This is a genomic window from Pseudoalteromonas sp. 20-92 (genome assembly GCF_030847595.1).
In the GTDB taxonomy this organism is placed as follows: domain Bacteria; phylum Pseudomonadota; class Gammaproteobacteria; order Enterobacterales; family Alteromonadaceae; genus Pseudoalteromonas; species Pseudoalteromonas fuliginea.
The window spans coordinates 1-86,738 of record NZ_JANJGQ010000022.1; the positions used below are offsets into that span (position 1 = coordinate 1).

The following is an 86,738-nucleotide window of genomic DNA, read 5'->3' on the forward strand; positions in this document are numbered from 1 at the left end:
TTCTTAATAACACTACACTTCCCTATTAAAAATAAGTAAGTGGCGTCCCCAAGAGATTAGTACTCTTGATAACGTCGCGCATAGAGAGTGCGGTGTCACACTGCTTTACACAATACTTAAAACAAGTAAGTGGCGTCCCCAAGGGGATTCGAACCCCTGTTACCGCCGTGAAAGGGCGGTGTCCTAGGCCTCTAGACGATGGGGACACATAAATGTGTCACTAGGACAACTGAATTTTTAAACTCGTTTCAGGCGAGCTTTCTTAATAACACTACACTTCCCTATTAAAAATAAGTAAGTGGCGTCCCCAAGGGGATTCGAACCCCTGTTACCGCCGTGAAAGGGCGGTGTCCTAGGCCTCTAGACGATGGGGACACATAAATGTGTCACTAGGACATTTGATAAGTTTAACTCACATCATGAGTTTTAAGGTAATTGCGTTTAATACAAGTAAAGACTCGAGCTTTAATTGTGACGCTATTTTCTCGGTAAAACCGCCTTTAACTAATAAAAGCTAAGTGGCGTCCCCAAGGGGATTCGAACCCCTGTTACCGCCGTGAAAGGGCGGTGTCCTAGGCCTCTAGACGATGGGGACACAGAAAACTGCTACCCTAGGACAAAACACTAATTTTTGGTGGAGCCATGCGGGATCGAACCGCAGACCTCTTCACTGCCAGCGAAGCGCTCTCCCAGCTGAGCTATGGCCCCAACTTAATCAATACCCGTCGTGATGAACACATCGTGTATTGCTTAGTGCGGGGCGCATTCTATGCACCACCCAAAATAAAGTCAACAGTTTTTTACCTAGCTTTATTTAAATGGTTTAATTTTCAACAAACTGGCTATCAAGCGTGCTAAAAAATACGATCTGAATAAAATTATCGCTCTACTGCTTATAATAACATCACTATATTGCAGCTAATACTCAATAACACCCTACTCTTCCTAATTAATGCAACAAAGCTGCATCTAAGTAAAGGTATACATTTATATGCAAATTGAACTTATCTAAAAACTACCCATTAAGGCCTGACTAATCGCATTAATCTTTTAAAAGTTACAATTGCTTATAATTACCAAAGCTTAAATGTGGATTTGAGAGTACAGCAGCTTTCACTCGCTTAATAACCAGTGTAGCTCGTACTGGAAAAACTTGATTATTGTTTGAAGAACATTTTTTAAAGAGCAATGCAGTTTCGTAATTCTATGTACAAAACTTCAGGGCGTGTTGAACTTTGGTGGGTAAATTTGCAGCAGTATGTTTGGTTTTTAGGCAAGGCAGAGCCTATGTAGTGTGGTTATTCCCCATGAATAGGCGATAACGCCGCATAAAGTCCAAACATGCGCTGCCCTTTGGGTTCTTTCTAGGGACGGTCAACACGCCCTAGTTATATGTGATCTATTTAGTTTTAATCCGAAGGCTATTAGTGAAGTATGAGTATTTACGATTTGGCTAGGTTGGCTTATAAAATAAAGTAAGTACAAAAATAGAGTTTAGAATGCTGAAAACAGCATTTGTTTTGGGAAGTTTAAATTAAATTCATTTTTAAAGGCCAGCTATATTCACTAAATAACTTGCCCTAATGCTAATTCATCTTGTTCATAGTCATAAAAACGACTCCAATAAAAAACAATGAGTATCGTAAAACTAAATTTAAGATTAATAGAACTACAATTCCCTGCTCACTTTTAGGTGTTTAATTGAACTGCAACCTTAAATTTGATGATAAAATAGACTTCAACCATATCCTATTGTTTATAAAACCTTCGTTCAGTACATTTTTATCATTCAAGTGTTGACACATTTTCAACTCTATCTATAATAGCGCCCCACAACAACGCAGCAATGCAATGTTGTTTAGATGTGGGTGATTAGCTCAGTTGGGAGAGCATCGCCCTTACAAGGCGAGGGTCACTGGTTCAAGTCCAGTATCACCCACCACTTTTTAGTTAAAGTGTTCACATCTAAATTCTAAATGGGTCATAAGCTCAGTTAGAAAATAGAGAGCATTACCGCTACTTACAAGTAACGGCAAAGTTCACTGGTTAAAGTCCAGTACTATTTATTTAATAGTAGCGTTTTAATTTATATGTGGGTGATTAGCTCAGTTGGGAGAGCATCGCCCTTACAAGGCGAGGGTCACTGGTTCAAGTCCAGTATCACCCACCACATATAATAGTCGCGTTTTAAAATTGTAATATGGGTCGTTAGCTCAGTTACAAGAAAAGAGAGCATCACCGCCTTTTATAAAAGATGGCGAAGTTCACTGGTTAAAGTCCAGTACTATCTATCTAGGTAGTAGCATGTAATATGGGTCGTTAGCTCAGTTGGGAGAGCATCGCCCTTACAAGGCGAGGGTCACTGGTTCAAGTCCAGTACGACCCACCATTTTTTAAGTGGTGCATATTACAATAAAATCTAAATGGGTCGTTAGCTCAGTTAGAAAAAAGAGAGCATCACCGCTATTTACAAGTAACGGCGAGGTTCACTGGTTAAAGTCCAGTACTATTTATTTTAATAGTAGCGTTTTAATCTATATGTGGGTGATTAGCTCAGTTGGGAGAGCATCGCCCTTACAAGGCGAGGGTCACTGGTTCAAGTCCAGTATCACCCACCACATATAAACCTATTATTATATCAATAGTCGCGTTTTAAAATTTAATATGGGTCGTTAGCTCAGTTGGGAGAGCATCGCCCTTACAAGGCGAGGGTCACTGGTTCAAGTCCAGTACGACCCACCATTCCTAGAATGGTGCATATTAAAATGTAATTTGGGTGATTAGCTCAGTTGGGAGAGCATCGCCCTTACAAGGCGAGGGTCACTGGTTCAAGTCCAGTATCACCCACCAAATTACATCAAGCGGTTAATTGATAATAAAGAATTAAATAACAGGCATACCTATTATATGTGGGTGATTAGCTCAGTTGGGAGAGCATCGCCCTTACAAGGCGAGGGTCACTGGTTCAAGTCCAGTATCACCCACCACATATAAATACCATTAAACAACTTCTCTAGTAATAACTCTTCCTTCTCATATTAAACACATTTACGAACTTTATAAAAACTCAATATATAAGTCGTATGTAATTAACTTAGCCGTAAGAAAAAGAGCATCGCCACCCTTTACAAATAATGGCGAGGGTCACAGGTATTAAGCCAAGTAATCAACCATCACACATAAATCCCATTCGATGGTTTCTTTAAAAATATAAATTTTCATATCAAAACACTCATCATTTAATTATGTTATTTAGATCCTTGCTTTTATAGTTAGCAAAAACGTATTAGGAAAAGTTAAATACCTAATAAATACTGCTATCATTTGAATTTTCTTGTAAGCAGCTAAAGTGTTGATTATAGTCAGTACTAAACATAATAACTGTTAAGCCAATGCCAACTAAGATTTATTCAAAAGCAAAAATACTTATAGTCGAGGAGCAACCACTTGCTCAAAGCTATATGAAACAATCGTTAGAAAGGCTTGGCTTTCAGCAATTGCACTTCGCTGATCATGCAAACTCAGCAAAAGAGCAGTGTTTAAGTGAAGAATTTGATTTGATCGTTTGTTCATTTAATTTAAGCAAACAACAAGACGGCTACCAACTTTACGAAGAGTTACGTGTTAAGCACCTCATAAAAAGCTCTACAGGCTTCATTTTTATATCTGCTGAAACAAATGGCTCGCTAGTTCATAGTGTTCTTGAGTTACAACCTGATGATTTTTTAGTGAAACCTTTTACCGTTCAGGAACTACAAGTACGCATTGAGCGTATTTTAAGACGCAAACACGATTTGCAAACGGTTTATACTCTAATTGATGATGGTAACGATTCAAAAGCAATTAAATACATCGACACCGTTCTAAATAAAAAAAACAATAGTTATAGCCCTATCTTACTGCGTTTAAAAGGTGATGCTCTTCTTCGTTTAAATCGCAGCGAAAATGCAAAAGACTTTTTTAAATCTGTTCTCGATATACAAAAATTTGCTTGGGCAAAAGTAGGTTTAGTAGAAGCACTTATAGCAAATAATGAACATATTTTAGCTCAGCGTATGCTAAAAACGATGCTTGAACGACAAGAAACTCGATTAGTTGCGCTTGATTTACTCGGCCGTTTAGAAATAAAACTTAATCAGTTTGAACTAGCGCAAAGTTTTTTAAGCCAAGCAGCCGACATTGCACCGCGAAATATTTCACGCCAAAAATCACTAAGTAATGTGTCATTAATTAATCACGACTACGAAAAAAGCTACTTAACTCAAAAAGACATTGCAAGTTTTGCAAAGCACTCAATACATGACCACCCCGATGTGTATTTAAATGCTGCACGTGCCGGTATCGACTTTGCATTAACAACAGATCAAACAGATCAAATACAGAGAATATCTAGACAAACTAATCAATATATAAGCGATTTAAAAAAGCAGTTTCCTAACAATGCCAATCAAGCTCAAATTGATGTGCTTAACGCACGGCTTCATTATTTAAAAGATGAGCATAAAAAAGCGAAAAAACTCATTGAGCAACTCGAAGATGATGATACACATATTCGCTCTGTCGATGGTGCACTTGATAAAGCGAAAGCGTTCCATGAGCTGGGCTTTCATCAAAAAGCGCAAACTCTCTTCACTCAAATTATTGGACACTGTGAACGCCATCCAAGTGTTAGCGACACAACTTACTTACGTTATATCCAGCAACAGCAAAGTGAGCGACGCGATATTAAAATGGGGCCAAAGGAGCTCAACAACCATGCTGTTACTCAATTTAATAGAGGACAGTTAAACACTGCACTTGAAGCTTTTACGCAAGCATTTAGGGTTATGCCTCGTAATCAGAGTATTGCGCTTAATTTATTGCAGTGTTTATTTGATTCCACTAAGCAACACAATGGCTCATTTAACCATGAACTTGCTAAAAAATGCTACGCCTTACTTACTAAAACTCAATTACCAGCAGATCAGACGCAGCGATTAGATAAAATTTTGCACATAGCAAAAGAAATGAATTTAGATATTGGAAGTTAAAGCTTTTTCATTGATGCCGCATTAACGCAATAGCGTAGACCGGTCGGTAATGGACCATCAGGGAAAATATGGCCTAAATGTGAATCACACACGTTGCAAACCACCTCTATGCGCTCCATACCATGACTTGTATCACTTACGTAGCCAATTGCTTCAATTGTCGCCGGTTGTGTAAATGACGGCCAACCAGTGCCACTATCGAACTTTTCATCTGCATCAAACAATAAATTATCGCAGCAAATACACACATACTTACCAGGTTCCAATAATGTGCAACTACCAGAACTACTTGGACGTTCGGTTCCCTTTTTACGTGTTATGTAATACTCATCTTCTGATAGTTGCATCCGCCACTGCTCGTCCGTTTTGACTACTTTTTTACTTGGAGTAGGATTGCCGTTGGTGGCAAAGTTAATAACATCATTCCACTTCAACATGATAACCTCATTGAATAGTTAATTAACCGTACTTAATAAAATTATAAAAAAGTACGGTTAGTTATTACGTTATTGAATACACTAAAGATCAGCTAAAAAGTGTTGACCGTTTAAAACTAAAACTTGTTCAGTCTTAAGGTGATTTTCCTAGCTAAAGGTAATATTTTGTTTTTCTGAGTCGGTAAATATTCGTTTAATAAAACTATCTAGTTCTGCTTTTTTTGCAGGTAAGCTAACACTCATTTGGCGCTCGTTATTACTGTAAATTATTAGCTCGTCATCCTTCATCGTTATGCGTTCAATACTCTCAATTACTAACCAATCTGGGCCGTGCTTTTTATCAAAAAAACCCATTAAACTAAAAAGTAATAAGTGTTGGGCATCTCGCTGAATAAAATCCTCTAACCGGTTTCTTGATTTAAATAGAGGCGTTAGCCTATAAACGCTTGAGCAAAAAACAAACACCCATAAACCAAATAACGCTTTAAACCACATAAATTCTAAAAGCTCAGTGCTAATCATTAAAATAATAAGCACTAAGCCTATTAGCGATATAGCTATCGCTATTTTTTTATTTACAGCGTCCACAACTAATCCCTTTTAAGTCGCTTTTTTTCTTCTGATGCTTTTTCTGTCGGCTCAGGCCAATCATTAAAAAAAACGGTTAAATAACGGCTTTTCACCAAATACCACAATACCCATAAAACAATCATCATTTGTACTGCTAAAAATGATGAAAATCGATAATGGCTATGCGCGGCTTGAATACTTAACCATGTTAAATCAACAACAGCACATAAAATAAGAGGCCAGCGCATATGTCGCCATACTTTTGCTAACCTGTCGCTCGCACTGTGGGAGTCTCGCGGCCGACGTAAACAAAATAAAATAGTCGGTATTATTGCAATACTTCCAATTGCTATTGCGATAAAAAAATCATTTTTATTTTTAAAAAATAACGACATTAAATCCAGTTCAGGCCTGCGGCTTAAAGCCGCAATAACCCAAATAAAATAGCCACGTAAAAGCACCAGCAAACTTAAATGAAATGCTATAGGTGTACGGTAACTTCCGTACTTATCCCAGTATTCTGGCCCATATCGGCTCATTGTCGTTTTCCTAGCCATTATGCTTTTTAAGCAGCTCAATTAATTCATCTTCCGTGAGTATGTCGATACCTAAATCTTGCGCTTTAGTTAGTTTTGAACCTGCTTTTTCACCTGCGACTAACGCATCTGTTTTAGCCGATACGCTACCCGAGACTTTAGCACCTAATTGCTGCAAACGAGCTTTAGCATCATTACGGTTAAGTGTATTAAGCGTGCCGGTAAGTACATATGTAAGTCCTGCGAGTGGTTGCTCTTCCTCAGAAGGCGCACTTAACGCTGGCCAATTTACGCCTTGCTCTATTAATGCGTTTACTACCGCTAAATTATGCTCTTCAGCAAAAAAACCGCGAACATGCGCTGCAACTATTTCACCGACATCACTTACCTGCGTTAAACTATCAATGCTGGCATTAATTACATTTTCAAGGGTTAAAAAGTGATTAGCTAAATTTTGTGCTGTCGCTTCCCCCGCTTCACGAATACCTAGTGAGTATAAAAACTTAGCGAGCGTAGTGCCTTTAGCTTCATCAAGTGCTGTTACTAAGTTTTTAGCTGACTTAGGTCCCATACGTTCAAGTGATTCAAAATGCCCTTGTTTTAAAACGAATAAATCAGCGGGCGTTTTTATAAGCTCTCTATCTACAAGTTGATCAACAATCTTATCGCCAAGGCCATCTATGTCTAGCGCTTTTCGTGAAGCAAAGTGTTTTATCGCTTGTTTGCGTTGTGCAGGACACACAAGCCCGCCAGTACAACGGGCTACAGCTTCACCTTCCACTTTTTCAACATGCGAATCACAAATCGGACAAGTCACTGGAAATTCAATATCTCTAGCATCATCAGGACGGCGTTCAAGTACAACTTGTGTTATTTGCGGGATTACATCTCCTGCGCGACGAATAATAACCGTGTCGCCTACTTTTACACCCAAACGTGCAATTTCATCGCTATTATGAAGTGTTGCATTTGATACGGTTACACCACCGACAAAAACAGGCTCTAAACGCGCAACTGGCGTAATTGCCCCTGTGCGCCCTACTTGAAAATCAACATCAAGCAATTGAGTTATTTCTTCTTGCGCCGGAAACTTATAAGCAATAGCCCAACGAGGAGCACGTGCTACAAAGCCTAAACGCTCTTGTAAGGCCTTTTGGTTTATTTTGATTACTACGCCATCAATTTCATATTTAAGCTCGCTACGGCGCGTTAAAATATCGCTGTAGTACTCAAGCGCGGCTTTAGGACCTTCAACTAATTTTGTTTCTGGGCACAGTGGCAACCCCCAGTCAGTCAGCTTTTCTAGTTGCTGATAGTGATCCTCTGGGATGCTGCCATCAGCAACAAGTCCAGTACTGTAAGCATAAAACATCAATGGGCGTTTAGCGGTAATTTTAGAGTCGAGTTGGCGTAAGCTACCTGCCGCTGCGTTACGCGGATTAACGAATACTTTGTCTCCACGTTTTTGCGCTTCCGAATTTAGTTTGTCAAAGCCGGCGCTGTTCATAAATACTTCGCCGCGCACTTCAAGCTCTTTTGGGTAATCACCACGTAACTTAAGCGGTACATTACGAATTGTTTTTACATTCTGAGTAATGTTTTCACCGGTAAAACCATCACCTCGCGTAGCCGCTTGTACAAGCACACCATCGCGATAAATAATTGATACAGCTAAACCATCAAGTTTTGGCTCACAACAAAAAGTAAGCTCATCGGTACTCATTAAACGCTCTTTTATACGGCGATTAAACGCAGTGAACTCTTCTTCACTAAAGGCATTATCAAGTGAAAGCATGGGTACTTGGTGCGCTACTTGCTCAAATTTACTCAGTGCTGCACCGCCTACTTTTTGTGTTGGGGAGTCGGCGGTTAAAAATTCAGGGTGATCGGTTTCTAGTGCGCTTAGTTCGCGTAATAACCTATCGTATTCAGAGTCAGGAATACTGGGGGTATCAAGCACATAATAGTTATAATTGTGTTGCTCTAATGTAGTACGAAGATGATTAACTTGCTCACTAATGCTGCTAGACATTTAAACCTCAATAAACATAAAAAAAGCCACTTTGATGAATAATCATCCAGTGGCTTATAAAAATATAATATGTGCGCTATTTACGCTGAAAAAGAACGGACCTGCTCAACATACTGCCTGACGCGTTCTACGGTCATTTCATTTCGCTCTGCATCTAAAATTTGCGCACCAAACTCGTCAGCTAACTTTTTAGCTGCACTGTGCAACATGTTAAATGCAGCTAGGCCGTCACCGTCGCACGGCAATGTCATAAATAAGCTAACCCCTGCGGTACTAAACTGTTCCATATTATCAATATCAAACGTACCTGGGTTGTACATATTTACTAATCTAAATAATACAGGGCCTTGGCCTGCCGGATCTAAGTGGCGATTAAAAAAGCCTTCCTCAGAATATTTAAAACCTAACGTGTTAACGGCTGGTAATAATTTACTGCCCTGCATGCTAAGCCCTTCTGGCATTTGAATATGCACAATAACAAAATCAGGCATTTGCGCAGATGATTTTTCATCATTTTGCTCTTTTGCTTCTAGATCATCAACTACTTCTAGGTCATCTTCAATGGGCACTGCTGGTACGCTTGTATCAATTTGTGGCTCATTCTCATCAAAGTTAAGCTCACCGAATTGTGGTTCATCACGTTCTTCTACCACAGGCTCTTTTAGCTCTGCCTCTGTAGGAAATGATTTAGATGAAGCTGGTGCGCTTTGTTGTAATGGCTCAACCCGTTCATTATCCGATACTTCTGGGCGGTCTTTTTTTCTAACTGACCACAATCCATGTATTAATAAACCACCAATGACAATTACACTGATAACGATTAAAACCCATCTTAATTGTTCGGCCATCCCCTCACCTTTTATTATTTGATATGCCTAAAACCTGTATATTAATGAAAAACTAATACACTTGTTATAAAAATTTATGCGTGTGCAAGTTGCACAGCTTGCTCTATATCTACAGCAACCATACGCGATACGCCAGGTTCTGCCATAGTAACACCTGTTAATCTACCTGCCATTTCCATCGCAATTTTATTATGACTAATATAAATAAACTGCACTGATTGTGACATTTCTTCAACCAAACGGCAAAAACGCACAACGTTGGCATCATCTAGTGGTGCATCTACTTCGTCCAGCATACAGAAAGGAGCTGGATTGAGCCTGAATATAGAAAACACTAATGATAATGCGGTCAGCGCTTTTTCTCCACCACTTAACAAATGAATTGTTGAATTTTTCTTACCCGGTGGTCGTGCCATTATACTAACACCACTTTCGAGTAAATCGTCACTGGTTAATTCTAAATATGCGCTCCCACCACCAAAAACTTTAGGAAATAGCTCAGCAAAGTCTTCGTTAACTTGATCGAACGTCGCTTTAAAGCGTGTTTTGGTCTCACTATCAATTTTACGAATTGCACCTTCAAGGGTGCTTAACGCTTTTGTTAAATCATCTAATTGATTATCAAGATAATCACTACGTGCTTTGGCTAAATCAAACTCTTCTATTGCCGCCAAGTTTACTGCACCTAATTTATCTAACTGATTAGTAAATCCTGTTAACTGATTTTGTGCTGCACTTAAATTTAATGAATCTGGTAATTCATCAAGTATTGCTTTTAAGCTTTGTCTCAACTCTTCTAATGGCTCAAGCGCAACTTGCGCTTTTATTACTAAGCTTTGTTCTTCAATTGTTAGCTTTTGGTGCTGCTCTTGCAAGCCCACCAGCTCACCTTGTGAATTTTTAAGGCTTATTTGCTTAGTGTTTAAGCTCTCTTTCGCCTGAACTAATTCTTTTTGTAGCAATACTAATGCCTGCTCACCTTTTTGATGCTGTGCTAAAAGCTGCGTAATTTTATCGCTAAGTTCTTGCTCTGGTATCAGCAGCTCTTCTATTTCACTAAGTAGTTCTTGCGCACCTTCTGATGCACTAACGTGCTCTTGCTCTGCATGGCTCAATTTGGTTTGGCTTAACTGCCATTCACTGCGTGCCTTTTGCTCTGAGAGCGTTGCCTTATGTGCTTGTGTTTTATATTGCTCAAGCATGCTTAATGCTTCGCTATAACTTTTATCACTTTGTGAGCGCAAGCTATTTGCAGCGTCTACTTCATCCGCTAAGTTAAGTTGCTGCTCATTTAACACTTCAAATTGCTCTGTTTGCTCATCAAGCACGGTATTTAATTGTAAAAGCTGAGCGGTTAATTGCTGTTTTTGTTGCTGTAGCTTTTCTAGTTGTAACTTAAATTGTGCTACTTGCTGCACAAGCATGTCGCTGCGCGTACTGGCTACCGCTATATTTTGCGCAAGCTCATGTATGGCTTCTTTTAGCTCGCTTTGCTCGTTAACTAACTTTATTTGCTCAGCTGTATGTTCGTCACGAGTGTGTGTTACTTGTTGTAACTCGTCCTCGGTATTATTTAATTGCTGCGCTTTATCTTGCAATTGCTTATGCTTTAACAGTAATGAGTTTTCTGCATTACATTCAGCACTTACATGCCAATTACGACCATATAAAACACCGTTTTTATCCATAACGGCTGTATAAAAACTATCTTTTAGTATTTCTAAATCACCGCTTTCACTATAAGCAATACGTGCTAAATGCTCTGGATAAACACCGCTTGTTATATATGTAGCTAAGCTATTTGTTGGCACACTTTTATCACTATTTGGCCAAACACTGTTATCAGCTTGCTGCTCACTTACATTTAAATGCTCTAAAGATTTAAGTGCTTGCTCTATTAGAAGCTCAAAGCCTTCTTTAACACTTAGCTGATTAAACAAACCATTAGTACGTTCACTTTTCTCATCAAGCCCTAATGTACTTTTAAGCCCCGTTATACTGGCTTTTAACTCGTTTATTGTTTGAGTGAGCGTCGAATATTGTTTTTGTGAGTTATTAACAAGCTCATTTTGCACCTCAAGCTTAGCAGTGCACTTCGTATGTGCTGTTTGTTTAGCGGCAAGCTCTTGAGTTAATGTTTGTGTTTGCTGTGTTTGCTGTATTAACTGTTGCTCTACATCACTACTTTGTAGCTCGTTAAGCTGAACAGTTAACTGATCAATTTGTTCGTTAACATGATCAATTTGCTGCTGAGTTTGTTTAATGTGACTACTATGTAGTTGCACGTTATTATTAAGCTGTTGCTGTTGCTCACACAAAGCTTGCCAATGAGTATGGTGGCGCTGCTTAAGTGCTAATAATTCCTCAAGTTCATGCGTTAACCCACTAACTTGCTCTTCACATACTAAGGCGTTTTCACTTGCCTCTTGCAGGGCTTCATTAAGTTGCTCGCACACAATTTGCTGCTGCGATTTTACCTCAGCACTTTGGATTTGGCGTTGCTGTAATTTAATTAAACTTTGTTTAAGCGTTTGGGTTTGCTGCTTTACATTGATTTGTTGTTGCTCAGCGCGAGTAAGCTCGGTGTGTATTACATGTTGCTGATGCTGTGCATCGCTTAGTTTATCTTGCTGGGCTTGTACTTGCCCTTCTAAGCTTGCAAGTACATCGTCATGCCCTGAGTTAGCGGTTTTAAAAAACAAAATTTGATCATTAAGTTTTTTAATTTGGGCACTTTTTTCAAGTTGCTGCTGATGTAACTTTTGCCATTTTAAAACGGCAATTTGGCCTTTTAGCATGCGTTCTTGTGCTTTTAATTCGCGGTATTTTTTTGCATCAACCGACTGCACAGCCAATTTATCGAGCTGGCTTTGTAGTTCTTTACGCACATCTAACAAACGTTCAAGATTTTCGCGAGTGCTTTTTATACGAGTTTGTGTTTCGCGGCGGCGCTCTTTGTATTTAGAAACGCCTGCGGCTTCTTCTAAAAATACGCGCAGCTCTTGTGGTTTACTCTCTATTAAGCGCGAGATCATCCCTTGCTCAATAATTGCGTAACTACGTGGACCAAGACCGGTGCCTAAAAATATATCGGTAATATCGCGCTTACGGCATTTACTGCCATTTAAAAAATACAGTGACTGTCCGTCGCGCGTTACTAAACGCTTAATAGCAATTTGGTTTCGATCGGCAAATGTGTTTGAAGGACTTCCTTTATCGTTATCAAAAACAAGCTCTACAGAGGCTTGTGATATGGCTTTTCGATTAGTTGAGCCATTAAAAATAACGTCGGTCATGGCATCGCCACGCAGGTTTTTAGCAGAGCTTTCACCTAGCACCCATCGTACTGCATCAATAACGTTAGATTTGCCACAGCCATTGGGGCCAACAACACACGTCATTTGATCAGGAAATGGAATTTTAGTGGGCTCTACAAACGATTTAAAGCCCGCTAATTTAATAGTGCTTAAGCGCATCTTATTGTTATTACCGATTATTATTGTTATTGATTACAAACAATTTAACTCATTAACAGTTAAATTGTTAAGCTTGACGTTTAAAATTATCTAAAATAATACCGGTCGCCATTGCAACATTAAGCGACTCTGCACCACCAAAAGCGGGAATGGTGATTTTATTAGTTACTAACTTTGCACATGTCTCGCGTATTCCATGCGACTCACTACCCATTAGTAAAACGCCTGAGCTCATAAATTGGGTTTTATGCACGCTTTGCCCATCTAAAAAAGCACCGTAAACAGGTAAATTTAAAGACTGTAGATAATCAGGTAAATCTACTTGGCTTACCGATACCCTTACAAATGAGCCCATTGTGGCGCTAATTGTTTTTGGGTTGTAAGCATCTGCGCTGTCGGTGCTAGTTACTATATGTTTAATACCGTACCAGTCTGCCACTCTTATTATTGTGCCTAAATTACCAGGGTCTGATACGCCATCAAGTGCGAGTATTAAACCACTTGCTTGTGGTAAAGCTGCCTTTGGCATATCAACAATAGCAATGGCTGCATTATTGCTAACTAGCGTGCTGGCTTTGGTGAGGGTCTCTTCATCAGCTTCTATAAAGTTAGCTTGCGGATACTTAACTTGGTACGCATTTATAAATTCGTTTGTAGCAAAAATATTAACCACATTTAATGGGCTGTTTAATAACTCAAGTACGTTTTTCTCACCCTGTACAAGGTATTGATTATATTGCTTTCGGTACTTTTTTTGGCCAAGTTGGCGAATAAGTTTGAGTTGGTTTTTTGAAATCATAACAGCCCCATAAAATTATCCAGCAAGTATAACAGATTTCACTATAACATCTGAACTCGAAAAGCAGCGAATGGGGCTAATTTATCTTACTCGCACTTCTTTCAAAGGTCAGATTAATGCGAATAAACATGCCTTTTATTGCCTCTAATTGATTTGAATCGTCCACCGTCTGAGCCAATTCCCCATAAAGATTATCTGACGCTTGCTTAAACTTATTATTAAACTTGCCCTTGGTTGCCAACATAAATGCATCGGCTAATGTACGCTGCCACTCATTTAAATACTTTAGCTTTGTATTACCAGCCAAATTTTCACAAATTGAGTTTAAACGTACCGACGCATGCCCTAAATTTAGAGCGGTTAGTGCAAGATCAGTAATTACGCGTGAGTGTGAACCTTGATCGTAATTAGTTAGGCGAATTAACCTATCGGCCATGCGGCGGTTATACCAAATACTTGGGGTTGGATGGTTATTTATTTCGAGTAAATCTTTATAAGTGGCCTTAAAAACACGATGAACAAGTAATTGTACACTTGGTCCTGTAAATAACTGAAAAATCCAAAATAAAATACTCACCCCCGCAAAGATTGCCATTGCAGAGCTAAGTGTGTAATCGATTGAAAACGCAAGGCTCATATCGGTACTGGGTCTTACCAAAATCGTAAATGGGATACAAAACCCCAAGCCATATGGCAATGTTTGTTGATCAGCTAGCAGCAGTAAACCCAAAAAATAAGGCCCTGCTAATACAAGTAGCAATATTTCTAATTGCCCACCACTTTGTGATAATAAATTGAGTGCGTAAAAAATAGTTACAATAGCAGCAACCACCACGCCTACCAATAAACGCTTTATTACCACCTGTAAAATAGCTAACGGTATTCTCGCCAACATTATCGAAAATATGACCGGTAAAATCATAATTAATAATGCAGCAGAAGAGCCTGTATTAATCCAAATAAATGCGCCGATAGAAAATACCAAAGCAGTTCTAAATCCAACAATAATGCCAGCTAATGGGTCGCGATATGTAAGCATACTGGGTGCATTTAATAATGTTTTATCACGCTCTTCTAACGCTCTGTATGCGCGTAGTAAAATTGTTAAGTCGGCTGCTACTTCTAAGCTCACATTGAGCATGTGAGATTCAAATGGCGAATCACACACCGTATTTGCTCTATAGTCGGTTAGCTCTTTACGCAGCGTTTTAACTTGTTCGGCGCAGTAATCAAAATCGTCAGACTCTTTAATTTGCGCAAATACGTGCTTAAGTTTACTTATTAATTTATCTAAAGTTGGTGTAATAAGGTCTTCGTGGTTTCGCTGTAGGCGGCCAATTATTTGAATTAAGGCCAATAAAGAAAGTACTTTTTGCGACAACTGATTTGCAGCACGCGAGCGCCCTGGACCTTTTGGTCCTTCGTACCTTACTGCGCTGGAATCTTCGTTTATTGATCCCAATGTTGCCATAATGCCATCTATTTGCTGGTGACGGTTTTCGTGCGAGCCCTTAGAATCAAGCTCAATAACTAAATAATGTAACGTTTGATTTATAACCGACCGCGCTTGTGTTTGCAGTAAGTGTTTAACTTTTACAGGCCAAAATAGATGGCTCACAAGCCCAGCACATACAGAGCCTATTATTATTTCGCTTACTCGCGCTTGTGCAATATCAAATATACTTTGGCTGCTCACCATTGCCGGAGTCACCATGACTAAAAGTACAATAATAGCGGCTGTTACACCTGCCATAGCAAACGCATAAACAAAGTTTGCTTGGCGTACCATTGCCGATAACGCAGAGTTTACTCCCAACCATAATGCAAGTGCACCGAGCGCTAAATAAGGGTAGAGAATTAACTGAGTTAAAAGCAATATGCCAAATAAACCACCCACTATGGTGCCTATTATTTGGCAAATTGCTTTTTCAATAACTAATCCGCTTTGCGGGCGTAATTGCAAAAATATAGCCGAGACTAACGCCCAATAAGGCCTTTCAAGATTAAGCGACATAGCAATAGTGAGCGCCATCACCATGGCTATAACGCCCTTAGCCGCAAAAATAATTGCCTGTTTTTTAGGAAAAAACAAATTTTGTAATACAACGCCCACTGTCTTCCCCTTAACGTGTAGCGAGATGTATTGTGGCGGTCATTCCTGCGCTAAGCTGTGTATTTTCGGGCAATGAATCTAACTTAATATCAACAGGAATACGTTGCGATAAACGCACCCAATTAAATGTTTGTTGTACTTGTGGTAAAAGCTGACCGTTACTTTGTGTATTCGTATTTGCAATTGCTTTACCTACACTCACTACGTGCCCTGTTAATTGCTTACCACCACTTAAAAGGGCTATTTTAACTTTTTGATCAGGATAAATAAGCGGTATTTTACTCTCTTCAAAGTAACCCGTTACATAAAATGAATCTGACTGAACAATAGCAAACACAGGTGTGCCTTGAGCTACATAGTTGCCTTGGCGTAAATTCAAATTAATTATTTGCCCCGATGCAGGTGCAAGTACTTGTGTTCTATCAACATTTAACTGCGCAATTGTTTGCTCTGTCTTAGCTAAGTTATAATTTGCTTCAGCAATTTTAGTATTAATACGAGTTGATTCTAGCGTTTCTTCACTAATTGCCTGTTGAGTGTTTAGCTCAACACGTCTTTCGTATTTGTGCTTGGCAAGCTCCCATGTATACAATGCGTTTTCTGTATTGGCTTTACTTTTATCAAGCGCTGCTTGATAACGCTTTTTATCAACATTAAAAAGTACTTCGCCTTTTTGTACGTTTTGACCATCTTTAATATTTAAAGCAGTTACCCAACCCGACACGTCTGGAGCAACCGTGACAATATCGGCTCGAATACGCCCATCACGCGTCCAAGGAGTATGCATGTAGTCAGTCCATACCCAACGCCCAGCAAAAACCGCAGCTATAACAACCAAGATAGTAAAAGTAATACGCAGATATTTAATCATTCAATTTATCTTCCACTTAGTAATACCAACCCGCTATAATACTTGAGTAATTTGAGGGCTTAAACCTGACGCTAACTGTGTTAAAAATTTCTGATATAGAACAACTAAATAACAAAATTTTTGCCTTGTTATCGACACGGTTTTCTTGCCTCAAAATAGCTCAATTAATTAAACAGATTGGTATAAATAGACGGCGAGTGCCAAGTAACAAACAAATAGTGACACCTCAAACCAAGCCACTTTCCAAATACGGTCATGCCAATCTAGTCGATGCAAAGCAAAACGAGTCAACGCCGTTAAAATAAATGCTATTGGGAAGTAAACAATCAGCGGGCTAAACTCTAATCCCCCTAACACGACTGCTTGGAACATAATAAATATCCTAATGTTATTTAAAGCGGTGATAAAAGCTGTAAAACCTAAATAAATTTACATCCGCACTACTCTTACAATCTATTATTTTGGCATATAAATCAATTAGCTTAATTGTACGTAGGTGTGCTTAATACATAATTAATGCCATTACATTTAAGCAGCACTAAGTATGTATAGTAGCTAAATCGCATATTAATAAGCTAAAGACCCCAGTTACCAGCCAAATAAATAAACCAGCGAGGTTTATTTATAAAAAAGTATTAGAGTATTTAACTCAATATTTAAAACGCCTATTTATAGCTGTTTGCAGAAGGGTTGGATAATTATAAACATTGAATTTTGCACTAAAAATGGGTAAATTAACAAAAAAACAACATGGATATAATTTAATGGAATCAATACACCCTACCCCATCTGAAACAACCCCACCAATAAATGAACCTGCTGAACCAATTTTTAGCGGAAAAGTGCAATTTAATGGTAAAGGTGGTGAGTTTTTTGGAATTTGGATTGTAAATATATTACTTAGCATTATTACGCTTGGCATATATTCGGCGTGGGCTAAAGTACGTACGCATCGCTATTTTTACGGCCACACCCGTATAGATGGTCATAGCTTTGACTACCTAGCAACACCAATACAAATTTTAAAAGGTCGGATTTTAGCGGTTGTTGTATTTTTTATTTATACATTTTCTATTAGCTTTATGCCTATTTTAGGCCTGTTTATTGCTCTTGGTTTTATCTTTTTAATGCCATGGATTATTAACCAAGGTTTACGTTTTAATCTGCGTATGACGCGCCATCGTAATGTTCGCTTTGCTTTTAAAGGCAATTACGGCGAAGCCTTTATTAACTTTATACTTTTGCCTATCGCCAGCATATTTACACTTTATTTATTAATGCCTTATGTTATAAAACGTATTGATAGCTATATCCATAGCAATATTAGTTACGGTGACAAACCACTTACTGTAAACCTAAAAGGCGAAACCTATTACCTAACAGCGCTTATTTGTTTTGTAGTGAGCTCTATCACCATGGTGCTCTTTATGGGAATTTTAGGGTTATTTGGCCTCAGCTTAGTAGATGTTGAAAATCAACAAAATTTAGAAAACTCCGCTGCTATGGTTATGCTTCCTATCTTTATGATGATTGCCTATGTACTAATGATTGCCATTGTTTCTGCTGTATGGCACGCCGCTATTAGAAATCACATTTTTGATAACAGCCATTTTGAAGGCGTTGCCACATTTAAATCAGAGCTAAAACCAATTCCTTTCGCTGTTTTACTATTAACTAATATGTTGGCTATCGTACTTTCGCTAGGCCTTGCATACCCATGGACAAAAGTACGTACATCAAAAATGCTCGCTGATGTAACTAACGTCACTATTTATCCTGGTGCATTAAACCTAATCGATACCGCGCAAGAACAGCAATCATCATTTGCTGAAGAAGCTGCAAACGTATTTGATATTGACCTTTCTCTAACTTAAGAGCTCACTATGCATGTAAAGGGACATTTTTTCCCCATCGCATCGAGTAACTATCAAGTGTGTATTGCAACTATTAGCGACACACACATTGACGTTATTAACGATGAACACGTTATAGCTCGCCACGCAATCTCAAGTCTAAAATTAAGTTCGGGAATGGCAGGACTTGCCGACGAACTAAACTTTGAAGATGGCAGTCGTTTTATTCCTCAAGATGTAAGTTACAGGTGGCCATTTAAAGCAAATAACCATCACATAATGGAGCGCCTTGAAAAAAGTAAATGGGCAATTTTAGCCGCAGTAATATTTACACCACTTTTCATGTGGTTAGTACTTTATAAAGCGGTACCCGCCATTGCTGTTTACAGTGTTGATACTCTGCCACGTAATGTTGTGGAACAAATGGGGGAGCAAAGCTTTACACTAATTAAAAAGATTGCGCTTGACCCAAGTGAGCTGCCCGCAGAGCAGCAAGCTAAAGTACAAGCACATTTTACAAGTATGCTTAATGCGTTATCGCTTGATCAATCGGTTTATAGATTATCGTTTTATAAATCAGACAGCTTTGGTGCTAACGCGTTTGCACTCCCCCATGGCCGTATCGTGGTCACCGATGATTTAGCAAATTTACTTGCCGATAAACCCAATGCACTAAAAGCGGTATTGCTACACGAAATAGGCCATGTAGTCCACCAGCATAGCGTACGCATTACAGCACAATCTGCCGCAAGTACTATTGTGTTAGCGGTTGTATTTGGTGATTTAGAGGGAGTTGCAGAGGTTGCGTTAGGTACCGGTGCATCGTTTGCTCAGCAAGGGTTTTCACGTGATATGGAGCGTGAGGCCGATAGCTTTGCACTCACCCAATTAGAGTCGCTTGGGTATTCGAGTAATGACTTTGCTGATGCGATAGAAGCACTGCAAGAAAGTCATACTAGCGAAAACGAACACCTCGAAAAAGTAAATGACTTTTTAGAGTACTTGTCTAGCCACCCAAGTGCACAAGAGCGTATTGACAATGCTAGGAAATAATCGCGGTTATATTCAACTTGCTCGCTACATAGTGAGTTTAAGTTGGATATACTAATTCAATTAACTATGGGGGCTATTTTAACGTTAAATAAATCATTTAGTAACTAGGCAAAAAACTTTGTGTTTAGTGGTTCTAAATAAAAGTTTTTTAACGACGTTAGTAATTGATTTAGGTCGTTAAATTGTTCAAATAGTTATTTGGGTTAGTATCATTCACGGCTTTTTTCCAAAGCTTTATCATATTGCACCACTTGAAAAATTAATGACTGGCAGTGCTGGTTTTTCAGCAGAAGTGTCTGATTTAATTACACGTTCAGCGGGTGTTGGCGAAATTATATTTGGCGTGTGTTTATTTGTATTTTATAAAAATAAATACTTAGTAATTTTAAATATTTTAGCGTTAATTGGCCTTCTACTCGCTGTAGTTGTAATGCAGCCACAATTACTTATTGAAGCATTTAACCCTGTAACCACTAACCTGCCTCTTATTGGGCTGAGCGTTATTTGGTTAAAAGAAATTAAGCAGTTGAATAATCGATATCTCTAAATAAAAAAGGTATGCAAATGCATACCCTTTTTTGTAGTACTTAAATTATAGAATTAGTACTTATTTTTATGCGTCCACAAATGCAATAATTCGCTCGCAATGGTTGCTGCGGCAATAGCGGTAAGCTCGCTTTGGTCGTACGAAGGTGATACTTCTACCACATCCATACCTACCATGTTTATGCCTTTTAGCGCACGCAGTACTTTAAGTACTTTATCTGACGTTAAACCACCACACACAGGAGTGCCTGTACCAGGCGCAAACGCAGGGTCTAAACAATCTATATCAAACGTTAAGTAAACAGGTAGGTCGCCTACTCGTTCAAGTATTTGCGCTGCAATTTCATTTGCATGTAAATCGTTGGCTTGCATTGCATCAATCACAGCAAACTCATGTTTACTTTGATCAAAGTCGGTACGAATACCTATTTGTATACTGCGTTCAACATCTATCAGCCCTTCCATTGGTGCATGATAAAACATAGTGCCGTGATCAAATCGCGAGCCATTGCTATAGGTATCGGTGTGCGCATCAAAGTGCACTAACGCCATTTTACCATGTATTTTTGCATGAGCACGTAATAGCGGAAGCGTCACAAAGTGATCGCCCCCTAAACCTAATAGCGTTTTACCTTGGCGAAGTATTTGCTCAGCAGCCATTTCTAGTTGCGCAGTAAAATACTCAGGATCGCCAACAGGGTAAGTAAAATCCCCTGCGTCTGCCACTTTTAAGCGCTCAAACAACGGGAACGTCCACGGGTATTTAGTGTCTTCCCATGCTAAATGAACCGATGCACGACGAATTGCATCAGGGCCTAAGCGCGCACCAGGGCGACCCGAGGTCGCCAAATCAAACGGTAAACCTAAAACGACTACGTCTGCATCAATAGCATTAATGTTTTGCACCATGGGACGACGTAAAAACGTCATCCCATTTGAGTACAATGAGTGATCTGCGTGACCAAACAAAGTCGACATTACTTATAACTCTTCTAAATAAGTGTAGCCATCAAGGCCGCTTTGCAACTCGTCTAAAACGCTTTGCTGTTCGTGTTTTTCAATTTTAGTGCTTACTAACTGCTCGTATGATTGCTGAAAACTTTCAACATCTAAATGTACATAGCGCATCATATCGGCAACAGTGTCACCCTGGTTTATCTCGGTAATACTTGCAACGCCTTGCTCATCCATATTAACAATTGCGCTGTGCGTATCGCCAAACAAGTTATGCATATCACCTAAAATTTCTTGATAAGCACCCACCAAGAAAAAGCCCATTAAATAAGGTTTATCAGCGCTAAACTCTGGTACAGGTAATGTGCTTTCAATACCTTGTCCATCTACGTAATGCTCAAGTGCGCCGTCTGAATCACAGGTTATATCAAGTAATACGGCACGTTTTTTTGGCGCTTCAGTTAAGCCACTTAATGGCAATACCGGAAACACTTGATCAATGCCCCATGCATCTGGAAGCGATTGAAATAAAGAGAAGTTTACAAAAAACTTATCGGCTAAACGAACGTTTAACTCGTCAATAATAGGACGATGAAAACGGTTTTTATTATCCATGTGTTTGTTAAGTTCATAACAAATACGGATATTAATTTGTTCAGCCCATGCACGTTGCGATAAATCTAATAAACCGAGTGCAAATTGGTTATGCGCTTCAGCTAAGTCACCTTGGCTGTCGTGATAAATTTCAATTAATGCACGGTCATCCGTTAAATCAGTTAACTGTACAAACGATGCCCACATGTTTTTTAATAACAGAGGTGCATCTGCCGCTGGCGCTACTAATTCTTCTGGCGTGTAACTTTCAGTACCAATAACATTAGAAATAAGCACTGCATGATGCGCCGTAAGCGCACGACCCGACTCAGAAATAATAGTCGGCATTGGTTGCTCATATTGCTTACATGTATCACCAATGGTGTACACAATGTTATTTGCATATTCAGCTAAGCTGTAATTCATAGAGTTATGCGACTGGCTACGCGTGCCGTCGTAATCAACAGCTAAACCACCACCTACATCAAGGCAATCAATTTCTGCGCCTAGTTTACGTAGCTCACAGTAAAAACGCGCAGCTTCGCTTACACCTAAACGTACGTCACGAATGTTCGCCATTTGTGACCCTAAGTGAAAATGTACTAGCTGCAATAAATCAAGCTGGTTTGCACCTTTTAAACGATTAACTACATGTAAAACTTGCGATGCAGATAAACCAAATTTTGATTTTTCGCCGCCACTCGCTTGCCACTTACCTTTACCTTGCGACGCTAAACGCACACGAATACCAATGCGTGGTTTTACGTTAAGCTCTTTTGCTTGGCTAAGCACCATGTCTAGCTCAGAAAGCTTTTCAAGTACGATATACACTTTATGACCTAGCTTTTCGCCAATAAGTGCTAAACGTACGTATTCTTTATCTTTGTAGCCATTACATACAATAACAGCGCTGGTTTTTTCAGCTAATGCTAACACTGTGAGTAGTTCAGGCTTGCTGCCTGCCTCTAAACCAAGTTGCTTTTTTTCTACTTGTGCTTGGCTTGCTACTATTTCTTCAACCACTTCACGTTGTTGGTTTACTTTTATTGGGTAAACTAATAGGTAGTCTTTAGGGTAACCATAGTTTTCAATCGCAGTATTAAATGCGCCGCACAAGCTGTGTACACGATGGTGTAAAATTTGCGGAAAACGAACTAAAGCAGGTAAGCTTAAACCTTTATCTTGTAGTTGCTTTGCGATATCTGTTAATGCAATGGTTTGCTCTGGTGCATGAGCCTTGGGCGCAACATACACATCACCTTGATCATTAATACCAAAAAAACCTTGGCTCCAATGACGAACATTGTAGCTCGTACGAGCTTGTTCTAGTGATGTTGTCTCTTTCATTTATCTTTCTCTTTTATTTAATTAATGCCGACTCGGCTAGTGCCGCGCATTAAAAGAAAAATAGACATTCAAGTCCAACAAGTATTTTTACTCGTAACGAGTGATTTTTAATGTTGATAAAACAACCAATCACGTATTGCTCGCTAGCGCATATAAAATAGGACTTTGATGATTATTAAAGATAAGAAAAGTTGTAAAAAAATGGCTATTTTTAAATGACTCATTATAAATTTTATTAGCAAAAATGAGTTAGCTCATTCACTAAAATTAATCTTGAGTTACTTTGTTTATAAAATTTACTTTTGATGGATTAGAGCAAGGCATTCTCAACACCTCAATTACTTACAGTTTAGCCAACGTGTTGTGACCAAGTAATACCCATGTATTTTTAAATTAAATATAATTTGCACTTCTAAAACGCTCAGCATAACATCCACCAGCTTCAATAGTTGCTTGGCGCATATGTAGCGTTAGGTACTACCTGTCGTATTGAAGTTGTTATAATTTTATTGGCAGTTTGAAAATAATCGAGGTAGGACTTTAAACAACACTAGGGTGTGTTTATCTTTGGAGGTAGAAATTGCAGCTGTGCATTTGGTTTTTAGCCAAGGCAGGGCCTATATGTGTTTCCCCCTATAAATAGGCGCTTTTTATTTATTGAGTATGAGCCAGCTATGCACTTTTTGGGGCGAACATAATTATTGCCATACCCAGCAGTGCAACTAAACCACCGATAATATCCCACATAGTAAGCTTTAGGCCATCAACAACCCATAACCATAATAGCGCAACACAAATATATACGCCGCCATAAGCTGCATACACACGCCCAGCTGCAGTAGGATGTAAAGAGAGCAACCATGCAAATAGTGCCAAACTTAAAGCCGCAGGAATTAAAAGTAAAATACTTTTATCTTGCTTAAGCCAAAGGTAGGGCAAATAACAACCCACTATTTCTGCTAAGGCTGTAATAGTAAAAAGTGCGATTGTTTTTAATTCAAACATAATGCTCCGCGCTAAGATAACAAGCATAACAATCTATATAAATTGTTATGCTTAGTATTCGTTATGAATCTGAGTTGTTATTCGCTAAGCGCCATAGTGGCAAGTTTCATTGTGCTTTCAAACGACTTAGTGCCCGCTATAAATAAACCATTGTGACAGAACACAGCGTCGTCAATACCTGTTTCATCTACAAACGCTTGGTCAGATAAACCAGACCATGCTTTAGGCAGCGATTTTCTATCTTCAAACGAACCTGGCTCAACGGGTACAGTTTGTAATATCCATTGTCCAGAATGCGATGGGTAAACCATGTATAGCGCATCGCTTGATAAAATATGCACCGTTTTTTTCCACGGTGTGTATTTTTCAAGTACGATTACTCTGGCATCTTCAGCATTTTCAATTGCTTTGGCGACAATCTCTTTTGCATTTACACTTCCGTGAGCCGAAGCGATAAAACGAATAAGCATGCGAGCTGCAAATTCAACGGCTTCGTCAAAACAAGTATCAAAGTTACTTTCTTCTTCCCACGTAGGGTTAAACATTGAGATTGTTTGGCTCAAGCTTATCCCTTTTGATACCCCTTCAACATGACCACAATCGATGGCGTCAATAGTTGAAACTAAGCCTGAATCCACTCTATCAGCAACGGCTTGGTTATCATCACACAACGCTAAGCCGTATTTTTTCCATATTAAACCAAACGACGAAAAAGGAATGCCATTTTCTCGCTCGCCTGCACCACCACGCTGGTGATGATCAAAGCGGTTCGTTTCAGGGTCGTATTCGCCACCTACATCAATTACAAAATCGGCATTTTCTATAAGCGCTTTATCGCGAGTACGTACCAGTTTAAACGCTGGCAACACGTGTTTAAGTACTGCAATACTAAAAACGTCATCCGCATGAAAATTACCGTTATGGGTTACTACTGTTATGTCTGTCATTGGTTTAGTGTCATTTTTAGAAAGGATAAGAAAGTCTCGCTATTTAAACGTTATGGTTTGAAGTATTTTAAGGAGCATAGTAAATGACGGATTTTATACGATTATAGCCAACAAAAACAGTATTCTGCTTTTGTTAATTTTAAGAGGGCATTTTTGAAATGATCTTTAACAGACAATATATAATAGTACTAATGAACTTTGGGTATATTTGAAAGTAGCAATTCATTATAGTTTATACGCTATAAAAAACTATAATTAATAGCTACTTAAATAATTTAGTGTGGTCACTTAGAGTGAAGCTGTTAACCTTTATGCGCTTTGTTACTGGCTTAGGCCTAACTCCATAAATACACTTTGTGGATTCTCGAGGTAAGGCCCAAAACTAGCACATCGTTTGAAACCAAGATTTTCATATAGCTTAATCGATTGAATTTGCTTTGGCCCTGTTTCTAGCCTGATCAGTGGGATTTTCTCCTCACCTGCGTGATGTAAAAGTATCTGCATAATACGCCTAGATAACCCTTTACCACGATAACTAGGGCTTACATAAAGCCGTCTAATTTCACCATAGGGCGTTTTATCAAACTGCTTTACAATAGCGCCACACGCAATAATACCATCATCATTCTTTAAACCAATCGCATACACACTTGGCTCATTTAGTTCATTTAACGTAAGAGACTGTGCAGTGGCAACTGGATATAGAGAGTTTATTAGTCGGTCGATATCAGAAAAAACATTAATCACATCCTGGTCATTCGGTTTTAAATCAACTAACTGCATAGAACATCTCAATTTATATTAAAAATATGTGTTGGCAAACTATACCGAATTGTAAAAAATGAACAACCTCGTTCTACTTATTTAAACGTTTAAATAAACCCAGTAATTTACGCGAATAAAGAATGCCCTCATTATTAAATGCAATTACTTGCTAAATTCAGTGTAGGCCTCTAAAAATAGCATATGCTACCAGCTCAATCATTTTATTTAATTTGGTCGATGCAAAAAATTTTAATAACAGAAAAGTCATATTTCGTATTCACTTTAATGGGGTCAGCGAATAGTCAAAGTATTTTCTATGTTCTTTTCCAGCTAAATTAGAGTTAATTTTATTTGGGTGTTTATATTCTTTCCAGTTGGCGACTTGACGTCCTATATTTAATTTAGGGAAACAGGTATTTCCTTGTATCTCCACGCCTAAAAACTGTTTTAGTTTTAACAAACTATCAGGTTCACTAATATCTATTGCTAAAAAATTGTCACTATTTTTGAAATACGAAAAAACAGCTTGTTCATGCTTTAAATAACAACCAGCTAGCGCTGTCGATGATAAGGGTAATACATCAGAGAACGTACGATGAAAACTACGCTTTAAAATAGGGTTAAACTTACCTGTATTTAAATCTAAATGAGGCGCCATTTTTTCGAGCAACATAGTAATTGAAGGCACCCATTTGTTTAGCTCTCGACTTAAGTATATAAATTTAGCATTTGGGAATAACTCGTCTAAATGCATGTAGTCACTAAAGCAAGGTGCGTCAGATATTGCATCAGACATTTCAAATGCTTGCTTTGTAAAAGCGGTATGCGCCACCGAAAAGCCCATTTCTAGTAGCGCAACACTTATGCTAGTAGTGCCAGTTCTGGGCAACCCAATCACAAAGATCTTAGCCATCTATAATTACTCGCTTTTAAAATAATGTCACTAAAACTGCATGCGTTAGGGAGCTGAACAGAATCAGCCTAAGCTCTCTATAAAAAAGTAACTTAATTCCCTGCCATAGATAAATCACCATTAAGTTAAGCCACTTTATAGCATTATTAGTGCCTGTTGGCCTTTCAGAATTAAAATTCATTCAATCTATGGGCTATTTAATCGCGGCGTGAGGTTTGTAACCTAGTGGGCTCGGTAACTGCTCCTGTATTACTCTACTGGCTTACATCCATGTAAGAATAAGTAAAAACCGAGCCAAGCTTCCGCGAGCAGCGCATGCTTGGCATTTATTCTACGTTATCGCCTATTTATGGGGAATAACCACACTACATAGGCTCTGCTTTGCCTAAATACCAAACACACTGCTGAAAACTTAACCTCGAAAGATAAACAAGCCTAGTATTTAAACACTTTGTTACCTAAAAACGCTGTTCAAAAAAATTCAGCTATTTATACTAGCTACAGTGGTAAACATTTATTGAGGTTACTGTGCAGATAGTACAAGGTATGGAATATTTTTTTTCAGGTTTTAAATTAATTACTCAAAAGGGGTTAAAACGTTTTGTTTTTATTCCATTATTAATTAATATTTTACTTTTTGGTAGCTCGCTATTTTTCTTATTCGGTTGGCTAAGTGACAGTTTTAGCTACATCAATGATATGTTGCCACAATGGTTAAGTTGGCTTGAATGGCTAATGTGGCCAATTGCTATATTAATGGTTTTATTTAGCTACAGTATGCTCTTTACAGTGATCACTAATTTTATCGCAGCCCCCTTCAACGCTTTGTTAAGCGAAAAAGTAGAACTTTATTTAACAGGCCAAAAGATTAACGATGATGGCTTTGCTGAATTAGTAAAAGACATACCTCGTATGCTAGCCCGCGAGTGGACAAAGTTATGCTATTACCTTCCTCGCGCTATAGGTTTTTTTATACTGCTTTGGATACTCCCCGTCATTGGTCAAATATTATGGGTCCTATTTACATGTTGGATGTTCGCAGTGCAATACGAAGACTATGCGTTCGATAACCATAAAATTGGGTTTAAACAGATGAAAGACGATTTAAAAAGTAAACAAGGTCTATCGTATGGGTTTGGCTTTGCCGTTATGCTATTAACAGCAATACCATTTATAAACTTAATAGTAATGCCTGTCGCTGTGTGTGGGGCTACGCGTTTATGGGTTGATAATTACAGGCCCAAATATCGAAGTTAAATATACAAAAAATGGGTCATCAGACCCATTTTTTATTACTAATAAAACTTAGCTGTATAGATTTTGTGGCACCTTAGTAACGTTTAAATGAACGGTTATTTCCTCACGATCATGATACAAATGCTTAGCTTGCAACTCGTAGTTAATACCTTGTTTATCTAGCTCTTTTCTAATCATCGAAAGGCATTCGTAGACACTGTCAAAACGTTTTTTCATTGGAAGCTTTAAGTTAAATATAAACTCTTTAGCGTAGGCACTCACAGCCCAATCAATCATTAAGGTCGTCACTTTAGTGGGTTTTTCCACCATATCACACACTAACCAGGTAACATTTCTTTTTTCAGGGCGATATTTAAAACCGTCAGCTCTAAAATGTTTAACCTGGCCTGTTTCCATCAAATCATCATTCATCGGACCATTGTCAATTGCACTTACAAACATACCACGGCGAACAAGCTGATATGTCCAGCCCCCAGGGCAAGCGCCTAAATCTACACTACGCATACCTGCTGCAACACGAGATTCGCGCTGTTGTTCAGGAATAAATACATTAAACGCTTCATCAAGCTTTAATGTTGATCGACTCGGTGCATCGCTTGGCATGCGAAGACGTAAAATACCCATAAAAAATGGAGAATTATTAAAACTATATGAGTAACCTACATAAGCTGTGTTGTTTGTTAAAAACATGACATGCATTACAGGACGGTTTGCTTTGGGTTCGCGCAATACTGTATTTTGTTTTTCGAGGGCTTTTTTAAGTGGTGTTGATATTTTTTTACAAAACGTTAAAAGCTCTTTTCCTTCATTTGTGTCAGGGGTTTCTACACGTAGCTCTGAGCACAATGTAAACTCTTTTGCAGCTTCAACTACCGCGCCAACGCGATCTTCCACAGGCATGTTTTCAAGTAATGTACCGGCAAACCATTGGCGTGCAAACACCATATTTTTAAAATCAACTTTTTTGATTATTTCGTCGCTGTGATGCGCTTCAAAACATTCATAAACAACGTAACCCGTATTTGGCTTTGCTTTTACATAACCCGCAAAGCCTTGCTCTGCAGCGTGAAACGTTATTTCAGCAGCGGCATCGTTTTCAAACCCACTACGACAGTAAATCACAACACTAGACATATTAACCCTTAAACTCTTTAAAACTTAAATCGTGCAACTTGCACTAAAATAACTACCCAACCAATAATAAAGCACAGCCCACCAATTGGTGTTATTGGCCCCAGCCACTTCATACCAGTTAATGCGAGTAAATATAAACTGCCACTAAAAAGTAGTGTGCCTGTTATAAAAAAACCACCAGCCCAGCTCAGATTTATGCCCCACTTAATTAAAATAGCAACCGCAATAAGCGCAAGTCCATGCACCATTTGATATTCAGCAGCAGTTTTAAAAACCCCAAGCGAATACTCTGTTAAACGGCTTTTTAAACCATGTGCTGCAAATGCACCTAACATGACCGAAAGCATACAAAAAATACTGCCCATCATTAAAAATACTTTAATCATTAATTACCCTCTAAATTTAAATCCACACAGTTTTTAATAAATTCAACAGCCTCCAAAGCAGCTGTTTCTCTATTTTGTAGCTCAGTCATACCACTTTTTTTACGAGGTTTAAGTGAGTGGTCCCCATCTGTAAGCCATATGTATTGTGGCTGTTTCGGCATAACCATTGTTGCAAGCTCTTGGCGAGTACCAAACGTATCTCGCTCACCTTGTAATACTAAAAAAGGGCAAACTAAATCTGCGAAGTGATCGGTACGCAGCTTTTCAGGTTTGCCTGGTGGATGAAACGGATAGCCAAAAGCAAGAACACCTAAAACAGGTTGTTCTGTCGTACAAGCAAGCATGGATGCCATTCGTCCGCCCATTGATTTCCCGCCAATAAATAGCGGAACGTTTGGCTGTGTATGGTTAAGTATTTGCTCGTAATAACTAAGTAATTTAGGTGCTCGCTCAGGAGGCCTACGCTTATTCGTTTGTTTGGCTATTTGCATATACTCAAAATCAAATAGGCCAACATCAACACCCTGTTCACTGATTAGTTTTGCCACATGCTGCATAAAGTCTGAATCACTACCGGCACCAGCTCCATGGGCAAATATAAATTGCGCTATTGCCGGCTGCTGACTACTTTTAACCCACTCAATCATATTAATACTCTTGCTCTTGCTCTACTAAGCTCAACATCCACTCTTTAAAGGATACTATTTTACCTAGCTCTGTTTGTGATTCTCTAAGGACTAAATAATAGGCGTTTTTACTTTCAAGACTGTGATTAAATGGGATCACTAAGCGTCCAGCGTCAATGTCAGGCTTTGCCAGCACGCTGTTACCAATTGCCACACCTTGGCCATGCACTGCTGCTTGCAGCACCATCGATGAATGACTAAATATAGGACCTTGGTTAACTTGAATATTGCGCACACCAGCCGTTTTCATCCATGTTTTCCAGTTTTTACGGGTAGTGTCATGCAGTAAAGTGTGATGTGCTAAATCGCTTGGTTGGTCAAGCGGTTTTATCCCACTTAACAACATAGGACTGCATAAAGGGACTAAATACTCGGTATGTAATTTATACGCTTGCACACCACTCCAATGACCTCGCCCGTAATAAATAGCCACATCAACATCATCTGTTAATGAGTTTTCGTCTTGGTCTTGCGCCTTGATCCGCACATCGATCTCAGGATGTAACTCATTAAATAAGCTTAAACGAGGTACAAGCCATTGAATTGCAAAACTTGGTGTTAAGCTAACTGTTAATGAGCCCTTAGCACCACGCGCTAATAGTTTTTCGGTTGCATCAATTAGTTGCGTAAAAATCTCTTTAATATCGAGGAAGTAGCCTTGCCCTTCTTCGGTTAACAATAACGAACGATTTTTACGTAAAAACAATTTCAAACCTAAATGTTCTTCAAGTGTTTTTATTTGATGACTGACAGCCGCTTGAGTTACATAAAGCTCTTCCGCAGCTTTTGTAAAACTTAAATGGCGCGCAGCGGCTTCAAAAGCTTTTAATGCGTTTAATGGAGGTACTCGTCTTGACATGATGACCAAGCTTAGAATTAGTTTTTCTTATGCGGTGAATTATATACCTATGCTGAGAAAGAGTATATTTAAGGTGTAAAAAAAGCGACCTAAGTCGCTTTTCTAACATTTCACTTAATTGTTAAGCTTTTAATTATAAGTCATTTGCACTTGTATCAAGCGGTTCAAAGCTTTTAATTAAATCGTCTACCGCTTTCATTTGCGATAAGTAACCTTCTAACTTGCTAAGTGCTAGCGCGCAAGGGCCATCACATTTCGCTTCGTTAGGATTTGGGTGCGCTTCTATAAATAAACCAGCAATACCCAATGCCATACCACTTCGGGCAAGCTCAGCTGCTTGTGCACGACGACCATCAGCCGAATCTGTACGACCGCCAGGACGTTGTAGCGCATGTGTTGCATCAAAAATCACAGGAGCCATTGCTTTCATGTCATCCATGCCAAGCATATCAACCACTAGATTATTATACCCAAAGCTAGAGCCTCGTTCACAAAGTGCTACGTTGTTATTACCCGCTTCATTAAATTTAGTAATGATGTGACGCATTTCGTGTGGTGCTAAAAACTGTGGTTTTTTCACGTTAATGATCGCGCCTGTTTTTGCCATAGCAACCACTAAATCAGTTTGACGTGCTAGAAATGCAGGTAACTGAATAACATCGACAACTTCAGCAACAGGGGCCGCTTGATGTGGTTCATGTACATCGGTAATAAGCGGAATATTGAACGTTTTTTTAATCTCTTCAAATATTTTTAAACCTTCTTCCATACCTGGACCACGGTACGAATTGATTGAAGATCGATTAGCTTTATCAAATGACGCTTTAAATACATAAGGAATATTTAATTTAGCGGTTACTTCTACGTAATGCTCTGCAACACGCATAGCTAAATCGCGAGATTCTAATACGTTAATACCACCAAACAATACAAACGGTTTGTTGTTTGCTAGTTCAATTTCATTAATTTTAATAATTTGGTCTTTCATTTAAATTCCTTACGGTGCAACTGCTTGCATCATTAATCCACAAATATAAGCCATATACGTACCCACACCATAGCCCAGTACAGCTAACAGAACACCAACAGGCGCTAATGACGGATGAAACGCTGATGCTACAACAGGTGCAGACGCTGCACCGCCCACATTAGCCTGCGAGCCCACTGCCATATAAAATAACGGTGCTTTAATTAGTTTAGCAACTAGCAACATTAAACTTGCATGTACAAGCATCCAAATAGCACCCACTAAAAATAAGCCGGGATTATCAAAAATGGCGGTTACATTCATATGCAAACCAATCGATGCAACTAAAATATATAAAAAGCTAGAGGCCACTTTTGAAGCACCAAACGCCTCTATTTGTCTCACTTTAGTAAAAGATAAACTAATACCAATCGTAGTCGATATGACAATCAACCAAAAGAATTTGCTGTTTAGGCTGTACTCTTTTGCCCACTCATAAGTAGTGCCAAAATAAGGACCTAGAAAATCAGCACAAAAATGTGCTAAACCAGTAATACCAAATGCAATAGCAAGTAATGTCATGTAATCGTTAAGAGTAGGCATGCGAGCATGTTCTGCGTGATATGTTTCTACTCGGCGTTTTAAATCTTCAATTGCGCTAGTATCGGCACCTGTTGCCGCATCAATTTTCTTATGATTTGCTGCCATTAACAATAAAACAGCCATCCAAATATTAGCGACTATTACATCAACAGTAACCATCACCGAAAATATATCGCCGCCAACTTCAAACATCTCTTTCATCGAAGCTTGATTCGCACCGCCACCAATCCAGCTACCCGCAACAGTTGTCATACCGCGCCATACCGCATCAGGACCATGGCCACCAACAATACTAGGGTCAACAGCACTGACGACTAAAATAGCCAAAGGTCCACCAATAACAATACCCAAGGTACCTACTAAAAACATAATAAGTGCTTTAGGGCCTAAATTAAGTATGGCTCTTAAATCAATACTAATGGTAAGAAGTATTAAACAAGCTGGCAGTAAGTAGCGCGAAGCTACGTAATAAACATTGGACTTATTGCCATCAACTATACCAAATGTATTCAGTAGTGACGGTAAAAAGTAACAAAGTAACAAGGCCGGTACGTATTTATAAAATCTTTTTAGTGCTGGGCGTTCACTGTTTGAGGTTTTAAATATAAACCCCAAAATAACAGCAAGTAAACCAAGTACAACGGCATCATTGGTTATTAATGCACTTTGAGTTTCAACCATAATTTTTCCTATTCTTAATGGTGAGTTTTATTATTATCTTCTAATTCTTCTATCTGATGTTGAATAATCTCAATAGCAGGATCGTCAGGACATTCATCGACAAAAAATTGTAAATCATCTCGTGCCATTTTAGGACAATCGAGTTGATTTAATAAGTAGCCTCTGTCGCGTCTTTCATACGGGTCGTCGCCAATTAATTCCATCAACATTTCTACACACGTTAAAGCATGGCCAAATTTATTTTCGCTAATAAAAGACCATTTTTGTTGAGCTAAGAACAATTTATATACTTCATCATCAAAAATAAGTTCTAGTGGTTCCTGTTCTTGCCCATCATCCTCATCCGCATTTTCAGGGATAATATACCAACTTTGTTGACCGCTACTTGGTTCAATTATGTAGCCTTCCTCATCGCTCATAGCGACATGCACACCAATATCGCCTTGGTTTAAGCTCATGCTAGCATCGAGTTTAGCCTGTTGTAAAAAGTGGCACAGTAAAATAGCTAATGTAGTTGGGGAGCCACTGCGCATGGTTAAGGTATAACTTAAACTATTTAGTTTATGCTCAGGCACTTTTAAGCTTGAGGCACTAAATAGCCAGGTACTATAAAAAGTATCTAATAATTTTTCTAAGCGATCGTGATCGTCGCTCACTTTTAAGCACAAAACATTTATTTGTTGCTCAAAGTCGGTGAGAATGTCAAAACTTGCTGTTAAATCTAATTGAGGATCCCATTTAGACTCAGCTTTAATACAACGATAAATTGCCGCAGGGGTAAATTCATCAAAAGCATCATCAACATAAGATTCATCGTGTTCATCAAACCCGAGGGTGGTCATCAATACTGCAACATTTTAGAAAACGAAGGCGTAGTTTACCTAACTTTAAAGCTATATACCAATGTAGTGATGTTTTTGAATATTTGCAGCGAGGAGGAAGAACGAGCTTTACAGACAATACCGTAAAGCTCAAATTATTAAGGTTTACTTTATTAGAACAACAAAGCTGATTTAGACGTCGCTAAATAACCTATCGCTAAAACAACAACGGTATTAATTACAATGTAAATAATTTTAGCAAGGGTGTTAGTTTGCTTTGAACTTTTAACCCCTATCGCAATATACACAACAACTAAAATTATCTTTTCTAACAACCATAGCTGCTCAAAAGGGTTAATTTTAGCCATAAAAACAAGTGTAAGAGCAGAAACCAACAGTAGTGTATCTATGCTATGACTACCAATAAGTACCAACTTATTCTTAGCTATTTTGCCACTACCAATTCGCGAAAAAGAGCGAACATAAAATAAAATAACACTGAGCATAGCAATTGCCATGTGTGAGTGCTTTACTGCTAAATAATCCATATGCCCCTGTACTTCTATATTTTTGATATTAATCTGGAAAACGAGTTAATACTATTTCTATTTCATTAAGCTTATCGTTAAGCACTTCAACAAGTTTAGGCTCAAAATGCGATCCTTTTTGTGAATTGATTTCATCAACCACTCGTTGCAGTGACCAAGGCTCTTTATAACAGCGTTTATGGCGAAGTGCATCATAAACGTCAGCAAGAGAGACTATTCGGCCAAATACATTTATTTCTTCACCTTTCAATCCATTCGGATAGCCAGAGCCATCCCATTTTTCATGGTGTTCTTTTGCTATAATTGCACCAGCACTAACAATTTCCCTCGGTGAATCTTTTAAAATGCTATAACCTTTATCTGTGTGGGTTTTCATCACTTCCCACTCTTGGCCGTCGAGCTTTCCTGGTTTATTTAAAATAGCATCCGGTATACCTACTTTTCCAACATCATGCAAAGGCGATGCTAATCGAACTAAATCGGCTTCTCGCTTAGATAAGCCATAACCCTCAGCCAATATATGACAAATATTAGCCACACGCTTAACATGATTACCTGTTTCACTTGAGCGCTGCTCTACCGCTTCACTCAATCTATAAACTAATTCCTGCTGAGTTGCTTCTATTTCTGATTGTAACTGCACATTTTCAAATGCTAATTGCACATTTTGCGAAAAAATCTCAATTAAATGACGTTGCGTATCCGTTAATAATTTTGGGATACCTGATATAAATAACATTGAGTTATGATTATATTGACTACTGCAGTAAGCAAATAGGTAATTATCTTTATATACGATTGTTTTGTCACTTAATGCTTGTTGACACGCTGCAAGTTGTTCACTTTTAAGAACCAGCTCTAACTCTTTTCCTTCACTTTGTTCAAAGTCCCCTGTACCTGAACGAACAATAAGCTTTTTGTTATTGTTTTCTTCTGGATTTTGAGCAACTAATGTAGTGGCGTACATTGCTTGATCTGCAATACCTAATAACGAGGTAAGTTGCTGCATTACGCCCTCAGTGAAACTATCTATTGAATGAGCCGAAAATATATCCCTTGAGGCTTTTATTATTTTCTCTAGCCCTTCGCGTGATTGTTCAATAGAAATAATATCGCGATATGAACGAAGACTAGACATAATAACAGTGAATAGTTTTTGCGCCGTTAATTCCGTTTTCGATTTATAATCATTAATATCATAATCAACAATAACTTGTCTCTCAGGTGCTTGACCCGGTTGACCCGTTCGTAAAATAATTCGAATATGATTGTTTTTAGCTGTTTCACGAATGTATTTAGCGACTTGCAAACCCGCATCATCCGTTTCCATTACTACATCAAGCAAAACTATGGCGGCATCAGAATGCTCGTCTATTAACTTTTTCGCTTCTGCACCAGAGTATGCACTTACAAACTCCAATCGTTTATTTTGAAAATCAAAATCACTTAATGCCAATTTTGTTACAGCATGAACCTCAGGTTCGTCGTCAACGATTAATACTTTCCAGGTGCCCTGTTCTATTTTACTAACAGGCTCTTGAGGCTCATCTGAAAATAAGAAATCATCCATCATAGCTAAAATTTCCTCGCAGCATTTTTTAATACACAAGTAGACAATTTTTACTATTTAAGGCCACTGTGCGAGCGTTACACGGTCATTATTACCAAGGTCTTTCACTGTTTTAATATTAACAAACGCCATTTTTTCAAAGAAATGACGAACAGCTTCACCTTGCTCAAAACCGTGTTCTATTAAAAGATAGCCATTAGATAGCAAATAGTCACGTGATTGTGTAATTATTTGTTTAATATCAGACATTCCGCAATCATCAGCCACTAATGCCGATAAAGGCTCAAAACGCACATCGCCCTGATTTAAATGTACATCGTTGCTTTCGATGTAAGGTGGGTTTGTGACTATTAGGTTAAACTTTTCACCGTGCAACTCACTAAACCAGTTGCTTTGTTTAACGTGCACATTATTAATTGCCAATCGCTGCTGGTTACGTGTAGCAAGTGCAACGGCATCGCTTACTCTATCTACTGCAATAATTTGCCAATCAGGCATTTCACTACCCAGTGCCAACGCAATTGCACCAGTACCCGTGCCTAAATCAAGTACTTTAGCTGTAGCAGGAAAAGCCACTTCAAGTGCTTGCTCTACTAATGTTTCAGTATCAGAGCGAGGTATTAAGGTTGTTGCGTTAACTTCAAGCGATAAACTCCAAAACTCACGTTGCCCTGTAATATGTGCAACAGGTTCACCGTTTAAACGTCGTTGGCAAAATGTATTAAATTGCTGTTGTTGCTTAGCGTTAAGTTCATGCTCTGGCCAAGTAAAAAGGTAACTGCGAGGTTTTTGAAGAATATGTAGAAGTAAAACTTGTGCGTCTAATTTAGCACTTTCGCTGCTAGGTGCTAATAAATTAGCGCCTGCAGCAATTGCTTGTTCAAGAGTTTGGCTCACGATTACTCGTCGCCCATAGCCGCTAATAAGTCAGCTTGATACTCTTGCATTAATGGGTCAATAACGCAGCTTAAATCACCCGCTACCACTTCGTTTAAACGATAAAGTGTTAAGTTAATGCGGTGATCGGTAATACGACCTTGCGGGTAGTTATAAGTACGGATACGTTCAGAACGATCGCCACTACCAACTAAGTCACGACGTTCAGATGCTTCTGCCGCATGGCGCTTTTCATCTTCAGCTTGTTGCAAACGTGCTGCAAGTACTGACATCGCTTTAGCGCGGTTTTTATGCTGCGAACGCTGATCCTGACACTCAACCACAACACCGGTAGGTATATGTGTAAGTCGAATAGCAGAATCGGTTTTGTTAACGTGCTGACCACCTGCGCCTGATGCACGAAATGTATCAACTTTTAAATCTGCGGTATTAATTTGTATCGCTTCGGCCTCTGGTACTTCCGCCATTACCGCAACAGTACACGCAGAGGTATGCACTCGCCCTTGTGATTCAGTTTCTGGCACACGTTGTACACGGTGTACACCTGACTCAAACTTTAATTGACCGTAGACGCCTTCGCCACTGATATTCGCAATCACTTCTTTGTAACCACCGTGCTCACCTTCATTGGTGCTCACAACTTCTACTTTCCATTTTTTAGTTTCTGCATAGCGGCTGTACATACGGAATAAATCGCCAGCAAAAATAGCCGCTTCATCACCGCCTGTTCCAGCGCGTACTTCAACAAACACGTTATTGTTATCTCGCGGATCTTTTGGCAACATTAATACTTGAATTTGATCTTCAATTACCAAAATTTGTGCTTTAGCTTCTTTATATTCTTCTTGCGCCATTTCACGCATTTCAGGGTCAGAATCTTTAAGCATCTCTTCTGCACTGGCTAAATTGTCTTGCGTTTTTTTATAAGTTAAAAACGTTTTTACAATCTCTTCAAGCTCGGAGTATTCTTTTGAAAGCCCACGAAAACGATTTTGATCACTAATGACCGACGGGTCGCTTAGCAGCGCTTGTACTTCTTCGTAACGCTCTACTAAGGTTTCTAATTTATTATAAACAGACTCTTTCATTTAACGGTTATTCCTGATCAATACCTAACATTTTTTTCAACTGGTTTAGCTGCGCCACTTCACCTTTTTTCGCTGCATCTTGTATTGCACGGGTAGGCGCGTGCATTAAGCGATTGGTTAATTTATTGGCCAACTCTAAAATTACTTTTTCTGCGTCTTTACCACTAGAAAGTTGACTAACGGCTCTTTCCACTAATTCCGACTTTATTGTTTGTACATCATTTCGATAATGGCGAATTAAATCTACCGAATCGAGTGAGCGCATCCACATTGCAAATTCTTTGGTGCGTTCAGTGATAATTATTTGTGCTTGTTCAGCCGCTTGTTCTCGTGCCGCCATATTCTCGCTTACAATGGTTTGTAAGTCATCAACGGAATATAAATAGGCTGCATCAAGTTCTCCTACCTGGCTTTCTATATCGCGTGGAACCGCAATATCAATAAATAGCATAGGTTTATGGCGTCGCTGTTTAAGCGCTTGCTCAACAACCCCTTTACCAATAATTGGTAATGTACTGGCGGTAGAACTAATCACGATATCCGCTTTATATAAACGTTCAGGCAGTTGCGCTAATGCAATAACATCCGCAGACACTTCATCAGCTAAGCTACGCGCTCGTTCAATTGTTCTATTGGCAACGGTGATATTTTGCGGCTCATTTTGGTATAAGTGTTTAGCTACCAGTTCAATTGTTTCGCCTGCACCAATTAATAAAACATTGGTTTTGTCGAGTTTGCCATAAATATGTTTTGCCAAGTTAACGGCGGCAAACGCCACTGAAACAGCGCTTGCACCAATGTTGGTTTCTGTACGAACTTCTTTAGCAACCGAAAATGTTTTTTGAAACAACCGATCAAATGTAACACCTACAGCATCATGCGTTTTGGCGCTATTGTAGGCTTGCTTAATTTGCCCTAAAATTTGCGGTTCACCCAAAACTAAAGAGTCTAACCCGCAAGCAACACGCATTAAGTGCTTTATTGCCTCGTTATTTTCATAGCAATATATATTCTTAATCAGTTCAAGTTCATCCAAACCATGGAAACTGGCAAGCCAACTCAACAGTGTTTGGGAATTTTGCTGAGCAAGGCTACAATAGACTTCAGTTCGATTACAGGTAGAAACAATTACAGCTTCATTAAAGTCGGCGTGGCCACTTAATTGTTGCAACGCCTCTGAAATTTGCTCAGGCGAAAAAGCCACTTTCTCACGTAATTCTACGGAAGCGGTTTTGTGATTAATACCGAGTGCTATTATGGTCATATGTGCCAAATATTGCTGAGCCCTACTTTAAAGGCGGCAATTTTATCAAAAATCAGCGGAATATGGAAAGTAAGGAACAACATTTGATTCGACAATATTTTATTTTACTCATGTTTTTTTTATTTTTAGGCGGTTGCGCCCAACAAATAACATCTAAAACAATACTTTATGAAAATTGGAAAGCTCACCTAGCAGATCAAAAAACTTGGCATGTAAAAGGTAAATTGGCTTTTATAAGCCCAGATGAGCGCCAATCTGCAAATTTAAATTGGCAACAAACCAAAAACAATAACAATTTAGTGCTTACCTCATTTATTGGTACGCGTATTTTGCAACTCAAACAAACAAGCGAAGGCGCAGAACTAGAATTTGATGACGATAAGTATTACGACACAAATGCCGCACAACTTCTTAAGCGTTTAACTGGTTTTACTCTCCCTGTTAATAATGCTGAAAATTGGTTAAAAGGCACAATTGACGCGCAAAGTTTAAAAGTCGATGAACTTGGTCGTGCCACACAAGTACTGTGGTTCGATGACATAGGTAAAAAGTGGCAAATAGAGTATGCCAGCTATATACAAAGTGCAGGATATTGGCTGCCAACAAAAATAACATTAAAACACCAAAAAATTAAAATCAAAATTCAACTCTACGATTGGCAATTTAATTAAATATGAATAACACGACGTCTTTTACACTTATTGCTCCGGCAAAACTCAACTTATTTTTACACATTAATGGCCGCCGTGAAGATGGCTATCATGAGTTAGAAACGTTATTTACTTTTTTAAATTTTGGTGACGAACTGACTTTTGAGCTGATAGATACACCCGACATTTTTATAACAGGTGACACTAAAGGCATACCATTAACCGATAATCTAATCTATAAAGCCGCTTTATTATTAAAAACTCAGAGTAAAACACGACTGGGTGTAAAAATAAATTTAATAAAACGTTTACCAATGGGTGGCGGTGTTGGTGGTGGTTCGTCTGATGCTGCGACCACGTTATTGGCCTTAAATAAACTGTGGAAAATTGATCGTAGTTTAGATGAATTAGCACGTTTAGGGTTACAACTAGGGGCTGATGTTCCTGTATTTGTTCGAGGTCAAAGCGCCATAGCACATGGGATTGGCGAAGAATTACACCAGGTAGCACTTGAGCAAAAATGGTACTGCGTCGTACACCCAAATCAACATGTAAGTACAGCTACAATATTTACGCATCCGGATTTAAAACGCGATACACCAAAAATTTTAGGCGATTGGAAACACCATACTTTGACCAACGATTGTGAGCCTTTAGTTAAAAAGCTCTGTCCCGAGGTTGAAAAGACCCTCCAGTGGTTGCTAAAATACGCTCCGTCGAAGATGACCGGAACAGGTTCATGTTGTTTTGTAGAATTTGCGAGTCAAGTTCAAGCACAAGATGTACTTGCTAATCTCCCCCATACTTGGCAGGGATTTATCGCCTCAAGCGTTAATATCTCCCCTGCTCATACGGAGTTAGCCGCCATATTCGATCAATGAAGTAACGTACAAGTAATAATAAGTTAACTTGCAGTGGTATTTATCATTGCCCGTTAGTCCAAAATTTCAGTGCCTGAGGAACCCAACCGTGCCTGACATGAAGCTCTTCGCTGGTAACGCAACACCTGAGTTAGCTCAAAAAGTTGCAAAACGTTTATATATTGAATTAGGCGATGCTGTTGTTGGCCGTTTTAGCGACGGTGAGATCAGTGTTCAAATAAATGAAAATGTTCGTGGCTCGGATGTTTTTATATTGCAATCAACCTGTGCCCCTACAAACGATAACCTTATGGAACTTATCGTTATGGTTGATGCACTACGTCGTGCATCTGCAGGTCGTATTACTGCCGTCATTCCTTATTTTGGTTATGCCCGTCAAGATCGTCGTGTACGTTCTGCTCGTGTACCAATTACTGCTAAAGTTGTTGCAGATTTCTTATCAAGCGTTGGTGTTGACCGTGTTCTTACGGTTGATTTACACGCAGAGCAAATCCAAGGCTTCTTTGATGTTCCAGTGGATAACGTATTCGGTAGCCCTGTATTACTTGAAGATATGAAAGAGCGTCATTTTGATGATGTTGTGATTGTATCTCCAGATATTGGTGGTGTTGTACGAGCTCGCGCTATTGCAAAATTACTAAATGATACTGATTTAGCTATTATTGATAAACGCCGCCCACAAGCAAACGTTTCTCAAGTAATGCATATTATTGGTGACGTTGAAGGCCGTGATTGTATTATCGTCGATGATATGATTGATACCGGTGGTACCTTATGTAAAGCAGCTGAAGCACTTAAAGAACATGGTGCAAAGCGTGTATTTGCTTATGCTACCCACCCGATTCTTTCAGGTAAAGCAGCAGAAAATTTACGTGACTCAGTAATTGATGAAGTTATTGTAACTGACTCAATTCCATTATCTGAGGAACTTAAAGCCCTTGATAAAATTAAGGTATTAACGCTTGCAGATATGTTAGCGGAAACTATTCGTCGTATTAGTAACGAGGAATCTATTTCAGCGATGTTCGAGCACTAAAATCAAACATTTCTGAATATAAAAGCGCCTTTAGGCGCTTTTTTTGTAAGCGATGTATATTTTAAAATCGTGTGGTGGTATGATAGCGCGCCTTTTGGCTGGGGTCCTTGGTCGCAAAGGCCCTACACATTTAATTATTGGAGACATCATGTCTAACAAAACTTACACTTATAACGCTGAACTTCGCGTAGAAACTGGTACTGGTGCGAGCCGCCGCCTACGTCGCGAAGACAAAGTTCCAGCAATCCTTTACGGAGCTGATAAAGAAGCTTTATCACTTACTTTTGCTCATAAAGATATGATCAAAGCACAAGAAGACGAAGGCTTTTACACGCATATCCTTACGCTTAACGTAGATGGCGAAGCTGTTGAAGTAATCTTAAAAGATATCCAACGTCACCCATTCAAGCCTAAGCTTACTCACCTTGATTTCCAACGTGTAGATGCTACTCATAAATTTCAAACTAAAGTTCCTCTACACTTCATCGGTGAAGAGATTGTAACTAAAGCTGGCGCAACTGTTGTTCACCAGTTAACTGAAGTTGAAATTACGTGTCTTCCAAAAGCACTTCCAGAATTCATTGAAGTAGATGTTTCTAAGTTTGTTGTTGGCGATTCTGTTCATATTTCTGACCTTACTTTCCCTAAAGGCGTTAGCTCTGTAGATTTAGGTAAAGGCGAAGGCCATGATCAGTCTATCCTGACTATCAAAGCAAACAAAGCAGCTCCAGTTGAAGACGACGCTGCAGCAGCAGAATAATTTTTAAGGTCTCGCAACCTTGAATTCTATTCAAATGCTTGTGGGCCTGGCTAATCCAGGCCCCGAATACGCAAACACACGCCACAATGCAGGTGCTTGGTTTATCGAGCAAATCGCTGCACGCTATAACTGCACTCTAAAACACGATCCTAAGTATCACGGCCTTACAGGTAAAGTGATAATTCAAGGCCAAGAATTCAAATTATTGATCCCCACTACTTACATGAATTTAAGTGGTAAAGCGGTCAGTAGTTTAGCTAATTTTTTCAAAATCCCTGTCGAGGACATTTTAGTTGCCCATGACGAATTGGATTTAGACCCAGGCGTTGCCAAATTAAAAAAAGGCGGCGGGCATGGCGGTCATAATGGTTTAAAAGACATTATTGCAAAAATGGCAAATCAAAAAGACTTTATGCGCTTGCGCATTGGTGTAGGTCATCCGGGGCATCGTGAAATGGTAACTGGTTGGGTGCTTGGAAAAGCGGCCAAAGAAGACCAAGAAAAAATGGATGCTGCTGTTGATGAAGCAGTTCGTTGCATGGAAATACTTGCAAAAGATGGTGTGTTAAAAGCACAAAACAGACTACATTCGTTTAAACCCTAGTAACTTGGGTCCAAGTACACCGTTTAAACGAATTCTAAACAAGGTATCTTACTATGGGTTTTAAATGTGGCATCGTTGGCTTGCCTAACGTTGGTAAATCAACGCTTTTCAATGCACTAACTAAAGCGGGTATTGAAGCCGCTAACTTTCCTTTTTGTACCATTGAGCCTAATACAGGTGTGGTACCTGTGCCAGATCCTCGTCTAGACGAACTTGCTAAAATTGTTAATCCTCAACGAATTCTTACCACTAGTATGGAATTTGTAGACATTGCAGGATTAGTAAAAGGCGCATCTAAAGGTGAAGGCCTTGGTAACCAGTTTTTAGCTAATATTCGTGAAACCGATGCAATTGGCCACGTAGTTCGCTGTTTTGAAGATGAAAACATCATCCACGTAGCAGGTACTATTGACCCTGCTGACGATATTGACGTAATCAACACTGAGTTAGTACTTGCTGATATGGATAGCGCTGAAAAAGCCCTTTTCCGTAATGCAAAAAAAGCAAAAGGTGGCGATAAAGACGCTAAAGAGCAAAATGCTGTCCTTGAAAAAGTAAAAGTACATCTTGATGAAGGCTTAACTTTACGTGGTCTAGCACTTACTAAAGAAGAAAAAGCAGCAATCAGCTCTATTAACTTCTTAACGATTAAACCAACAATGTATATTGCAAACGTTGCTGAAGATGGTTTTGAAAATAACCCATACCTTGATCGTGTACGCGCTATTGCTGCAGCTGAAGATGCGATTGTTGTTCCTGTATGTGCCGCTATCGAGTCTGAACTTTCAGAGCTAGATGACGAAGACAAGCTTGAGTTTATGGCTGATCTTGGTCTAGAAGAGCCAGGTCTTAACCTTGTTATTCGTGGTGGTTATGAATTACTACAGTTACAAACTTATTTCACAGCTGGCGTAAAAGAAGTGCGTGCATGGACAATCCCTGTAGGTGCGACAGCGCCACAAGCAGCGGGTAAAATCCATACTGACTTCGAGCGTGGCTTTATTCGTGCGCAAACTATTGCTTTTGACGACTTTGTTGCCTTTAAAGGTGAGAGTGGCGCAAAAGAAGCAGGCAAGATGCGTCAAGAAGGTAAAGAGTACATTGTTAAAGATGGCGATGTAATGAACTTCTTGTTCAACGTATAAGTACAAATTAAACCAATTTAGATTGGTAATAATTTTTAAAGGCTCGTTTTTACGAGCCTTTTTTGTACCCTCAGCTTTATAAACTTATAAAATTGATGTAATCACAAGCTAAAAGTCAGCGTTTAATCTAAAAAATACACAGCGGCGAAGATTTAACCTCAATAAAAAATACCTCATCGACAAGTTAATGTTAAGTCCCTAACAATTTGTTTAATTATCAAACAGTTTTAAATTGCAGGCTTTTGCTCTTTTTTATTTAACTGTAAATTTTGTATGTGAATTGTAGTCAAAAAATCATCATTTTTATTAAAAGTTAGCCGCTTAGCTTAATTTTCCTGCAAACAAACACTGTTAAGTGTTTTTTTGCAAAAAAGGTGTTGACGAATTTGGGTCATATCAGCATAATACGCCCCGCACTCAGCGATGAAGTGCTAACAAAAAAAGATGGCTAAGTAGCTCAGCTGGTTAGAGCACATCACTCATAATGATGGGGTCACAGGTTCAAATCCCGTCTTAGCCACCATTATTTTTTTGTTGCTCAATGAAGAGTTTAAAATAACTACCTTGTGTGCGGGAGTGGCGGAATTGGTAGACGCGCTGGATTTAGGTTCCAGTATCTTAGGATGTGAGAGTTCAAGTCTCTCCTTCCGCACCATAATTCTTGATAAGAATTAAAACTATCAATTGTTATTGTTGGGATATCGCCAAGCGGTAAGGCACCAGGTTTTGATCCTGGCATTCCCAGGTTCAAATCCTGGTATCCCAGCCAACAATGGCTAAGTAGCTCAGCTGGTTAGAGCACATCACTCATAATGATGGGGTCACAGGTTCAAATCCCGTCTTAGCCACCATTTCTTATTTTAGAAGTGGCTCTGCAAGAGTTAAATTGCACTCAATGAAGAGTTTAAAATAACTACCTGTGTTTTATTACACAAACGATGCGGGAGTGGCGGAATTGGTAGACGCGCTGGATTTAGGTTCCAGTAACTTCGGTTGTGAGAGTTCAAGTCTCTCTTTCCGCACCATTTCTTGATAAGAAATAAAATTATCAATTAATTCTTTGTTGGGATATCGCCAAGCGGTAAGGCACCAGGTTTTGATCCTGGCATTCCCAGGTTCAAATCCTGGTATCCCAGCCAACTTCTTCTACAAAGGAAAGTTGGACATAAAGAATAGCTCTGCTTAGAGTTTAAATGAGCAAATTGTTGATGCGGGAGTGGCGGAATTGGTAGACGCGCTGGATTTAGGTTCCAGTAACTTAGGTTGTGAGAGTTCAAGTCTCTCCTTCCGCACCATGTTCTTGATACGAACTAAACCTATCAAATAATTCTTTGTTGGGATATCGCCAAGCGGTAAGGCACCAGGTTTTGATCCTGGCATTCCCAGGTTCAAATCCTGGTATCCCAGCCAACTTCTTCTACCAAGGAAAGTTGGATAAAAGAATAGCTCTCGCTTAGAGTTTAAATGAGCAAATTAGTGATGCGGGAGTGGCGGAATTGGTAGACGCGCTGGATTTAGGTTCCAGTAACTTAGGTTGTGAGAGTTCAAGTCTCTCCTTCCGCACCATGTTCTTATTAAGAACTAAAACTAATGCAAATTTATAGTTGGGATATCGCCAAGCGGTAAGGCACCAGGTTTTGATCCTGGCATTCCCAGGTTCAAATCCTGGTATCCCAGCCAATTTGTTAAACTACCCCACCTATTTCTTCATTTAAGTACTTCAGTATAAAATCATTAATTTTAATAGGTTTGCTATAATAATACCCTTGTAAATAATCACATTTCATTGCTGTGAGTGTATTTCTAAGCGCTTTATTTTCAATGCCCTCTGCCACTACTTTACAATTAAGTCTGCTAGCTAAAAATAACGTTGATTCTACAATCGCATAGTCAGCGGGTTGTGTTAGCATATCTTTAATAAATGACCGGTCTATTTTTATTTGGTTGATTGGTAACTCTCTTAGTAATGATAACGAAGAAAATCCAGTCCCAAAATCATCTACACTAAACTCAAAGCCGCGGTCGTTAAGCTTGTACATCATAGTGCGAGCGGCTTCTATATTTGTCATCATAGCACCCTCTGTGATTTCAAAAATTATTGAGTCACTCAACGTCGGATCGACACTGATTAATTGCTCAATAAGCTCATAAAAATCTTGGCTCTCTAAATCCCTTGTTGATAAATTTACGTGAATAGCCCCGATAAACCCCAAAGCTTTTAACGATTTTAAATGATTTATAGTTTCTAACACCACCCACTTGGAAATATTTAAAATTAACCCCATTTGCTCAGCTGTTTTAATAAACACCTCAGGGCTAATAAATGAACCATCACTTTGTGGCCAGCGTATTAATGCTTCAGCTCCATGCATTTCATTAAGGTTAGAAGAAAATATTGGTTGTAAATAAAGCTCAAACTCTTCATTTTTCAATGCTTGCTTTATAAGTAAGGACATATCAAATAAATTATCCGCCCTAATGCTCAAATCCTTAAAATAAATAACAATCTGTTGCTGTGTCTTTTTTGCTTCATGCAGCGCTAAATCAGCCTGTTTGAATAGTTCGTTAGTTTGCATACTATGTTTGGGGTAATAGCTCACTCCAATTCTTAGCTTAACGCGTATAGTTTGTTCATAAATTAAAAAAGGTTTTTGTACTGACTTATTTATTAATTGAATACATAAATCATACTTATCCTGAGTGGCTGAGTTTAAAAGCAATGCAAATTCATCTCCCCCAATTCTATATAACTTAGCAATCTCGGATAAGTGTTGGCTTAATGTTTTGGAAAATGCACACAACAACAAATCCCCAAAATTATTTCCATAAGTATCGTTTACACGTTTAAAGTTATTTAAATCTATTAAAAACAAAATGAAAGGTTGGTTATATTCTATGTTCTCATTGAGTACATTAAAGAATTTTTTACGTTTAGGTAGGTTAGTTAAACTATCGTGTTCAGCTAGAAATTGTTGGTGTTGAGCTGATCGCTCTAGCTCTAAGATACTTTTGAGGCTTAACCTAACAACTAAATACACAAATGTGCCGCCACCAACTAAAATAAATGAAACACTAGTTGTTACAAACGGTTCACCACCATAAAAAGCAAAATAATAAAGTACCCAACAGTAGCCAAAAATAAACAGCACAATTAAAATAAGCAATAAGCTCCATGCAAACCGATTCGTTTTTTTGCATACTTGTATTGTTGGTTTGATACTTACAGTTAACAGTAATATCCCTACTATAATCATAAAAATAAATGGCTTATCCACAGACACTCTTTAAATGCAATTTGTTATACATTTAGTATGGCTAATAAATCTAATAACGAAATAAAATACATTAAAAAGCTCAGGGTAGCCCACTTACCAAATATGATTGTTGTTTTATGAAGAGGTTATAACTTTTAAGGGCGCGATTAACAGCATTGTTAATCGCTTTATTAGGGGGGTAATCTTTTTAGAAACTAACTTAGCTCTCCGCTAATGGCATATTTTAACACCCAGTTTTTTATTGGCCCTGTATTATTAGCCATTTTTAAAAACTGGCTACGTGCCCATTTAAGCGGCGCTACTTGGTTAGAAAAGCCAAAGTAACAGGCATCCATCATGCTCATCATTAACAAATTAGCCTTACGGCGAGCTCGCTCATATTCTTTAAGCATTAACGGGCACCCTATATCTCCTGCATTGTCTAAAACCTCAGCAAGTGCCACTACGTCCTGAAAACCTAAATTTACACCCTGCCCTGCAAGCGGATTAATTGTATGTGCAGCGTCGCCCACTAAAACCAAACGCCCTTGCGAATAGTTGTTAGCATGTTGGCGAGTAAGCGGAAATATCGCATGGGTTTGTACTTCAAAGTCTCCAGCAAGCTCTGGAAATTTATTAAGTATGTGCGTTTTTAACTGAGTTGGGCTTAGCCCTTTAAATGCTTGCAGTGTATTTGCATCGTCATACCAAATTAAATTAGCGTACGGTGCCTGCATTGGCAAAAATGCGAGTGGCCCACTTGGCGTAAACTGCTGCCAGGTTTTAATTTGTTGCGGCGCATCGAGTTTAATTAACACCCCCATGCAATGCTGCTGGTACTGCCACCCCGTAATACCAATATTCGCCTTATCACGCAATTGCGACTGCCCACCATCGGCTGCAATTACTAAATCAGCGGTATAGGTTTGAGCTCCATACTCAAGCGTAATTAAATCACTGGTTTGCTCTATTTTAGTAATCGGTGTGGCTTGCTCAATAACTTCAATATTGTATTGTGCAAATTGCTGCCACAAACAGGCTTGAATTAAATTATTTTCAATCAAATGACCTAAATGCGTGGTGTTTATATCGGCGCAATCAAATAACAAATTGTCACCACCGCGCTCAAAAGCCTCTAATTGTTGATAAGGCGCTATGCGGTTTTGTCTTAAAAGCGGCATGGCACCTAATTCATCAAGCAAATTTTCTGAAAAACGATTAATAGCCGACACTCTAATATCCACCTTATCACTACTAAGAAGCTGTGATGGGTCTATTAGGTGTTTTTCGATTATTCGTACGCCAAAGCCTTGCTGAGCAAGCTTTATCGCCATAGCCGCGCCAACCATGCCCCCACCAACCACTATCACATTATTTTTAGTCATGTTTTTCATCATTTTATTATTACTTGAGTCTGTTTTGATTGTATCAAAATTAATTTGTTTTATACCAGAGGATATCCCTAACAGCACATTAAACTGGCCTCGTATTGATTTGAGATCACAAACATGAAAACTATACTTGGATCTGGGCGGGTATCCAGCTAAAATACGCGTCCTTTAAGTGAGCATGCTTGCTCCTTAATCCTGTTTCAAGCACATTTTTGTGCCACTATCGAATTGAACACGAGGCTATATTTCAATGAGCAAAAAGCTGCATATTAAAACCTGGGGTTGTCAGATGAACGAATACGACTCTCAGAAAATGGCTGAACTTTTAGATGCCACTAACGGCTACCAGCTAACTGAAGATGCAACAGATGCCGACGTAATCTTACTCAACACCTGTTCAATTCGTGAAAAAGCACAAGAAAAAGTATTTCACCAATTAGGTCGCTGGAAGTTATTAAAAGACGACAAGCCAGATTTAATAATTGGTGTAGGTGGGTGTGTTGCCTCACAAGAAGGTGATTCTATTCGCCAACGTGCGCCATTTGTAGATGTTATTTTTGGTCCGCAAACACTACATCGTTTACCAGAAATGATTAAACAAGTGCAAGGCGACAAAGGCTCATCGGTTGTTGATATTTCATTCCCAGAGATTGAAAAATTTGACCGCCTGCCAGAGCCAAAAGCTGATGGCCCATCTGCATTTGTATCAATTATGGAAGGCTGTTCTAAATACTGTACTTTTTGTGTTGTACCTTATACTCGCGGCGAAGAAGTTAGTCGCCCAGTCGATGACGTATTACTTGAAGTTGCACAACTTGCAGAGCAAGGCGTACGTGAAGTAAATCTTTTAGGTCAAAACGTAAACGCATACCGCGGCGACACGCACGATGGTGAAATTTGTTACTTCTCTGATTTAATTCGTCTTATTGCAGCTATTGATGGTATTGACCGTATTCGTTACACCACATCGCACCCAGTAGAATTTACCCCAGACATCATTGAGGTTTACGCCGATGTACCAGAGCTTGTAGATCACTTACACCTACCAGTACAAAGTGGTTCAGACCGTATATTAAACCTGATGAAACGTGGCCATACGGCAATTGAATACAAATCGACAATTCGTAAGTTACGTAAAATTCGCCCTAACCTAAGCATGTCGTCAGATTTCATTATTGGTTTTCCAGGCGAAAGTAAAGAAGACTTTGAAGCAACCATGAAGCTTATTAGCGACATTGGTTTTGATATGAGCTTTAGCTTTATTTACAGTGCGCGCCCAGGTACGCCAGCGGCAGATTTGCCAGATGACGTAACAGAGCAAGAGAAAAAAGAACGCTTATACTTACTACAAAACCGTATTACACAAATGGCGCAGCAAATTAGCCGTCAAATGTTCGATACAGAGCAACGTATCCTTGTTGAAGGTCCTTCTAAGAAGAACCCAATGGAATTACGTGGCCGTACCGAAAACAACCGTGTAGTAAACTTTGTTGGCCCGCACACAGTGATCGGACAGTTTGTTGATGTACGTATTACCGAAGCACTGCCTAACTCTTTACGTGGTGACTTAATTCGTACAGAATCAGAAATGAACTTACGACGTGAAGTCGCTCCTTCAGCTATTTTAACTAAAGCTGCAGCTGCAGAGCCAAAACCAGACACTGTTAACGAAATTGGCGTAGCTACTTTCGTTCCTTAGTCACACAATTAGCGCCAGTTAACGCTGGCGCAGTACGATAGGAAGCAATTTTGAGTAATCAGTTAAAAACGTTAGAGATTTATTTAGAACCTGCCGATAACAAACGCCTTTCTTCTTTATGTGGCCCGTTTGACGAAAACATCAAACAAATTGAACGCCACCTGGCTGTTGAAATAATTCACCGTGACAACTTTTTTAAAGTAACCGGTAAACTACACAACTGCGCCGGCGCTGTAGAAATCTTAAAAAACCTTTATGTTGATACTCAACCAGTGCGTGGTGTTTTAGGCGAAATAGAACCCGATGCCGTTCATTTAGCGATTACCGAATCAAAAGCCCTAGAGCAAGATGCATCAAGCAGCGCTTACGGCAAAGAAATGGTGATTAAAACCCGCCGTGGTGTTATTAAACCACGTAACGACAACCAAGGTGTTTATGTGGCTAATATTTTAAACCACGACATTACCTTTGGTATTGGCCCTGCTGGTACTGGTAAAACCTACCTTGCAGTTGCTGCCGCCGTTGACGCCCTTGAGCGCCAAGAAATACGCCGCATATTATTAACGCGTCCTGCTGTAGAAGCGGGCGAAAAGCTTGGCTTTTTACCCGGTGATTTAAGTCAAAAAATAGACCCATACCTGCGCCCTCTTTACGACGCTCTTTTTGAAATGCTAGGTTTTGAAAAAGTAGAAAAACTCATCGAAAAAAATATCATTGAAGTTGCCCCGCTTGCTTATATGCGCGGACGTACTTTAAACGATGCCTTTATTATTTTAGATGAAAGCCAAAATACCACCGCCGAGCAAATGAAAATGTTTTTAACCCGTATAGGGTTTAACTCAAAAGCGGTTATTACTGGCGATATAACACAGGTTGATTTACCTCGTGGTACACGTTCAGGTCTTCGCCATGCAATGGAAGTACTTGATGGCGTAAACGAAATTAGCTTTAACTACTTTAAAGCCCAAGACGTAGTACGCCACCCTGTTGTAGCTCGTATAGTTGAAGCCTACGAGCGTAACGACGAAAGCGAGCGACTAAAGCGCATTGAAAAGCAAAATGCAAAAGACGCACTTGCAGCTCTTCAACAGCCTACTACTAAAGAGTAATACTTTGACAACCGAACTTGATTTACAAATAGCCTGTGAGTTTGACAACCTCCCAAGCGAAGAACAATTTGCACTATGGGCCGACAAAGCCCTTAGCCAATACCGTGACGAGTCAGAACTCAGCATCGTTATTAGCGACGAAGCGCAATCGCAACAACTTAATAACGACTATCGCGGTAAAAATAAACCGACCAACGTACTGTCGTTCGAATTTGAAGCACCACCAGGAATAGATATTCCCTTAGTTGGTGATTTAATTATTTGCCCAGCCATCGTATTAGCTGAAGCAATTGAGCAAGAGAAGTCATTTCATGACCACTTTGCCCACATGGTTATTCACGGATGCTTGCATTTGCTTGGATTTGACCATATAAAGAGTGACGATGCTTTAGAGATGGAAAGCATCGAAAAGCAATTACTTGCAGAGCTAAACATAGCAGACCCATACCGGGACGATATTTAAATTAACGGAGCAATTAGACGCAATGAGCGACGGTAACTCGCAATCTAGCCAGGGTTCTTCTGGCAAAACGTGGTTGGGCAGAATAGCCCAAATGTTGCAAGGGGAACCCCAGAATAGAGAAGAGCTGGTCGAAGTTATTGCCGATGCGCAAGAACGAGACGTAATCGATCCTGAAACAAAAGAGATGATAGAAGGTGTGCTTGGCGTGTCTGAGCTTAAAGTGAGAGACATAATGGTTCCGCGCTCACAAATGATCACTCTTGAGATCGACAGCCCGCTTGAAGAGCTAATTCCAATGATGGTCGATTCAACTCACTCACGTTTTCCAGTGGTGATTGAAGACAAAGACCATGTAGAAGGTTTTTTACTCGCTAAAGATTTGCTACCGCTTATCTTAAATAAAGACGAGCACTTACCATCAATACGCGATTATTTACGCCCAGCTATGGTAGTGCCAGAAAGCAAACGTGTTGATACATTGCTAAATGAATTCCGTCAGCAGCGCTACCATATGGCCGTTGTTATTGACGAATATGGCGGCGTATCGGGCTTAGTAACGATTGAAGATATTCTTGAAATAATTGTTGGCGAAATCGAAGATGAGCACGACGAAGAAGAAGAACATCAAGATATTCGTCAACTTGCTAAACATGTTCACGTAGTGCAAGCACTCACACCTGTAGATGACTTTAACGAGCACTTTAAAACAGGTTACAGCACAGACGAAGCCGACACTATTGGCGGAACTGTACTGCACGCATTTGGCCACATGCCAAGCCGTGGTGAAACGATTGACATAGAAGGTTACCAATTTAAAGTAACCAACGCCGACAATCGTCGTATTTTGCAACTGCAAGTCACCGTTCCTAAGGCTGATGATAACGACAGTGAAGAAACTGCTAACTAGGCTTACCGTATTAGCAAAAGATAAAAAAGCATGGCTCGCACTCGTTGCGGGCCTTGTTTTAACTTTTGGCTATGCCCCCTTTGAAATTTGGCCCATCGTATTTATTAGCCTTGCAGCCATAATTTTTTGCATCAACCCAAATAATACCGGTAAAGCACACGCAAAAACCGCTGCTAAATATGGCTTTATATTTGGCCTGGGCTGGTTTGGTGCAGGTATAAGCTGGGTACATGTCTCTATTGCCACATTTGGCGGCATGCCGCTTATTGCGTCGCTCTCGTTAATGGCCTTACTGTGTTCATACTTAGCGTTATTTCCCGCACTTGCCTTTTGGGCAACTACTCGCTTTGCCACAGGCCCTAAAAGCTTTGGCGCATTACTAATTGCCAGCTTTGCAATTAGTGAGTATTTACGTGACACCGTACTTACCGGTTTCCCGTGGTTAAGTTTTGGCTACACACAAACCGATGGACCTTTAAGGTTGCTTGCCCCTTATATTGGCGAGTTTGGCTTAACACTTACTTGTGTCGCTATTGGCTTTGCACTGTATAGACTTACCCAAAAGGATTTTAAAACCCCGGCGGTTACTGCGACAGCTGTTGCGCTTATTTTTGCAGGCGCAAGCACCACCGGCAGTATTCATTACACTGATAAAAACATGTCAGTATTGCTCGTACAAGGGAACATACAGCAACACCTGCGCTTTGAGCCAAGTGAGTTTTGGACCACAATGAGCAAATACCAAGACATGACTCGTCCACATTGGGATGCCGATTTAATAGTATGGCCAGAAGCCGCAGTGCCTGAAATAGAAATGCTTGCTGATTCCTACCTAGCCAATTTAGACGGCGCCGCCTCGTTTAATCAAACCGCTCTTGTAACCGGTATTGTTGATTACCAGCGTGATACCAAAAATATCTTTAACACCTTAATTGTTGTCGGTAATAAAGAGCGCGCCGACGAGCACGGGCATTATCATTACCTTGATAAAAACCGCTATCAAAAACACCAGCTGTTACCTATTGGCGAGTTTGTACCGTTTCAAGACTTTTTGCGCCCTATTGCCCCATTATTCGATTTGCCTATGTCATCGTTTACCCGTGGCGACAAAGTGCAAAACAACTTGCGCGCCAATGGCTATAACTTACTCCCCGCTATTTGCTACGAAATTGTTTTTGCCGACTTAGTACGCGGTAATTACAAAAGTGATTCAGACCTACTCTTTACAGTAAGTAACGATGCCTGGTTTGGCGACTCCATTGGGCCTTTGCAACATATGCAAATAGCCCGCATGCGGGCGCTCGAACTACAGCGCCCTCTAGTGCGCGTTACCAACAATGGTGTAAGCGCCGTATACGACCCTATAAGCCACGCACAACAAACCATGCCACAGTTTGAAGCTACCATATTGAAAGCTAACATTAAGCTCATAAAAGGCGACAGCGTGTACAGCCAATACGGCAATGTGTTTGTATGGGGATTTGTGTTGTTGATGGGGGTTGTTGGATTTGGGGTTAGGTTGAGGGAGTAAGGACTGATAGCTTTCAGTAGGTAGCTATCAGTTTTTAAAACGAAATATACCTGACGCTAGTATTTCACCTTCATGAATATACAAAAGCTTATAACTTTAGTGTAGCTATAGCTTTATCTAATAGCCCTTGAAGTTCAGATTTCGATTGCTCATATTCATCAATATTAAGCTCACCCAATGTATTAAATTTATTCTGGATATATTTTTGGAAATATAAATTTTTGGTTAGCCTAATTTCGAGCAACTTTGATTCACGACTACTATAGTTATAATGCTTTAAGCTCTTTGCAATAAAGAAAAGTACATCATCTAATGATTCAATTAATACTTTTATTTGCTCATGAATATCTAGATAACTAGAGGTTAAATCAGCCCCTGCTTCCAATATTTTTATATGTTGAACCTTATATTCTCTCCAAATACTACCCAACTCTTCTATAAGCATTTGGTTTTCTATATCTATATCTTCTCGCTCAAACTCTTCAAGGTAATCAGAGTCAATACCGGTTTTGTTACATTTAAAACCACATGTTACCGTATGATAATTTGAAGCAATCATTACAAAATTACCACTCAAAAAACCCTTAAGTCTAGGTAAAGTATTTGTAATCATACCTATCCTTTCATTTAAACCTCTTAGCCTCAAGTATTCATGCCTAGTATAGAGAAGCGCAATTAGAGCTATAATCCCACCTAGAAAGCTACCAAAATTTGCAAATTTTTGCCCTAATCCCTGATCACCAAAAAATATTGTTATAGTCCCTGCCATCAAAAAGGTAATGGCTATTAGATAGATATAAATCTCCCAGTAAGGAGATTTCAAATCATCCATATATTTATCTAATTTCTTAAACATTAATGAACTCCCTTTGCTTTTTTTAATTACGTACCAAGGCTAACTCTACTTCGTATAGAAGATCCCTAAGCCCATAGTACCAACTAAGCGCTGCCACCGTGCCATGAGTTTCTTCTTCAAAGTAACGTTGATTTATATATAAACTGTTACTCGGGTGCGCTTTTAGTTTTTTAGCAAGCTCTAAGCCCCATTTATAATTAGCCTCTCCAATTTCACCAAAAGCTGCATTATTAGCAAAAGTAAAATATACATTGCCTTTAAGCTGCTTATTTATAAGCTGTTGCTCGTCAAAATAACGATTGAGATAATTATTATCCCAAAGGTAGGTTGCATCAATAATTAAGTAATCAGTAAATAAAGAGTGATTGGTAAGTAAAACATAGCTTGCGAACAAGCCACCGAAAGATTCCCCAATTAATACCCGCTTATTTGATGTACGGTAATTTTTATTAATGAAGGGAATAAGTTCTTTTTCAAAAAAAGCGGTGTAGTTTGCGGCATTGCCAATGTTTTCAAATTTTTCGAGTAGCTTACCGTTAAATGTCCAATCGACATTGGTAGGGGTAAAGTCGCGCTCTCTTATTGCATTTTTACTATTAGGAATAGCGACTATAATTGCTTGTTGTATTTGCTGCTCTAGCCGTTCTGTACTAAGTGCCTCTACTAGCCCGGCGACAGCTTTTAAATGTGTTGGGTCACCATCAAGCAGGTAAATAACAGGATATACTTGATTCGGGTTTTTACTGTAGCTTAGCGGTAAATAAACACTATAATTACGCTGTTCATTTAAAATACTAGATTTTAGCTGATAGGTTTTGGCTAAAATAATAGACTCTGAGGCATTTACATTTACATTTACTGTAAAAAATAAATATAAAAATATTATTGATAAGACTTTCATACATATCCTTGTATTAATAACAAACCAAGAAGGAACGTCTGGCCTTCTTTCAACAATCAAAACACTGCTTTTATTGCTAAGCAGCCAAGCTATTCCTTAATTCGTGACGTTAACTTTTTATATATTGCATCTTTATTACGCTTACCAATTGCCAGTACATAAACCACTACCTCGTTGTCAATAACTTCGTAAGCTAGGCGATACCCTGCCGTACGCAATTTTATTTTGTAAACATTATCGAAGCCGCGTAATTTAGAGGCTGGCACATGCGGATTATCTAAGCGCTCAGTAAGTTTCTTTTTAAACTGGCTTTTAAGTGGTGGCGCAAGTTTTTCCCACTCCTTTAAGGCTGCTGGTAAAAACTTTAGCTTATAAGTCATCTATACTAACTGCAATCGCTTGAGATAAATCGCCTCTGCGGCTCTCAACAACTTTAGTTAGTTCATAATCATCCAGTTGCTCCATAAGTAGCTCATACATTGCTGCAGGTACTAAGTAAGCAGCAGGCTTGTTATGATTTAATATGGCTATTGCAGCACCATCTGCTTCATTTAAAAGCGCTGTTGGATTTTTTTTAAGTTCTGAAATACTTGCCGAACAGTCAGCTAAAACTTTTCTCATAAAACACCAAAAAAGAACTAAATTAAGCCCTAATTTTAGACCTTTTTTTATTTATAGCTATTCTTTTTTATAATCTTGTTAGTTTTTTTACTCTTTCACTGCATCTATAACTGTTTCAACATCCACAACTTGATTCAAGTTACCTTTAATAACCACTGTCGCTGATATTTTATCTTGAATGGCTTGTCTGTTTGGATCCCAATATATCTGTAGAAAACCCAATAAGCCTGTGGCAAAGCCGGCACCGTAGCCGCCGTACCGGCCAAAACAATCTAATAAACCTAATGGCTCGCCGCTTAGGGCGACAACACGGATATTACAAACCTTTTTACCCGGTGTTTGGCCGCGCCAAAGTAGCGAGAACAACGTAAAATAAACAGCAGCCCAGCCAAACCCTAAGCCTAGGTCTTGAATAATGCCCTTGCTCCACTGCAAAATACTGTTTGTGGTTGTTTGTGCAGGTTTTTCTTCTATTAACTGTGCAGGCTTTATTTCGTTATTTTCACTGACCACTAATAGCTGTAAAAGTAGGGTAGCAAGTTGTGGGCTTTGTAGGTCGTCCATTTCTGCTAATTTGGGAACTTGCCCAATTAAATTATCAAACGCGTTTTGTTGGCAAGGTTGCTCACAGCTTTCATCGGCTGTTTGCGCTAAATAAGTATTTACCCGTTGTTTTTCTGTGGCGGAAAGCTGAACTTCATCTTGTATTTTTACGCCCTGAACAGCTAAACCTTGATCAGTGTTATCGTCTTCTAGGTAATCAATGCCAATTGAAAGCACAGTAAGTGCGCTTACAAATAAAATACTTGCTGCCGTTATTTTTAAGATTCTTCGCCACACATTCGACATTTTTGGAAGGTATTGCTGTGCCGTACCTTTATAAAAAGCCATTGCAGCAACAAACGCTATTAAAGCAGCGCTAAGCTTGGCTGCTAAAAATATCAGTGCAACATCAATAATAATAGCTAGTGCACGCCGGATTGGCGTAGCTAAAGGCAAGCCCAGTAAAGCACTGTCAATTTTAAAGGCGTAGGGGGTAATCACTTCTCTGGTTTCAGAATTTGATAATTCTAATTGTTCTATCTCTTTGGCTTTCATTTATTTTCTTGTTATTAAAATAGGTAACCCGGTTAACTTACGCGTTTTTTATTTTTTGCTCAACATTAACTTTTACCCCAGTTTACTAAAAGTATCGTCTCGGCTAATTGGATAAAAGGAAATATAAGCCTCAAATTACAAACATTAGGTTAACATCATTTACGAATGTACCTCTTGAACATATATTAATGCTCGAATTTCTTTCATCCTTAAAATTGAATCTGAAAAATTAAATAAGATATCGCTTCGAGGCTCACCTCTTGTTTCATCAGTAGGCAAAAGCTATGGTGAATATATTGAGAGCGCTTTGATACAAGAATTAAAACTAGCAAAACTATGGTCTGGCGTTGCAACAAAGCAAGTCTCGGGAAAAGTAATTGAGCAAGACATTGATGTAACAGGTTTCTCTGAAGGCAGTGCGTTTATAAAAGTTAAATTTACTGTATCAGATGGCGATATTACTTTATTTGATAAGGTAATATCTGCCGAACACACTTTCGACTCTTCTTTTCTCGGAGCAATTGCAATACCAAACGGGCAGCGAAGTTATGTAGAATTAGTTCAAAAATTGCTTACGAATCTATACGCTGATGAAGAATTTATAGCTTCAATAAAGTAAATAAATAAACTAAAAAGGAGCTTTATGATTTCATACAGCTCCTTTTTTATATTACATAAATTTATTTACTTTAAAATTACTAAGCGCTCATCAATAGGCTCACTTTTAGGTAAGCGATACCTAAACTCTCTGCGTAATAACACAAAACTAATAACTGCCTGAACAACAACTGTGCTTGCCGATAAATACCACAATTGCGTTAAATTAAAGCCATCCATTTGGCTTAATAAAAGAGCTGGTAAAACAAATAAAATAATCCGCAGTGTAGTACTATAAAGTGAAGGGAGTGTGTTACCGAGAGACTGAAATAGCCCCGAACACGTAAACACTATGCCCGTAGGAATAAAGTTAATACAAATAATTTGTAAAAATGTAGCTGCAACTAAAATAACATTTTGATCATCAGTGAACCCTTGCACTAGTAATTCTGGAATAAAAAAGCAAACTACGCTTAACACTGCCATTAAACTACAGGTCATTAGGGCTGACCAAAAAAAGGTTTCTCGGACACGGTCAAATTGCTTTGCACCAAAATTTTGACCCGCGACGGCTGGTGCAGCAAACGCAATTGCCATTGCAGGTAAAAACAATGACTGCATGATGCGAGAACCTAAACCAAAGCCAGCTTGGGCTTCAGGTCCAAAATGTTGAATTAACCAATAAATTAACCCCATATATGCAAACATTAAAAAGAATTCACCTCCTGCGGGTAATCCAATCCCTAATAAGCGCTTTATAATAGCGCTATCTACGCGCCATAAACTGACTTTAAAGGTAACGAACTTTTCAGCCTTAACAAAGTATACGCATAGCATTACTACCGCAACAACTACCGAAATAGTACTTGCCAACCCAGCTCCGGCTATACCCATTGGAAAGTCAGTTCCCCAACCTATAATTAAAATAGGAGATAAAATAATATTGACGATAATAGACAAGGTTTGAATCAACATAGTTGGCTTAACAATACCGGCTCCTCTTAACGCAGCACTAACTGCAACTAAAGGAAACTGCAATGCCATACCCGGCAAAAACCAATGCAAATAACGTTGTCCCGCTTCAATTGTTGCAAGGTCTGTTGAAATGCTAGTTAAGTATGTATCAGACCCTAAATAACCTAAAAACATGACAACCAAGGCCATTAAGCTAGCCAGCATCATACTTTGGTTAAACACTGCATTTGCATCTTTGGCATCTTTTCGACCCGCTGCATGAGAAATCAACGCGGTTGTTCCCACATTAAGAATTTGCGTAAGTGCAAAAATTAAAAACATTGCATTACCCGCTAAGCTGAGTCCTGCTAAAGCATTTCCACCTAAATTACCTACAAAATATAAATCAACTAAAAAATACAATGTTTGAATTATCATTCCTATCATCATAGGAATAGCCATTTTGATTAAATGCTTGGGTATCGAGCCACGAGTTAGATCATGCATATTATTATCTTAACTATTAATAAGAATAGTTATCATAACAAGTTGCGTGCAATTAAGCATACTTTTAATAGTTATGGAAAGGTGTTTTATATAGCGTGAATTTCATACTACAACTTTGCTATACTGGCCGTAAGTCTTCATTAAAAGATTCATTATGATTCCTTCAACATACCCTCTTTTTTGGCGAGATAACGCCCTACCTTATGTAGAACTAAGGCAAGTTTTGGATGGTCGAAAAGTAACTTACGCCGCCCATTCTCATGCTCAGTGGTCAATTGGTGCTATTTTAGAGGGCCAAAGTGAATTTATTTGTGAAGACAAACTTTACCAAATAGATAAAGGCACTTTAGTGCTAATGAACCCCGATGCTGTACACGCATGCAACCCCAACCAAAACTCGCCCTGGGCTTATTATATGATGCATGTAGATAAAAGTTGGTTAGCTCAATTGCTTGTTAAGTTTAATATAAGGGCAAGTAACCACTGGTATAATAGCCAACCTGATACATTAACGACCCCTGTATTTTACCAGCAGTTTGTTTTAGTTTGCCGAAACCTTATGTCGAATAAGCTGTCTTCTTTAGAAAAAGAGTCTTTGCTTAGCCAGTATTTGATTACGTTATTTGAATACATCGATAGCACTGATATTAAAGAAAATACGTGCCTACCTCCTAATAGGCTGTATAAAGTTGCAAACTACCTCGCCCTTTATTGTCAGGATGACGAACCAATTAAGGTTATTAGCAAAAAATTTGGCTTTAATACTAGCTACTTGATACGTACATTTAAACGCCACTTCAATATGAGTCCACATGCTTATCGGATAAATCTGCGTATACAACTAAGTCAACAAGCGCTTAAGCAAGGCGATGCCATTTCAACGGTGGCTCAAAATGCAGGATTTAGTGATCAAGCTCATTTTCAACGTGTATTTAAACAGCGGGTTGCTGCAACACCAGCACAATATCGACGCTGTATTTAGAATAAAAACACATTAACTTATAATAAAAAAGCAACTCCCGACAAGTAACACTGCCAATGCTTTATTCATAAAACGTATTTTTGCAGGACTTTGAAAGTACTGCCCTAGCACTATACCTATCCATACCCACATGCTCAGCGACAACCAGCAAATTGGTAAATACACACTGGCAAACGTAAACACTTCAAATAGCTCTGCATTAGGGATGTAAGTCGCAATTCCCGATAGTGATGCTAACCATGCTTTTGGGTTTAGCCATTGCATGATTACCCCAGTAATAAAGGTAGGTGAACTTTTATTACTGTCTGAGTTTAATTCACCATTATCTACAAATAATTGATAACTTAAATAAAGTAAAAAAGTAATACCAGCCCATTGCAATACTTCAGTGATCCATTGCAATTTATCAAGAAGATAGTTTAAACCCCATCCAATAACTAAAAACAAAAAAATAAACCCAAGTGTTGCACCGGTTATAAACATTAAGCCAGTTCTTAGCCCATACCGTGCGCTGCTCAATGAAACTAAATTAACTGGCCCTGGCGATAAAGACGCAGCTAATGCAAATAACGACATTGACATAATTAAAGATAAAGTCATGGTTCACTTTCTAATTAATTCAAACTGATGGTGAGTATCTACATTAAATAGAGGCTGGTATTGAACAAAATTGACTTAATCAAATAAAAGTAAGTTATTTCGCGCATATCAATACTAGTTTTTAATTTTCAGCATTGTGAACTATTAATATTTTTAGTCGTATCAATAAAGTGTTAATTCATTAGGATCGACCATGACCACTAAACAGCTTTCGTCACTGTTTGTATTTAACTTAGTCTTAGCGACAAGCGAGGCCAATGCAAATCAACAATGGTATGTTATCAACGACTCTGTAATGGGCGGCGTATCTAATAGCCAAGTAACAAAAACACAAGATAGCTTGCTGTTTACAGGCAATGTTTCGCTTGCTAATAATGGCGGTTTTGCATCAATACGTACCGAAATTGACACGCAAGGTCAAAACTCAAAAATTATAGCGCTGCGTGTTAAAGGCGATGGGCAAATCTATCAGCTTAGGCTCAGAACAACTACTTACCTTGATGGCGCAGCGTACATCCACTCATTTAAAACAATAAAAAGCGAATGGGTAGAAATCAACTTTACCCCGAGTGATTTTACTTTAACGTATCGCGGACGAGTGCTTGAGCAACAGCCTATTATTGATTTTAATGATATAAAACAGCTAGGCTTTATGATTGCAGGCAAGCAAGAAGGTAAATTTAAACTTGAAGTGAGTAAAATCGAATTTAAAAGCTAACCCACCAGCATGTTAGTGGCGCTATACAGTATAGTCGTGATCGCCCCGCCTTTTCATTTCACTAATAACCAGCTCAACCATTTGTTGCTTTATTGCCGCTTGCTCTGATTTTAACTCCCCTAATTGCAGCTCTAACATATCTATTTGCTCTTGCTGTTGCGTGTTTTTATATTTTTTAGAACCTAGGTGCTCAGCGTCTAAAGTTAAACTCGCATCACTTTCATCTAGCTCACTTGCTGAAGTATTTATAGTTAAACTACGTTGTACGGGGCTTTGTTTAAGTTTATTAATTTGTTCTTGCAGCGCAATAACTCGCTCAGTGAAGTGTTTATATACTTTTTCGAGATTTTTATACTGATCGCCAAATGTTGCGTTATCTTCACTGTATTTTTGCGCTTTGGTATCTAAAAACTTTGATAACACATATTTTGGCTCTTCCTCATTCTTTTCTTCACTCGCTTTTTCAACAGCTAGTTTATCTGATTGCGCTAAAGGTTGAGTATTTGAGTTATGCACTTGGTATGGAATGGGAGCCGCTGAAATCTTCATTATTTTGTCCCTAAAATAGCTTACCTCTTTTATAGGTATCGACCTCGTATTAAAATCCTTGAGTAAATTTTATTGTTAGCTAAAAGCAAAAAGCCCCACTTTATTAAAGTAGGGCTTTAGCAATTAATTACTTTGAATAAAATTATACCAATCTGCTTATATATGAAGTCTATTTAACGTTAAGAAAATTACGCTAGAACTAGGCAAAAATTTTTGTATCTAGTTGTTCTAAATAAAAAATTTTTAACAACGTTATAGTGCAATTTAATTCGTTAAATTGTTCAAGTATTTATGCAGGTTGGTATTACGGCTCAATTGCCAGTAACTCTACTTCAAAAATAAGTACTGAGGCAGGTGGAATACTGCCTACACGTTTTTCGCCATACGCTAATTGATGCGGTACATAAAACGTGTATTTATCGCCTGGGCTCATCAATTGTAGGCCTTCGGTCCAACCTTTAATAACTTGGTGTAAACCAAAACTAATCGGTGTTTTACGCTCTACTGAGCTGTCAAACACAGTGCCGTCGATTAGCGTGCCATGATAATGTACGTTAACCATACTTGTTGAGCTTGGTGTGTTTTCACTCTCACCTTTATGCATTACTTTGTACTGTAAGCCAGAAGCTGTTTCTACTATACCTTCTACTTTTGAATTAGCGGCTAAGTAATCTGCCCCTATTTGCGCATTTATGCCTGCTTGTTGTTTTGCTTTTTTACTATTTTGAAATATTAAAAAACAAAAAATGGCGATAACCACCGCCAAAATTATATTGATCATTATTAACCTTTTTCGTTATCTAGTTCTTCGTCTTTTTCGTCGTCATTATCGCCATTTACAATGTCGGCAATCTCTTTTAGACGCGCAAGCGCAATACCGTTTACTGAGTTTTCTGGATACTGGTCATCAATAATATCGCCTGCTTCTATATCCATTAATAAGTTAAGCGCTTGATCTACGGTTTCAACTGCGTAAATATTAAATTTACCCGCCTCTACCGCGTTGAGGATCTCGTCATCAAGTACTAAGTTAACTTGGTTTGATTTAGGAATAATAACGCCTTGCGAACCGGTTAAACCACGCATTTTACACAGTTTAAAAAAGCCTTCTATTTTTTCGTTTACGCCACCAATAGCTTGTACATCACCATGTTGGTTAATAGAGCCTGTCAGCGCGATAGATTGGCTAATAGGGAGGCTTGTAATAGATGAAATAAGCGCACAAAGCTCTGCTAAAGATGCACTATCGCCATCTATGTAACCATAACTTTGCTCTATGGCAATATTAGCACTAAGCGTTAAACTAAACTGCTGTGCGTACTTATTGCCTAAATAGCCGGTAAGCAACATCACGCCTTTTGAGTGGATAGCTTTACCTAGTTCGGCTTCGCGTTCAACGTCTATTACGCCATCGGCGCCTGCATAAACAGTTGCCGTAATACGCGCAGGTGTACCAAACGAGGTATCGCCAATGTGTAGTACTGTTAAACCATTTACTTTACCTATAGCTTGGCCATCGGTTGCAATAAGTGTATGGCCTTCTTTTATATCGCTAAGCATGTTTTCGCTGATCTGACCGGTACGATATTGTTTGCCTTCAATGGCTTCGTCAATATGGTATGCATCAATAACCGTTAAGTTATCTTGTTTCGCGTAATAACTCGCTTCAGCAACTAATTCAAGCACATCAGCAAAGCGCGCCGAGAGTTTATTATGATGCTCAGCTTGGCGGTAACTAAATTTAAGTAACCGTACCATAGCAGCCTCTGTAGCGGTGCATTTTAATGTTTGCTCGCAATACTCAGTCACTTTGGTAATAAACTGGTACTGTAATTTATCGCTACTTGGTAAGTAGTAATCAAAATCGGCAAGTACTCTAAATAGCTCAGCAAATTCTTCGTCGTATTCACCTATGGTGTAGTACAACTCGCGCGAGCCCAATAAAATAATCTTCACATCAAGTGGAATAAGTTGCGGGCGAAGCGTAAAACTTGTCCCGACTGTGCTGTCTTGATAGGGTAAATCATTTTTTATTTGATGTGTTTTTAAACACAGCTTTAAACCATCCCACACTTGTGGATTAGCCATTATTTTTTCGGCATCCATTATTAAGTAACCACCATTGGCACGATGCAATGCACCGGGCTGAATTGAGCGATAACTCGTAATCAATGTACCTTGGGATGTAGCGTATTCAATTTTACCAAATATATTACCAAAGGTTGGGTTTGGCTCATAAACGACTGGCGCTGCGTCGTCTTCTTTAAATTCAACTAAAATGTTAGGTGCAAAAAAGTCGGTAAGCATACCTTTGCGGTCAAAGTCTTCTTTACTTTCTTCGCTTTCGTCTTCGTCATCTAGCCATTCAAGTACCGCGTCGATAATTTCAACGCGAATATCTTTTAAATAACGCAGTACGCCAATGTGTGTCGCGTACTTATGTTCTAAGTCTTTTAAAAGTGGTTTAGTGGCTTGCTCTGCGGTCGATTTTTTAAGATTACGAAGTTTTTCTTTTGATTCGCGTTTCCACCGTGGTAGCTCTATTAACGCTTCTATTAATGCATCTTCTAGCTTTTCGATTTTTTCAAAAAACTCTTCGCGCAATGTTTCTTCAAGCTCACCAAATTCACTGTCGCTCAATTGTTTTCCATCAACAAGTGGTGCAAAACCCACTGAGCTTTTTTCTTCTACGAGAGCAACACTTTGCTCAAGTGCTGCGATTTCAACTGCGGTAATTGCGCTGTCGTAAGCGTCGTTAAACTCGCGATCGATTGATTTTTTCTTGCGTTGGTACGCTGGATTATCAAATGCCGCTGGAAAAGTGTCGAGCACTTCATCTAAGAATGAGTCTATGTCGTCGCTAAGTTGCTTACTTTGCCCTGCTTGCATAAAAAGTGCGATAGGCTCACGGTGATCGGCGTAATTATTTACGTACAACCATTCATTAGGCGTTGCTCTGTCTTTTGCGTGTTGCTTAAGTTTATCTTTGACTAGCGTATAACGTCCATGAGCCGCTTCGCCCATTACATAAACATTATAGCCAGGTAAATCCATACCTAATGAAAAGTCGAGCGCACTTTGGGCACGTTGTTGGCCTATAAAAGTAAGTTGCTCTGGGTACGGGTTACTCATGCATGTATGTACATGATTACTAGAAATACTCGGTGCGAGCTTTGAAACAGATAGTGGCAGCAATTTTTTCGTCATTCTAACTTCTTTGTTTACCAGCATATTCACTGGCTTTTGGGCGTATTAAGTGGCACGCAGCCACCTAATACCAATATTTAAGGGTTCAGCGCCTTACGACTAAAGTAGATTCCATCACATTGCGTGCAAGGTATTATTTGCGTTGCGTGATAAATGTCGTGGCTATGGTTGCAATTCTTACATACTAATGTGCCCATGGCTATCCATTCGCCTGCGTGATACACCCCATTGTGCTTAAAATCTTGGCTTAAAGATTGCCACTCTAGTTGTGTTTTATCTTCTATGTGCGAGAGTTCAAACCATAAAGATTCTTTAAGTTCTTGCCATGCAAGCGAATTGTAATAAGCTTCGTGCTCAATAATGTGTTCAATATCATGCTTTAAGTAACTTTTATAAAGTTCATACCTTTCTTGACTTAAATCTTTGATTGCTTGCTCAGATTCAACAAACCCAGTAACTACATCTTTTACACCATGATCTTTTACATCTTTTAGCCAACTAGTAAAACTGCTAAGCCATGCTTTGTAATCAGTCATTTTTTACTCCTTCAAAATTGCTGTTAAATCAGTCTGTAACTTATGTATTTAGCTAACTACATTATAAAAAAGCAGGTTAACCTGCACTGAAAGTTACAATTTAATAAAAGCATGTTTTTGACGCTGTGAATAGTGTTTTATTTGGGGTATCCTAACGGCAATTTTTTATTAGTTTGCAAGAAGTCTGGAACCATAGATGCAAGAGCAATATAACCCGCAAGATATAGAGTCAAAAGTACAAAGCTACTGGGAAGAAAACCAGGTATTTAAAGTCACTGAAGATGAGAGTAAAGAAAAGTATTACTGCCTTTCTATGTTTCCTTATCCGAGTGGTCGACTGCATATGGGTCATGTACGTAACTACACCATCGGTGATGTTGTTTCTCGTTTCCAGCGCCTGCAAGGCAAAAACGTAATGCAACCTATGGGTTGGGATGCGTTTGGTTTACCTGCAGAAAACGCCGCTATTAAAAACAAAACAGCACCAGCTAAGTGGACATACGAAAACATTGATTACATGCGTACACAGCTTAAGCAATTAGGTTTTGGCTATGACTGGGATCGCGAAATTGCGACGTGTAACCCAGAGTACTACAAGTGGGAACAGTGGTTCTTCACTAAGCTTTACGAAAAAGGCCTAGTGTATAAAAAAATGTCGACAGTTAACTGGGATCCAGTGGATCAAACAGTATTAGCTAACGAGCAAGTTATTGACGGTCGCGGTTGGCGTTCAGGCGCTGTGGTTGAGCAAAAAGAAATTCCACAGTGGTTTATTAAAATTACTGATTACGCACAAGAGCTACTAGACGACTTAGATCAGTTGGAAGATTGGCCAGAGCAAGTTAAAACAATGCAGCGCAACTGGATTGGCCGCTCTGAAGGCTGTGATATTGAATTTAAACGCACCGATAACGACGAAACATTCAGCGTATACACAACTCGTCCAGATACCTTTATGGGTGTTACGTATGTTGCTGTTGCCGGTGGTCACCCTATTGCGCAAGAAGCGGCTAAAAATAGCGATGCTATTGCAATGTTTGTTGAAGAATGCAAAAACACCAAAATTGCCGAAGCAGACATGGCAACAATGGAGAAAAAAGGCATAGCAACAGGCTTTTACGCCACTCACCCATTAACGGGCGAGCAAGTACCAATTTGGGTCGCTAACTTTGTATTAATGCATTATGGCTCAGGCGCTGTAATGGCAGTACCTGCACACGATCAGCGCGACTTTGAGTTTGCAACCGCTTACGGTCTTGATATAAAACAAGTCATTGCACCGGTTGAAGGTTCAGACCTTGAAGTAAACCTTAAAGAATCAGCGTTTACTGATAAAGGCGTACTTGTAAATTCAGGTGAATTTAACGGCCTTGATTTTGACGCTGGTTTTAAAGCCATTGCGGATAAATTAGAAGCTCTCGGTGTGGGTGAGCGCAAAGTAAACTTCCGCCTGCGTGACTGGGGTGTTAGCCGTCAACGTTATTGGGGTTCACCAATCCCAATGCTTAGCGACGAAGATGGTAAAGAGCTTGCAGCAACAGAAGATATGCTACCCGTTCGCTTACCTGAAGATGTGGTAATGAACGGTGTAACTTCACCACTTAAAGCAGACCCAGAGTGGGCTAAAACTACCGTAAATGGTGCACCTGCGTTTCACGAAACTGATACGTTTGACACCTTTATGGAGTCTTCTTGGTACTACGCACGCTACTGTAGCCCACGCTACGACGAAGGCATGCTAGATCCCGCGGCTGCTAACTACTGGTTGCCAGTAAACCAATACATTGGTGGTATTGAGCACGCTATTTTACATTTATTGTACTCGCGCTTTTTCCATAAATTATTACGTGACTTTGGTTTAGTAAATTCAGACGAGCCGTTTGACCGCTTACTTTGTCAAGGTATGGTGCTTGCTGAAACATTTTATCGTAAAGATGAAAAAGGCGGCGATATTTGGATCTCGCCAAGTGATGTAAACACTGAAACCGACGATAAAGGCCGCGTGACTAAAGCATGGCATAAAGAGGACGGTGAGCCAGTTTTCTCATCAGGCATGAGCAAAATGTCCAAGTCTAAAAACAACGGTATAGACCCGCAACATGTAATTGCCCAATATGGTGCAGATACTGTGCGTTTATTCATGATGTTTACAGCACCACCAGAGCAAACGCTTGAATGGTCAGACTCAGGTGTTGAAGGCGCGCATCGCTTCTTAAAACGTGTATGGAAATACGCGGTAGACGTTAAAACAGTAGGTTACCAAGCACTTGATAAATCAGCGCTAACAAACCCACAAAAAGTATTACGTCGCGACTTACACAAAGCGATTGCTAAAGTGACTGATGATGTTGAACGTCGTCAAACCTTTAATACCGCCATTGCAGCTATTATGGAGCTTTCTAATAAATTATTAAAAGCACCTTTAATAGATACGCAAGATATAGCAATTGCAAACGAAGCATTAGAAGCGCTTATTATTATGCTTGCACCTATTACGCCACATTTATCGCACGAGCTTTGGAAAGAGTTAGGTAAAGAAGGTGAGATTTTGGATGCTGCATGGCCAAAAGTTGATGAGTCGGCACTTGTTGAAGATGAAAAACTAATCATCGTACAAGTAAACGGCAAGCTCCGCGCTAAGTTAACCGTTGCAGCTGATGCAACGCAAGAGCAAGTAGAAACCCTTGCGTTTGCAGAATCTAATGTAACTAAATTTACTGATGGCTCAACCATTCGTAAAATCATTTACGTACCAGGCAAGCTACTTAACGTGGTAGCTAACTAATATGGCTGCATTTAACGCCATTAAAAACGGACTAGCCTTAGTGCTAGTCTGTTTTTTATTATCAAGTTGCGGGTTTCATCTAAAAAAAGCCTCTAGCATGCCTGATAACCTAGAACAACTAACTCTTGTAGGTGATGATGAAAAGTCAGCCTTATTTGAAAGCCTTAAAAACGAGCTTAAAGCGAGTAACGTAGAGTTAGTATCGTCAGCTAAAGATAAAGCCCAATTGTATTTACGCAAAGAAAGCATTGAACGCCAAACACTTTCGCTGTTCCAAAACGGCCAAGTTGCTGAATACGAGCTCGCTTATGGCGTATCGTATGTAGTTAAACGCCCTGGTGAAAAAGCGATAGAAAAACGTTTTGAGCTTTATCGTAATTACCAAGACGATCCAGATCATGCGCTAGCTAAAGCAAAAGAGCTTGAGCTACTCATTAGCGAAATTCGTGAGCAAGCCAGTCGTCGTATTGTTAGAGAGCTGTCGCAACTATAATGCGCTGTTATGCTAATCAACTACCGAGTGAATTAAATAAAGGGCTAAAGCCCTTTTATTTAGTGTTTGGGGAAGAGCCTTTTCAAGAAGCACAGTGCGTACAACAAATTCGCGACAGTGCTAAAGCACAAGGCTTTGACGAAGTAATTAAGTTTACTTTAATGCAAGGATTCGATTGGCAAGAAGTTATAGCCCAGTACCAAAGTATGTCGCTGTTTAGCGCGCGCACTATTATTGAGCTTGATTTAAACCAACAAAAACCAGGCATTATTGGCAGCAACACCTTTAAAAAAGTAATTGAACTGGTTAACCCAGATACTATTTTAATTGTTAAAGGCGCTAAAGCCAGCCAGGAAGTACAACGCGGTGCATGGTTTAAAGCCCTTGATAAGCAAGGCGTATTTGTACCTTGTTACCCACTTACCGGCACGCATGTAAAACGATGGCTTGATGAACAATGCCAACGCTTATCGCTCAACATGCAAAACGATGCCAAAGTAAGCTTAATAAATGCCACAGAAGGTAACTTATTAGCCTGTTTTCAGGAACTTGAAAAGCTCTCACTACTGCACGGCAATGCATTAATTACTCAGCAATTAGTAATGCAAGGGCTGTTAAACCAAGCCAAGTTTGATATTTTTGATTTAAGCGATGCGCTATTAAATGGTCACGCGAAACAAGCTATAAAAGTATTAAACAAACTTGCCAGCGATAACACCGAAGTGGTGAGTATTTTATGGGCTATAACCAAAGAGCTTAATACGCTAATAAATGTGCAACTTGGTTTATTAAATGGCGAACCAATCGCTAATTTATTTAAACAAAATGCTATTTGGAAAAACCAGCAAGGGCCAGTTCAAAACGCAATTAACCGCTTAAACATACACACACTTGAACAAATAAATAGTGATGTAGCTTTGTTTGATGCCAGTTATAAGCAAGGTAATTTAATTGCCCCTTACCAAGCGCTTGCTCATATTTGTATTAAATTTTGCCAGCCGCTCAACATTTCTATGCCGTGCCACGCGGTTAATTAATAAACAACTAACTAATGGGTGTTAAATGATCGCAATTTTTGGTGGCACTTTCGACCCTGTCCATTTAGGCCATATAAATATGGCGCAGCAATGTGTTAATGCGTTTAATTTAAACACGCTTTATTTTATGCCTTGTGCATTACCGGCGCATAAAGCAGCGCCTGGTATTAGTACGCAGCACCGTATTAATATGCTAAACGCGGCTATTGCGCCCTACCCTCATTTTAAACTCGATTTAAGAGAACTTAACCGAGCCGGCCCATCGTATTCGTTACTTAGCTTGCAAGAACTTCGTAAAGAGCACCCTACTACACCTATTTTATTTTTAATTGGTATGGACTCATTTAACAACCTAGATAAGTGGTTTGAGTGGAAGGCAATAACGCAGCTTTGCCATATTGTGGTGTATCAGCGCCCTGCTCAACATTGTACTGCAAGTGGTGAACTAAAAGGCTATATGCAAGATGCGAATGTAGACGAAGCAACCTTACTTGAGTACTCACTTGCTGGTAAACTTTATTTTTTACCGGGTAAAATGCTCGATGCTGCTTCGAGTACAATTCGCGAACAACTGAAAAAAAGCAATAAAAAGAATGAACTATTACCCGCTGCAGTGAGTCATTACATAGAACAGCATCAGCTCTATCAAATTGATGCTTAAAAACGCCTAGCGTGTTAAAATGCGCGCCATTAAATTTTTAAATTGAGACAAAACCTTGGATTCAAAACAACTACTCGCCTTTGCAATGGATAAAATTGACGATATGAAAGCACGTGACATCGTTCATATTGACGTAACAAAGACATCAGATATTACAGATTACATGGTAATTTGTTCTGGTACTTCTAAACGTCACGTACAGTCAATTGCCGATCACTTAGCAAAAGAAGCGCGTCACGCAGATTCAGAACCATTAGGTTATGAAGGTGAAGGCGATGGCGAATGGGCACTGGTTGATTTAGGTGATGTAGTTGTACACGTGATGCAAAACGAAGCACGTAGCTATTACGATCTAGAAAAACTGTGGGGCTAAACACGCACTCATTTTAGACAATGCTTGGAAGTAATACGTGAAAATACAGATGATTGCTGTTGGTACAAAAATGCCAGCATGGGTAGAAACGGGATTTGCAGAATATCAGCGCCGTTTCCCTAAAGATATGGCCCTTGAGTTAATTGAAATCCCTGCCGGTAAACGTGGCAAAAACGCAGACATAAAGCGCATTTTACACATTGAAGGTGAAAAAACATTAGCGGCTATTCCAAAAGGCAATCGTATTGTAACGTTAGAGGTAACAGGGAAAGCACTGGATACTCACCAACTTGCTAAAAATATGGAAAAATGGCAACTCGATGGTCGTGATGTAAGTTTACTTATTGGCGGACCTGAAGGGCTTGCTCCAGAGTGCATTGCAGCGTCTGAGCAAAAATGGTCGTTATCTAATTTAACATTGCCGCACCCCTTGGTGCGTATTATTGTTGCAGAGAGCCTTTACAGAGGCTGGAGCTTAAATAACAACCATCCTTATCATCGCGAGTAATGCCTTGCCATGCTAAAACATAGACCCACTATTCGTGACCACTCCGCAGAAGCAAATTTATTTGCTAGGCGAGCATTTGTGGGTTTTGTTTTTGTATTAGCTATGGTGGCTATTTTGCTGTCAAACCTATATAAAATTCAAGTAGAGAACCACCAAGATTACCAAACCCGCTCTAATGACAACCGCATTAAAGTTATTCCTATTGCACCCAACCGTGGTTTAATTTACGACCGTAACGGTGTACTCCTTGCTGAAAACAAACCAGTTTACAATCTTGAAGTCATTCCCGAAGATGTAAACGATTTAACCGAATCGCTCGATCAAGTCAGTAAAATAATTACTATTAGTGAGCAAGAGAAAGAAGATTTTTTAAAAGATATTAAACACACTCGGCGTTTCAAATCGCAAATTCTTAAAGCACGCTTAAACGAAACTGAAGTCGCTAAGTTTTCTGTAAATCAACATAAATTCCCAGGCTTTAGTATTGAAGCACGCCTAGCCCGCTACTACCCCTTTGGCGATACCCTAACCCATGCACTCGGTTATGTGGCAAAGCTTAATAAAAAAGAACTTAATAAACTAGATCAAGAAGGTCAAGCAACCAATTATCGAGCCACATACGATATTGGAAAATTAGGCATAGAAAAATATTATGAACAATTATTACACGGTGAAGTAGGCTCCCAGCGCGTAGAAGTAAATAATCGCGGCCGCGTTATTCGCACACTCAGTATGATCCAACCTAAGCCTGGTAGTGATATTGTACTTACGCTTGATATTGGGCTACAGCAAATAGCACAACATGCGCTTAAGGATATGCGCGGCGCTATCGTCGTTATGGATGCGAAAGATGGTGGCGTACTCGCACTTTATTCAAATCCAAGCTACGATCCAAATTTATTCGTACATGGTATAAGTAGCAAAAACTACAAAGCATTGCTTAACCAAGATCGCCCGCTAATTAACCGAGCAACACAAGGTCGTTACGCGCCAGCTTCGACTGTTAAACCTCACATGGCAATTTTAGCCCTTGAAGAAAATATTGTAAGTGAAAGCACTTCTATTTGGGATCCTGGCTTTTTTGAAATACCAAATGTGGAACATAAATGGCGCGATTGGAAACGCTGGGGTCATGGCCATGTTGATGTATATAAAGCGATCGAAGAGTCGTGCGATACTTATTTTTATGATGCAGCTTATCGCTTAGGTATTACTAAAATAAGCGATTTTATGGCGCGATTTGGCTTTGGTGATTTATCCGGTATTGATATTCATGAAGAAACCACTGCAATTTTACCTTCAAAAGAATGGAAAGAAGGCCGCTTTAAAGAATCATGGTGGCGAGGTGATACTATTTCTGTAGGTATTGGACAAGGCTATTGGACGGCAACCCCGATTCAAATTGCTAACGCAACGAATATTCTTGTTAATAAAGGGATTAATCATCCACCGCATTTAGCCCAAGTTGCAAAAAAAGAAGATCAAGTAACGCAAATTAACGGTGATGAAAAACCGCCGGTAATACTTAAAAACCCTGATAACTGGCGCATTGCAATTGATGCAATGCATAACACGGTAAAAAAAGTAACAGGTACCGCACACAAAGCTTTTAAAGGTGTAAGCTACGATCCGGCGGGTAAAACAGGTACTGCGCAAGTAGTTAGCATTGCCCAAGGCGAACGTTACGACGCTAAATCATTAAAAGAGCGTCAGCGTGATAACGCCATTTATGTTGGTTTTGCACCTTATAACAACCCACAAATTGTGCTCTCTATCGTTGTAGAAAACACTGGGGGCGGAAGCTCGGTAGGTGCGCCAATTGCTCGTCAATTAATGGACTACTATTTTGCAGCTAATCCTGTCGAACTTGCAGGGAATATAAAATAATGACCATTTTACACGATAAACGATCCATATGGATGCGAATGCATCTAGACCTACCATTACTCATCGCTTTGCTTATCATGATGATTGGCAGTATTACCGTTGTATATAGTGCAAGCGGGCAAGATACAGCAATGATGATCCGCCATATGACTCGCATGGGCGGAGCCGTTATAGGCATGATTATTCTAGCCCAATTTTCTCCAGCAACACTTAAACGTTTAGTTATCCCACTTTACTGTGTTGGCTTACTCATGCTGGTGGGTGTACTTTTATTTGGGGTCAGCTCAAAAGGCGCTCAACGCTGGTTAAACTTGGGGATCACTCGCTTTCAACCATCAGAACTAATGAAGCTAGCCGTCCCAATGATGGTGGCTTGGTACATAGGCAGAAACCACTTACCACCCCGCCCACTGCATTTAATTATTGGCTTTATGATTGTAATGCTTCCGACATTATTAATTAAAGAACAGCCCGATTTAGGTACTTCTATACTTATTGCGAGCTCGGGTATATTTGTGTTGTTTTTATCCGGTTTAAGCTGGCGTTTAATCGGCTTTTTAAGTTCTGTTGTTGCGCTTGCTGCATGGCCATTTTGGCACTATGGTATGCACGACTACCAAAAACAACGTGTACTTACTTTTTTAGACCCCGAAAGCGATCCGCTTGGTTCCGGTTACCATATTATTCAGTCAAAAATAGCAATAGGCTCTGGTGGTGTTGAAGGCAAAGGCTGGCTGCTTGGTACACAATCGCAATTAGAATTTTTACCAGAGCGTCACACCGACTTTATATTTTCGGTTCTAAGCGAAGAATTTGGCTTATTCGGCGTATGTGTTTTACTTAGCCTGTACTTATTTATTATTGGCCGAGGCTTGTACATTGCCGTTAATGCGCAAGATGCATTTGGTAAATTACTGGCAGGTGCACTCACTCTGACATTTTTTGTTTATGTATTTGTAAACATAGGTATGGTATCAGGGTTATTGCCTGTTGTAGGAGTTCCTTTGCCTCTAATCAGTTATGGAGGAACATCGATGGTGACGCTCATGGCTGGCTTTGGCATTATTATGTCAATAGCGACAGATAAAAGGATGCTTTTAAAATAATGAAATTCACTTTGCGTGTTCTAATAACTGTTTTTTTTATACTCACCTTAAGTGCATGTAGTAGTTCAAGTAACCGCTACCATATGCGCCATGATTCAGCACCACTTAGAGCCCCAACTGCACTTGAAATGCAAGACGCAATAATCACTGATGTTACTAAAAGCGCCAGTGCAAGCCGTCCATATACAGTGCTTGGTAAAAGTTATTCGCCAATGCTTGATGAGTCAGGCTACTCTGAGGAAGGCATTGCCTCTTGGTATGGTCGTAAATTTCATGGTTATCACACCTCTAATGGTGAAACCTACGATATGTTTGCCATGACTGCTGCGCACAAAACACTGCCGTTACCTAGCTTTGTTAAAGTAACCAATACAGCGAACGGTAAATCAGTAATCGTGCGCGTGAACGACCGCGGCCCATTTCATGACGATAGAATAATTGATCTTTCGTACGCTGCCGCTTACAAGCTAGGCTATTACACCCATGGTACAGCAAGGGTTAAGCTAGAAGCCGTTACGCTTGCGGGCGCAACTGCCCGTCAAACCTATATTCAGGTAGCTGCAGGTAGTACACTTGCTAATATTGAAGCACTTGCCAGTACATTGCGAGAGCAATACAAATTACCAACAAATATCGTGCAAAAAGACGATATTTACAGACTGCATTTAGGGCCAATAAAAGATACCCCTCATGCAGACGAAGTATTAAAAAAATTAAAACAAAATCAATTTCAAAACGCGTTCTTGCTTTACACTCAGTAAGACTAATACCCAAACTACCCCAGGATGCTCGCATCTTGGGGTGGTTTGGGTATAAAATGGCGTAACGCGAATCTTTAACTTTAACCATTAATGAGTATGATGAAATCTATTAAACATAAAATCCTCAAAGGTGTATGCGGCTTAGTTTGTACAGCCGCCGTATTTTCAGCCAGCGCCCAAATTATCCCGGCACCACCTCAAGTTAATGCAAAAGGTTATTTTTTAGTAGACTTTACAACAGGTAAAGTAATTGCCCAAGGTGAAGCTGATACGCAGCTCGCCCCAGCAAGCTTAACTAAAATGATGACCAGTTATGTAATTGGTACTGAAATTAAAGCCGGCAATATTGCACCAACAGATATGGTAACTGTGAGTGAAAAAGCATGGGCTAAAAACTTCCCTGAATCGTCTAAGATGTTTATTGAAGTAGGTAAGCAAATTAGTGTTGATCAGCTTAACCACGGCATTATTATTCAATCTGGTAATGATGCCTGTGTTGCAATGGCTGAACATATTGCTGGAAGTGAAAGCGCATTTGCTGATTTAATGAATGCACATGCTACTAAATTAGGTATGAGTAACAGCCATTTTATCAATAGCCACGGCCTTGATACGAATGAGCATTATACTACTCCACGCGATATGGCAACCTTAGGCGCAGCGCTTATTCGTGACGTACCGGATGAATACGCACTTTATAAACAAAAGTCGTTTACTTATAATGGTATTAAGCAATATAACCGTAACTCACTATTATGGGATGAAAGCTTAGACGTAGACGGTATAAAAACAGGCCACACCTCGGAAGCTGGCTACAGTTTAGTCACTTCAGCAACTAAAAATGGTATGCGTTTAATTGCCGTTGTAATGGGCACTTCAAGCGAACGTGCTCGTAAAGTGGAAAATAAAAAACTACTTAACTACGGTTTTCGTTTCTATGAAACAATTACTCCGTACAAGGCCGGCGATAGCTTTGCTGAGCAACGTATTTGGATGGGTAACAAAGAAAATGTATCTTTAGGTATTTTAGAAGATACACCAATTACTATTCCACGTGGTCAACATAAAAACCTTAAAGCTAACTTTGAGCTAGATAACACGCTTGAAGCACCACTCGCTAAAGGCACTAAAGTAGGTACGTTATTCTTACAATTAGAGGGTGAAGACATTGCTCAATACCCACTAGTAACACTTGAAGAAGTGGAAGAAGGCAGCTTCTTTAGTAAGATTTATGACTACTTACGTTTACAAATAATGTAGACGTAAAAATAAACTCACAGCTATTGTGAAAGTTAAACGAGACGCCTCTATTATGAGGCGTTTTTTTTTGCTTGAAAAATGCTAGAATGCGCCCCATATAAAGCAATCATATTGAGTTGTTATTTTTGGCACTCCAAAAAAGCAGCATTAGCTCAAGATTGTCATAACCCTTTCAGTTTAGCGCCTAGCATTTTGCTCAGAGCCAATACTTTATTTGTTTGAGGAGTCACCGTCGTGGTTCAACCTGTTAAAGATACAAAATTTGATGAGTACTTAGAGTACCCTTGCCCATTTACATTCAGAATAATGGGTTTAGCTAACGTAAACTTAACTGATCAAATTTTAGCTAAGTTACAACCAATAGCACCTGGCGATTACGCCCCTAAAGTAAAACCAAGCAGCAAAGGTAATTACGAGTCAGTAAGCCTTGTAGCAACAGTTACTAGTGGCAAACACATTGAAGAAATTTACAACGTGATCAGCAATATTGATGACGTACGCCACATGCTTTAATCCATAGTTGAGATTTGTTGTGAACGAAAACACTTTGATCGTACGCCAACTGGGTCGTCAGCGTTATATGCCTATTTGGCAAAAAATGCAGGACTTTACCGACACCCGTGATGAAAATACGCCAGATGAAATTTGGCTTGTAGAGCACGAGAGTGTATTCACCCAAGGTCAGGCTGGTAAGGACGAACACTTACTAGCTCCTGGCGACATTGAGGTGATTAAAGTTGACCGTGGCGGGCAAGTAACTTACCACGGCCCTGGCCAGCAAATGATGTATGTATTATTTAATCTACGTCGTTTAAAAATTGGTGTCCGTGAACTGGTTACGTGGCTTGAAGAGTGCATTATTGAATCACTCGCCGAGTATGGTATTGAAGCTTATGCTAAAGCTGATGCACCAGGTGTATACGTTAACGACAGCAAAATTGCATCCCTTGGGTTAAGGGTTCGTCGTGGCTGCTCGTTTCATGGCTTAGCATTAAATGTTAACATGGACCTAAGTCCATTTTTACGCATTAACCCATGCGGTTATGCGGGCATGAATATGGTGCAAACTAAAGAATTAAATGGTCCTCAAAACCTAGAAAGTGCGGGTGAAGGATTGGTGAAACACATGATCAAGAAGCTTAATGCAACACAGGTTAAGCATACTGAAGGGTTTGAAAACGAATGAATAAACCAGTCAAAATGGAACCAGGTGTAAAACTACGCGACGCAGAAAAAATGGCGTTGATCCCAGTAAAAGTTTTACCTACAGAAAAAACTGAAATGTTGCGTAAGCCAGAATGGTTAAAAATTCGCTTACCTAAATCAACCGATCGCATTGACGGCATTAAAAAAGCGCTACGTAAGCATGGCTTACACTCAGTCTGTGAAGAAGCTTCGTGCCCTAACCTATCTGAATGTTTTAACCACGGTACAGCTACCTTTATGATTTTAGGTGCTATTTGTACTCGTCGTTGCCCATTTTGTGATGTTGCTCATGGTCGCCCATTAAAACCTGATGCCACTGAACCTGAAAAGCTAGCACTTACTATTAAAGATATGAAGCTAAGCTACGTTGTAATCACTTCGGTTGACCGTGATGATTTACGTGATGGTGGTGCACAGCATTTTGCTGATTGTATTCGCGAAATTCGTAAACATAATCCAACTATCACTATCGAAATTTTAGTACCTGATTTTCGTGGCCGTATGGACCGCGCACTAGAGATACTAATCGAGACGCCACCAGATGTGTTTAACCACAATCTTGAAACTGCGCCACGTTTATACAAACTAGCTCGTCCTGGTGCTGACTATAAGTGGTCTTTAGAATTACTTCGTCGCTTTAAAGAAGCTCACCCAGAAGTAAAAACTAAATCAGGCTTAATGGTTGGTTTAGGTGAAGAAATTAGCGAAATTGAAGAAGTACTTCGCGATTTACGTGCACACAACGTTGACATGCTAACTGTAGGCCAATACCTACAACCTTCTAAGCATCACTTACCGGTTAAGCGCTACGTGCCACCAGTAGAGTTTGACGGCTTAAAAGCGTATGCAGACGAAATTGGCTTTACTCACGCGGCTTCTGGCCCGTTTGTACGTTCAAGCTACCATGCTGATCAACAAGCAGCGGGTAAAGAAGTGAAATAATCACTTTCTCAAAAAATTAAAAAAGCCGTTAATGATGCATAATCATTAACGGCTTTTTCATGCCAATTGATAAAATAGCTTACTGCGCTAGCTTACCTTTTTTAATAGAAAAATCAGCAAACCTAACACGTTCTTCATCGGCGCGAAGGCTGTCGGTTTCAACAATTGAGCGGTATATTCCCCACTTAGGACGAGCAAAATCATCATCACTAAAGCCGCGCCACATATCTATGTTTTGCTCGCTTATAGTAAATATATCTGCATTATCGCTTAAGCGCGTTAACGTCATATCAAACTTACCACTTTCACTAAATGTAGCTTGTACAAATACCTCAACCCATTCATCTGTAATGAGTGACCAGTCGGTTTCAATTAAGTTTTTATCAAGACCCGTACTGTTACCGTTTTCATCAAACCCTGCGCTATATCGAACCTGTAGCTGATTACCTATACTATTTTTTTGCGCACCTGAGAGCGTGATAATAGGCTGATCGTCATTACCATTGGTGTTGTCGTTACTCTCGTTACGGGCTTTTATTTGAAAAAAATGGCTAAATTTACTCGTAAGCTCAAGCTCGCTACTTACTTTAAATTTCCAGCTATATTGAAATGTCTCGCCCTCAAACGCCAGTGTTTCTTGTGGTGATTTATCGTAGGTTTTTATTTCGTTACGTTGTCTATCACTTGCGCCTTTGTCTTTATCTTGGTCATCATCTCGGTGAGCTAAAAAGACAAAATGGTTACCAATTATCGTATCGGTATCTTCAATAATATGGACAACACTTTCATGATTGCCAGCGTATAAGTCTGGAGATTCAATTGACCCTTCGCCGAAGGCATTTTCAATAAGTGTGTATGCGTCAAGCCCCGAATTAACGCCATCTGATCGCAATAAAACGTGTGATATTTTTTCAAAGCCATCAGCTTGAGCTATTGGTGCACCTACAATTGTTATGATAATTTGTGCGCTAGTACCATCTACAGAGTTTACTGTTATTGTATCTTGTAGTGTTTCACCTTCACTTAAAGATGTTATTGATGCGTTTAAATCGTCAAGTGTGTATGACCAATCTCCACCAGCATTTAAGCTAAAAAAACCATAGCTTGTAGCGCTATTTTCTTGTGCTGCAAAAGCAGCTTCACCTGATTGTTGATCCGCAATAGTTAACGAGCCTGTTATTGCATCATTACTATCGCTAATAACTTCACCTAGAGTGTTACCAGCAATTCTTGCAGGAGTTTGTGAAGAAATCGCTTCATTATTTTGCACCGTAGGATCAGAGCCTGAGCTGCCACAACCAGTAACTAAACAAGATAGAAGTATAGCTGTAACTGTATTGCACGGTTTAAGGGTATATTTAGACATGATTAGTTCTGTGGTTAATAGCAAGTTAATTAAATATGAATTTACCAATTTATTGTACAAATAACCACAATTCAATTACCAATTAACATTACCAATTTACTGATATTTCAAATTTAATTATAAAATCTATTATTTTCATAGTGATACAAAAAATTATTTCTATCGAGTGTTTATTTATATTTGTTTTAAAATAAAATTAGGTTAAACCTGAGTTACTTGAGATAATTAGTACTGACATAATTATTTAGGTTCATTATGAAACTATTAGTTCGTAACTTGTCTCGTGCTACCACTGAGCATGAGCTTCGTACTTTATTTGCAGAGCACGGTAAAGTGACTACCTGTAACTTGGTACTTGATAAAGAAACTGGCCAATCTAAAGGTTTTGCCTTTGTAGAAATGCCAAACGACATAGAAAGTAAAAGCGCAATTACTGCACTTAACCAATCTACTGTTGATAAAAGTAAGATCCGCGTGAAATTAGCGGATGCTTAAGTAATAATTTATTACTTAAAGTTAAAAGAACCAGCTTGCGCTGGTTTTTTACTAATGACTGATAGTTAATCTGCAATTGAATGAAAAGTTCTCTATAAAAATTCGACATCGCTGCGGTGCTTCCTTTATATTGAAAGCCTAATTAAATAACAATATGAAGACTATGGCATCTACTCTTTTAAAAAGCGCTAGCCTAAGCCTGCTAGTTGCACTCTTTGGCTGCTCCTCAGAACCTGCAAGCGAACAAACTCCATTAGAAAATACAGCAGGTGTAAGCCTTAGCAATATTAAACAGCATATTAAAACGCTAGCCTCTGATGACTTTCAAGGCCGAGGCCCGCTAACTCATGGTGAAGTGAAAACAGTAGGCTACTTAAGCGAGCAATATAAAGCGCTGGGTTTAACCGGTGCTTATAAAGGTAAATACTTACAGCCTGTAAAAATGGCAATGGTGACAGCTAATCAGGATATGCAGTTAAAAGTAGGTGATTTGAGCTTTGAATCAGGTAAAGACTTTACCGCACGTACCGAGCAACTTCAGCCATTAATTGATGTACGCAATTCTGACATTGTATTTGTTGGCTATGGTATTAATGCACCAGAATATAACTGGAATGACTATAAAAATATTGATGTAACGGGTAAAACAGTGGTTGTGCTCGTTAACGATCCAGGTTTTGCTACTCAAAACGACGCCCTTTTTACTGGTAATGCAATGACCTACTATGGTCGTTGGACTTATAAATATGAAGAAGCCGCTCGCCAAGGTGCAAAAGCTGTATTTATTGTTCATGAAACCGCACCTGCTGCATATCCTTGGGGCGTAGTTGAAAGTTCAAACACGGGTACTAAATACACGTTAATGGATAACAACTTAAACGCATCAAAATTACCGGTTATGGGCTGGCTAACACTTGATGCGACTGAGCAAATGTTTAACGCCGCAAAGCTTAACTATCAAGATTTAAAACAAGCAGCATTAAGTGGTGACTTTAAAGCGACGCCACTTAACTTAAAAGCAAACCTTGCCTTTAAAAACGAAGTGTCACATGCCAAATCACATAATGTAGTTGCACAAATTACAGGAAGCGAATCACCTGACGAATACGTTGTTATTAGCGCTCACTGGGACCACTTTGGTACTAAACAAACTGACACCGGCCCTAAGATTTATAACGGCGCGGTCGATAACGCTTCAGGCACTGCAGCCACGCTTGAAATAGCACGTATAATGAGTAAAAAGAACAAGCAAAAGCCATTTAAACGCTCAATTATTTTTGCTAACTTTACAGCAGAAGAAACGGGGTTAATTGGCTCTGAAGAATTTGCATCGGGTGCGGTTGTACCTACAAAACAAATGGTCGGTCTATTAAATATTGATGGCATGAACGTGCTTGATGGCACTGACTACATTTTACAATACGGTAAAGATTTATCGACAATGGAAAACTATTTAGCAAAAGCTGCAAAATCACAAGGCCGTTTTGTTAAAATGGATCCTCGCCCGCAAAATGGCTTGTTTTTTAGATCAGATCATTTCTCGCTTTCTAAGCAAGGCGTGCCTAGTTTATTATTTATGAGTCTGGGTGATACCGATCCTGAGTACATTGCGCATAAATACCATAAAGAAGCAGACGACTACTCAGCTGATTGGTCGTTAGGTGGTGTTAAGCAAGATATAGATCTTATTGTTGATATAGCCACACAGCTTGCAAATAATGGCGATTGGCCAAAGTGGATGAGCGAGTCTGACTTTAAAGCCAAACGCGCGCAAGATAAGCAATAAATAGCTATTAAATAGAGTTATGTAATATAAAAATCCTCCTACTTGGAGGATTTTTGTTTTAAACGAGCGCGCATTAATAGCGTTTCGGCCTTTGCCCCTAAATAAACATAAATAGCCAGTGCAATTAAAAGCCCTACCACTGCCAGCATCATCGCTATGGCAGGCATTAAATATTCCGATTGCCCAAGCGCTGCTTTAAACATAGTTAACAGCGCCTCAATTGATATAGCAATCAACACAGTAGATATAAACCGTGTAATAGTGCGCCGCGTAGACGAGTGCCTAAAAATATCCTTATGCATAAGGATTTCTTCTTCGAGTATTGTTTTACCTAAATCAAACACTGCTAGTGCCAAAGTGATGTAAATAATGATACTAAAGGGCTCAAGTGGGTCTGATGAGGTATCTACATGGGTTAATAGCGCGTATATATCACTAAAGACGATATTTAGTAAAAATAATACTAAGCAAAATAAGCACACCACAATAATACCGTAACCCGCTTTGAAGTAAGGCGACATATTAGCGCGCGCAGTATCACCCATTACAAACTCAATAAGCTGCGTTAAGCTCACATCAACGACCAAGTAATGCTGATTATTAATTGGTTTTTTTAGCTCTTTAATCGCCGATATACATAAATGGTTAGTCGCTATAGAAATGTAGGGATCAGTAAAGCACACTTTATCACTTGCTTTAGCGTTCAAAAAATAGGGTCGCTCGCTTAAATCTTGTTGATTACCACTTTCACCTAGTTTTTTGCTATATGCTCGTTTAAAGCAGACATTATTACCCTGCTGCAAACCTTCTGCATTTAAACAATATTGTAATTCTAAAAATGGGTACTGCTTAATCAGGTAGCGGGTATCACGCTCTTTGGTTAATCCGTCCTCAATACTCATTAAAATAGATTCAAGTAAACTGTGTATTACATGCTCATATTCGTGGTAGCGCTCAACACTACTGATATAACTCATTCGCGCCATTTTAAATACTCATTAACCTAAGTTATAAATAGATTTGCAAGTTTAAAACCAACAATAAAATAACTTAATAATCAGTAACTTGACACTATTCAAACTCAAGTTTTGCACCACTTTGGTGACTAAAAAGTAATATATTAAATTAAATGCACAAAAAAGCAGCTAAGTATTAATTACTTAGCTGCTTTGTGAGTATGACTGGTAAGGTTCTACATAGAGCTTATCACTGAACCTTCGAAAACTCTTCTTTAGATAACTCGCCATTTCCATCTGTATCTAATTGATCAAAAAGCTGTACTAGTTGCGAGTTTACTTGGGCTTCTGTTTTACTAATTACGCCGTCGCCATCTGTATCAAAAGAATCAAAATCTACCGCAGCAAACGCCGCTGAAGAAGAAGCTAGGGCTACAAGTGGTAGGGCGTGTTGAACTTTGGTGGGTGAATTTGCAGCAGTATGTTTGGTTTTTAGGCAAGGCAGAGCCTATGTAGTGTGGCTATTCCCCATAAATAGGCGATAACGCAGCATAAATACCAAACATGCGCTGCCCTTTGGGTTCTTTCTAGGGACGATTAACTCTTTGTTGCTCGGTTTTTACTTAGCCCACTAGGTTACAAACCTCGCGCCGCGATTTAATCTCCCCTAGATTGAACAAATTTCAATCCACAAAGATCAATACGCCCTAAAGTTTTGTGTAATGTTTTCATAATCGTTTCCTTAGGCTTTGGGCCTGATTAGGAGTGACCTGATTAGAGGTAAGAAGTCCTTTTCCAAGATCCTTTAGGAGTAAAGTGTCTATAAATTAATATTCAAAAAAATCATTTTCTGTCGGGCCACCGCTACTTTGAACATTCAGCTCGTCAAATTGCTCTATCACTTGCAGTGACTCTTCAGAGCGACTAATTGAAGCGTTGTCGTCTGCATCGCGTGTTTCAAAGTCTGTGTTTGCAAATACTACTGACGAAGAAACAATAGCCATAAGTACAAGTGTTGATTGTAGCTTTTTCATAATTTAATCCTTCAAAAGTATGCGGTGTCCTAAATAAATTTGCTCTATAGTGCTCTATAGTCACTTCCTGGTTATTCTTTTTAGTAGGCTCCCTTGCCTACTTAGGTTGTCTTTGGCAACTCAGAATTTAGATAACATTACAGAGCATTAACTGTTTAAGGCTTTAATTTTAGGCCTTAGAAAACTCATCTTCAGATAGCTCACCATCTTGGTTTGTATCGAGTTCATTAAACTTGCTTAAAAGCTCAGCATCTACTGAAGCTTCGGCTTGGCTGATTGCGCCATTACCATCTACGTCTAGCGTATCAAAATCTGTTGCTGCAAAAGCCGCTGATGAAGAAGCTAGCGCCATTAGTACTAATGTTGATTGAAATGTTTTCATAATAGTATTCCTTCATTGGGTTGTTGCGATTAAGGCCTTTGGCTTTCATCACGTTTTGCTTAATACACTCTAGGTATTACAACTTCGGTGCCACTTTTTATTTATTATTTAAAAACAATGAGTTAAATTATATAAAGCGAGAAAAGCTTAATTTGGGGAGGTGTTATTGTTGCTATTTAGCAACAGCCATTTAACTAAAAACAATAAACCATTATAAATCAATTGGTTAAGTTTAATTAAAAAGACACACTTTTGCTAAAAAGCCGATAAGGGGGCGTTTAGGTTAGCCTTCAAAATAAACTGAATATGAACATGGAAATGACATAGGATTTATTTTCGGCTACTAAAAAATTAATTCATTTATAATTAGTAAGTTACATTATTTTTTGAGATTTATTATAAAAATTTTGGAAGGATATTTTGAAATTAACTGTTTTGTTGCCAAATGGCGAATTTATCTAGGAAGGTTTCAATGCTAAAGCTAAGTTGTAGCATTAAACTCATAATTTAATGCGCCGTAAAATATAGGTTCGCTTGAGTTAAGCAAACCTACATCGTGTGCCAGCTATCTGCAAAAGTGCCGCTATTGGAGGGAGGTAAATTATATAGATTTAAACCTGAGGGATCCCCACGAATATTTATTCATGTAATCCCTCCATATTGACTGTTAAATTTGAGAGTTCGGACAATACAT

General features: G+C 39.2%; 79 protein-coding genes, 21 tRNA genes and 1 pseudogene. 51 read left to right on the forward strand and 50 right to left on the reverse strand.

Annotated features, from left to right (window positions below):
• Positions 1-130: 130 nt before the first annotated feature.
• The 4 genes from NRL14_RS16130 to NRL14_RS16145 form a co-directional block, all read right to left on the reverse strand.
• Positions 131-206: transfer RNA gene (locus NRL14_RS16130), tRNA-Glu, on the reverse strand.
• A 93-nt stretch (positions 207-299) separates the two neighbouring features.
• Positions 300-375: transfer RNA gene (locus NRL14_RS16135), tRNA-Glu, on the reverse strand.
• 144 nt (positions 376-519) lie between these two features.
• Positions 520-595: transfer RNA gene (locus tag NRL14_RS16140), tRNA-Glu, on the reverse strand.
• Positions 596-632: 37 nt separating this feature from the next.
• Positions 633-708 (reverse strand) — tRNA-Ala (locus tag NRL14_RS16145).
• 1,158 nt (positions 709-1,866) lie between these two features.
• On the opposite strand from NRL14_RS16145, the gene NRL14_RS16150 reads away from it, so the two are divergent.
• The 8 genes from NRL14_RS16150 (at position 1,867) to NRL14_RS16185 (ending at position 5,030) form a co-directional block, all read left to right on the forward strand.
• Positions 1,867-1,942, forward strand: a tRNA-Val gene (locus NRL14_RS16150).
• 152 nt (positions 1,943-2,094) lie between these two features.
• Positions 2,095-2,170 (forward strand) — tRNA-Val (locus tag NRL14_RS16155).
• 143 nt (positions 2,171-2,313) lie between these two features.
• Positions 2,314-2,389 (forward strand) — tRNA-Val (locus tag NRL14_RS16160).
• A 153-nt stretch (positions 2,390-2,542) separates the two neighbouring features.
• Positions 2,543-2,618, forward strand: a tRNA-Val gene (locus tag NRL14_RS16165).
• A 48-nt stretch (positions 2,619-2,666) separates the two neighbouring features.
• Positions 2,667-2,742: transfer RNA gene (locus tag NRL14_RS16170), tRNA-Val, on the forward strand.
• Between the two features lie 32 nt (positions 2,743-2,774).
• A tRNA-Val gene (locus NRL14_RS16175) sits at positions 2,775-2,850 on the forward strand.
• 61 nt (positions 2,851-2,911) lie between these two features.
• Positions 2,912-2,987, forward strand: a tRNA-Val gene (locus tag NRL14_RS16180).
• A gap of 405 nt (positions 2,988-3,392) precedes the next feature.
• On the forward strand, positions 3,393-5,030 hold the full coding sequence (locus NRL14_RS16185) for a response regulator (RefSeq protein WP_149606183.1): 1,638 nt from the start codon (positions 3,393-3,395) through the stop codon (positions 5,028-5,030).
• Here NRL14_RS16185 and msrB read toward each other — a convergent pair.
• The 10 genes from msrB to NRL14_RS16235 form a co-directional block, all read right to left on the reverse strand.
• Positions 5,027-5,467: a peptide-methionine (R)-S-oxide reductase MsrB gene (gene msrB / locus NRL14_RS16190; protein ID WP_007378087.1), complete on the reverse strand. Its 441-nt coding sequence runs from the start codon at positions 5,465-5,467 to the stop codon at positions 5,027-5,029. The genes NRL14_RS16185 and msrB overlap by 4 nt on opposite strands.
• Positions 5,468-5,614: 147 nt before the next feature.
• Positions 5,615-6,055, reverse strand: coding sequence for a hypothetical protein (locus NRL14_RS16195; RefSeq protein ID WP_306725132.1), 441 nt, complete (start codon positions 6,053-6,055; stop codon positions 5,615-5,617).
• A 2-nt stretch (positions 6,056-6,057) separates the two neighbouring features.
• On the reverse strand, positions 6,058-6,576 hold the full coding sequence (locus NRL14_RS16200) for a DUF2919 domain-containing protein (RefSeq protein WP_008138231.1): 519 nt from the start codon (positions 6,574-6,576) through the stop codon (positions 6,058-6,060).
• A gap of 10 nt (positions 6,577-6,586) precedes the next feature.
• Complete coding sequence (gene ligA, locus NRL14_RS16205) at positions 6,587-8,605, reverse strand: NAD-dependent DNA ligase LigA (protein WP_306725133.1); 2,019 nt, start codon at positions 8,603-8,605, stop codon at positions 6,587-6,589.
• A gap of 80 nt (positions 8,606-8,685) precedes the next feature.
• Positions 8,686-9,453, reverse strand: a complete 768-nt coding sequence (gene zipA, locus NRL14_RS16210) for a cell division protein ZipA (protein ID WP_306725134.1) — start codon at positions 9,451-9,453, stop codon at positions 8,686-8,688.
• A 74-nt stretch (positions 9,454-9,527) separates the two neighbouring features.
• Positions 9,528-12,929, reverse strand: coding sequence for a chromosome segregation SMC family protein (locus NRL14_RS16215; protein ID WP_306725135.1), 3,402 nt, complete (start codon positions 12,927-12,929; stop codon positions 9,528-9,530).
• Positions 12,930-12,996: 67 nt separating this feature from the next.
• Entirely contained in the window at positions 12,997-13,728 is a 732-nt protein-coding gene (locus NRL14_RS16220; RefSeq protein WP_182671353.1) for an RNA methyltransferase, read from the reverse strand.
• 76 nt (positions 13,729-13,804) lie between these two features.
• The gene (locus NRL14_RS16225) at positions 13,805-15,841 is read right to left on the reverse strand and encodes an FUSC family protein (RefSeq protein ID WP_306725136.1); all 2,037 of its coding nucleotides are present in this window, start codon (positions 15,839-15,841) and stop codon (positions 13,805-13,807) included.
• A 10-nt stretch (positions 15,842-15,851) separates the two neighbouring features.
• Complete coding sequence (locus tag NRL14_RS16230) at positions 15,852-16,712, reverse strand: HlyD family secretion protein (RefSeq protein ID WP_306725137.1); 861 nt, start codon at positions 16,710-16,712, stop codon at positions 15,852-15,854.
• Positions 16,713-16,880: 168 nt separating this feature from the next.
• Positions 16,881-17,084 carry a DUF1656 domain-containing protein gene (locus NRL14_RS16235; protein ID WP_024605434.1) on the reverse strand — a complete coding sequence of 68 codons (204 nt, stop codon included), beginning with the start codon at positions 17,082-17,084 and terminating at the stop codon, positions 16,881-16,883.
• A gap of 392 nt (positions 17,085-17,476) precedes the next feature.
• Here NRL14_RS16235 and NRL14_RS16240 point away from each other — a divergent pair, with 392 nt between their 5' ends.
• From NRL14_RS16240 to NRL14_RS16250, 3 genes are all read left to right on the forward strand, one after another.
• Positions 17,477-18,586, forward strand: coding sequence for a YjgN family protein (locus tag NRL14_RS16240; protein WP_306725138.1), 1,110 nt, complete (start codon positions 17,477-17,479; stop codon positions 18,584-18,586).
• A gap of 9 nt (positions 18,587-18,595) precedes the next feature.
• Positions 18,596-19,618, forward strand: coding sequence for a M48 family metallopeptidase (locus NRL14_RS16245; protein WP_306725139.1), 1,023 nt, complete (start codon positions 18,596-18,598; stop codon positions 19,616-19,618).
• Positions 19,619-19,799: 181 nt separating this feature from the next.
• A complete protein-coding gene (locus NRL14_RS16250) occupies positions 19,800-20,165 on the forward strand; it encodes a DoxX-like family protein (protein WP_306725163.1) in 366 nt (121 codons plus the stop codon).
• A gap of 53 nt (positions 20,166-20,218) precedes the next feature.
• Here the strand turns inward: NRL14_RS16250 and speB are convergent, their stop codons facing one another.
• From speB to NRL14_RS16280, 6 genes are all read right to left on the reverse strand, one after another.
• Positions 20,219-21,142: an agmatinase gene (speB, locus tag NRL14_RS16255; RefSeq protein ID WP_306725140.1), complete on the reverse strand. Its 924-nt coding sequence runs from the start codon at positions 21,140-21,142 to the stop codon at positions 20,219-20,221.
• Between the two features lie 3 nt (positions 21,143-21,145).
• On the reverse strand, positions 21,146-23,059 hold the full coding sequence (gene speA / locus NRL14_RS16260) for a biosynthetic arginine decarboxylase (RefSeq protein ID WP_002958572.1): 1,914 nt from the start codon (positions 23,057-23,059) through the stop codon (positions 21,146-21,148).
• A gap of 672 nt (positions 23,060-23,731) precedes the next feature.
• Complete coding sequence (locus NRL14_RS16265; protein WP_306725141.1) at positions 23,732-24,064, reverse strand: YnfA family protein; 333 nt, start codon at positions 24,062-24,064, stop codon at positions 23,732-23,734.
• 77 nt (positions 24,065-24,141) lie between these two features.
• Positions 24,142-25,011, reverse strand: a complete 870-nt coding sequence (locus NRL14_RS16270) for an MYG1 family protein (protein WP_008138255.1) — start codon at positions 25,009-25,011, stop codon at positions 24,142-24,144.
• 321 nt (positions 25,012-25,332) lie between these two features.
• Positions 25,333-25,794: a GNAT family N-acetyltransferase gene (locus tag NRL14_RS16275; RefSeq protein ID WP_007378104.1), complete on the reverse strand. Its 462-nt coding sequence runs from the start codon at positions 25,792-25,794 to the stop codon at positions 25,333-25,335.
• A gap of 259 nt (positions 25,795-26,053) precedes the next feature.
• Positions 26,054-26,689, reverse strand: a complete 636-nt coding sequence (locus tag NRL14_RS16280) for a sulfotransferase (protein WP_168157899.1) — start codon at positions 26,687-26,689, stop codon at positions 26,054-26,056.
• 546 nt (positions 26,690-27,235) lie between these two features.
• Here NRL14_RS16280 and cysZ point away from each other — a divergent pair.
• Positions 27,236-27,946 carry a sulfate transporter CysZ gene (cysZ, locus tag NRL14_RS16285; RefSeq protein ID WP_188085232.1) on the forward strand — a complete coding sequence of 237 codons (711 nt, stop codon included), beginning with the start codon at positions 27,236-27,238 and terminating at the stop codon, positions 27,944-27,946.
• 48 nt (positions 27,947-27,994) lie between these two features.
• Here cysZ and rlmM read toward each other — a convergent pair whose 3' ends face one another.
• The 12 genes from rlmM to hemA all read right to left on the reverse strand — a co-directional run bounded on the left by rlmM (position 27,995) and on the right by hemA (position 39,450).
• Entirely contained in the window at positions 27,995-29,080 is a 1,086-nt protein-coding gene (rlmM, locus tag NRL14_RS16290; RefSeq protein ID WP_007378107.1) for a 23S rRNA (cytidine(2498)-2'-O)-methyltransferase RlmM, read from the reverse strand.
• Between the two features lie 17 nt (positions 29,081-29,097).
• The gene (locus NRL14_RS16295) at positions 29,098-29,466 is read right to left on the reverse strand and encodes a DUF423 domain-containing protein (RefSeq protein ID WP_033029060.1); all 369 of its coding nucleotides are present in this window, start codon (positions 29,464-29,466) and stop codon (positions 29,098-29,100) included.
• Positions 29,466-30,113 (reverse strand): alpha/beta family hydrolase, encoded by a 648-nt coding sequence (locus NRL14_RS16300; protein WP_306725142.1) that lies wholly within the window; start codon positions 30,111-30,113, stop codon positions 29,466-29,468. Before NRL14_RS16300 ends, NRL14_RS16295 begins: the two co-directional genes overlap by 1 nt.
• A gap of 1 nt (position 30,114) precedes the next feature.
• Positions 30,115-31,011, reverse strand: a complete 897-nt coding sequence (locus NRL14_RS16305; RefSeq protein WP_008138266.1) for a transcriptional regulator GcvA — start codon at positions 31,009-31,011, stop codon at positions 30,115-30,117.
• 133 nt (positions 31,012-31,144) lie between these two features.
• Positions 31,145-31,999 (reverse strand): 3-deoxy-8-phosphooctulonate synthase, encoded by an 855-nt coding sequence (gene kdsA, locus NRL14_RS16310; protein WP_007378111.1) that lies wholly within the window; start codon positions 31,997-31,999, stop codon positions 31,145-31,147.
• A 9-nt stretch (positions 32,000-32,008) separates the two neighbouring features.
• Complete coding sequence (locus NRL14_RS16315; RefSeq protein WP_007378112.1) at positions 32,009-33,262, reverse strand: DUF819 domain-containing protein; 1,254 nt, start codon at positions 33,260-33,262, stop codon at positions 32,009-32,011.
• Between the two features lie 14 nt (positions 33,263-33,276).
• Entirely contained in the window at positions 33,277-34,104 is an 828-nt protein-coding gene (locus NRL14_RS16320) for a tetratricopeptide repeat protein (RefSeq protein WP_306725143.1), read from the reverse strand.
• 152 nt (positions 34,105-34,256) lie between these two features.
• Positions 34,257-34,631 carry a SirB2 family protein gene (locus tag NRL14_RS16325; RefSeq protein ID WP_007378114.1) on the reverse strand — a complete coding sequence of 125 codons (375 nt, stop codon included), beginning with the start codon at positions 34,629-34,631 and terminating at the stop codon, positions 34,257-34,259.
• 28 nt (positions 34,632-34,659) lie between these two features.
• Positions 34,660-36,204 (reverse strand): DUF3369 domain-containing protein, encoded by a 1,545-nt coding sequence (locus NRL14_RS16330; RefSeq protein ID WP_008138270.1) that lies wholly within the window; start codon positions 36,202-36,204, stop codon positions 34,660-34,662.
• A 54-nt stretch (positions 36,205-36,258) separates the two neighbouring features.
• The gene (prmC, locus tag NRL14_RS16335) at positions 36,259-37,098 is read right to left on the reverse strand and encodes a peptide chain release factor N(5)-glutamine methyltransferase (RefSeq protein ID WP_306725144.1); all 840 of its coding nucleotides are present in this window, start codon (positions 37,096-37,098) and stop codon (positions 36,259-36,261) included.
• Positions 37,099-37,100: 2 nt separating this feature from the next.
• Positions 37,101-38,186 (reverse strand): peptide chain release factor 1, encoded by a 1,086-nt coding sequence (prfA, locus tag NRL14_RS16340; protein ID WP_306725145.1) that lies wholly within the window; start codon positions 38,184-38,186, stop codon positions 37,101-37,103.
• 7 nt (positions 38,187-38,193) lie between these two features.
• Positions 38,194-39,450, reverse strand: a complete 1,257-nt coding sequence (hemA, locus tag NRL14_RS16345; RefSeq protein WP_007378118.1) for a glutamyl-tRNA reductase — start codon at positions 39,448-39,450, stop codon at positions 38,194-38,196.
• An 83-nt stretch (positions 39,451-39,533) separates the two neighbouring features.
• Here hemA and lolB point away from each other — a divergent pair, with 83 nt between their 5' ends.
• From lolB to NRL14_RS16425, 16 genes are all read left to right on the forward strand, one after another.
• A complete protein-coding gene (gene lolB / locus NRL14_RS16350; protein WP_149613573.1) occupies positions 39,534-40,121 on the forward strand; it encodes a lipoprotein insertase outer membrane protein LolB in 588 nt (195 codons plus the stop codon).
• Between the two features lie 2 nt (positions 40,122-40,123).
• Entirely contained in the window at positions 40,124-40,981 is an 858-nt protein-coding gene (gene ispE, locus NRL14_RS16355; RefSeq protein ID WP_306725146.1) for a 4-(cytidine 5'-diphospho)-2-C-methyl-D-erythritol kinase, read from the forward strand.
• 88 nt (positions 40,982-41,069) lie between these two features.
• A complete protein-coding gene (locus NRL14_RS16360; protein WP_007378121.1) occupies positions 41,070-42,017 on the forward strand; it encodes a ribose-phosphate pyrophosphokinase in 948 nt (315 codons plus the stop codon).
• A 148-nt stretch (positions 42,018-42,165) separates the two neighbouring features.
• Positions 42,166-42,777 carry a 50S ribosomal protein L25/general stress protein Ctc gene (locus NRL14_RS16365; RefSeq protein ID WP_033029113.1) on the forward strand — a complete coding sequence of 204 codons (612 nt, stop codon included), beginning with the start codon at positions 42,166-42,168 and terminating at the stop codon, positions 42,775-42,777.
• A gap of 19 nt (positions 42,778-42,796) precedes the next feature.
• Positions 42,797-43,381, forward strand: coding sequence for an aminoacyl-tRNA hydrolase (pth, locus tag NRL14_RS16370; RefSeq protein WP_002958548.1), 585 nt, complete (start codon positions 42,797-42,799; stop codon positions 43,379-43,381).
• 53 nt (positions 43,382-43,434) lie between these two features.
• Positions 43,435-44,526: a redox-regulated ATPase YchF gene (ychF, locus tag NRL14_RS16375; protein WP_007378123.1), complete on the forward strand. Its 1,092-nt coding sequence runs from the start codon at positions 43,435-43,437 to the stop codon at positions 44,524-44,526.
• Between the two features lie 446 nt (positions 44,527-44,972).
• Positions 44,973-45,049: transfer RNA gene (locus tag NRL14_RS16380), tRNA-Met, on the forward strand.
• A gap of 47 nt (positions 45,050-45,096) precedes the next feature.
• Positions 45,097-45,181: transfer RNA gene (locus tag NRL14_RS16385), tRNA-Leu, on the forward strand.
• A gap of 39 nt (positions 45,182-45,220) precedes the next feature.
• Positions 45,221-45,295: transfer RNA gene (locus NRL14_RS16390), tRNA-Gln, on the forward strand.
• A gap of 5 nt (positions 45,296-45,300) precedes the next feature.
• Positions 45,301-45,377, forward strand: a tRNA-Met gene (locus tag NRL14_RS16395).
• An 89-nt stretch (positions 45,378-45,466) separates the two neighbouring features.
• Positions 45,467-45,551, forward strand: a tRNA-Leu gene (locus NRL14_RS16400).
• Between the two features lie 39 nt (positions 45,552-45,590).
• Positions 45,591-45,665 (forward strand) — tRNA-Gln (locus NRL14_RS16405).
• A 71-nt stretch (positions 45,666-45,736) separates the two neighbouring features.
• Positions 45,737-45,821: transfer RNA gene (locus NRL14_RS16410), tRNA-Leu, on the forward strand.
• 40 nt (positions 45,822-45,861) lie between these two features.
• Positions 45,862-45,936: transfer RNA gene (locus NRL14_RS16415), tRNA-Gln, on the forward strand.
• Between the two features lie 71 nt (positions 45,937-46,007).
• Positions 46,008-46,092: transfer RNA gene (locus NRL14_RS16420), tRNA-Leu, on the forward strand.
• A gap of 39 nt (positions 46,093-46,131) precedes the next feature.
• A tRNA-Gln gene (locus tag NRL14_RS16425) sits at positions 46,132-46,206 on the forward strand.
• Between the two features lie 5 nt (positions 46,207-46,211).
• On the opposite strand, the gene NRL14_RS16430 is transcribed toward NRL14_RS16425, so the two are convergent.
• Together NRL14_RS16430 and NRL14_RS16435 are read right to left on the reverse strand one after the other, a co-directional pair.
• A complete protein-coding gene (locus NRL14_RS16430; RefSeq protein ID WP_306725147.1) occupies positions 46,212-47,801 on the reverse strand; it encodes a bifunctional diguanylate cyclase/phosphodiesterase in 1,590 nt (529 codons plus the stop codon).
• A gap of 194 nt (positions 47,802-47,995) precedes the next feature.
• Positions 47,996-49,177, reverse strand: coding sequence for an FAD-dependent monooxygenase (locus NRL14_RS16435; protein ID WP_306725148.1), 1,182 nt, complete (start codon positions 49,175-49,177; stop codon positions 47,996-47,998).
• A gap of 244 nt (positions 49,178-49,421) precedes the next feature.
• Between NRL14_RS16435 and miaB the strand changes: the two genes are divergently transcribed.
• From miaB to lnt, 5 genes are read left to right on the forward strand one after another with little or no spacing between them, the layout of a single operon-like run.
• Positions 49,422-50,870 (forward strand): tRNA (N6-isopentenyl adenosine(37)-C2)-methylthiotransferase MiaB, encoded by a 1,449-nt coding sequence (gene miaB, locus NRL14_RS16440; protein WP_033040983.1) that lies wholly within the window; start codon positions 49,422-49,424, stop codon positions 50,868-50,870.
• A 50-nt stretch (positions 50,871-50,920) separates the two neighbouring features.
• Positions 50,921-51,979: a PhoH family protein gene (locus tag NRL14_RS16445; RefSeq protein WP_096792757.1), complete on the forward strand. Its 1,059-nt coding sequence runs from the start codon at positions 50,921-50,923 to the stop codon at positions 51,977-51,979.
• Between the two features lie 4 nt (positions 51,980-51,983).
• Complete coding sequence (gene ybeY, locus NRL14_RS16450) at positions 51,984-52,442, forward strand: rRNA maturation RNase YbeY (protein WP_002958542.1); 459 nt, start codon at positions 51,984-51,986, stop codon at positions 52,440-52,442.
• A gap of 22 nt (positions 52,443-52,464) precedes the next feature.
• Positions 52,465-53,349, forward strand: coding sequence for a CNNM family magnesium/cobalt transport protein CorC (gene corC, locus NRL14_RS16455; RefSeq protein ID WP_002958541.1), 885 nt, complete (start codon positions 52,465-52,467; stop codon positions 53,347-53,349).
• Positions 53,330-54,880: an apolipoprotein N-acyltransferase gene (gene lnt / locus NRL14_RS16460; protein ID WP_306725149.1), complete on the forward strand. Its 1,551-nt coding sequence runs from the start codon at positions 53,330-53,332 to the stop codon at positions 54,878-54,880. The genes corC and lnt overlap by 20 nt, the downstream gene beginning before the upstream one ends.
• Positions 54,881-54,968: 88 nt before the next feature.
• Here the strand turns inward: lnt and NRL14_RS16465 are convergent, their stop codons facing one another.
• From NRL14_RS16465 to NRL14_RS16485, 5 genes are all read right to left on the reverse strand, one after another.
• Complete coding sequence (locus NRL14_RS16465) at positions 54,969-55,736, reverse strand: hypothetical protein (protein WP_165734813.1); 768 nt, start codon at positions 55,734-55,736, stop codon at positions 54,969-54,971.
• A 22-nt stretch (positions 55,737-55,758) separates the two neighbouring features.
• Complete coding sequence (locus NRL14_RS16470; RefSeq protein WP_306725150.1) at positions 55,759-56,637, reverse strand: alpha/beta hydrolase; 879 nt, start codon at positions 56,635-56,637, stop codon at positions 55,759-55,761.
• Positions 56,638-56,726: 89 nt separating this feature from the next.
• Positions 56,727-57,017: a type II toxin-antitoxin system RelE/ParE family toxin gene (locus NRL14_RS16475; protein ID WP_007378270.1), complete on the reverse strand. Its 291-nt coding sequence runs from the start codon at positions 57,015-57,017 to the stop codon at positions 56,727-56,729.
• Entirely contained in the window at positions 57,007-57,258 is a 252-nt protein-coding gene (locus tag NRL14_RS16480) for a type II toxin-antitoxin system Phd/YefM family antitoxin (protein ID WP_007378269.1), read from the reverse strand. The genes NRL14_RS16475 and NRL14_RS16480 overlap by 11 nt, the downstream gene beginning before the upstream one ends.
• Positions 57,259-57,345: 87 nt before the next feature.
• A complete protein-coding gene (locus tag NRL14_RS16485) occupies positions 57,346-58,356 on the reverse strand; it encodes an RDD family protein (RefSeq protein WP_306725151.1) in 1,011 nt (336 codons plus the stop codon).
• A gap of 307 nt (positions 58,357-58,663) precedes the next feature.
• Here NRL14_RS16485 and NRL14_RS16490 point away from each other — a divergent pair, with 307 nt between their 5' ends.
• Entirely contained in the window at positions 58,664-58,975 is a 312-nt protein-coding gene (locus NRL14_RS16490; RefSeq protein ID WP_007378267.1) for a hypothetical protein, read from the forward strand.
• Positions 58,976-59,040: 65 nt separating this feature from the next.
• On the opposite strand, the gene NRL14_RS16495 is transcribed toward NRL14_RS16490, so the two are convergent.
• Positions 59,041-60,414, reverse strand: a complete 1,374-nt coding sequence (locus tag NRL14_RS16495; RefSeq protein WP_306725152.1) for an MATE family efflux transporter — start codon at positions 60,412-60,414, stop codon at positions 59,041-59,043.
• A gap of 154 nt (positions 60,415-60,568) precedes the next feature.
• Between NRL14_RS16495 and NRL14_RS16500 the strand changes: the two genes are divergently transcribed.
• Entirely contained in the window at positions 60,569-61,396 is an 828-nt protein-coding gene (locus NRL14_RS16500) for an AraC family transcriptional regulator (protein WP_306725153.1), read from the forward strand.
• 12 nt (positions 61,397-61,408) lie between these two features.
• On the opposite strand, the gene NRL14_RS16505 is transcribed toward NRL14_RS16500, so the two are convergent.
• Positions 61,409-61,996 (reverse strand): LysE family translocator, encoded by a 588-nt coding sequence (locus tag NRL14_RS16505; protein ID WP_306725154.1) that lies wholly within the window; start codon positions 61,994-61,996, stop codon positions 61,409-61,411.
• A gap of 193 nt (positions 61,997-62,189) precedes the next feature.
• Here NRL14_RS16505 and NRL14_RS16510 point away from each other — a divergent pair, with 193 nt between their 5' ends.
• Positions 62,190-62,714 (forward strand): CIA30 family protein, encoded by a 525-nt coding sequence (locus NRL14_RS16510; protein ID WP_033029108.1) that lies wholly within the window; start codon positions 62,190-62,192, stop codon positions 62,712-62,714.
• A 21-nt stretch (positions 62,715-62,735) separates the two neighbouring features.
• On the opposite strand, the gene NRL14_RS16515 is transcribed toward NRL14_RS16510, so the two are convergent.
• From NRL14_RS16515 to NRL14_RS16530, 4 genes are all read right to left on the reverse strand, one after another.
• A complete protein-coding gene (locus tag NRL14_RS16515; RefSeq protein WP_149613560.1) occupies positions 62,736-63,263 on the reverse strand; it encodes a hypothetical protein in 528 nt (175 codons plus the stop codon).
• A 304-nt stretch (positions 63,264-63,567) separates the two neighbouring features.
• Positions 63,568-64,044 carry an FKBP-type peptidyl-prolyl cis-trans isomerase gene (locus NRL14_RS16520; RefSeq protein ID WP_033028514.1) on the reverse strand — a complete coding sequence of 159 codons (477 nt, stop codon included), beginning with the start codon at positions 64,042-64,044 and terminating at the stop codon, positions 63,568-63,570.
• A gap of 2 nt (positions 64,045-64,046) precedes the next feature.
• On the reverse strand, positions 64,047-66,470 hold the full coding sequence (locus NRL14_RS16525) for a Lon protease family protein (RefSeq protein ID WP_007378260.1): 2,424 nt from the start codon (positions 66,468-66,470) through the stop codon (positions 64,047-64,049).
• Positions 66,471-66,547: 77 nt separating this feature from the next.
• Positions 66,548-67,006 (reverse strand): hypothetical protein, encoded by a 459-nt coding sequence (locus tag NRL14_RS16530; protein WP_007378259.1) that lies wholly within the window; start codon positions 67,004-67,006, stop codon positions 66,548-66,550.
• Positions 67,007-67,202: 196 nt separating this feature from the next.
• Here NRL14_RS16530 and leuS point away from each other — a divergent pair, with 196 nt between their 5' ends.
• From leuS to lipA, 13 genes are all read left to right on the forward strand, one after another.
• Entirely contained in the window at positions 67,203-69,791 is a 2,589-nt protein-coding gene (leuS, locus tag NRL14_RS16535; protein WP_306725155.1) for a leucine--tRNA ligase, read from the forward strand.
• 1 nt (position 69,792) lies between these two features.
• On the forward strand, positions 69,793-70,284 hold the full coding sequence (gene lptE, locus NRL14_RS16540) for an LPS assembly lipoprotein LptE (RefSeq protein WP_306725156.1): 492 nt from the start codon (positions 69,793-69,795) through the stop codon (positions 70,282-70,284).
• Positions 70,284-71,321 (forward strand): DNA polymerase III subunit delta, encoded by a 1,038-nt coding sequence (gene holA, locus NRL14_RS16545; RefSeq protein WP_306725157.1) that lies wholly within the window; start codon positions 70,284-70,286, stop codon positions 71,319-71,321. Before lptE ends, holA begins: the two co-directional genes overlap by 1 nt.
• 25 nt (positions 71,322-71,346) lie before the next feature.
• Positions 71,347-71,982 carry a nicotinate-nucleotide adenylyltransferase gene (gene nadD / locus NRL14_RS16550; RefSeq protein ID WP_306725158.1) on the forward strand — a complete coding sequence of 212 codons (636 nt, stop codon included), beginning with the start codon at positions 71,347-71,349 and terminating at the stop codon, positions 71,980-71,982.
• Positions 71,983-72,037: 55 nt separating this feature from the next.
• Positions 72,038-72,355, forward strand: a complete 318-nt coding sequence (gene rsfS / locus NRL14_RS16555) for a ribosome silencing factor (protein ID WP_007378254.1) — start codon at positions 72,038-72,040, stop codon at positions 72,353-72,355.
• Between the two features lie 37 nt (positions 72,356-72,392).
• Positions 72,393-72,863: a 23S rRNA (pseudouridine(1915)-N(3))-methyltransferase RlmH gene (gene rlmH / locus NRL14_RS16560; protein WP_002958522.1), complete on the forward strand. Its 471-nt coding sequence runs from the start codon at positions 72,393-72,395 to the stop codon at positions 72,861-72,863.
• Positions 72,864-72,872: 9 nt separating this feature from the next.
• On the forward strand, positions 72,873-74,750 hold the full coding sequence (gene mrdA, locus NRL14_RS16565; protein WP_033028520.1) for a penicillin-binding protein 2: 1,878 nt from the start codon (positions 72,873-72,875) through the stop codon (positions 74,748-74,750).
• Complete coding sequence (gene rodA, locus NRL14_RS16570; protein WP_033015254.1) at positions 74,750-75,856, forward strand: rod shape-determining protein RodA; 1,107 nt, start codon at positions 74,750-74,752, stop codon at positions 75,854-75,856. The genes mrdA and rodA overlap by 1 nt, the downstream gene beginning before the upstream one ends.
• Entirely contained in the window at positions 75,856-76,617 is a 762-nt protein-coding gene (locus NRL14_RS16575) for a septal ring lytic transglycosylase RlpA family protein (RefSeq protein ID WP_306725159.1), read from the forward strand. Before rodA ends, NRL14_RS16575 begins: the two co-directional genes overlap by 1 nt.
• 99 nt (positions 76,618-76,716) lie before the next feature.
• Positions 76,717-77,877 (forward strand): serine hydrolase, encoded by a 1,161-nt coding sequence (locus tag NRL14_RS16580; protein WP_007378250.1) that lies wholly within the window; start codon positions 76,717-76,719, stop codon positions 77,875-77,877.
• A gap of 234 nt (positions 77,878-78,111) precedes the next feature.
• Positions 78,112-78,390 (forward strand): DUF493 family protein YbeD, encoded by a 279-nt coding sequence (ybeD, locus tag NRL14_RS16585; protein WP_002958517.1) that lies wholly within the window; start codon positions 78,112-78,114, stop codon positions 78,388-78,390.
• Between the two features lie 19 nt (positions 78,391-78,409).
• On the forward strand, positions 78,410-79,063 hold the full coding sequence (gene lipB, locus NRL14_RS16590; protein WP_033015251.1) for a lipoyl(octanoyl) transferase LipB: 654 nt from the start codon (positions 78,410-78,412) through the stop codon (positions 79,061-79,063).
• Positions 79,060-80,025 carry a lipoyl synthase gene (gene lipA, locus NRL14_RS16595; RefSeq protein ID WP_002958515.1) on the forward strand — a complete coding sequence of 322 codons (966 nt, stop codon included), beginning with the start codon at positions 79,060-79,062 and terminating at the stop codon, positions 80,023-80,025. The genes lipB and lipA overlap by 4 nt, the downstream gene beginning before the upstream one ends.
• A gap of 79 nt (positions 80,026-80,104) precedes the next feature.
• On the opposite strand, the gene NRL14_RS16600 is transcribed toward lipA, so the two are convergent.
• Positions 80,105-81,391: a VCBS domain-containing protein gene (locus NRL14_RS16600; protein ID WP_306725160.1), complete on the reverse strand. Its 1,287-nt coding sequence runs from the start codon at positions 81,389-81,391 to the stop codon at positions 80,105-80,107.
• 255 nt (positions 81,392-81,646) lie between these two features.
• Between NRL14_RS16600 and NRL14_RS16605 the strand changes: the two genes are divergently transcribed.
• Both NRL14_RS16605 and NRL14_RS16610 read left to right on the forward strand, forming a co-directional pair.
• Positions 81,647-81,886 carry an RNA-binding protein gene (locus NRL14_RS16605; protein WP_002958513.1) on the forward strand — a complete coding sequence of 80 codons (240 nt, stop codon included), beginning with the start codon at positions 81,647-81,649 and terminating at the stop codon, positions 81,884-81,886.
• A 163-nt stretch (positions 81,887-82,049) separates the two neighbouring features.
• Positions 82,050-83,672 (forward strand): M28 family metallopeptidase, encoded by a 1,623-nt coding sequence (locus tag NRL14_RS16610; RefSeq protein ID WP_306725161.1) that lies wholly within the window; start codon positions 82,050-82,052, stop codon positions 83,670-83,672.
• Between the two features lie 38 nt (positions 83,673-83,710).
• Here NRL14_RS16610 and NRL14_RS16615 read toward each other — a convergent pair whose 3' ends face one another.
• The 4 genes and pseudogenes from NRL14_RS16615 to NRL14_RS16630 all read right to left on the reverse strand — a co-directional run bounded on the left by NRL14_RS16615 (position 83,711) and on the right by NRL14_RS16630 (position 86,044).
• A complete protein-coding gene (locus tag NRL14_RS16615; RefSeq protein WP_033015247.1) occupies positions 83,711-84,658 on the reverse strand; it encodes a PDC sensor domain-containing protein in 948 nt (315 codons plus the stop codon).
• Between the two features lie 220 nt (positions 84,659-84,878).
• A pseudogene (locus tag NRL14_RS16620) lies at positions 84,879-85,073 on the reverse strand (EF-hand domain-containing protein); the annotation flags it as partial.
• Between the two features lie 382 nt (positions 85,074-85,455).
• A complete protein-coding gene (locus NRL14_RS16625) occupies positions 85,456-85,662 on the reverse strand; it encodes a calmodulin (RefSeq protein ID WP_306725162.1) in 207 nt (68 codons plus the stop codon).
• Positions 85,663-85,831: 169 nt separating this feature from the next.
• On the reverse strand, positions 85,832-86,044 hold the full coding sequence (locus NRL14_RS16630) for an EF-hand domain-containing protein (RefSeq protein WP_002958507.1): 213 nt from the start codon (positions 86,042-86,044) through the stop codon (positions 85,832-85,834).
• Between the last annotated feature and the right edge of the window lie 694 nt (positions 86,045-86,738).

What these genes read in the sequence shown, in the direction of transcription:
- NRL14_RS16185 (WP_149606183.1), top strand. Translation starts at nt 3,393, where the DNA reads ATGCCAACTAAGATTTATTCAAAAGCAAAAATACTTATAGTCGAGGAG.
- msrB (WP_007378087.1), bottom strand. Translation starts at nt 5,467, where the DNA reads ATGTTGAAGTGGAATGATGTTATTAACTTTGCCACCAACGGCAATCCT.
- NRL14_RS16200 (WP_008138231.1), bottom strand. Translation starts at nt 6,576, where the DNA reads ATGAGCCGATATGGGCCAGAATACTGGGATAAGTACGGAAGTTACCGT.
- ligA (WP_306725133.1), bottom strand. Translation starts at nt 8,605, where the DNA reads ATGTCTAGCAGCATTAGTGAGCAAGTTAATCATCTTCGTACTACATTA.
- zipA (WP_306725134.1), bottom strand. Translation starts at nt 9,453, where the DNA reads ATGGCCGAACAATTAAGATGGGTTTTAATCGTTATCAGTGTAATTGTC.
- NRL14_RS16215 (WP_306725135.1), bottom strand. Translation starts at nt 12,929, where the DNA reads ATGCGCTTAAGCACTATTAAATTAGCGGGCTTTAAATCGTTTGTAGAG.
- NRL14_RS16220 (WP_182671353.1), bottom strand. Translation starts at nt 13,728, where the DNA reads ATGATTTCAAAAAACCAACTCAAACTTATTCGCCAACTTGGCCAAAAA.
- NRL14_RS16230 (WP_306725137.1), bottom strand. Translation starts at nt 16,712, where the DNA reads ATGATTAAATATCTGCGTATTACTTTTACTATCTTGGTTGTTATAGCT.
- NRL14_RS16235 (WP_024605434.1), bottom strand. Translation starts at nt 17,084, where the DNA reads ATGTTCCAAGCAGTCGTGTTAGGGGGATTAGAGTTTAGCCCGCTGATT.
- NRL14_RS16240 (WP_306725138.1), top strand. Translation starts at nt 17,477, where the DNA reads ATGGAATCAATACACCCTACCCCATCTGAAACAACCCCACCAATAAAT.
- NRL14_RS16245 (WP_306725139.1), top strand. Translation starts at nt 18,596, where the DNA reads ATGCATGTAAAGGGACATTTTTTCCCCATCGCATCGAGTAACTATCAA.
- speB (WP_306725140.1), bottom strand. Translation starts at nt 21,142, where the DNA reads ATGTCGACTTTGTTTGGTCACGCAGATCACTCATTGTACTCAAATGGG.
- speA (WP_002958572.1), bottom strand. Translation starts at nt 23,059, where the DNA reads ATGAAAGAGACAACATCACTAGAACAAGCTCGTACGAGCTACAATGTT.
- NRL14_RS16265 (WP_306725141.1), bottom strand. Translation starts at nt 24,064, where the DNA reads ATGTTTGAATTAAAAACAATCGCACTTTTTACTATTACAGCCTTAGCA.
- NRL14_RS16270 (WP_008138255.1), bottom strand. Translation starts at nt 25,011, where the DNA reads ATGACAGACATAACAGTAGTAACCCATAACGGTAATTTTCATGCGGAT.
- NRL14_RS16275 (WP_007378104.1), bottom strand. Translation starts at nt 25,794, where the DNA reads ATGCAGTTAGTTGATTTAAAACCGAATGACCAGGATGTGATTAATGTT.
- NRL14_RS16280 (WP_168157899.1), bottom strand. Translation starts at nt 26,689, where the DNA reads ATGGCTAAGATCTTTGTGATTGGGTTGCCCAGAACTGGCACTACTAGC.
- cysZ (WP_188085232.1), top strand. Translation starts at nt 27,236, where the DNA reads ATGGAATATTTTTTTTCAGGTTTTAAATTAATTACTCAAAAGGGGTTA.
- rlmM (WP_007378107.1), bottom strand. Translation starts at nt 29,080, where the DNA reads ATGTCTAGTGTTGTGATTTACTGTCGTAGTGGGTTTGAAAACGATGCC.
- NRL14_RS16295 (WP_033029060.1), bottom strand. Translation starts at nt 29,466, where the DNA reads ATGATTAAAGTATTTTTAATGATGGGCAGTATTTTTTGTATGCTTTCG.
- NRL14_RS16300 (WP_306725142.1), bottom strand. Translation starts at nt 30,113, where the DNA reads ATGATTGAGTGGGTTAAAAGTAGTCAGCAGCCGGCAATAGCGCAATTT.
- NRL14_RS16305 (WP_008138266.1), bottom strand. Translation starts at nt 31,011, where the DNA reads ATGTCAAGACGAGTACCTCCATTAAACGCATTAAAAGCTTTTGAAGCC.
- kdsA (WP_007378111.1), bottom strand. Translation starts at nt 31,999, where the DNA reads ATGAAAGACCAAATTATTAAAATTAATGAAATTGAACTAGCAAACAAC.
- NRL14_RS16315 (WP_007378112.1), bottom strand. Translation starts at nt 33,262, where the DNA reads ATGGTTGAAACTCAAAGTGCATTAATAACCAATGATGCCGTTGTACTT.
- NRL14_RS16320 (WP_306725143.1), bottom strand. Translation starts at nt 34,104, where the DNA reads ATGACCACCCTCGGGTTTGATGAACACGATGAATCTTATGTTGATGAT.
- NRL14_RS16325 (WP_007378114.1), bottom strand. Translation starts at nt 34,631, where the DNA reads ATGGATTATTTAGCAGTAAAGCACTCACACATGGCAATTGCTATGCTC.
- NRL14_RS16330 (WP_008138270.1), bottom strand. Translation starts at nt 36,204, where the DNA reads ATGATGGATGATTTCTTATTTTCAGATGAGCCTCAAGAGCCTGTTAGT.
- prfA (WP_306725145.1), bottom strand. Translation starts at nt 38,186, where the DNA reads ATGAAAGAGTCTGTTTATAATAAATTAGAAACCTTAGTAGAGCGTTAC.
- hemA (WP_007378118.1), bottom strand. Translation starts at nt 39,450, where the DNA reads ATGACCATAATAGCACTCGGTATTAATCACAAAACCGCTTCCGTAGAA.
- ispE (WP_306725146.1), top strand. Translation starts at nt 40,124, where the DNA reads ATGAATAACACGACGTCTTTTACACTTATTGCTCCGGCAAAACTCAAC.
- NRL14_RS16365 (WP_033029113.1), top strand. Translation starts at nt 42,166, where the DNA reads ATGTCTAACAAAACTTACACTTATAACGCTGAACTTCGCGTAGAAACT.
- ychF (WP_007378123.1), top strand. Translation starts at nt 43,435, where the DNA reads ATGGGTTTTAAATGTGGCATCGTTGGCTTGCCTAACGTTGGTAAATCA.
- NRL14_RS16435 (WP_306725148.1), bottom strand. Translation starts at nt 49,177, where the DNA reads ATGATGAAAAACATGACTAAAAATAATGTGATAGTGGTTGGTGGGGGC.
- miaB (WP_033040983.1), top strand. Translation starts at nt 49,422, where the DNA reads ATGAGCAAAAAGCTGCATATTAAAACCTGGGGTTGTCAGATGAACGAA.
- corC (WP_002958541.1), top strand. Translation starts at nt 52,465, where the DNA reads ATGAGCGACGGTAACTCGCAATCTAGCCAGGGTTCTTCTGGCAAAACG.
- NRL14_RS16465 (WP_165734813.1), bottom strand. Translation starts at nt 55,736, where the DNA reads ATGTTTAAGAAATTAGATAAATATATGGATGATTTGAAATCTCCTTAC.
- NRL14_RS16470 (WP_306725150.1), bottom strand. Translation starts at nt 56,637, where the DNA reads ATGAAAGTCTTATCAATAATATTTTTATATTTATTTTTTACAGTAAAT.
- NRL14_RS16475 (WP_007378270.1), bottom strand. Translation starts at nt 57,017, where the DNA reads ATGACTTATAAGCTAAAGTTTTTACCAGCAGCCTTAAAGGAGTGGGAA.
- NRL14_RS16480 (WP_007378269.1), bottom strand. Translation starts at nt 57,258, where the DNA reads ATGAGAAAAGTTTTAGCTGACTGTTCGGCAAGTATTTCAGAACTTAAA.
- NRL14_RS16485 (WP_306725151.1), bottom strand. Translation starts at nt 58,356, where the DNA reads ATGAAAGCCAAAGAGATAGAACAATTAGAATTATCAAATTCTGAAACC.
- NRL14_RS16495 (WP_306725152.1), bottom strand. Translation starts at nt 60,414, where the DNA reads ATGCATGATCTAACTCGTGGCTCGATACCCAAGCATTTAATCAAAATG.
- NRL14_RS16500 (WP_306725153.1), top strand. Translation starts at nt 60,569, where the DNA reads ATGATTCCTTCAACATACCCTCTTTTTTGGCGAGATAACGCCCTACCT.
- NRL14_RS16505 (WP_306725154.1), bottom strand. Translation starts at nt 61,996, where the DNA reads ATGACTTTATCTTTAATTATGTCAATGTCGTTATTTGCATTAGCTGCG.
- NRL14_RS16510 (WP_033029108.1), top strand. Translation starts at nt 62,190, where the DNA reads ATGACCACTAAACAGCTTTCGTCACTGTTTGTATTTAACTTAGTCTTA.
- NRL14_RS16515 (WP_149613560.1), bottom strand. Translation starts at nt 63,263, where the DNA reads ATGAAGATTTCAGCGGCTCCCATTCCATACCAAGTGCATAACTCAAAT.
- NRL14_RS16520 (WP_033028514.1), bottom strand. Translation starts at nt 64,044, where the DNA reads ATGATCAATATAATTTTGGCGGTGGTTATCGCCATTTTTTGTTTTTTA.
- NRL14_RS16525 (WP_007378260.1), bottom strand. Translation starts at nt 66,470, where the DNA reads ATGACGAAAAAATTGCTGCCACTATCTGTTTCAAAGCTCGCACCGAGT.
- NRL14_RS16530 (WP_007378259.1), bottom strand. Translation starts at nt 67,006, where the DNA reads ATGACTGATTACAAAGCATGGCTTAGCAGTTTTACTAGTTGGCTAAAA.
- leuS (WP_306725155.1), top strand. Translation starts at nt 67,203, where the DNA reads ATGCAAGAGCAATATAACCCGCAAGATATAGAGTCAAAAGTACAAAGC.
- lptE (WP_306725156.1), top strand. Translation starts at nt 69,793, where the DNA reads ATGGCTGCATTTAACGCCATTAAAAACGGACTAGCCTTAGTGCTAGTC.
- holA (WP_306725157.1), top strand. Translation starts at nt 70,284, where the DNA reads ATGCGCTGTTATGCTAATCAACTACCGAGTGAATTAAATAAAGGGCTA.
- nadD (WP_306725158.1), top strand. Translation starts at nt 71,347, where the DNA reads ATGATCGCAATTTTTGGTGGCACTTTCGACCCTGTCCATTTAGGCCAT.
- mrdA (WP_033028520.1), top strand. Translation starts at nt 72,873, where the DNA reads ATGCTAAAACATAGACCCACTATTCGTGACCACTCCGCAGAAGCAAAT.
- rodA (WP_033015254.1), top strand. Translation starts at nt 74,750, where the DNA reads ATGACCATTTTACACGATAAACGATCCATATGGATGCGAATGCATCTA.
- NRL14_RS16575 (WP_306725159.1), top strand. Translation starts at nt 75,856, where the DNA reads ATGAAATTCACTTTGCGTGTTCTAATAACTGTTTTTTTTATACTCACC.
- NRL14_RS16580 (WP_007378250.1), top strand. Translation starts at nt 76,717, where the DNA reads ATGAAATCTATTAAACATAAAATCCTCAAAGGTGTATGCGGCTTAGTT.
- lipA (WP_002958515.1), top strand. Translation starts at nt 79,060, where the DNA reads ATGAATAAACCAGTCAAAATGGAACCAGGTGTAAAACTACGCGACGCA.
- NRL14_RS16600 (WP_306725160.1), bottom strand. Translation starts at nt 81,391, where the DNA reads ATGTCTAAATATACCCTTAAACCGTGCAATACAGTTACAGCTATACTT.
- NRL14_RS16605 (WP_002958513.1), top strand. Translation starts at nt 81,647, where the DNA reads ATGAAACTATTAGTTCGTAACTTGTCTCGTGCTACCACTGAGCATGAG.
- NRL14_RS16610 (WP_306725161.1), top strand. Translation starts at nt 82,050, where the DNA reads ATGGCATCTACTCTTTTAAAAAGCGCTAGCCTAAGCCTGCTAGTTGCA.
- NRL14_RS16615 (WP_033015247.1), bottom strand. Translation starts at nt 84,658, where the DNA reads ATGGCGCGAATGAGTTATATCAGTAGTGTTGAGCGCTACCACGAATAT.
- NRL14_RS16625 (WP_306725162.1), bottom strand. Translation starts at nt 85,662, where the DNA reads ATGAAAAAGCTACAATCAACACTTGTACTTATGGCTATTGTTTCTTCG.
- NRL14_RS16630 (WP_002958507.1), bottom strand. Translation starts at nt 86,044, where the DNA reads ATGAAAACATTTCAATCAACATTAGTACTAATGGCGCTAGCTTCTTCA.